This window comes from Jiangella aurantiaca (genome assembly GCF_004349105.1).
GTDB classification, from domain to species: Bacteria; Actinomycetota; Actinomycetes; order Jiangellales; family Jiangellaceae; genus Jiangella; species Jiangella aurantiaca.
This window is the reverse complement of record NZ_SMLB01000011.1, coordinates 57,672-140,401: the sequence shown is the minus strand read 5'-3', so window position 1 is coordinate 140,401 and position 82,730 is coordinate 57,672. Positions and strand designations below refer to the sequence as shown.

The following is an 82,730-nucleotide window of genomic DNA, read 5'->3' as shown; positions in this document are numbered from 1 at the left end:
CCCCACCACCGAGCCACCGGAGGACGAGATGATCCGCCGCACGAAGGTCGCCACCGCGTTCGCCGTCGCGACGACCACCGCCGCGCTGGGAACGTTGCTGGTGACCGTGCAGAGCGCTCCGCCCGCGGCCGCCGTCGTCGCGAAGACGGTCGCGTCCGGCGCCGACCAGGTGCTGCCCGGCACCGAGGTCGCCCGCTACGACGCGTTCGACGCGAACCAGGGCGTGGCCGTCGACCGGCGGTATTTCTATGCCGTCAACAACCGCACCATCACCAAGCACGACCGCGTCACCGGCGAGCCGCTGCTGCAGTTCGCCGGCGACGAAGACGGGCCGATCGAGCACCTGGACAGCGGCGTCGTCGTCAACGGGAAGCTGTACGCGGCGCACTCGAACTACTCGGAGTATCCGATGGAGAGCTCCATCGAGATCTTCGACACCCGCACCATGCGGCACATCGGCACGCACAGCTTCGGCATCTACCGCGGCTCGCTGACCTGGCTCGACCACCACGACGGCGCCTGGTGGGCGACGTTCGCCAACTACAACCGGCCGCGCAACGGCACCCAGATCCCGTACGGCGAGACCTACAACACGCAGATCGTCAAGATGGACGACGACTTCCAGGTGGTCCAGTCGTGGACCATCCCGAAGGAGATCCTCGACCGGTTCGAGCAGATGAGCAACAGCGGCGGCTCGTGGGGCCCGGACGGACGGCTCTGGCTGACCGGCCACGACCTGCCCGAGGCCTACGTCATGGAGCTGCCCGACGCGGGGAGCGAGCTCAAGTGGGTCGCCACCATCACGCTGCCCGGCATCCAGGGCCAGGGCATCGCCTGGGACGACGCGCGGCAGAACTCGACGCTGTGGGGCATCAGCCGCGACAGCTCCGAAGTGCTCAGCTACCGGATCCCGCTCGGCGACATCGTCGAGTCCGGCGAGGAGCCCTGGCAGGTGAACGGGCCGGGCGAGTTCGAGGAGTGACCCGCTGAAGTCGACGGTTGATCATGGGGAAAAGGCGGTCCAGAAACGATTCAAAGGACGACTTTCTCCATGATCAACGGCGATCCGTCACGCTGCGCAACGAGGTTCAATCCACGTGGACGGTCACCGGGACCCGCAGCTCCGGGGCCCCGGGGTCGGACGTCGCCACCAGCAGGGTCGCGTGGTGGGTCGTCCCCGCCGCCAGCTCACCGGCGTCGACATTCACCGCGATCCGGAGCTGCCCGTCGGCGGCCACGGTCCCGGTCGCGGCGCGGACGTCGAGCCAGGGCACGTCCTCGGCGAGGCCGGCGCAGCGCTCCCCCGCCACCGGCAGGAAGCGGGCGCGGTCCAGCGCGCCGCCCATGCCGCCGATCGACCAGATCTCGCCGCCCGCCCGCGCCTGGGTGCAGAACCCGGCGGGCGCGGCGCTCACCGGCGACGGCAGCTCGGCGGCCGGATCGATGGTCCAGGTCCCGCCGGACCAGCCGGCGAGCACCAGCCGCTGCACCGTCGGCGTCGCGAGCCGGCCGTATGGCGGGTCGTCCTTCGCGCCGCCGAGGGCGTAGAGCGCCTGGTCGGTCGCGACCAGCGCCGCCCCGGCCCGCGGCTCGGCCAAGGCCGGCCCGGTGGTCCACGTGCCGGTGCGCAGGTCGAGCCGCTGGACGACGTCACTGACGGCCCCGTCCGTGGTGATCCCACCGGCGAGATAGAGGAACGGCCCGGCCTGGGTGAACGCGGGGTCGCGGACGGGGTGCGGCAGCGGTGCCGACGGTGTCCAGGTGCCGGCCGCGGGATCGTAGACGTGGACGTCGCCGGTGACGGTGCCGTCCGACGCGCCGCCGCTGCCGCCGGTCGCGCCGCCGGCCACCCAGACCCGTCCGTCCCAGGCCGCGGCGGCCGCGCTGGACAGCCCCGCGGGCAGCGGCGTCGCTGCGGACCACGTATCGCGCGCGACGTCGTAGACGTAGTGGCGGTCGGTGTCGTCGCCGCCGAGGACGTGGATGCGACCGGCCTCGCAGGCTGCCACGGCGCTCCGGCCGGCCTCCGGGATCGGCGCCAGCTCCGTCCACGCGTCCGCCGCTGCGTCGTACCGCCAGGTGCGGCGGGTCACCTCGATGCGCTCGTCGACGCCGCCGACGACGTAGCCGTGGTCCGGGTCGCCTGGGCACTGGGCGGCGGCGAAGAGCAGCCGCCCGCCTGGCACCGGAGCGCCGTCCGTCCAGCCCACCGCGGCGACCTCCGCCAGCGGGCGCAGCACCTCGGCCGTCTCCGTCACCGCGTAGTCGAACGCCGCGGCGCCGTCGTTGCTCAGGGTGAGCCGCTCCACCGCGCGGCCCCGGGCGCGGACCGTCAGCTCCAGCCCCTCGGCCGGCGACGCGACGGCGCACGGCTCGTCCCGGCGCAGCCGGAGGTCCTTCGTGACTGTCTCACCGGCGACGACGGTGACCGCGCCGCTCCGCGGCTGCCAGCCGTCCGCCGACGCCGTCACCGTGACCCGCCGCTCCGACCGATCCAGCCAGTGCCGGAAGACGCCGTCCTCGTCGGTGCTGACCTCGATGTCGGTGAGTGCGCCGCGCAGCCGCACGGTGGCGCCGGCCAGCGGCTGCTCCGGGCCGTCGCAGCGGTCCAGGCCGGTGACGGTGCCGGTCACCAAGCCCCACGACGACGGCGCGGTGGCGTCCATCGCGACGGTCAGCGCCGGGTTGGCGAACGGAGTGTCCTCGAGCAGCAGCAGCCGGGCCAGATAGTCGCCCGGCTGTCCGGCCGCGGCGCCGCTCGCCTCCAGCGTGACGGCGATCTCGGCCGACTCGCCGGGCTCCAGCGTGCGCCGGCCGCCGTCGGCCGACAGCCACGACACCGGGTCCTCGGTGGCGGTCTGGCAGTCGTCGAAGCCGGGCAGCTGCTCGACCCACGGGAAGGTGCCGGGCTGGCCCTGCGTGCCGCCGAGCTTGTAGAAACCGCACGTGCCGGCGAGCCGGTAGACGTCGAAGATCGAGTTCGGCAGCGACGCCCACTCCCCCGCCGCCGGGTCGTAGAAGAAGCCCTCGTTGCTGCGGTACCCGCCGACCTGCCCGCCCGACGTCATCAGCAGCCCGTTCGCCGCCGTGTGCGCGGTGAACGTGACGGTTTTCGGCAGGTCCGCGATGCGGTACCACGCGTCGGTAGCCGGGTTGTAGACGTAGCCGCGAGTGCTGTGCTCGATGTGCGGGGCCTGCCCGCCGGCGCAGTAGACCAGCCCGTCGATGGGACCGCACGCCTGCCACGACGCGGGCTCCGGATAGTCGGCCACCTGCGACCACGAGTCGGCGGCGGCGTCGTAGACGTAGACGTCACTGCTGCCGCGGTCCGGCTGGTCCGCCGTCCGGCCGCCGATGACGTAGAGCTTGCCGTCGAGGATCGCCGACCCGGCCGCGGCGAACCGCACCGGAGCGGGAGCGCCGGTCGACCACGTGTCGGTGGCAGGGTCGTAGATGAGGACGGTGTTCGTCTCGCCCATGCCGGCCGGGCCCCAGCCGCCCACCATGTACAGCCGGTCGCCGATGAACCCGCCGACCGGCTTGCCGCGCGGCTGCTGGAACGAGCCGGTGAAGTCCCACCGATCCAGCGCGATGTCGTAGACCATGTTGCGCTGCGAGATGCCCGACGTGCTGCCGCCGACGTAGTAGAGCTTGCCGTCGTGGACGGCGGCCAGGCCATCGGTGCGAGCGTCGGGCTTGTCGTGCAGCCGGACCCAGGCGGCGTCACCCGGGCTCGTCGGCACGTCCACCGCGGCCGGGCCGGCCGCCGCGTCGAGCGGGCCGCCGTCGTCGGGCACGATCGCGCGGCGCAGCGGCGCGCTCGGCAGCGCCGCGAGCGTCTCCCGCTGCTGCTCGAAGCCGGTGTTGCGCTCCGCCAGCTCGAACGACGCCGGCGCGGTGCCGACGTTGGTGACGGTGACCATGGCGGTGCGGGCGCCGCCGAGCTCGACCGTCTCCTCGACGACCGCGCTGCTCACCTCGAGTTCACCGGTGCCGAGCTCGAAGTCGGCGCGGGTGACGGCGCCTGGTTCGACGGTGACGGTGCGCCGCTGCGTCCCGTGCTGGCCGAGGTCGTGCTCCGCGGTCAGTTCGTGGTCCCCGGCGCCGGGGACGAACGTCGAGTAGAAGCCGCCGCCGAGCCCGGGGTCGGCGGGGGTGGCCGTCGTCGTGGCGGTGACGGAGCCGTCCGCGCTGCTGACGGTGGCGCCGTCGAGCGTGGTGCCGGTGCGGTCGTCGCGCACCTGGCCGAGCAGGAGGCCGCCCTCGACCGGCTCGCAGGTCCGCGCGCCCAAGAGCACGTCGTCGAGCTGCCACCAGCCGTTGTTCGCGATGTCGTTGCGGTAGTGGAACCGTACGAGCACGCCGTCGCGGCCGCCGACCTCCGGGAGCGGCACCTGCTCCTGCCGCGGGCCGCGCTGGTGCGCCGTGCGCCGCCAGACGTTCTGCCAGGTCGCGCCGCCGTCGACTGAGACGTCGGCCTCGGCGACGCCGCGCGAGAGCAGCAGGTCGGTCCGGAACGACAGCACCGGCGCGGCGACGTCGGTGAGGTCCACCGGCGGCGAGACCAGCATGCCGTCCTCGAGCAGTTGCCCGGACGCGCTGTCGATGCTGGCGAATCCGCCTTCACCGCCGGTGAGGTTGCCCCGCTGGCCGGAGTCGCCGGTCTCCCAGCCGTTGCCACGGACCGTCTGCACCGTCCAGCCGGCGGGCAGGCCGTTGTCGAAGGACGCGAACGCCCCGGTGTGGGCCGGCGCGTAGCCGGGCGCGAGGCACTCCGTCGTGACCACCGTGGCGGCGAAGTCTACGGTCAGATCGTCGTCGCCCACCTCTACGGTGCGGCTGAACGTGGCGTAGCCGTCGGCCTGCGGGCGGACCGTGAGCGTGTACGCCGTCGTCGCCGGCAGCTCGACCTCGTAGCGGCCGGTCGCGGGGTCGGTCCAGATCGTGCCGTGCGGGTAGCCGCCGATGCTGATGCCGGCGTAGAGCGGCCAGCCCTGCCCGGAGTTGTCTGTGACGGTGCCGCTGACGGTCACCGACAGCAGCAGGGTGAGGCCGACGTCCAGCGTCGTGGTGGCGCCCTCGGTGACGGTGACGTCGCCGGCCCCGCCGGGCGCGTAGCCGTACGCCGTCGCCGTCAGCTCGTAGGTCCCGGCGACGAGCGTCATGTCGTACCGGCCGTCCTGGCCGGTCACGGTCGTGCGCTGGTAGCCGTCGCTGCTCGCGCGCAACAGCACGCCGGGCACCGGCTCGCCGGACTCGCCGTCGGTGATCACGCCGGAGAGCAGTCCCGTGGCGCCGATCGGCGACGCCGTCACGGCCGCGAACGCGTCCAGCCGGCCCTGGCCGAACGCGTTGTTGTGCTGCTCGGTGCCGCCGCACTCCTCGTTCGGTGTGTCGACGGCGGTGGTGCCGAGCAGCTCGCGGGTGCCGTCGATGTCGCCGATCAGCGACGGCGCCGCCGACCACATGAGCGCGACGGTCGCCGTCACGTGGGGCGCCGCCATCGAGGTGCCGTTGGCGGTCCCGTACCCGCTGCCGGGGACGCTGGACCGGACGGCGACGCCCGGCGCCGCGATGTCCGGGCGGATCCGGCCGTTCGGGCCGGGGCCGCGGCTGGAGAACGGCGCGATCAGGTTCGCCGGGTCGTGCGCGCCGACGGCGTAGGCACCGGGAGAGTCGGCCGGCGACCCGACCGTCGTGCAGCCGTTGGCGCCGTCGTTGCCGCTGGAGAACACCGCGAAGACGCCGGCGGCGTTCCACGCGTCGACGATCTGGTCGTAGAACGGGTCGGCGAATCCGAGCGTGTCGGCGCCCCAGGAGTTGTTGACGACGTGCGGGCGCAGGTCGATGCGCGGGTTGCGGCCATTGGCGTCGGTGGGCGCCAGCGTCCACTGGCCGGAGGCCACCAGCGACGTGATCGAGCAGGCCACCTGGGCGGTCGCCTCGCAGCCCTTGGCGGCGATCCAGCGGGCGCCGGGTGCGACGCCGATGGCGGTGCCGCCCGCGTCGCCGCCGGCCATGGTGCCCATCGTGTGCGTGCCGTGGCCCTGGTTGTCGCACGGTGCGCTGCTCGGGCAGATGTGCGCGGGGTCGAACCAGTGGTAGTCGTGCGTGACGGTGCCGTCGGCGCTCCTGCCGCGGTAGCTCGCGGCCAGCGCCGGGTGGTCGAACTGGACGCCGGTGTCGATGTTCGCGATGACCAGGCCCTCGCCGCGGACGTCGACGTCGGTCCAGACGCGGTCGGCGTGGACGGCGGCGACGCCCCACTCCGGCGCCGCGGCCTGGACCGCGGGGGCGTCCTCGGCGGGCAGTAGCTCCGGGACGTCGTACTGGGCCACCTCGAGCACCTGGTCGACGCCTGGCTGCGCCGCCACCCGGCGGGCGATCTCCTCGGTGGCGTCGCGGACCAGGATCGCGTTGGCGATCCAGTACGCCACGTAGTCGGCGCCGGCCGCGTCGAGCTCCGTGCGGGTGGCCCGCTGGCTCTCCTCGGCGGCCTGCTGCAGGGCCGCGACGACGGCCGCGCCACGATCGTCCCAGTCGTCGATGCGAGCGGCCGCGGCCAGGTCGGCGCGTTCCTCGAAGGCGATCATGACGTCGGTCGTCTCGCCGGCCGCGAGCGTGTGCTGGACGTCGTCCTCGACCTTCGTCGCCCAGGCCTCCGCAGCGTCGCCCGCTGCAGCGTCGCCCGCTGCAGCGTCGCCCGCTGCGGTGGCGGCGCTGCCGGCGGTGGGCACGCCGGCCGTGGCCGTCGCACCGATGGCCGTCAGGGAGCTGATGAGCAGGGCCGCGGACGTGAGGGCGGCGACTCGGGTGCGCACGGGCATGCTCGGCCTTCCGACGACCATCTGGCATGGATTGCCGGTTATGGTCCGCGATGCCGGAACCGGGTGTCCAGGCACTAGGGTGGCCAGCTATGGCCATGGACAGAACTGGCCCGACGGCCGACGGCGAGGCGGTGCCGCTGGGCGCGCTCGGACTCGGAGCGGTCGAGGAGCGCACCTACCGGACGCTGCTGCGGCTGCCCGGGTCGACCACCGCGGAGATCGCCGAGACCCTCGAGGTCCCCCGGGGGCGGGCCCGTCGCGCCCTGGCCGTCCTCGAGCACGCCGGCCTGGTCAGCCGGTCCCCCGGTGCCGTCGCCCGGTTCCTGCCCGCCGCCCCGGACGTCGGCCTGGAGGCCCTCGTCCGCGACAGGGAGGCGGAGCTCGGTCGCATCCGGACGCTCGGGGCACTGCTCATGGACGACTACCGGGAGGGCTTGAAGGCCGAGCGCACCGAGCTGTGCGAGATCGTCACCGGCTCCGAGGCGGTGCTGCGTCGGTTCGACCAGCTGCAGCGGTCGGCGACCAGCGAGATCCAGGTGCTCGACACCCCGCCGTACTCCGGCCCGCGCGGCCCTCGGTCCAACGACGTGGAGTTCGAGATCCTGGCGCGCGGCGTCACCTGCAAGGCGATCTACGATCGTGCCGCGCTGGAACGGTCGCCGCTCGCGGCCGACGCGATCCTGCGCTACGTCCAGGCCGGCGAGCAGGCCCGGGTCACGTCGCGGCTGCCGCTGAAGCTGGCGACGTTCGACCGCAAGCTGGCGTTCGTCCCCCAGTCGCTGAACCAGCGCGACGTCTCCGGCGCGATCGTCGTCCACCCCTGCTCGCTGCTGGACGTCCTGCTGTACGTGTTCGACGAGCTCTGGTCGCGGGCGACGCCACTCACCGCGCCGAGCGAGCCGGACGCCGTCACCCCCGGGCCGGACGACCGGCGGCTGCTCGCGCTGCTGGCCAGCGGCATGAAGGACCAAGCGATCGCCAACCACCTTGACTGGAGCTACCGCACCACCCGGCGGCGGATCGCCGCGCTACTGGACGAGCTGGGCGCGGAGACGCGGTTCCAGGCCGGGTTGGCCGCCGCACGCCGCGGCTGGCTCTGAGTCCGTGTCAGGCTGGACCCATGGACCGGAACGCGGCTGTCGCGCTGCTCGACGAGCTGCACGCCGCTCAGAACCGCTACTACGGCGGCGGCGACGGCACAGCGCTGCGTGCGCTGCTCACCGACGACATCACCTGGACGGTGCCCGGCGACAACTCGATCGCCGGCACGTACCGCGGGTTGGGCGAGGTCTTCGAGTACTTCGACCGGCGCCGCCGGCTCGCCGACGACACGTTCCGCATGCACCGCCACGATGTGCTGAGCGGCGACGGAGACGGCGTCGCGGCGCTGACCGACGGCACGGCGACCATCGACGGCGTCGACTGGACGTGGTCGACGGTCGGGCTGTACCGCGTCCGGTCCGGGCGGATCGCCGCCTGCTGGCTGTTGCCGCTGGACCAGGGGTTGTTCGACCGGGTATGGCGCCGGCCCGGACCTAGACAGCCCTGGTCGCCCGCGGAGGAGGAGAACCGGTGAGGAGATCGCAGATCGACGGCGCCATCGACGGTGCCCGCGAGTTGGCCGCGGCGGCCGGGATGCCGTTGCCCGGCTTCGCCGGGTGGACCCGGGCCGACTGGCTCGCGGCGGCGCTGACGCCGGCCGCCCGGCCCGCACTGGAACGCGGCCTGGGCTGGGACGTCACCGACTTCGGCCGCGGCGAATTCGACCGCGTCGGGTTGGTGCTGTGCACGCTGCGCAACGGGACGCCGGCCGAGCGCGACGCCGGGGCCGGTCAGACCTACGCGGAGAAGTTCCTGGTCGCGCAGGACGGCCAGGAGACGCCGATGCACCTGCACCGGCGCAAGACCGAAGACATCATCAACCGCGGCGGCGCGGCACTGGTCGTCGAGCTGCGGCCGGAGTCCGGCGACGGCGACGTCGTCACCCTGGTCGACGGTTTCGAGCGGGCCGTCAGCGCCGGTTCGCGGGTGCTGCTGGAACCGGGTCAGAGCATCCAGGTGCCGGCCGGCGTGTACCACCGGTTCTGGGCCGACGGCGGCGTCGTGCTCGCCGGCGAGGTGTCGGCGGTGAACGACGACGTCGACGACAACATTTTCGCCGACCCGTTCCCGCGCTACCCGTCGCTCGACGAGGACGCGCCGGCCCGATACCTGCTGGTCAGCGAGTACGCGAAGGTCCTGGCCGGCTGAAAACGCGGTGCGCGTGACCTGGCGAGCGGACTAGCGTGCCCAGGCATGAGCACCGACGCCGCCGCCGCTGTCGAGGAGCTGGAGATCCCGGCCTCGATGGACGCGCCCGGCGCCGCCGCGTTCGCCGAGATGGTCGACGTCCGCAACGCGATCGAGTCGCACGTCATGGGCACGGACGTGCTCAACTACACCGCCCGAGAGCTGCTTCCGTCCTACCAGGTGCAGCACCACGAGCCGATCCGGCTATTCGTCGCGCGCATCGCAGGCCGCATCGTCGGGCGCGGCATCCTGTCGTGGTCGGCGGCCGAGGACGCCACCGCGTCGTGGGTCGAAGTCGAGGTGCTGCCGGAGTTCCGGAGCCGCGGCGTCGGCACGGCGCTCTACGACCACCTCGCCGCCATCGCTCTGCCGTCGGGCCGGCCGACACTGCAGGCCGACGCCATCCACACCCGGCCCGAGACCGGCGAACGCATCGAGCCTCCGACGGGGTTCGGCTGGCTCTCCGCCGACGACCCCGGTGTGCGGTTCCTGCGACGTCGCGGATATCAGCTCGAGCAGGTGGCGCGCATCAGCGGACTGCGGCTTCCCGTGGATCCGGAGCTGCTCGCGTCGAAGCGGGACGCCGCCCATGCCGCGGCGGGCCCCGACTATCGTGTGGTTTCCTGGGTCGGCACCACCCCGCCCGAGTGGGTCGGCGACCTCGCGACGCTGAAGACGCGCATGAGCACCGACGCGCCCAGCGCCGGCCTCGACATGTCCGAGGAGAAGTGGGACGCCGCCCGCGTCGCCGACTGGGACCGCCAGCTCGCCGACAGTGGCCGCGAGCGGCTCACGGTCGCCGCCGAGCACGTCCCGACCGGGCGGCTGGCCGGGTTCAACGAGCTGTACCTGCCGGCCGACCGCGCCCGCCCGGTGACGCAGGAGGACACGCTGGTGCTCGCCGAGCATCGTGGCCGGCGCCTGGGAACGCTGCTCAAGGTGGCCAACCTGCAGCGGCTGGCCGAGGTGAGCCCGTCGTCACCCATGGTGACCACGTTCAACGCCGAAGAGAACCGGCACATGCTGGACGTCAACGAAGCCGTCGGCTTCACCCCCATCGGCTACGAGGGCGCCTGGAAGCTCACGCCCTGACGGCGCCGGCGATCCGCTCGGCGACGGCACGCGGATCGACCCCCGCGGTGTCGACGACGGTGTCCGCCGCGGGCCGCAGCCACGGCAGCGTGCGTTGATCATGGAGAAATGCGCCTTTGAACCGATTCGGAACCCCGATTTCTCCATGATCAACGGCCGACGGCCGTGGCGGACGCAGCCGAAAATATCCGGTTCGTGCCGGGTTCGGCCGGCGCGGACGGGCCTAGACTCGTGCGGGTCTGGATCTCCCACGGGGGGCCGGCGCCGGCCGGCCGAGGAGTGATGGCTCATGGCCTCTACGCGACGCCGACTCGGACCGCTCGTCAGCGGCCGCCGCAGCAAGTGGGTCGTCCTGGTGTTCTGGCTGGTGGTGCTCGTCGTCGCGTTTCCGCTCTCGGCGAAGCTGACCGATGCTCAGGAGAACGACACCGCGTCCTGGCTGCCCGGCTCGGCGGAGTCGACCCGGGTGTTCGAGGTGCAGCAGGACGCCTTCCAGACCGGCGAGGAGCTGCCGGCGATCGTCGTCTACGAGCGGACGGACGGCATCACGCCCGAGGACCAGGAGAAGGCGGCCGCCGACGCGCGGGCGTTCGCGGACGTCGAGAACGTCAGCGGCGACGTCGTCGGCCCGATCCCGTCGGAGGACGGCGAGGCGCTGCAGGTCATCGTCCCGGTGGACCCGGGCGACGGCGGCTGGTTCGCGCTCGGCGACGCCGTCGACGAGATGAACGACATCGTCAGTGGCGGACCCGACGGGCTGGACGCGTACGTCGCCGGGCCGGCCGGCGTCTCGGCCGACTTCGCCGACGCGTTCGAGGGCATCGACGGCACGCTGCTGTACGCGGCGATGGCCGTCGTCATCGTCATCCTGCTGTTCTCGTACCGCAGCCCGGCGCTGTGGATCATCCCCGTCTTCTCGGCCTTCACCGCCCTCACCGCCGCTCAAGCCGTCGTCTACCTGCTGGCCGAGTACGCCGACGTCACCGTCAACGGGCAGACCGCCGGCATCCTGCTGGTGCTGGTGTTCGGCGCGAGCACCGACTACGCGCTGCTGCTGATCGCGCGGTACCGCGAGGAGCTGCGCCGGCACGAGGACCGGCACGAGGCCATGGCGTTCGCGCTGCACCGCGCCGGACCGGCGATCGTGGCCAGCGCCGCCACCGTCGCCGTCGGCATGCTGTGCCTGCTGGCCGCGGAGATGAACTCGACTCGCGGCATGGGACCGGTGCTGGCGATCGGCGTGGTCATCGGCGTGACGGCGATGCTGACGCTGCTGCCGGCGCTGCTCGTGGTCACCGGCCGGTGGGTGTTCTGGCCGCTCAAGCCGAAGTACGGGTCCGCCGAGCCGACGGAGCGTGGGTTCTGGGCGCGCATCGGCCGGTCCATCGCGCACCGGCCGCGGACGGTGTGGATCGGCACGTCGCTGGCGCTCGGCGCGATGGCGTTCGGGCTGCTGGGCCTGAACACCGGCGTCATCGCGAACAAGGACGCGTTCGTCGACCGGCCCGCGTCGATCACCGGCGAGGAGGCGCTGGCCCGCCACTTCCCGGCCGGCACCGGCAGCCCGGTGATCGTGATCGCCGACACCCCCGCCGCCGACGACGTGCGGCAGGCGTTCGGGGACACCGACGGCATCGCCGAGGTGACCGACCCCGTGCCGCTGGGCGACCTCGTCTACATGGAGGGCACCCTCGAGGCGGCGCCGGACAGCCCGGCGGCGCAGGACACGGTCGAGGCGGTCCGCGACGGCGTGCACGCCGTCCCCGACGCGAACGCGCTGGTCGGCGGCAACACCGCAGTCGCCCTGGACGCGCAGAACGCGGCGGCCCGCGACAGCATCGTGATCATGCCGCTGGTGCTGGCGGCGGTGTTCGTGATCCTCATGATCCTGCTGCGGGCGTTCGTGGCGCCGCTCGTGCTGATCGCGACGGTGGTGCTGTCGTTCGCCGCGGCGCTCGGGCTGAGCTCGCTGATCTTCGAGCAACTGCTCGGCTTCGCCGGCGCCGACGCCGCGTTCCCGCTGTTCGTCTTCGTGTTCCTCGTCGCGCTGGGGATCGACTACAACATCTTCCTGATGACCCGCGTCCACGAGGAGGCGAAGCAGCACGGCACGCGCCGGGGCGCGCTGATCGGCCTCGCCGCGACGGGCGGCGTGATCACGTCCGCCGGTCTCGTCCTGGCCGGAACGTTCGCCGTGCTGGCGACCCTGCCGGTGGTGGCGTTCGCGGAAATCGGGATCGCGGTGGCCCTCGGCGTGCTCCTGGACACGCTGATCGTGCGCTCGATCCTGGTGACGGCGCTCAACCTCGACCTCGGGCGGTTCATGTGGTGGCCGAGCGAACTCTCCCGCCGCCCCGAGCCGCCGGCGTCCGAGGTGGCGCGCGAGCCGGGCGAGGTGGTCGAGGAGCCCCGGCCCGTGCGGTGAGCTCCGGTGAACGGACGGTGGCAGCTGGCCGGGCGGACGTGCGCCGGGTCGTGGCGACCGCCGACCCGGAAATGATCACGTTCACCACGAAATCTCGTGCTTCACCAGGCCTGCATTCCAAGTGAACGGCCCCCGCCCAACGACACCGAACCCCACCGTCGCGTGATCATGGAGAAACGCCCCTTTCCAGTACCTCCAGAGGGGACCTTCTCCGTGATCAACGGCGATCGGTAGTGCCAGAACGCCAGCGATGGCCGTACGCCCAAAACGCGCGTCGGTCAGCACCAGGCAGGACACCCTGCGCACGCCGATGGCGTTCTGGCTAAGCAGCATCGACTGGGCGAACCTGTCGACCGCCTGGAACCAGGCGCAGATCAGCTCGCGGTACTGCGACCCAAGTACGCGCCTTCCTGGCCGCGCTGCTCATCTCGATGGCGCTGCCGATCGTGATCTTCCTGCTGTTCCAGCGGCTGTTCCTGCGCGGTGCTGGGCTGGGTGGCGCGGTGAAGGGCTGACTTCGTCGTCAGCCCTTCACCATCAACGGACGCCGGCCGCGACGGCATCGCCGGCCAGCGTGACCGCGCCCACCAGCGGCGCGTCGTGAGCGAATCGCGACACGACCACGTCGGGCACGAACACCAGATGGGTGCGCAGCCGCTCCGTCAGCCGCGACACGATCCGCGCGCTAGCGGTCAGGCCGCCGAACAGCACCACGCGCTCGGGGTCGAGCAGCAGCGACATCCCGACGACGGCCCGGGCGAGGGAGTCGATGCGGCGGTCCACGAGGTCGCTCAGCTCCGGGCGGGTGTCGGCGACGAGCTCCGCCGCCCCGCCGCTCAGGCCGTGCGCCGCCGCGAAGTCGTCCAGCACGCGCCCGCCGAAGACCGCCTCCAGGTGTGCCTCGTCCGGATGCAGCGGACCGGAGCCGACCAACGTGTAGCCGATCTCGCCGGCCGCGCCGTGGAAGCCCGGCACGACCTGGCCGCCGACGGTGAGCGCGGCGGCCACGCCGGTGCCGAGACCGAGGACCAGGCCGGGGTCGGCGTCACGGAGCCGGCCGCGCCTCGACTCCGCCAGCGCGGCCGCGTTCACGTCGTTCCACACCGGCACCGGCATGTCGCCCAGCCGCGCGCGCAGCGCGTCGGCCAGCCGCAGCTCGCCCCAGCCCGGGACGTTCGGCGCGAGGTCGATGCCGTCGGGCCGGACCACCCCGGGCGTGGCCACCCCGGCGGCCAGCACCGGCCGGCCGGAGTCGGAGACCAGCTTCTCCGCGGCGTCCAGGGCCCTGGCCAGCGCGCGTTCGGCGCCGTCGTCGGCGTGCGTGGGCAGCCGGACCTGCTCGATGATCGTGCCGTCGGGGTCGGCGAGCGCCAGCGCGATCTTGGTGCCGCCGAAGTCGATGCCCAGTACCTGTCCAGAAGTGGGGACGCTCACGCGGCGATCCGCTCCCGCACCACGTCGTCGAGCAGCCGCGCCGCGGCGTCCAGACGGGACCGGAACGCGGTCAGGTGCGCGGCGGACTCGTCCAGGTGGGCGCGCAGCCGGGCGACCTGCCGTCGCACCGGTGCCGAGCCGGGGCCGTCGGCCTGCTCGCGGTGGAGCACACGGGCGGGGTCGTTGGCCGCCGCGATCAGCTCCTTCGCGGCCGCCTCGGTCACGTCGTCGAGTCCGAGTCCCGCGGCGACCTCGAGGACCGTCGCCGTCGTCCACCGGTCCGGCGGCGCCTCGCGCAGCAACCGGCCCACAACGGAGTGCGCGGCACGGAACGGCACGCCGGACGCGGTGAGGGTGTCAGTGGCGGCCGTCGTGGTGGCGCCGGTGGCGACGATCTCGGCCGCGGCCGGCGTCGACAGCGGCTCGACCCGTGCGACCAAGCCGCCGAGCAGGCGGAAGAACCGCCGCGCCCGGTCGTTGCTCTCCCACAGCCGGGCCTGGACGTCGGTGGTCGCGTTGTTGGAGTCCTCCCACCACGCCGCGCCGACGTTGTTGAGCACCGAGGCGGCGTCGGCCGCAGTGGCCCCGGCCATCGAGATCAGGTGCTCGAACACCACCGGGTTGCGCTTCTGCGGCATGATGCTGCTGCCCTGCGTGAACTCCGGCGGCGTGGTCACCCACTGCCAGCTCAGCCAGTCCATCAGCGTCCGCGCGAACCGGGCGCCCGTCGCCAGCACCTGCGCGTTGACGGTGGCCACTCGCATGAGGTAGTCAGCACCGGCCACCGCCTCGTAGGAGTTGACGATCAGGCCGTCGAAGCCGAGCAGCCGCGCCACCCGTGCCGGGTCGATGTCGAGGTCGGTGCCGGCGAAGGCGCACGATCCGAGCGGCGACACGTTGATCTCGTCGAGCAGCTCCGCGTAGGCGCGGGCGTGCCCGGTGAGCGCTTCGGCGTAGCCGGCCAGCACGTGCCCGATGGTGGTCGGCTGCGCCGGCCGCCGGTGCGTGTACCCGATGACGACGACGTCGGCGTACCGGTCGGCGGCGCCGAGCAGCGCGTCCGCGGTCCCCAGCACCTCGTCCTGCACCGCCGCGACCTGGTCGCGCAAGATCATCCGGAACACGCCCTGGTCGAGGTCGTTGCGGCTACGCGCCAGCTGGACGTCCAGTTCCGATGTGTCGATGCCGGCCGCAGCGGCCAGCCGCTTCTCCACGGTGAAGTAGACGTCCTCGACAGAGCCGTCGTAGGTGAGGGCGGACGGGTCGTCGGCCCGCATCGCCTCCAGGCCGCGCAGCAGGGTGGCGGCGCGCTCTGCCGGGACGAGGCCCTGGTCGGCCAGCATGACCACGTGGGCCCGGCTGGCCTGCACCATCGGGCCGTACAGCATGCCCACGTGGTGCTCGAACGCCACCCGCAGGTGGTTCTCCTGGTAGACGGTCAGGGCCTGGTCAGCCATCGGCCTCTCCTGTGTCGGACGCTCTGGGCGCAGGTGTGACGTGTAGCGGGTCGGTCCCGGGGGCGTCGGGCGGCGGCGCCGCCAGCCAGGCGTCGACGAGCTCGCGCAGCCGCCGCGCGCCCAGCTCGCGGACGCGCCGGCCGGAGTCGTCGCGCACCAGCGACACGTGCCCGGACCAGCCGTCCCACGGTGTGGGCCGGGACTCGATGAGGACGTACGGGCTGGTGGTGGCCAGCCTGGCCCGGGGCGGGAGGTCGCGTGCGGCGGTGAGGTCGACGGCGTCCGGCGCGAACCCGGCGACACCACTGGTCTCGTAGGCGCCGCCGTGGCCACGCGACGGCAGCGGCCCGAACAGCCGCGTCGTCTCCTCCGGCGTGATGAGCTGGAACCAGTTGGCCAGGAGCAGGCTGCACCGATGCCGTCCGGAGACCCATTCCATGGCCGCCCTGACGATCGACATGTTCGCGTCGTGCCCGTTGACCACCAGCACGCGGAGGAAGCCGGCCGCGACGATCCCCTCCAGGACGTCGCACAGGTACGGCAGCGCCACTTCGGGACGGATGCCGATGGTGCCGGGCCACGGGCGGGTCTGGCCCGGGCAGGCGGTGTAGGCGACGGCCGGGTACAGCACTCCTCGCGGTGCGTCGGACGCCTCAGCCCACGCGCGGGCGAACCCCTCGGCGAGCAGCAGGTCGGTGCCCAGCGGCAGGTGCGGGCCGTGCCACTCGAACGCCCCGACGGGCAGGACGGCGAGATCGGCCTCTGTGACGACACCGGGCCAGGCTGCGCCGGTGACCCGGGTGGCGTCGATCAGCCCGCCCACTGCGTCGCCTCCCGGGCCGAGCGGGACGACCGGCCGTTCTCGAGCCGGCCGCTGACGAGCATGACGACGAAGATGAGCACGACCTGCAGCATGCCGTACGCGGCCGCCGTGCCCATCTCGAAGCGGTACATGCTGTTGTTGATGGCGACGGAGATGGGCTCGGTCTGCGACGTGTAGATCAGCACGGACGCGACGAATTCACCCACACCGTGCACGAACGCCAGCAGCGCGCCGGCCACCACGCCGGGCAGGACCAGCCGCACCGTCACCGTCAGGAACGCGCGCGGCCACGACGCGCCCAGGTTGCGGGCGGCCTCCTCCAACGCCGGGTCGATCTGCGCCAGCGCCGCCGACGTCGAGCGGAACACCATCGGCAGGAACCGCACGAAGTAGGCCAGCGGCATGATCCAGAACGTGGCCACCAGCACCTGCCCGAAGCTGAACGCGTTGCCGGTGCTGAACGCGGCGATGAGGTTGATCGCGACGACGGTGCCGGGCAGCGCCCAGGCCAGCATGACGCCGATGTCGAGCAGCGACCGGCCGACGAACCGCAGCCGGCGCACCGCGTACGCGATCAGGACGCCGACGACGATGATGCCGGCCGTGGCCACCGCACTGATGGTCACCGAGTTCAGGATCGGTTCGAAGGCGCGCGGCTCGGCGAAGATCGTGCGGAAGTTCTCCGCCGTGTACTCCGACGGGATCACCTGCGTGGTCCACGAGCCGTCGCGCGAGAACGCCACCAGCGCGATCGTCGCCACGGGCGCGAGCAGCACGGCGACGCCGGCCAGCGATCCGAGCATCGCCAGCCACCGGCCCAGCGGGTTGGTCACCTCGCGCCGGTGGCTGGCGACGCCCTTGGACAGCGAGCGGTAACTGCGCCGGCCCTCGTACCACCGCATGGCCAGGAGGAACAGGATCGACACCACACCGAGGACCGACGCGTACGTCGATGCCAGAGGCATGTCGCCGTTGGTGCGGTTGATGTAGATCTGCATGGTCATGGTCTGGTCGACGCCGAACAGCAGTGGCGCGGTGTACGACGCCAGCGACGTCATGAACACCAGCAGCGCGCCGGAGACCATGGCCGGGGTCAGCATCGGCAGCAGCACCGTGCGCCAGACGCGCAGCCGCGACGCACCCAGGTTGTAGGCCGCCTCCTCGATGGACGGGTCCAGGCCACGCAACGCCGCCGACGCGGCCAGGTAGAAGAACGGGTACATCGTGAACGTGTGGACCACCAGCACGCCGGCGATCCCGCTGACCGCGAGCACCGGCTCCTCGGTCCCGAACAGCTGCTGCAGCGCGCGTGGCAGGATGCCGGTCTCGCTGTAGAGCAGCTGGAACGAGATGGCGCCGATCAGCGGCGGAAGCGCGGCCGGCACCAGGATGATCGCCTCGATCAGCCCGCGGCCGGGGAACTGGAAACGGCGCAGCAGGAACGCCATCGCCACCCCCACCACGCCGCACAGCACCACGCTCGCCACCGAGATGAGGATCGAGTTGATCAGCGACTGGCGGGCCACGCCGCCGGCGGTGAAGAAGCCCGCGTAGTTGTCGCCGGCGTTCTCGGCGACGCTCTCGGAGAACGTCGCCAGCATCGGCTGGACGATGTAGCCCCACAGCACCAGCGCCAGCGGCAGCACCAGGATGTACGGGAACCACCGCGACCCGGTGACGGCACCGCTGCGCAGCCGCCGTGCCGAGGCGGCCGCCGGCGTCTCGGCCGAGGTGACGGCGTCCGGCTCGGTCCGGACGCTCACGGCCGGACCACCCACAGATGCTCCGGCGGCAGCACGACGCCGACGGTGTCGCCGGTGGTCAGCCCGGCGGGCAGCTGGACGGCGGCGACGTGCAGCGGCGTGCCGGCGAGGTCGACCGTCACATGGGTCGACATGCCGGTGAACTCCGTCTCGACGACGGTCGCGCTCAGGCTCCCTGCGGCGTCGAGCCCCGTGAGCCGGACGTGCTCCGGACGCACCGACACCAGCGCGGTGGCCGACTCGCTCAACCCGTGGGCCTCCGGTGCTGCGGCCCGGAGGGTGACACCGTCCGGGCCCGCGACCTCGACCTGCTCCGGCCCGGCCCCGACGACCGGGAGCGAGAGGACGTTGCTGCGGCCGATGAACGTGGCGACGAACCGGTTGGCCGGGCGCCGGTAGATCTCCTCCGGCGCGCCCACCTGCTGCACCGTGCCGCCGTTCATGACGGCGATGCGGTCCGACATGGCCATCGCCTCGGCCTGGTCATGGGTGACGTAGACGGAGGTGGTGCCGGCCTCCCGCTGGATGCGGCGGATCTCCAGCCGGGTCTCCTCGCGCAGCTTGGCGTCGAGGTTCGACAGCGGTTCGTCCAGCAGCAGCGTGCGCGGCCGGATCACCAGGGCGCGGGCCAGCGCCACCCGCTGCTGCTGCCCACCGGACAGCTGGTCGATGCGGCGGGCGCCGTAGCCGGACAGATGCACCTGTTCCAGCGCCTCGTCGATGCGGCGTTTGGCCTCCGTGCCGCGCACCTTGCGGGTCTTCAGTCCGTAGCCCACGTTCTGCGCCACGCTGAGGTGCGGGAACAGCGCGTAGTTCTGGAACACCATGCCGGTGTCGCGCTTGTTCGGCGCCTGCCGCGTGACGTCGTCGGAACCGAAGAAGATCCGTCCCGAGGACGGGAAGTAGAACCCCGCGACCATCCGCAGCGTCGTCGTCTTCCCGCACCCGCTGGGACCCAGCAGCGTGAAGAACTCCCCGTCCCGGATGGTCAGATCGACCTCGTCCACCGCGGGATCGCCGGAGCGGGCGAACACCTTGCTCACCGCATCGAGCCGGACCTCGACCATGTCTCACCTCTTCTTCGAGCGCCCGGCGGGCGCACGGTCTCGCGCGCCCGCCGGTCTGCCGGGCGGTCAGCCCTTGTTCTTGATGTTCTCGTTCCAGTAGTTGATCCAGTCCGTCTCGTTCTGGCCGACGGTGGCCCAGTCGACGTCCATCGGCTGCAGGTCGAGGTTCGCCAGCCACTCCGGCTGCTCGGAGATCTCGACGGTCGGGATCTGGAAGTAGTCGGCGGCGAGCTCGGCACGCAGCCCGTCGTCGAACAGGAACTCCAGGAACTGCGTGGCGGCCTCGCTGTCGCCGCCGGCCACCGCGGCGACGCCGTCCACCAGCACCGGCGCGCCGGAAGCGGGCAGGACGTAGCCGAAGGGCATGTTCTGCTGCTCGGCCTGGATGAGGATGTCCTGCAGGTTCCAGGCGCTGAGGACGCCCTGCTCACGCGACATCTTCAGATAGAGGTCGGCCGGGTTGGCGGCGTACTCCGCGGTGTTCGCGTCCAGCTGCTTCAGCCACTCGTAGCCCGGCTGCGGGTCCTGGCCGTCCGGGGACTCCTTGAGGATCATCGCGGCGTAGATCGAGCGCATGGTGCCCGACGCGGCCACGTCGCGGATGATGATCTGGTCCTTCCACTTCGGGTCGAGCAGGTCGTCCCAGTCCTGCGGCGCCTCGTCCTCGGAGAGGGCCGCGTTGTTGTACATGATCACCTCGGGCAGCAGGATCTCGCCGAACCAGCGGCCCTCGGGGTCCTTGTGCTCGTCGGCGATGTCAGCGGCGAACGCGGGCTCGATCGGCTCGAGCAGGTCCTCCGCGGCGGCGGCGTCCAGCCCCTGCTGGGTGCCGCCCCACCAGACGTCGGCCTGCGCGTTCGAGGCCTCGGCGCGAACCCGCTCGAGCACCTCCTGGGCGCCGAGGTTCAGCACCTCGACGTTGCCCGCGTACTCGGGATACTCCTCCTCGAACCGCTCGATCACGAAGTCGGTGATGTTGGAGTCGCGGGCGCTGTAGATGGTGAGGCTACGCGATTCCGGGTCGCCGCCGCCTTCGGACGTGGTGTCGCTGTCGTCGCCGCCGCAGGCGGTGAGGACCATGCCGAGCGCGACGGTCGCGCCGAGCACGATGATGGGGCGTCGCATGGGTGACCTCCAGTGAGTGGGTGATGACGTGCGAAGCAGGGGTGCGCGCTGGGCTGAGCCGCGCGGTGGTGTCAGGTGGCCGGTACCGCCATCAGTCCGGCAGCGGTGAGTGCGGAGCTGATGGCGCCGTGCAGGACGGCGCGCTCCCCGAGCGCGCCGCGGCGGATCTCCACCGGCGCCGGCACGTCGGCGTCGACCAGTTCCTGCAGCCGGGCCAGCGCGGCGTCGTCGAGCTCGGCGGCCGCCCCGCTGAGCAGCACCCGTCCGGGGTCGACGACACACGCGCACGAGATGACCAGCCGCGACCACGCAACCAGCACCTCGTCGAGATACGCACGGGCGCCGGCGGCGGCAGGCCCTTCGCCGGCCGCGGCGGTGACGAGAGCGGTGACCGGGCCGGCGCCGTCCCGGTCGATGCCGGCGTCGTCGAGGTGACGCGCGATGGCGCTCTCGGACCACCGTGCCTCGAAGGCACCGACGCCGTCCCGGGTGTGCGCATCCCGGTCCAGCGTCATGAACCCGACCTCGCCGGCCGCGCTCGAGGCGCCCCGGCGGACCCGGCCGTCGAGCATGAGCCCGGCGCCCACGCCGTCGGTGACGTACAGCAGCATGAGATCCCGGACGTCGCTGCCGGCGCCGGCGGCGTGCTCGCCGGCCACCATGAGGTTGACGTCGTTGTCGACGACGACGGACACGCCGAGGCGTTCCCGGATGCCCTCCCCGATCGACCGGGTCTCGACCACGCCGACGGACGGGGCCAGCCGGACCTCGCCGTCGGCGGTGACGCCGGGCACCGCGACCGCGACGCCGCGGAGCTCCGGACGGCCCGCGCCGGCCAGCCGCGGCACGACGTCGCAGATGGTGGCGACGATGTCCGGGCCGAGTGGCACGTCGTCGTGGGCGATGACGCTGCCGTCGCTGTCGGCGATCTCGCACCGCGCCTGGTGTGGCTGCAGTGCCACCGCCGCGACCAGCTCCGCGCGCGGGTTGAACTCCAGTTTCTCTCGGGGGCGGCCGGCGCGCGACGACTCGGCGCCGCGTTCGATCAGATAGCCTTCGGCGATCAGCTCGCGGACGAGCGGTGTGAGGGTCGCAGGACTCAGCCCGGTCAGTTCGGTGAGTTGTGATCGCGACAGCAGCCGGGCCTGACGTGCCGCGGAGATGACCGCGGACCGCTTGATCTCCCGGGAACGCTCCCGTCGCACGGGGCTCGCGGGGACCTCTGATTGCGCCTTCACCGTTATTTTGTACGGCGAAGGAACTACTGCGGTCAAGACACGTTTCGGACACGGCGGGTCTCGGCCCGTTATTTTTCGTTCTCCGAAGGAAAAAGCTCGCGAACTCTTGCCAACCGGCCGGAGACGTCCCTATGGTCGCCATTCGAAGGCCTTCTGGGACGCTCGGCCGGCGTCCGCTCTTGCTTTGAATCGCGCTGTCGTCGCGCGTCGTAGAGAGGGCTCAAATGGACGTGAACCTGAACCGCCGTAGTTTCCTGCGTGGGACCGGCGCCGTCACCGCGGCGGCCGTCGGCGCCGCCGCCGGTCTGCGGCTCCTGACACCCGCGGAGCGGGCACTGGCCGAGCCGGGAGGGGCGGTCGACCTGGACATCCTCTACATCGGTGCCCATCCCGACGACGAAGCCGGCACGCTGGGCGCGCTGGGTCAGTGGAACGAGTACCACGATGTCCGCGCCGGCGTCATCACGATCACCCGGGGTGAGGGCGGCGGCAACGCCGTCGGCCTGGAGGAGGGCCCGCCGCTGGGTCTGCTGCGCGAGGCCGAGGAGCGCCGCGCGGTGGCCTACGCCGGCATCGAGCACGTCTACAACCTCGACGGTCTCGACTTCTACTACACCGCCAGCGCTCCGCTGAGCGAGCAGATCTGGGGGCACGACAGCACCCTCGGACGCATCGTCCGGGTCATCCGCGCGACCCGGCCGAGCGTCATCGTCACGATGAACCCGTCGGCGACCGACGGCAACCACGGCAACCACCAGCAGGCGGCCAAGCTCGCCGTCGAGGCCTACTACGCCGCCGCTGACCCCGAGCGCTTCCCCGAACACGCCGACGAGGGCTTCCAGCCGTGGCGGGTCGGCCGGATCCTGCAGAGCGGCGCCGTCGGCAGCGGCCCGCTGGGCCCGGACGGTCCCACCGTCGGCCACACCCCGAACGTCGCGACGGACGTGGTGTTCGGCACCTGGGACGGCACTGTGTCGGAGCGCCACGGCGGCGAGCGGTGGAGCGTCGTCAAGACGTGGGCGGCGCGCGAGTACATCTCCCAGGGCTGGGGCACGCGGGCGTTCCCGCCGTCCGACCCGGCCCGCATCTCCAGCCAGTGGTTCACGCTGATCGACACCCGGACGCCGTACCCTGCGCCGACGTCCGGCGACCTGGCGGCCATCGAGGGCGCGGCGCTGCAGGCGCCCGGCGGGCTACCGCTTGGCACCGAGTTCTACCTGGAGGCGCCCAGCTTCCGGGTACTGCCGGGAACGTCGTTCGAGCTGGTCGCGTACGCTCGCGCGGCCGCGCGGCAGCCTGTACCGAACGCCACGGTCACTGTCGACGTGCCCGACGGGTGGACGATCAGCGGGTCCGGCGAGCTGGGCGTGCTCGCGCCTGGACGGCCGGCGGCGGCGCGCTTCACCGTCACGGTCCCGGCCGGCGCCGTGATCGGCGAGCGGTTCACCCTGCGGGGCACGCTCACCACTCCTCGGCAGGGGAGCGGCGCGGTCGACGAGGTCGTGGAGATCGGCGCGCCGGTGTGCGGGACGCTGGAGCCGTTGCCGGAGATCGCCCAGTTCCGCGAGTGGACGGCGGCCAACCGGGTCGAGCACCTGGACAGCCTCATCCTGCCGCTGCTGGCGCTGGGCAGCGGGCGCAGCCGCGAGATCCGCGTCGACCTGGCCAACACCAGCGACCGCCCGCAGTCGGGCACGGTGACGCTGTCGGTGCCGGCTGGCTTCGGCGTCTCCCCCGCGAGCCGGCCGTACCAGGACCTGGCTCCGGGTGCCACCGGCGCGGTGACGTTCACCGTCACCAACACCGACAGGTCGCTGCCGACGTCGAACCGGGCGCCGAACGACGGCCGCTACCCCATCGAGATCGTCACGACGTACGGCGGCGGTAGCGGCACCCAGGACGCCGCGCTGCTGCTCGTGCCGTCGCTGGAGCTGGTGAAGGCGACGACGCCGCCGCGCGTCGCCGGCGACGTCGACGAGAGCGAGTTCCCCGGCGACGTCATCGACATCTCGACCCGCTGGGAGGGCGAGCGGGCGCCGGCCGCGGACATCTCCGGGCACGCAAAGATCACTTACACCGACGACGCCTTCTACGTCTACGTGAACATCACCGACGACGTCCTGGGCTTCGTGCTGCCGCCCGAGGACACCAAGCGGCAGCGGCGCACCGACTCCGTCGAGATCAACATCGATCCGCGCGGCACGTCGGCCAACACGTCGACGGTGTTCATCGCCGGTATCTTCCCGATCACCGACGACCCCGCGAACGGCAACCCACCGAGCTTCCACCGCGACCGCGACAACCGGCAGGGCCCGGGACCGGAGACGGCACCGGGCATGGAGGTCGCGTCGCGGGTCGGCGACCCCTACACCGGCTACACCGTGGTGGCGAAGATCCCGTTCGACGTGCTGCCCGACACCCTCGACCCGCAGCACGTGGGCTTCAACATCCTGATCAACGACTCCGACACGCAGGACAAGGCCAGCCAGACCCGGATCGGCTGGTCCACCTGGCAGGGCGTGCGTGCGGACCCGTACCGGTGGGCCGTCGTCACCCTGCCCGACCTGGCCGCGCAGCCGTCCTCGCCGAAGGAGCCGGTCCTGCCCGACACCGCCGCCAAGAGCGTCGAGTCGGCGCAGAGCATCCTGCAGTCGGCGGGCGACAACGTCCCGCTGGGCGGCTGGCGCTCGCTCGGCGACGGGTCGGTCGAGGTGCTGTCCGCGTCGGCCGCGGCCGGGTCGGTCACGGCACAGCTGCGTGCCTGGCGCGGCGGCCGGGCGCGGATCTTCGTCTGGGACGGCACGGCGGTGCTGGGCCGGCTCGACCAGGAGCTGGCGGCCGGCCGGCACACGGTGACCATTCCGCTGTCCGGTGCCGGCGGCGGCTCGGACCGCTGGCTCGTGGTCTCGCTGGAGTCTGGCGAAGCCAACGACGCCGCGGCCTACCGGTTCTGACGACTGGTTCCCTCGCGGCCGCTGCGGCGGCCGCGAGGGACGTGGGCTTACGGCACGAGCCGCGCGGTGGAGGCGTGGACCGCGCCGTCGCCGGCGAACGTCACCCGGGCGCCCAGCCAGTGGCCGTCCGGCGGCGCGACGCAGCCACCGCGGCCCGTGGTGAGTTCGGCCGACTTCGTGCCGCGGTCGAACCGCACCGGCTTGCCCGGGAAGCCGAACCCGTTGTCGGCGTTGACCAGGCAGATCTCGTCGATGCGGCCGTGCTCGCCGCGGTTCACCTCGATCGCGGAGCCGACCGCCTCACCGGCGGCGGCGACGATGAGCGCGGGCTGGTTGGTCTGGACGCCGTCCGCGCCCATCGCCCGGGCCTGCACGAACTGCGCGACCTCCTGCTCCGGGCCGGCGTCATACGCGTGCGGCATGACGATCGCGCAGGCGTCGTGGGCGGCCGCGATCGACTCCGGCGTGTACTCGTCCAGCCGGGAGCCGAACACCTTGAAGATCTCCGCGATCTCGTAGATCAGGAAGTTCGGCTCCCACCGGTCACGGTTGTAGATGAGCCGGGCGCCCGGCTCGGCGATGAAGATGCGCGGGTCTCCCGAGTTGAAGATCGACTCCTCGACGAGGCCGTACTCGCCGACCAGCACGGCCAGTTCGCCCTCTTCGGTGACCGAGCCCTTGATGTCCAGCTCGATGCCCTTGCCGGCCTGCTGTGCGAGTGCCAGGACCTCCTCCAGGGACGCCACCTGGGCAGGGTCGTAGGCGCTACCCTTCCACGGCGCGTAGTCGGCCGCGTTGAGCGCCCGGACCTCGTCGAACGTGAGGTCGGCGATGTTGCCGGTGCCGTCGGTGGTGCGGTCGACGGTGGAGTCGTGCAGCGTGACGAACCGGCCGTCCTTCGTCTGCTGGACGTCGACCTCCACCAGGTCGACGCCGTAGGCGAACGCGTACGCGTAGGAGTCCAGCGTGTTCTCCGGCGCCAGCGTCAGCGCACCGCGGTGCGCGGAGATGACGGCGTCGGCCGAGCCCTGGTCCGGGGTGCCGGCGTCGGCCCAGCGGTCCGGCTCGGGCATCTGGTCGCAAGCGGGCGGGTCGGTCAGCGGCCGGAGCTGGGCCAACGCCTGCCGGTACTGCTCGATCCGCGGGTCCTCCTCACCCTCGGCGCCGGCCTGCGTCGCGGCCAGCCCGGTGAGCAGCACGATCGCACCGACGGCCGCCACCGTCCGGCGCAGCGTCCTCACGCCCATGTCTGATCCTCTCGACGAGCTCTTGGGGGCTCGTCGAGTATTCGCCCTGCCGTCCGACCGGCCGGTGAACCGCGGACGACGGCGGCACGGCGTCCTCGCGACGGTTGGATGCCGCCCACGCCGCTCGCCGTTGATCACGGAGAAGATCCCCTTTCGAGGCGCCGGAGAGGGGCGTTTCTCCATGATCAACGCGATGCACGTCTACCCGGCGAGTCGATCAAGCCGCACCGACGACGGACTCGCGCGCCGTACGCCGGTGTTCGGCCACTGCCAGCGTGCCGAGCACCACGAGCACGAACGCCGACGCCACCAGACCGCTCTGCCCGGCCATGACGGGGACGCCGGCCAGCAGCAGGACCACCGCGACGACCGCAGGCCAGCCGATGCGGTGCCGGATCCGGACCCCGCAGGCGATGAGGCCGAGCAGGAACAGCGCCGGACCACCGAGGACGGCCAGCGCGCCGGCGACCTCCAGGTCATAGTCGGGGTGCGCGACCACCAGCTCGTCGCCGACCGCCGTCAGCACGATGCCGGCGACGATCGGCAGATGCAGGTACGTGTAGATGTCGCGGCCCAGGGCACCGACGTCCTCGGTCCTGCTGTTCCTCATGCGCCGGGCGATCAGGGGTGAGGCCCCCGAGAAGTACAGCCACCAGAGCGCCACCGAACCGAGGAACGACAGCCCGAGTGCCAGGCCGACCTCACCACTCATGCCGGCGCCCGCGGCGGTGGCGCCGGTCAGCACGATGCTCTCGCCCAGCGCGATGATGATGAAGAGCTGGAACCGCTCGGCGAAGTGGTGACCGTCGATGGACCACTGGCTCATCGGCGTCGCGCCGAGGCCCGGGAGCCAGTACCGCGCCATGGGCGCGGCGAGGTCGAGCGCCAGCGCGGCCAGCCAGAGCGGCCAGCGGGCGTCGTCGACGAGTCCGCCGGCCACCCAGAGCGGTGCCGACAGCACACTCCACGCGAGGATCTGGCGGAAGTTCTGGTTGAACACGCCGGGTGGTGTCGCCGCGACGACGAACAGGTTGCGGCCGATCTGCAGACCCGCGTAGCTGCACGCGAACAGCAGTGCGAGATCGCTGAAGCCCTCCGGGATGGCCACCGCCATGAGCAGACTGGCCAGCATGACGAAGACCAGCACCAGCCGCACCGGCGCCGTCTCCGGGTCGAACCAGTTCGCCATCCAGGTCGTGTAGTTCCACGCCCAGTAGACCGCCACCAGCATGAACGCCGTCTCGGCCACGCCTGTCCAGCTCAGGTGGGCGGCCAGCAGGTGATGCGAGAGCTGGGTCACGGCGAAGACGTAGACGAGGTCGAAGAACAGCTCGAAGAACGTGGCCCGCTGCTCCTGGCCGGGCGCCCGGATGAGCCGGATCGCCGGGATCACCGGGCCGTGGTCGCGTGTCGCGTCGGACATGAGGCGGAGCGTAGTACCGCCGCTCCCCCGCGGCGACGAGCGTTCGCTCAGCGCGTCACCGCGCGCCACGCTCGCGGAGCGCGGCGAGGATCGCCGCGTCGGACCGCTGCCCGGCGAGATCGCCGGCCGCCGTGTCGATCGTCAGCTGCCGGGCGACGACGTCGAGTCTCGCGCTGTCGACCTCGGCCGGCGGCCGGTAGGCCAGGGTGAGGTCCAGGACGGCGGTCGCGGTGTCGACGGCGGCCTGCTTGACGGCGCCCGTGTCGCCAGCAGCCGCCGCGTCCGCCAGCCGGGCGAGCGCGTCGTCCAGCTCGGCGGCGAGGGCGGCCGGCGCCGTGTCGTCGGGCCGGTCCCGCCAGGCGGTCGTCATCGCGTCGACCCGGCCACGGACGACGGCGGCGCCGGCACCGGCGCCCGCGTCGTCGAAGACTCGCGCGGCACCATCGGCGAGCTCCGTCAGCACGGCCGGAACCGGACCGGGAGTGGCGTCGGCGGGGACCGCCAGCGCGACCTCGACGAGCTCGTCGGCGGCCTCGGCGCGGAACTCCCCGTACCCGGGCGCGAAGACCTTGTGCTCGACCGCGCCGTCCAGGAGCCGCTCCTCTGTGGCGATCGCGCCGTGCACCGCGCCGCGCGGCCCGTCGACGATGACCTCGGCGTCCTGGACGGTGACCTCCTCGAACACCAGGTCCGGGATGTTCTCGGGCCGGTACACGTCGCCCTCACGCGGGTCCGCGGGCATGATCAGCCCGCCCGGTCCGTCGCGACCGGCGAGCCAGCTGCCGTCGTGGTCGGCGAGCGCACCGTCCTCGTAGTTGTCGACGTACTCGCCGAGATACCAGACGCCGCCGTCGTCGGCCTGCGCGTAGTAGTCGAGCGCCACTTCGACGATGCGCCCGGCCCGGTAGGCGACGTACTGGGACACGACGGCCTCGATCCGCTGGCCGGCCCAGGTGATCGTCCGCGTCCGCGGCAGCGTCGTGACCTCGACGCGCAGCGGCTCGCCCTCCTCCTGGCCCAGCTGGATCGTCTGGTCACCCACCGCCAGGGGGAACAGCGGGTTCGTGACGGCGCTCCGCTCGGCGAACGACGGCGTGCCGGTGTCGACGCGCTGAGTGGCGGCGTCGCCGGTCTCCTGGCTCGCGCCGCAGCCGGCGAGCACGAGGCCGGCCGCCACGACGGCGACCCCTGGGCGCGCGCGCATCTCAGTCGCCGCCGGCGCCGTCGGACTCGTCGCCGAGTACGGTGAAGTCCTTGTCCAGGTGGACGTCGACCTGCGTCCCGTCGTCGAGCGTGACCTCGACCTCGTAGAAGCCCTCTTCGTCGCCGGCCTCGGTGCCGGTGACCGTGCCGCCGCCCGTGTGATCGAGGGCGGCCGCACTGGCCCGTTCGAGGGCGTCGCCGGTGATGGGTTGCTCGCTGTCGTGGTCCGCGGCGGCCGCGCCCGTGACGGCGATCGCCCCGGCCGCCGCCACCGCCGCCGCGCCGCCGCCGATCCATGCCTTCGGGTGCCTCATCGTCCCGCTCCTTCCCGGTGTTCCGCGGTGATGGCACGAGCGTGCGCCCCCGGCGCTGAACCGGCGCTGAACGGCGCACGCCCCCCAGCGCCAAGCACCGACGGGCCATCCCCCGTTGATCTTGGAGTTGTTCGGCCATTGCGGGGCGATATGTCCGATAGATGGCCGAACAACTCCAAGATCAACGAGTAGGGAGGTGCACGACGATCCGGGCGCCGCCGCCCGCGGCCGCGTCCACCGACACCGTGCCGCCGTGGGCGCGGACCAGCTCGTCGACGATGGCCAGGCCCAGGCCGGCGCCGCCGGCGCCGCGGTCGCGGGCCTCGTCGAGGCGGACGAAGCGGCGCAGGACGCGCTCGCGGTCGGCCGGCGGGATGCCGGGACCGTCATCCTCGACGGCCAGGACCGCCGCGCCGTCGCGCACCGCGACCGACAGCGTGACGACCCCGGCCGCATGCCGGGCGGCGTTGTCGCCGAGGTTGCGCAGCACGCGGCGCAGTGCCGCCGCGTCGCCGGTCACCCGGGCCGCGGCGACACCGGTCGTGTCCACCTCGACGTCGGCCGCCCGTAGCCGCGCCGCCTCCTCCAGCACGAGGTCGTCGAGGTCGACGGGGTGCGCGGCGGGCCGCAGCAGCTGCTCGTCGGCGCGGGCGAGCACCAGCAGGTCGTCGACCAGGCGCTGCACCCGCAGGTCCTCGGCCAGGACAATGCCCGCGAGGTCCGGCACGGTGGTGCGGTCCGGGTGGGCGAGGGCGACCTCGGCATGCTGCCGGATCGACGCGACCGGCGAGCGCAGTTCGTGCGAGGCGTCGGAGACGAACGCGCGCTGCCGCGTCTGCGCCTCCTCCAGGCGATCCAGCATCCGGTTCATGGTGCGGGCCAGCCGGGCGATCTCGTCGTCGCCGCGGCCGGCGGGCACTCGGCGGTGCAGCTCGGCGGCGGAGATCTCGTCGACCTCCGCCCGGACGGCCTCGACCGGCGCGAGCGCCCGGCCCGCCGTCCACCACGTCGTGACCGCTACGACGGCGAGCAGCACCGGCAGGCCGACGCCGAGCAGGCGCGTCACGACCGCGGTCGCCTCGGCGACGTCGTCGGCCGACTGGCCGGCCACGACGGTCCGGTCGCCGGCGCGGAGCGCCACGGCCAGCATGTCCTCGCCGGCGACGTCCACCCGCGCGGTGTCGCCGGGACTCACGTCGACGGCCGCGGCCCCGGCCACGTTCGGCGTCGCCGCGACGACCCGGCCGTCGGCGGAGACCACCTGCACGAACCCGTCGTCGTCGGAGGTCAGCCGCGGATCCGCGGAGTCGACCGACTCCGCCCGGGCCCGCGCCGCGTCGGCCACCTGCTCGAGCAGCGTCGACCTCATGACGGCGACCAGCGCGACGCCGCCGAGCAGCAGCGCCAGCCCGACGATCACCACCGCGCCGACCGTCGTGCGCAGCCGGACCGAGCCCCAGCGGCTCCGCAGAACCGGGTCAGCCGCCATCGACGGCCATCCGGTAGCCCGCGCCCCGCACCGTCTCGATGCCCCGGCGCCCGAACGGGCGGTCGAGCTTCGTGCGCAGATGCCCGACGTAGACCTCGACGATGTTGGGGTCGCCGTCGAACGCCTCGTCCCACACATGCCGCAGGATCTCCGACTTCGACAGCACCTCGCCGCGCCGGCGCAGCAGGAACTCCAGCACGGAGAACTCGCGTGCGGTCAGCTCCACCTCCTGCTCACCGCGCCAGGCCCGCCGGGAGCCGGGATCGGCCCGCAGGTCGCCCGCCTCGAGGACGACCGGCCGTTCCCGCAGGTCGCGGCGGAGCAGGGCACGTAGCCGCGCGACCAGCACGTGGTGCGAGAACGGCTTGGTGAGGTAGTCGTCGGCGCCGGTCTCGAGGGCCTCGACCTCGTCCCACTCGCCGTCCTTGGCGGTGAGCACCAGGATCGGCGTCCACACGCCGCGCTCGCGCAGCCGGGCGCAGACCTGGTAGCCGTTCAGCCCGGGGAGCAGCAGGTCGAGCACGATCGCGTCGTACGGGTGCTCGGCGGCGGACCAGAGCCCGTCGGTGCCGGTGTGGGCGACGTCGACGGCGAACCCCTCGGCCTCGAGGCCGGCGCGGATCCCGTCGGCCAGCCGCCGCTCATCCTCGACCACCAGGACGCGCATCGCGTCACCTCCGGTCCCGAGCCTGCGGTGACTCGCCTGAATCCGCGCTGAACGCCCCGACGACGGCGCCGAAGGCGAGGTGGTCGAGCCACTGCGGCCCGCGCGGCAGCGTCCGGATCGCCGGGTAGCGACGGCCGATCAGCTCGAGGTCGAGCGCCGCGATCGCGGCCCCCGCGGCCAGCCCGCCCGCCACGCCCAGCGGCCGCCGCCGCGCGACGGCGAACAGCACCGCCGTCCAGCCGGCGCTCACCACGACATGGGCGACCACGCCGCCGGCGACCGACGGACGGGACCGACGGCCCGGCAGCAGCGTGCCGGCCGCTCGAGTGGACGCCAGCACGTCCCCGCCCGTGACCGCCGCGTACGCCGTCGACGGCAGCCCGCTCAGCACCGCGGCCACCGCCGCGACCCGCACCGTCCGGGGCAGTTCCATAACGCCCAGTCTGGTCCTTCCTGCGACCCGGTCGCACCCCCGTTGCCGGGCAGTCGACGCCGTGCCGTAGCCGGCGCGAACCCTGGGCGAACAACGGGCGACGAGCATTGCCGCCGGGAACTCCGGCGAACCAGGGTGTTCCCGGCGGATGCCGGACCCAGGAGGGTTATGCAAAACCGACGGGCTCTAGGTGGCCGAAGGTCCCCTAAGTCCTCAGTCCTCGGTCCAGTGCGTATGTCGACTGGAGAGAGTTCGTGATCTTTGCATAACCCGACTTCTGAATAGGGCTGTAGTCCGGAAAGGTGCGCATGTCGACGAGTCGGGTGGTTCGCGCGGCCGTGGCCGGCGTCGTGGCCGTCCTCGTCCTGCTGCCGGCCGCGGCGCCCGCCCTGGCGCACGTGCGCACCAGCGACGGCTGGTCGCAGATCCGGACCAACGGCGACCGCGTCGACTACCGCCTTGGCGTGGAGTACGAGATCCTCGCCCGCGCCATAGGCATGGGCACGGCGGCGATCGAGGCACCCGACGACGGCAGCCGCCGGGCCGCGCTCGAAGAGCACCACGACCTCATCGAGACCTACCTGACCGACCGCGTCCGCGTCTTCGTCGACGGGGTCGCGTGCACGATGACGCTGGACGGGTCCGGCGTCCAGCAGCTGCCCGCCACCGACGCCACCGCCGAGGACGTCCCCTACGCCGTGCTGGACCTGAACTACAACTGCCATGGGGCGACGTCCGGCCGGTACGTCGTCGACTACTCGGTGTTCTCCGGGGCCGGCTCGGACGCCGTCGTCGACGACCACACCACCACCGTCGACTACGACCTCGGCGGCGAGCGCGGCCGGGTCGTGCTGGACGGCGGCCATCCCCGGTTCAGCACCGGCGAGCAGTCGTTCGGCGACTCCGCGCTGCGGTCCGCCGGGCTGGGCGCGCAGCGCGTCCTCACCGGCCTGGACCACGCCCTGTTCGTCGCCGCGCTGGCCATCGGCGCGACGGGGCTCGGGCAGCTGGCCCGCGCGGTCGCCGCGTTCGCCGTCACCAGCAGCGCCGGGCTGCTGGCCGCCGTCGCCGGCTGGGTCAGCGTGCCGGACCAGATCGTCGGCCCGCTGGTCGCGCTGTCGGTCGTCTACGTCGCCGCGACGAACGTCGTCGGGCCGGAGTCGCGCTGGCGGCTGCCGGTGGTCGCCGCCGCCGGCCTGCTGCACGGGCCGGCGTTCGCCGGCGAGCTGCGGTTCGCCGACGACCTCGGTTGGGACCTGGTGACGTCGTACGCGGGCTTCAACCTCGGCCTCGAGCTCGGCATCGCCGTCCTGGCCGCCGGGCTGTTCGGGCTGGCCGCCGCCGGCCGGCGCCACGCGTGGTTCTCGCTGGCCCACGTGGTCGCGGCCGCCGCGACCGTCGTGACCGGGCTGGCGTGGTTCGTCCACCGGTTGCTGTGACCCCAGTGAATGGAGACGAAGTGAGAACGCTCAGCGCACGCCTCTCCCCGGAGGCGCTCGGCCGCTACCGCCGTGCGGTCTACGCGTCGCTGGCCGTGCTGGTGGGGCTCGCCCTCATAGGCCCCGTCGCGACCGTCGTCGCCGAGACGATCGCCGCCTCGGCCGCACAGGTCAGCGGCGTCGTGTTCGAGGACGCCAACGGCAACGGCCGGCAGGACGCCGGCGAGCCAGGTGTCGCCGGCGTGAGCGTGTCCGACGGCGTCGCGCTGGTCGAGACCGACGCCGAGGGCCGCTACCAGCTGGAGATGGCCACCGACCGGCGCCTGAGCGACATGGTGTTCATCACCCAGCCGTCCGGCTACGTGGTGGGGACCGACGAGTTCATGACGCCGCGGTTCTACCGGAACTTCGGCCAGGTACCGGCCGGTGAGGCGCGGACGGCGGACTTCGCGCTGACCCGCGACCCGGGCAGCGGCAGCTCGACGTTCTCGTTCGCCAACATCGCCGACCCGCACGTCAACCCGCAGCTGCCGGAGCAGATCCACGAGATCAACTCCACCTCGAACGACATCCCGTTCATCGCCGTCAGCGGCGACCTCACGAACAACGCGACCGACGCGGAGTTCAACAACTACAAGAACGCGACCGCAGGCTCGGACGTGCCGGTGTGGCCCGCGGTGGGCAACCACGAGTACTTCTCCGGCGGCGGCACCGGCTATGCCGCGCGCATCGACAACTACCGCCGGCACGTCGGCCCGGAGTGGTACTCGTTCGACTACGGCAACCGGCACTTCCTGGTGCTGGAGAACAACGGCCAGGCACCGTTCGACGAGCAGCTCAGCTGGATCCGCCGCGACCTGGAGGCCAACGTCGGCGACAAGGAGCTGGTCGTCCTCGCGCACCAGCCGATGAACGTGCCGTTCGGCTCGCCGTCGACGTACGACCAGTACGGCGACCTGTTCGACCAGTACGGCGCCGAGCTGATGCTGGTCGGCCACGAACACTCCAACGACGTCGAGCCGAACAGCGAGTTCGCGCCGTCGGCGAAGCACATCCAGACGGTGTCCAGCTCGTACACGATCGACAACGCGCCGCGCGGTTTCCGCTTCATCCACATGCGCGGCGACCAGTTCGAGAACCCCTTCCGGATGTACGGCGTGGACCAGGCGCTGACGATCACCAGCCCGGCCCCGGGCAGCGAGGTCGGCGCCGACGGTCACCGCACCGGCTTCCCGGACATCCAGGTCAACGCGTACGACACCGCCGACGACGTGGTCCGGGTCCGGTACCGCATCGACAACGGCTCGTGGCGCAGTCTGAAGCCGACCGGCGAGCTGACCTGGCACTCGGAGTTCGTCGGCCGTGCGCCGGCGCCCGGTGCGCACACCATCGAGGTCGAGGCGGTCAGCGAGGGCGGCGAGCGCTGGACCGAGTCGGCGGACTTCACCATGACGACCGAGCCGCTGGTCGCGCCTGTTGCCGGTTCCGACTGGACCCAGCACCACGGCGACTCCGCGCATTCAGGCGTGGCCACCGACGTCGTCGACCCCGGGCTGGAGCTGGCGTGGAGCTACCGCACGCCGGGCACGTTCCTCACCGGCTCGCCGGTCATCGCCGACGGCGTCGTGTACGCCGGCACCCGCGACGAGAACGGCGACGGCAACGCCGCGCTGCACGCCGTCGACCTCGCCACCGGCGAGAAGCTGTGGGAGTTCCCGGTGCCATCGTCGGTCGTCGGCACCCCGGCGATCCTCGGCGACACGGTGTTCGTCGGCACGCTGCGCGCGCAACTGTTCGCCGTCGACCGCGCGACCGGCGAACTGGTCTGGCAGCGCGACACCGAGGAGGCGCCGGACCCGAACAACCAGCGCGCCTATGGCTACTACTCCCCCGCCGTCGCCGACGGCAAGGTGTACTGGGCCTACCAGACCCGCTACGGCCCGGCCAGTCAGGGCCTGCTGGTCGCGCTCGACCCAGAGGACGGCAGCGAGCTGTGGGCGTCCCCGATGGCCGGCGCGACGATGAGCGACGGCACGCCCGCGGTCGCGGACGGGCGGGTCTTCGTCGGCAGCCAGACCGCCGACCGGGTGCTCGCGTACGACGCTGCCACCGGCACCCGGCAGTGGCAGTCGTCGGCCGTGCTCGGCGGCTGGCAGGACGGCATCCCCGCCGCGGGCGGCGGCCGGGTGTTCATCGGCTCGAACAACGGCATCATCGCCCGCGACGCCGCCACCGGCCGCGACCTGTGGACCTACCGCAGCCCGCACGCGTCGCGGGTGTCCAGCGGCGCCACGCCGTCGGCGCCCGTCGTCGCCGGCGAGATCGTCTACATGGGCTTCCCGAGCGGCGCGGTGACAGCGCTCAACGCACGCACCGGCGCGGTGCTGTGGGACCGGATGCTGCCTGGCGGGACCTACACCGGTGGCGTACTGTCGTCGCCCGTTCTCAGCGGCGAGACGCTGTTCGTCGGCGCCAACAACGGCTACTTCTACGCTCTGGACAGCGTGACCGGGCAGCCGCTGTGGCAGTACGAGATCGGCACCTGGGTCGGCTCCGGCCCGGCGGTCAGCGGCAACACCGTCGTCGCCGGCGCGTGGGACGGCAACCTCTACGCGTTCACCCCCGGCGGCGAGGCGGCGGCGCGCTGGGCCCGGGTCACCGGGACGGTGACGGATGAGGCGACCGGCGCGCCGATCGCCGACGCCCGCGTGGTCGCCACTGCAGGCGGCACGTCGCTCTCGACGACCACCGACTCGCAGGGCCGGTACGTGCTCGGCCTGGCGCCGGGGAGCTACACGCTGTCGACTGCGAAGCGGGCGTTCCTGCCGACCAGCGGCTCGTCCGCGACGGTGACGGTGGGCAGCACCGGCACGCAGACGGCGGACCTCGAGCTGGTCGAGGTGACCGGCCCGACGGCCGGCGCGTCCACCGTCGTGCCCGACTACGGCTCGGGCAGCCCGCGCACCGACGCGGTGGCCGGCGAGACGTACCACTTCACCATGAACGAGCGCGTCCAGGCGACCATCTCGTCCCGGGCGGCCGCGAACAACCTGCCCGGCACGCTGGCCGCGGGCAGCCTCGGCGACCTGTTCCTGCTCGACGGCACCGCGCAGGAGACGCTGGACTGGAGCGAGCTGATGCTGTCGCGGACGGCCGGCGGCCCTGGCACGCCGGACTGGAACCGTCCGAACGACTGGCTGAACCTCACCGACATCGGCGCCGACGGCGACACCGTCGTGGCCTCCGGGTCGGCACGCGTCGACGGCGACCTGAAGACGACGCTGCGCTACCGTGCGCTGGGCGACGCGCCGGTCGTCAAGATCACCCTGGACATCCAGAACACCGGCACGTCGGACTTCGACGGGTACTTCCAGTACCTGCTCGACCCCGACAGCGCGCAGGACGTCGCGTACGTGCCGGGCATCGGCCGCAACGACCCCGGCTACGTCCGGTCGGGCTGGACCGACAACTTCGTCTACGTCGGCTCGACGACGGTCCGGCCGGTCCCTGCGCACGGGCTGGCCTGGCTGGAAGACGAGCCGTACGCGATCAGCGGGTTCGGCTACGTCACCGGCACGTGGTTCGACGCCAGCGTCGACGCCGGCGACACCCGGACCATCACCTGGTACCACATCACCGACTACCCGGGCGCCGGGCACGTCTCCTCCAACATCGCGCAGTGGGCCGACCGGCTCGACCTGCTCGACGACGAGGTGGCCGACCGGTCTCGTGTGGGCGGCACGGTGACGCAGTCGGACACCGGTGCGCCGGCCGCGGGCGTGCTGGTGGAGGCGGTGGACGGGTCGGGCGCTGTGGTCGGCGCGGCGCGGACGGCGGCGGACGGCCGTTACCTGATGGCGCTGGACCCGGGCGACTACACGCTGCGGGTGGCGACGCTCGGCTACGCGACGGCGTCGGTGCCCGCTTCGGTGGTGGCCGGCGCGACCGCGACGGCGGACGTCGCGCTGACGCCGGTGACCGTGCTGGCCAGCACCGGCCGGCAGCTCTCCGGCGGCACCGCCGAAGGCGGCTTGCAGGACGTCGTCATGGAGAACGACAAGCTCGCCATGACGATCTCCAAGGTGTTCAACGACGGCCAGCTGCCGAACTCCACCGTCGGCAAGCCGATCGACCTCGCCGTCCGTGGCAGAGCCGACCAGCTGGACTGGCTGAACCTGCCGTACATCGTGGACGAGCAGCCGACCGGCACCGAGGCGTGGCAGCAGACGACCGTCCGGAACAGCGGCCTCGAGATCGTCCAGGCCACGGGCGACCAGGCGGTCGTGCGCACCACCGGGACGTCGTCGGCGCACCCCGGCGTCACCGTCGAAACGACGTACACGGTACGCCCCGGCGAGGAGTGGGTCCGGGCCTCGACGGTGTTCACGAACACCGGGACGTCGGACCTGAACGTCTGGGTCGGCGACGCCATGGACTGGGACGGCGCCGGCCAGCGGATCGGCGTTCCCGGCCACGGCGTCATCACGACGCCCTACGAGAGCCCAGCGTCGTACGAGCCGGCGGGGCGCTGGATCGGCGCCACCGGCACCGACCCGCAGACGTACGGGGTCATCTACGCGGGCGACGACGCGTTCACCGCCTACGGCAACGGGAACTGGGTGATGAGCCGGTTCCAGGTCGAGATCCCGGCCGGCGGGAGCTACACGCTGGACCGGCGGGTGGTCGCGGCCGCCAACGGTGGGGCGTCGAACCCGTTCGCGGTGCTGGACCAGCTGGCCGCGCGCTGATGCCCCTCGCCCTTCCCCGTCGTCCGGCGCTTCGCCGGGCGGCGGGGAACGGCCCGTTTTCAGCCGTTTCATGAGAGATCCCCGGCCGGCGATGAGGTCTCGATGAGAACGCTCTCAACAACGCCGCCCGCGCTGGAATCCGGCCGCTGGCCAGGACAGATTGAGGCTGGAAGTGCACCCACACGAAGGAGTCCAGCCATGCGTTCCACCAAGATCAGCCTCGCCGCGGCGCTCGCCGCGGCCGCCGGCCTGACCGGTGCCGGCGTCGCACTCGCCACGCCCGCGACGGCAGCGGTCGACTCCGTGGCCGTCTCGGCCGACGACGACGGGGGCGATGACGGCTCCGGCGACGACGACGGCGGTGACGATGGCGGCGGTGACGACGATGGTGCCGGTGACGACGACGGCGCGGCCGGCGCCGGTGACGACGATGGCGGCGGTGACGACGATGGTGCCGGTGACGATGACGGCGCGGCCGGCGGGGCGGGCGGCTCCGGCGGCGGTGACGACGATGGTGCCGGTGACGACGACGGCGACGACGGCCAGGCGCCGAGCGGCGGCGTGAACACTGGCGTCACCGCCAGCGACGACGACGGCGACGATGACGGCTCCGGCGACGACGACGGCGGCCAAGCGCCCAGTGGCGGCGTCGACACCGGCGCCGGCGGCACGGCAGGCGACGACACCGGCTGGCTGGCGCCGGGCGCGCTGGTCGGGCTGGCCACGGTCGGCGGGGCGGGCCTGCTGTGGCGTCGGTTCCGGACCGAGAGCTGACCGGCACACCCGCCGTTCGCCGCACACGCGGTGGCCGCCGGCCCGGGCGGGCGGCGGCCATCGCGGCGCTGTCCGCCCTGCTGGCGGCCGCGTGCGGCGGCGACGGCGACCCTTCCGGCACCGGGCCGGCGACGAACCCGCCGGCCGCCATGGCGGCCCCCACCCCGTCGCCGCCGGCCGCACCGGCCCCGAGCCGTACGCCGTCCCCGTTCCCCGCACCCACCCGGGCGCCCGAGCCGGAGCTGGCCGACCCGGTCACGGTCGCGGTGCCGGCGGTTGGCATCGAGACGGACGTCGTCCCGATCGCCGTCGACGCCGGCAACGTCCTCGTCCCGCCCCCGTACGGTGACGCCGGCTGGTGGGAGGAGGGGCCGGAGCCGGGCGAGAACGGCGCGGCCGTCATCGCCGGTCACCTGGACAGCCGCGATGGGCCGGACGTGTTCTACCGGCTCGGGGACGTGGCGCCGGGCGACGAGATCGTCGTCACCCACGCCGATGGCGGGACGTCGTCGTTCCGGGCGGTCGAGGTCGGGCAGTACTCGCAGGATGCCTTCCCGACCGACGCCGTCTACGGCGGCACGGACGACCGGCCGCTGCTGCGGCTGATCACCTGCGGTGGCGAGTACGACCGCCGGCTGGGCCGCTATCGCGACAACGTGGTGGTGTTCGCCGAACCGGCGTGAGGCCGGGTCCACTCGGGAGCGAGCACGGAGTACAACAGCGAGTCGCGCCAGCCGCCGTTGGTGAAGACGTTCTCGCGCATGCGGCCCTCGAGCACCAGCCCGAGCCGCTCGGCGACGGCGATCGAGGCGGCATTGTCCGGCCCGATCGCCGCGCTGACACGGTGCAGGCCGAGCGGGCCGAACGCGAGGTCCAGCATCGCGGCCGCGGCCTCGGTTGCATAGCCGTGACCCCAGTGCTCGGCCGCGATCAGGTAGCCGAGCTTGCCCGCCCGCACGTCGGCCAGGCCGAGCCGGACGAAGCCGATCGGGACGTCATCGCCCTCGCGCAGCGTGACGGCGAGGTAGTACTCGACCCGCGGCCGGGCGGCGGCAAGGTCGACGGCGGTACGGAGCATGCCGGCCGCCTGTTCGCGATCGAGCGAGTCGAACGCCAGGGTCCGGGTCAGGCGGTCGTCGCTGACCAGCGCGTACAGCCCGTCGACGTCGTCGTCGCGGAAGTCGCGCAGCCGCAGCCGCCGGGTGGCGAGCATCGTCACCTCGTCCGTCGTCACCGCCGACCTCCCTGGGGGTTCGTCCCCATTCTGGCCGATCCGGGGGAATTCGGCGCGCCGAGCGCAGCGCCGCCGGGTCAGCGCGGCGGCAGCGTCGCGGCGTACATGCGGGTGAACTCCTCCATCGCGGCGTCGACGCCGGCGCGGTCGCCGGTGGCGAGCAGGTCGAGCAGCAGCCCGCGGGCGACTGCGAGGCCGAGCCGGGCCTGCGCCCGGGCTGCGTCGGGCGCGGTGCCGGCCTTCTCCAGAGGCCCCACCAGCGCCGTCACCCAGGTGTCGACGATGCCGTCGAGCAGCGGCAGCGCAGCCGGGTCGCCCTGCAGCGCGCGGCCGTAGAGCTCGAAGAACAACCGCTCGTGGGGCCAGAGCGCGGGGTCGGCGAGCCGGGCCCAGAACCGGCGCGCCGCGTCGATCGGGTCGTCCTCGGCGGCGGTCAGCTCGGCGAGCAGCTCGCGCTGCCGTTCTTCCATGGCCCGGACGACCTCGACGAACAGGCCCTCCTTGGAGCCGAAGTGGTAGATCAGCATGCGGTGACTGGTGCCCAATGCGGCCGCGATCTGCCGCAGGCTCCGCTCCCCCACCCCGTTCGCCGCGACGTACTCGACCGCCGCACGCAGCAGCCGCTCCTTCCCGCCACCCGCCTCCGTCATGCCCAGATCCTAGCTGTACCATTTGGTACAGGAGGTCATCATGGGTGTGCAACACATCGACGTCTCGGCCACCACGACGGCACCGGCCGCCGCCGTCTACGCGCTACTGCGAGATGGCGCGAGCTGGCCGGGCTGGTCCCCGCTCGGCTCGTTCGAGCTGGAGTCACCCGGCGAGGACGGCGGCGAGAGCGTCGGCGCGGTGCGGGTGTTCCGCACCGGCCGCACCACCAGCCGCGAGCGCATCGTCGAGCTCGTCCCGGACCGGCGGCTCAGCTACGTGCTGCTGTCCGGCCTGGCCATCAAGGACTACCGCGCCGACATCGACCTCACCGAGCGCCCGGACGGCACCACCATCCGCTGGCACTCGTCGTTCCGGGCGAAAGTGCCGGGCATGGGCGGCCTCTACCGCCGCACACTGACGAAGTTCATCCAGCAGTGCGCCGACGGCCTCGCGCAGCACGCGGCCGCTCGGCTGACGCCTTAGAACGCTCTAGCACCCCCGAATCCTTGTTGACCACGGAGAACTCCCCCTGCGGAGGCACTGGAAAGGGACGCTTCTCCGTGATCAACGTCATGGTGTGGGTTCGATGTCGTCGCGGGGTGCGCAACGAGGGTTGCCCGTTGTGACGCCGTCGAGCGTGACTACTCGACCTCGTTGCGGACCAGCGCGACCGCGGCGTCGACCCGGGCCTTTGTGCCGGGGTCGCGCAGGTCGATGCCGGAGTCCACGGCCGCGGTCCAGACGATCTCGTCGGACGGGGTGCGCCGGCCGGTGACGCGCACGCCGCGGCGGCCGTCGACGGCGACATGGCGGCTGATGACCACGCTCTGGGTGACCTGTTCGCGGACGACGTCGACCAGCCGGCGCGGCGACTCGAGCGCCACGCGGTGCCGGCGCCGGCGTCCGTTGCCGTCCGGGAGCTCCGTGACGACGAGCAGCTCGGCGTCGCCGTCCCACGCGGCCGTCTCGACGCGGGCCCACTCCACCGAGGTGCCGCGCAGCAGCAACCGGTGCGTGGTGGCGGCGACCTCGCCGTCAGGGCCGTCGGCGGTCGCGAGCACCCGTTCTCCCGGCGCGAGTCCGTCGATGGCAGGGGGACGTTGCCGGCGCAGCCTCATCGGCCCAGCCTAATTCCCGTTCCCTTGCGGGACTGCTGCCGGCCGGGACCTCGCGGTAGGCCGTGGGCCAGCGAGGCCTCAGGCGAGGTAGTCGCGCAGCTCGCTGGCCCACTCGTTGCGCCGCAGCTTGGTGAGCGTCCGGTGCTCGATCTGGCGGACCCGTTCGCGGGTGACGCCGAACTCGCGACCCACCTCCTCCAGCGTCCGGGTGCGGCCGTCATGCAGGCCGTAGCGGAGTCGGACGACCATCTTCTCGCGCTCGCTGAGGCCGTCGAGCACCTGCTCGACCTGGTCGCGCAGCAGCAGCTGTGCGACCAGCTCCTCGGGGCTCAGCGCGTCGGTGTCCTCGACGAAGTCGCCGAACATGTTGTCCGACGACTCGCCGACCGGCAGCTGCAGGCTGACCGGCTCCTCGGCGTACGAGAGCAGCTCGACGACGCGGTCGGCGGGCAGCGACGTGGCGGCGGCCAGCTCCTCGACGGACGGGTCGCGGGCCTGCTTCTGCGCCAGCGTACGCAGCACCCGCAGGACACGGTTGAGCTCGTCGACCACGTGGACCGGCAGCCGGATCGTGCGGCCCTGCTCGGCCAGCGCGCGGCTGATGGCCTGGCGGATCCACCAGGTGGCGTACGTGGAGAACTTGAACCCGCGGGCGTGGTCGAACCGCTCGACGGCGCGGATGAGGCCGACGTTGCCCTCCTGGATGAGGTCCAGCATGGGCAGGCCGCGGCGAGTGTAGCGGCGGGCGATGGAGACGACGAGGCGCAGGTTGGCCTCGATGAGGCTGGCCTTGGCCCGCTGGCCGATGCGGACGACCTCGACGAGCGCGTCGTGGTCGGGACCGGCATCGCCGGCGGCCAGCCGCTCGCCGGCCAGCAGCCCGGCCTCGATGGCGCGCGCCAGCCGGACCTCCTCGGCGCCGCTGAGCAGCGGGATGCGGCCGATCTCGCGCAGGTAGCGGCGGGTGAGGTCGGTGCCGCCGCCGGGACCGGCGTCGTGAATCCGCGGCATCGGCGCGGCCGGCGGATCGTCGTCGTCGACGACGGCCACGGGCACAGGATCGCCCAGGTCTCTGACGTCGGAGAAGTCACCGTCCGGCCGCCCACGCTGGGACGGCAGCGCGCGACCCTCCGCCCTCGATCGGATCACCGGCACCACCTCGGTCCACCAAGTGTGCCCCGACGAGGTGCCTGGCAGCTACCCTTCCGGGCGAATCGATGATCATCGACATCCGCACGACACGGGGCGGCAACACGCGTCCGGCGTGCTGCCGCCCCGTGTGGGATCGGCTGCGTTCAGCGCATCCGCAGCTCGGTGAGGTACCGGTAGCCGACCTCCGCGGTCTGCAGCGGGGTGACGTCCGGGGTGTCGTTCTCGACGATGTACTCCAGCACGCGGTGCGCGCGGAAGATCTTCGCGAAGTCGATGTGCCCGGTGCCAAGATCGGCCATGTCGCCGCCAGCGAGGTGGCGGTCCTTGACGTGGTACTGCAACGTCCGCTGCGGCGCGGCGTCGATGACGTCGATGGCGAACTGCTCGGAGTCCTCGACCGCGACGCCGCTGTTGATGCCGCCGGTCACGGCCCAGTAGAGGTCGACCTCGAGGTGGACGAGGCCCGGATCCAGCTCGGACGTCAGCACCTCCCACGGCGTCACGCCGCCGCCGAGGTCGGTCGTGAACTCGTGCGCGTGGTTGTGGTAGCCGTAGCGCAGACCGTACGTCCGCGCCAGCGCGGCCTCCTCGTTCATCTGCTCGGCCCACAGCTGCCAGTCGGACAGCTTGTCCGAGGCGAGGTACGGGACGACGATGAACCGCTGGCCCAGCGTGACGGCGTTCTCGAGCTTGGTCTCCAGCGAGGCCTGGTCGCCACTGATGCCGTCGTGGCTCGACGTGCACGAGATGCCGATCTCATCGTAGAAGTCGCGCAGCTGGGCAGCGGTGCGGCCGAAGTACCCGAGGGCCTGCTCGACCTTGACGTAGCCGTAGTCGGCGATCGCCTGCAGCGTCGCGTCGAACCCCGGCGAACCCCACAGCGCGTCGCGCACCGTCCACAGCTGGATGCTGATCGCGCCGCGCGGGACGATCGCCCGGCCGGTCGGCCGGGCGCCGGCCGATGCGGGCAGCGCACCGCCGACACCCGCCAGCACGCCGCCGGCGGCCGCGGCCGCGCCGAGCAGGAACGTCCGCCGGCCCAGTCCGCGACGGGCCAGCGACTCGTCCAAGGCGCGGTCGCCGTCGTATCCGTAACACATCATCGTGCTCCTTTCGGGGGGTGCTGCGAAGGTCTAGTCGCCGGAGCTGAACGCGGCGTCGAACGCCGCCGCCGGCGCGTCGAACAGGCGCGACTTCACGAACTCCAGGGCCTCGGGGGCGCCGCGCAGGCGGTCCATGCCGGCGTCCTCCCACTCGACGGAGATGGGGCCGTCGTAGCCGATCGCGTTGAGCGTGCGGAACGCCTGCTCCCACGGCACGTCGCCGTGGCCGGTGGAGACGAAGTCCCAGCCCCGCCGCGGGTCGGCCCACGGCAGGTGCGAGCTGAGCCGGCCGTTGCGGCCGTTGCCGAGCTGCTTCTTCGTGTCCTTGCAGTCGACGTGGTAGATGCGGTCGCGGAAGTCCCAGATGAACGCGACGGGGTCGAGGTCCTGCCAGACCATGTGGCTGGGGTCCCAGTTGAGGCCGAACGCCTCGCGGTGTCCGATGGCCTCGAGCGTCTGCACCGTCGTCCAGTAGTCGTAGGCGATCTCCGACGGGTGCACCTCGTGCGCGAACCGCACGCCGACCTCGTCGAACACGTCGAGGATCGGGTTCCAGCGGTCGGCGAAGTCGCGGTAGCCGGCAGCGATCATGTCGTCCGACGCCGGCGGGAACATCGCGACGTACTTCCAGATCGCCGAGCCGGTGAAGCCGACGACGGTGTTCACGCCGAGCCGGGCGGCCGCGCGCGCCGTCATCTTCATCTCCTCGGCGGCGCGCTGCCGGACGCCTTCGGGCTCGCCGTCGCCCCAGATGCGGTCCGGCAGGATCCCCCGGTGCCGCTGGTCGATCGGGTCGTCGCAGACCGCCTGGCCCTTGAGGTGGTTGGAGATCGCCCACACCTTCAGGCCGTTCTGCTCCAGGATGTCCAGCCGCGACTTCACGTAGGCGTCGTCCTCGGCCGCGCGCCACACGTCGAGGTGGTCGCCCCAGCAGGCGATCTCGAGGCCGTCGTAGCCCCACTCGCCGGCCAGCCGGGCGACCTCCTCGAACGGCAGGTCGGCCCACTGCCCGGTGAACAGGGTGATCGGTCGTGCCATGGTGTCTCCTTCGTGCGTCGGTGCGGTTGCGCGCTCTGCTATCGATTCCGGGCAGGGGTGCTGAGCTCGGCGAGCTCGAGCATCAGATCGCGGACGTCGGTGGCGGCCAGCTGGTCGCGGGCGGTCGACGGGTCGCTGCACAGCAGCACCGGCCCGTCGGCGGGGTCGTCGGGCAGCCGGCCGTGCGTGCCGCGGACCCACTGCCCGTCCAGCGGCACGACGTTCATCGCGTACCGCAGGCCCAGCTTCTTCTTCGCCAGGTTGGCGCCGGCCCGCAGCTTGACCCGCGGGTCGGCGGGGTCGAGGAACAGCTCGGCGGGGTCGTAGCCGGGCTTGCGGTGGATCTCGACACCGCGCGCGAAGTCGGGCGCGCGGTCGTCGTGCAGCCAGTAGTAGTAGGTGAACCACGCGCCGAGGTCCGCGACCAGCACCAGCTCGCCGGAGCGCTCGTGGTCCAGCCCGAACTCCCGCTGCGCCTCCTTGTCCAGGACGAGGTCGACGCCGGGCAGCGCCTGGCACAGCTCCCGGACGGCGTCGAGGTCGGCCGGATCCTTGACGTAGACATGCGCCACCTGGTGGTCGGCGACGGCGAACGCCCGCGACGCCCACGGGTCCAGGTACTCCATGCCGGCCTGCGTGTAGACGTCCAGCAGCCCGGCCTGCCGCAGCGCCCGGTTGACGTGCACCGGGCGGCTGGCCGGGCCGATGCCGTACTCGCTGAGCGCGACGACCGTGACGCCCTGGTCGCGGGCGTCAGTGAGCAGCGGCGCCAGCACGCGGTCGACGTCGCGGGCCGCGGCGACGGCCTGCGGGCTGTGCGGCCCGAACCGCTGCAGGTCGTAGTCGAGGTGCGGGACGTAGGCCAGCGTGAGGTCGGCCTGCGGCATCAGCTTCCGCGTCGCCTGGACGATCCACTCGCTGGACTTGATCGACGCCGTCGGACCCCAGTACTGGAACAGCGGGAACGCTCCCAGCGAGCGGGTCAGCTCGTCGTGCAGGGCCGGCGGCCGGGTGTAGCAGTCCGGCGACTTGCGGCCGTCGGCGTGGTAGATCGGCCGCGGCGTCACCGTCCAGTCGGTGTCGGCGCCCATCGCGTACCACCAGCACACGTTCGCGACGGTGTAGCCGGGCCGCACCTGCCGCGCGACGTCCCACACCTTCTCGCCCTGGACCAGCCGGTTGTGCTGCCGCCACAGGAAGATCTCGCCGAGGTCGCGGAAGTACCAGCCGTTGCCGACGATGCCGTGGTCGCGAGGCATGGCGCCGGTGAGGAACGTCGACTGGACCGAGCAGGTCACCGCCGGCAGCACCGTGCCCAGCGCCGCCTGCCAGCCCTCCCCGGCGATCGCCCGCAGGTTCGGGGTGTGCTCCAGCAGCCGCGGCGTCAGGCCGACGACGTCGAGCACCAAGAGCTTGTTCACGCGATCTCCTCCATACCGATTTCGGCCATTCGGTCCGCGACCCAGCGCAGCTCCGCCGCCAGCCCGTCCGTCAGCCCGTCCGGGCCCTCCGGCCGGCGCCCCGCGGGCAGCACCGACCAGGTGTACGTCTCGACCTCCACGTGGTCGGTCACCGCCCGCTCGCCGCCGAACAGCGCCCGTAGCGTCGCCGTCAGGTGCTGCTGCGTGGCGGCCAGCGGCGGCTCCGGCTGCTCGTGCACTGGCACGTGGAAGTGCACCCGCCATGGCCCGTCGTCCGGGAACGCCGCCGACGACAGCGCCGCCGGCAGGTCGTCGACTCCCACGACCTGGCCGCGTGTGCGGACCCGGGTCTGGTGCAGGAACCGGTCCTCGGCGTACGCGGCCAGCGCCTTGCGGGCGACCGGGTCGGACGGGTCGGCGACCTCGAGCGCCGCCGACGCCTGCGTCTTGACGACGGGCAGCCCGGCGGCCGCCAGCGTGGCCAGCGCGTCGGCCGGCTCCTCGAACTGCGTCGCCAGGTGGCAGGCGTCCAGGCAGACGCCGATCCGGTCGGTGTCGACGGCGCCGAGCTGGGCGGCGGCCCCGTCGATCGTCTCGACGACGCAGCCCGGCTCCGGCTCCAGCGCCACCCGGACCGTCCGCCCGGTGTCCGCCTCGACCTTGGCCAGCCCGTCGGCCAGCTGCGCCAGCCGGTCCGCCGCGAGCCCGCGCCGGGCGTCGTCCCACGGCGTGCGCCAGGCCAGCGGCAGGCTCGACACGCTGCCGCGGACGGCGTCGTCGGGCAGCAGCGCCGCCAGCACCCGGGCGCAGTCCAGCGTGTAGGCCAGCCGCTGGGTCGTGAGCCAGTCGGGGTGGTAGACGCCCAGCTTCACCCGCGGGTCGTGGAAGCCCTGGTACGGGAACGCGTTGAGCGTCACCACCTCGAGCCCGCCGGCGGCCAGCGTCGCGCGCAGCCGGTCGAGGTCGCCGCGGCCGGCCTCGGACGCCAGCCGAGCGACCACCGGCGCCGGCAGCCACAGGCCCAGCCCCAGACGGGACGCCCCGAGCCGCGACCGCGCGCCCGCGCCGTACCGCGTCACCTGGTCCAGCAGCGCCTCGACGTCCTCGGTCGGGTGGACGTTCGTGCAGTACGCGAGGTGGACGACGGTGCCGTCGGAGTGCCGGAACCGCATCCTCAGGCCTCCGCGGGGTCGGGTCGCTGGCCGCGCAGGATGGAATTGCCCTCGAACGTCGCGGCCCGCCCGCCCGTCCCGGCGAGGTCCACCTCGTCGAGCAGCAACCGGCCGCTCTGCCCGTAGAACTCGACCGGGTTCTGCCAGAGCACCGTGTCGACGTCGTCGGCGCTGAACCCTTCGGCGAGCATGGCGCGGCCGGTCTTGACGGTCTTCAGCGGGTCGCTGTGCCCCCAGTCGGCGGCGGAGTTGACGATCATCCGCTCCAGCCCGCGGTCGGCGAGGATGCGGACCATCCGGTGCTCGTCCATCTTGGTGTCCGGGTAGATCGAGAACCCCATCCAGCAGCCGGAGTCGGCGACCATGCCGACGGTCGTCTCGTTGAGGTGGTCGACCAGCACCCGCTCCGGCGGCAGCCCGCTCGCCGCGACCAGCTCCAGCGTGCGCCGCGTCCCGGCCGCCTTGTCGCGGTGCGGCGTGTGCACCAGCACCGGCAGGTCGTGCTCGCCGGCCAGCTCCAGCTGCCGGAGGAACACCTTCTCCTCGTCATCGGTCATCGAGTCGAAGCCGACCTCGCCGACCGCGACGACGCCGTCCTTGGCCAGGTACCGCGGCAGCACCTCGAGCACGCCGTGGCAGCGCGGGTCGTTGGCCTCCTTCGGGTTCAACGCGATCGTGCAATGGTGCCGGATGCCGAACTGCGCGGCCCGGAACCGCTCCCAGCCGAGCAGCCCGTCGAAGTAGTCGACGAACGAGCCGACGTTGGTGCGCGGCTGGCCGAGCCAGAACGCCGGCTCGGTGATCGCCCGCACCCCGGCGGCGTACATGCGCTGGTAGTCGTCGGTGGTGCGCGACGTCATGTGGATGTGGGGGTCGAAGATGCGCATCGTCAGTCCTCCTGGGAGGGGACGGGGAAGCGGCCGGCGACCGCCTCGGGATGGCGGCCGAGGATGCGCCAGGCGTCGGTGGGCACGGACCGGCCGGCGGCCACCCGCTCGTTGCCGTAGTCGGCGACCATGCGGGCCAGCTCCTCGTCGGTGCGTGCGTCGAGGTCGGCGACGGCGTCCAGCGGCACGCCGACGAACAGGCACTTCAGCACGCCCTGCCGCCAGGCCGCGGCGTCGAGGTGCCGCGCGGCGTACGGCCCCAGCGCGGCGGCGACCAGCCGGACGTCGTTGGTGCGCAGCGCGTCGGCGACCAGTGGCAGCCCGGCGTCGGCGATGTCGAGCGCCGGCAGCGCGCGCAGGACCGCCCGTTTCTCGTCGGCGTCGCCGAACCGGTACAGCTGGCCGATCTCCTCGACCAGCTTCCCGGGCTCCTTGCTCCAGCCGTCCGCGGCGGCGACGAGCAGCGCCGCTCGGGCCTCGTCCTCCAGCCGCGGGCTGCGTAGCCCGTCCGGGTCTGCAGGGTTCGACGGCCCGCGGGCCACCGTCCGGCCTACCGCTGGGAACAGCACCGAGATCCGGCCCGGGTCCGTCTCGACCTCCGCGACCAGCGCGGTCAGCCGGGCCCGGGCGGCCTCGTCGAGGTGCGGGGTGGTGCGTTCGATCGTCGCGCTCATGACGTTGACTCCTCTCCCCCGTCTTGTGTTCTCCCCCGGTCGTCCCCGTCCCCCTTCGCGTTGATCTTGGAGTAACCGGCGGGTTGAGGTCCGTTTTGCCGGATTGATTCCACGGTTACTCCAAGATCAACTGGGTTCTCGGGGCGTTGGCGGGCAGCGCGGGCCTGCGCCTCGGCCGCCCGCAGTGCGTCCAGTGAGCGGCGCGCGACGGCGGGCGCGGCGTGCCCGTGCCGCGGCAGCTCGACGGCGGCCAGCCCGCCGTAGCCGACGTCCAGGAGTGCACCCAGCGCCGCCGGCAGGTCGACCTCGCCCTCGCCGAACTCGAGATGCTCGTGCACGCCCTCGACCATGTCGTCGAGCTGGACGTTCGCGAGCAGGTCGCCGGCCTGGTGGACACAGTCGGCGACGGTGCCCGCCTCGTTCGCGACGACGTGCCCGACGTCCAACGTCACGCGGAGGTGGTCCGGGTCGCCGAGCCGTTTGCGCAGCTCCAGCACTCCGGCGACGGTGTCGACGAACATCCCGGGCTCCGGCTCGAACGCGCAGACCATGCCGCGCCGGTCGGCCTCCTCCAGCACCGCCGCCACGCCCGCCGTCAGCCGCCGCCAGCCCTCGTCGGCGCTGACGCCACCGGGCAGCGTGCCGGACCAGAACGACACCGCCTCCGCGCCCAGCTCGGCGCCGATCCGGACCGCCCGGCACAGCAGGTCGACCCGCCGTTCCCGGCCGCTGTCGGAGACCAGGTTCGGCTCGTGCTTGCGCCACGGGTCCAGCACGTACCGCGCGCCGGTCTCGATGACGACATCGAGGTCCAGCTCGGCCAGCCGCTGCCCGACCGCGACGGTGCGCGCGGACAGGTTCGGCGCGAACGGGTCCAGGTGCGGGTGGTCCACCGTCAGCGCGACGCCGTCGTAGCCCAGCCCGGCGATGACGGCGAGCGCGTCGTCGAGCCGGTGGCTGCCGAACCCGTTCGTGCCATAGCCAAATCTGAGACTCACGTCGGCGACACCACCTTCGACAGCGCCCGGACCGCCGGGCCGATGCCGACGACGGCGCCGGCCAGCGCCACCGCCCCGGCCCGGGCGAGCAGCGCCGACTGCAGAGGGATGACGCCGCGCACGCCGGCCCCGGTCGCGGACCGGACGGTCGCGGCGTCCGGCGTGCGAGCCGCGCCGAGCTGCGCCCGCCCCACCGTCGCCGCATACAACGCGGCGAATCCGGCCGCCGCCAGCCCGCGCACGGACCGGGTCGGCGGCGGCAGTGCGGCGGCCAGCGACGCGGCCGCGGTCGCGCCGAGTGCGGCCCGGGCCGACGCCGTCGAACCGCCGTGCACCTCGCCGCGGCTGAGCACGGTGACACCGACGGTGTGGGTGGCGACCGCCAGCGCCGGCAGCGCCGCCGCGCGTTCGCGGCCGCCGGCGCCCAGCAGCACGTCGAGGCCGCGGGCGGCGCCCATCGCGACCGGCCCGGCCGGGGTGGCCTTGGCGACCAGGTCGTAAGCCCACACCGTGGCGGCCAGCGGGACGGCGACCCGCACGGCTCGCCGTCCACCGGCCACGGCCGCCAGCCCCACGCCGGCCGCCGTCAGGCCGGCGGCCAGGGCCAGCGCCTCACCGGGCCGCACCCGGCCGGACGGGATCGGCCGCTCCGGTCGCTCGACGCGGTCGAGGTCGCGGTCGGCATAGTCGTTCAGTGCCATGCCGGCCCAGTACAGGCAGGCCGAGGCCAGCGGCGTGACCGCGGTCCGGACGCCATACGGGAACCCGGCCGCGGCCGCGCCCGCCAGCGAGTCGCCCGGCACGGTCAACGCCGCGGGCGCCCGCACCAGCTCGGCGACGTCGCGGAACCTCATAACGCTCCCCGACCGGCCCGCGCGCACCAGCCGGCCAGCGCCGCCCACTGCGCGCTGAGCGCGTGCACGTCGCTGGCGGCCGGGTCCTTGAAGAAGAACCCGAACTCCGGCACCGGCCCGGCGGCGCCCAGCTCGTGCGCCCGCGCGAGCAGCCGGACGAGGTCCAGCACCAGCGGCGCGGCCAGCGAGGAGTCGCAGCCGGACCAGGTGAACTGCATGGACATCCGGGTGCCGAGGAAGCCCTCGAACGACACCAGGTCCCATGCCGTCTTCCAGTCACCGAGGTCGGGCACGTAGTCGATGTGCAGCGGCCCGTCGACCGGGTGGCCGAGGATCGACTCCAGGCCGTTGGCCTTGGTGGCGATCTTGCTGGCGGCGTTGTCCGGGTCGGCGAGCGTCTGCCCGTCGCCGCCCCCCAGCAGGTTGACCGACGACCACGAGCGCACCTTCAGCGCGCGCATCGCGAACATCGGCCCGAGCACGGTCTTGACCAGCGTCTCGCCGGTCTTGGCGTCCGAACCGGCCCACGGGACGCCCCGCTCCAGCGCCAGTTCGAGCAGAGCCGGGAGCCGCGGTCCCGGGCTCGGGGTGAAGGCGACGTACGGGCAGCCGGCCCGGAACGCCGCGTAGGCGTACAGCGAGCTGCCCGGCAGCGGCGCCTCGCCCGCGTCCAGCGCGCCCTCCAGTGCCGCGAGCGTCTCCAGCGCGGGGACGTCGCCGGCCGGCGGCTCGGTGCTCGACACGTCGACGACGACCACGCGGTCCAGGCCGTTCTCGTCGCGGAACGCGCGCAGCTCGGCCCCGACCCGGTCCGCCGCCGAACGCTGCGTCCCGTGCCCGGCCACGACGCCGGGCCGGATCCGCTCGTCGGCGGCGGCGAGGTCGCCGGCCAGTACGGTGGCCAGAGCGGGCGGGAACACACCGCCCGCGCTCAGCTCCTCGGCCCGCTTGCCCAGCGTTCCCTCGGCGACCTCGTGGCCGCCGACGACGACGCCGTCCAGCGACGGCAGCCCGGCCGCCGCGACCTCGGGCAGCTCGGACACCATGCCGGTGTGCCCGGCCAGCCGGGACCGGATGGCCAGCAGGCCGACCGTGGTCGTCGTGGCCACCGAGCCACGGGCGCCGACGAACCAGATGCCGACGCCGCTCATGCCTGCGCCCCTTCGAACGCCACGAAGCTGGCGCCCCGGTGCCGGCGCGGAGCGCGTCGCTCCGGCACCGGGGCCGGGAGCCGGCGTGTGCCGGCTCCCCGTCGCCCACGAGAGCCCGGCCCGGCGATCCGGGGCAGGGCCGAGGTGCCCTGGTCGCGGGTTCCGTTCCGGCGCGGCGCGCCGGACGGCAGCAGAACTCTCATGGTGACGTCTCCTTGTGGTGGGGGTTGGGGACTGTGTCATCGCCGACTGACGTCAGACCTCGCGGTCGGCTACAACGGTTACTCCGTGGCGGGCAGCTCCTTGCCCTCTGTACGGTCCGGGTCGCCGTCGAGACGGCCCGTCTCGGTGAGCGCCTCACCACCGTTGGCCTCGACGCCGGCCGCGGCCTGCCGCGGCGTGCCGCCGAGCCGGAGGATCATCGCGTCGGCGTCCCGGACGAGGGTGCCGCGCACCCCCGCGTCGGTGACCTTCGCGTTGACCGTGCTCTTGAACGTCTCCAGCGCGATCACGGCCCGGTCCTCGCGGCCCATGCCCTCCTGCCGGCGGGCGGTGGACAGCGACTTCTGCAGGTCCTTGGCCACTCGTGGCGTGATCTGCCCGGCCGTCTGGAACTGGGTGATCAGGCTCTCCATGTCCGAGAAGGACGTCGTGGAGAAGAACACCAGCTCCTGGACCGTGCTGTTGCCGGCCGCGTCGGTCGCCTCGACGACCAGCTCGTGCAGGCCGAGCGGGATCGCGTGCAGCGCGACCACGGCACCGGACTGGATCGGCGCGCCGTCCAGCGTCCCGGTCACAGTGACCGGTCCGTTGTCCGTCGCCGCCCAGCTGACGGTCAGGCTCAGGCTGTCGCCGTAGAGCTGGCCGTGCGCGACGCCGCTCACCGACAGCACCGGCGCGGACCCGTCGACGCTGACTGTGACCGCCTTGGCGTCCTCGGCGTTCCCGGCCGCGTCGGTCGAGCGGTACAGCAGCTCGTGCTCGCCGTCGCCGCTGACCGTGACCGGCCCGTCGTAGGCCGTCCATTCGCCTCCGTCGAGCGACCACTCGGTGGCCGCGACGCCGGACGTGGCGTCGGTGGCCGCCAGCGTGACGTCCACGGCGCCGCCCGGGCCGCCGCCCTCGAGCGTGGCGGTGGTGACCGGCGGCGTGGCGTCCTTGCGGACCGCCACCGGCACCGGGCCGGACACGTTGCCGGCGGTGTCGGTGCCACGGAACTCCAGCGCGTGCTCGCCGTCGGCGTCCACGATCACCGCACCGGTGTACGGCGTCCAGTCGCCGCCGCCGGTCCGGTACTCCAACGCGACCTCGCCGCCCTGCTCGTCGGTGCCCACCGCGGTGACGGAGACCGGGCCGGTCCACCAGCCGTTCTGGCCGGTCGGCTCGGCCGGGTCGAGGGTGACCTCGACCGCGGGCGCCGTCTCGTCGACGAGCTCCTGGATGCGGACGTTGCGGAAGTACACCTGGTCCGCGGCTCCGTGGTTCTGGATGCCGATGTAGCTGGGCTGGTTCATCCGATTCGGGTCGGTGTCGGTGTAGTCGTTGATCAGCGCACCGTTGAGGTAGACCCGGATGCGGTCGCCCTGGACCACGATCTCGTACTCGTTCCACTCGCCCGGCGGGTTGAGCGCCGCGTCGCGAGCGGCCTGGTCGGCACCCTGGAACGCGTAGATCGCACCCGTGGTGCGGTCCGCCGCGTCCGTGGCGTCGATCTGGATCTCGTGGCCCTGGTTGACGGCGACCCAGGGGTCGGTCCCCGGGTTCGGGAACCCGACGAAGACGCCGGAGTTGTCGTCGCCCGGCATCATCCAGTCCAGCTTGAGGCTGTAGTCCTCGTAGGAGTCCGCCGAGTACCAGTACAGGCCCATGCCGCCCTCGGACAGCAGCGTGCAGTCCTCGGTAAGCGCGAACCCGCCCGGACCGGCCATCTCCCAGCCGGCCAGGCTCGCCTCGGTGCCGTCGAAGAGGCTGGTGTAGCCCTCCTCCGGCGCCGTCGGCTCGCAGGCCTGCTGGCCGCCGTCGACGTGGAAGTAGTCGAACGTGACCGTCTTGGGCGCCACCTGGTTGGTGCCGATGGTGAACAGGCCGACCCGTACATCGCCCGCGGACAGCGCGGTGTTGGTGACCGCCTCGCCCAGCGGGGTCCAGGTCTGCCCGTCGGCGCTGTAGGCGCCGCTGTAGGTGTCGCCGGACCGGGAGAGGCGCAGGTGCCACACGCCCTGGGTCAGGCCGGTGACCTGGGGTTGCGGGTTCTGGATGGCGGCGCCGACCTCGCTACGCAGCTCGATGCGGCGGGCCACCGGCTGACCGGCCGGGTTGTCGACCACGAAATCGAACTTGACGTAGTTGTCGTCGTCCTCGTAGACGATCAGCCCGCCCTGCTGGTACTGCTCGACCAATGCGGAGGCGTCGACCAGCGTCTCGATGGTCCACTCGTCGCCGGCGGGCGCCGGCTGGAGCATGAAGTTCCCCGGCGGCGGCGTGGTGTCGCCGGTGTAGATGTCGCCGTTCGGGGTGTCGATCTCCAGCTTCCCGTCGGCGACCCGGTAGCCCGTCTCGTCCGGCCGCAGCACGGTCCAGCGGCAGCCGTCCAGCGTCGTCCCGTCGAACTCGTCGTCCGGGGCCGGCGGCGTGGCGGTGTCGTCGGGCGTGATGTGGAACGAGTCGAACCGCACCTCGGTGACCGGCTGGCCGGTGCCGGACAACGCGACCAGGCCGATCTTCGGGTTCGTGATGCCGGACAGGCTCTTCGTCTGCGGCATCTCGGTGAAGTTCACGCCGTCGGCGCTGTACGCGGCGCGCAGGTTGGTGCCATCGCTGATGTAGCGCACCCAGACGGTGTCCGGGTAGGCGGCGCCGAGGTTGGCGGTGTTGCTCTCGCCGACCTCGTTGGGCGCGCCGTTCTCCTCGCGGATGAACTGGAAGATGCGCGCCGCCGGGTTGGTGGTGCCGGTGTCACGGCCCTCCAGCACCATCTTGGCGTAGTTGTCGTCGTCGCCGTAGATGATCAGACCGGCCTGCTGGTAGGCCCGGTAGGCCTGCATGGTCAGCTTCGCGGTCGCGGTGAACGGCCCGTCCGGCAGGTCCTGCAGGACGATGTTCGGCGTGTTCGTGTTGTTGGTGCCGTAGATGTCGGTGCTCGACGTCGGCAGCGCCAGCGAGCCGTCCTCGACCACGAGGTCCTGGTTCTCGCGGATCACCGTCGTCCAGCGGTCTCGGTCCAGCGACGTGCCGTCGAATCCGTCGGACCGCCCGTTGAGGCAGACCGGCGGCTCGCTCACGACCGGGTCGACCTCGATGGTGACGTGCTCGGTCGCCGCGGCGCCGCGCGCGTCGGTCACTGTCACCGAGGCGTCGTAGCTGCCCGCCTCGGTGTAGGTGTGCGACGCCGTGGGGCCGGTGGCGGTGCCGCCGTCGCCGAAGACCCACGCGTAGGTGAGCGGGTCGTCGCCCTCGGGGTCGGTGGCGGTGGCCTCGAAGTCGACGTCCAGCGGGACGGTGCCGCTGGTCGGCGTCGCGGTCACCTCGACGTCGGGCCGCTGGTTGTCGGTGACGCCGCGGCCGTTGAAGTCGATCCAGTTCACGTTGAGCTGGCCGGCGGTCTTGACGAAGTAGAGCGGGCCGCTCGTGGTCGCCGTCTCGCCGCTCACCTCGCCGGTGAACTCACCGTAGACCTGCCAGGCGCCGGTCGCCGCCACGGCGATGGTGGCCACGGTCGGGCCATCCGGCGCGCCGGTGCGGACCTCGACCGTGGCGCCGGCCGACGGCGACGCCGCCCGCAGCGTGATGTCCTCGATGTTCGTGAGGTTCATCGGGTCCCACGCCCACCAGTCGCCGTCGTCGATCCAGCCGATGTTCTGGCTGCCGCCGGCCGGGTCGCCGGTGGTTTCCAGCGCCACGCCCGGGTCACCGCCCGACGTGGAGCCGGACAGCCGGCCGGTGTGGTCGAAGTGCTCGGCCTCGCGCCGCTTGGGCTGCAGGACCAGCACCTCCTGGCTGGTCAGCGGGCGGACGTTCGGCGCGCCGTTGTCGGTGTAGGTGACCGTGACGGTGCCGAAGATGTTCGCGCCGACGTGCCCCTCGTCGCCGGGCAGCGCGAACGTGCCCGCGCAGCCGAAGTACTCGGCGTACTCGTGCGAGTGCTCGTCGTGGCCGAGCCCGGGCTGGGTGACGATGCGCGGGCACTCGCCCTGGCCGTCCTCGGCGTCGGTGGCGCTCACCTCGTAGCGAATGGTGTCGCCGAAGTCGAAGAACCCGCCGTTCGGCGGCCAGGCCACGTTCACCTCGGGTGCGGTGTTGCCGGCCGCGATCTCGACGTTGGCGATGTCCTGCAGGCCGTCGCCGTCCGTGACGGTCAGCGCGACGGTGTAGTCGCCCGCCGTCGTATACGTGTACGACGCCTCCGGCTCGGTGGAGTCGACCGTGCCGTCGCCGTTGAAGTCCCACGCGTAGGTGACCGGCCCGCCCTCGGGGTCGATCGACGCGGTGCCGTCGAACGACACCTCCAGCGGCACCGGGCCGGACGTCGCGCTGGCGCTGATGCGCGCCACCGGCGCCCGGGTGCCCTGCACGTAGTCGATGCGGTAGACGCCGGAGTCGGCGTTGTTGCCGCCGAAGCCGCTACCCCACTCGATCACGTACAGCGCGCCGTCCGGGCCCCACTGCAGGGCGTGCGGCCGGGCGAACGGCCAGTCCGGGAAGACGGCGTTGATGTCGGTGACGGCGGAACCGGCCTCGTCCAGCTGGAACGAGTACAGGTTGCCCTGGTTCCACTCACCGAAGATGGCCTTGCCGTCCCAGTACGCCGGCCACTTGCGGTCAGACACCAGGTCCGGGTCATACCGGTAGACGCCGCCGGCCATCGGGGCGCCACCGCCGCCGATCTCCTGGAACAGCGGGTTGGTGGAGTAGCCGTACCAGACCTCCGCCTGTATGGCAGCCGGCAGTTGCGTCAGGCCGGTGTTGTTCGGCGAGTTGTTGACCGGTGCGTCGCAGTTGAACGCGGCGCCCGACTGGTTGGTGGCGAAGTCGAAGTCGATGTACGGCGTGTTGTTGCCGACGCAGTACGGCCAGCCGTAGAACCCGGGCTGGTCGACGATGTTCCACTCCACCCGGCCGTCCGGGCCGCGGCTGGGGTTCGCGCTTCCGGCGTCCGGGCCGTAGTCGGCGACCATGAGCTTGTTCGTCGCCGGGTCCAGACCGATGCGGAACGGGTTGCGGAAGCCCATCGCGAAGATCTCGGGCCGGGTCTGCGCGGTACCTGAAGGGAACAGGTTCCCCGCGGGGATCGTGTAGCCGCCGCCGTCGGACGGGGTGATGCGCAGCACCTTGCCGCTGAGGCTGTTGGTGTTGGCCGACGTGCGCTGGGCGTCCCAGAGCTCGCGGCCGGGCCGCTCGTCGATCGGCGCGTAGCCGTTGGACGCGAACGGGTTCGTGTTGTCGCCGGTGGTGAGGTACAGGTTGCCGTCGTTGTCGAACTCCAGCGCGCCGCCGGCGTGGCAGCACTCGACCCGGTTGGTCGGGTACTCGATGATGACTGTCTCGCTGGCGAGGTCGAGCGTCTCGCCGGTCAGCGTGAACCGCGACACCCGGTCGATCGCCTCGCCGCCCGCCGGTGCGTAGGTGAGGTAGATCCAGCCGTTGGTGGTGAAGTCGGGGTCCAGCGCGATGCCCATGAGGCCGAACTCCTGGCCCGTGTACACGCTCAGCGTGCCGACCGTGGTGGCCGAGCCGTCGGGCCGGATGAGCCGGACCGCGCCGTTGCGGTCGATGTAGAGGACCCGCCCGTCGTCGGCGACCGCCAGCTCCATCGGGTTGCTGGTGGTGTCGTCGAGCGTCACCTTCTCGAAGCTGTCCGGCTTGCTGGCCGAGCAGTCCGCCGGCGTGACGCCGGCCGCGGTCTCGATGCCGCCGAGGACCAGCTGCAGGAAGTCGGGCTCCGAGTACGACTCGATGGTGTGGCCCAGGCCGGTGTACCAGGACCGGCCGCCGTCGTAGTCCTGGCACCAGGTGATCGGGTGGTCCGCACCCATGGCGCCGCCGCCTGGCGAGTACGATTTCTCGTCCAGCGACGTCAGCACGTGCACGTTCCCGCGCGGGTTGGACTGGTAGTTGTACCACTCGTCGAACCGGGACCAGAGCGGGTCGAGGTGCGCCGTCGACGGGTGCGCCGGGTCCTCCACCTTGACCGTCGCGGTCTGGTTCTGCGGGTGGCTGGCGAAGTAGGCACCGACCAGCCCGCCGTACCACGGCCAGCTGTACTCGGTGTCGGACGCGGAGTGGATGCCGGCGTACCCGCCGCCGGCCTGGATGTACCGCTCGAACGCCGCCTGCTGGTCGGCGTTGAGCACGTCGCCGGTGGTGGACAGCCAGACGACGGCGTCGTACTGGGCCAGGTTCGCGTCGGTGAACGCCGTGGCGTCCTCCGTCGCGGTGACGTCGAAGTCGTGCTCGGCGCCCAGCTGCTGGATCGCCGCGATGCCCGCCGGGATCGAGTCGTGCCGGAACCCCGCGGTCTTCGAGAACACCAGGATCGAGTAACCGCCGTGGCCGGGGTGGGCCGCGGCCGGGGGCGCCATCGCGGCGACCGCGAGCGGGACCGCCGTCACGACGGCGACACCTGCAGCCAATAATCGCCGCGCCCATCGGCGGGCGCGTTGCGCGGGATGACTCACCACAGTCTCCTTCGACTGTCGGAAACGGGAAGTGCGCTCCGTGCCGGGGGTTCCCCCGTGGTTCTCGGCCGAACCATGCTTTTCCGGTGAGGCCGAAATGTCTCGTCCTCGCAAGCTGCGGGTAGGTGCATCGTCGCGCCGGCGGTGCCGGCCGCGTGGATCAGGTGGGTGCGGGCACCTCCGTCCACGCGCTCCCGGCCGCGGCGCTGTCCTCGACAGCGGCCAGGATCCGCTGGATGTTCAGGCCGTCGGCGAACGACGGCTCCGGGTCGCGGCCCTCGGCGATCGCCGTCAGCAGGTCGACGGCCTGGTGGGTGAAGGCGTGCTCGTAGCCCAGCCCGTGCCCCGCGGGCCACCAGGCGCTGATGTACGGGTGGCTGGGCTCGGTGACCAGCACCCGTTTGAAGCCGCCCACCCGGGGGTCCTCGGTGTTGTCGAAGACGTTGAGGACGTTCATGTCCTCGAAGTCGAACGCGAGGCTGCCCTTCGCCCCGTTGATCTCGACGCGGATGGCGTTCTTGCGCCCGGTGGCGAACCGGGTCGCCTCGAACGAGCCCACCGCTCCCCCGGTGAACCGGGTCAGGAACAGCGCGGTGTCGTCGACGGTGACGGGGCCCTTCGCGGCGTGCTCGGACGCGGAGCCGGCCAGCCCGGTGAACGACTCGGGGATCGGGCGCTCCTTGACGAACGTCTCGAGGATCGCGCTGACGCCGGTGATGCGCTCGCCGGTGATGTACTGCGTCAGGTCGATGACGTGCGCGCCGATGTCGCCGAGCGCGCCGGAGCCGGCCTTGTCCTTCTGCAGCCGCCACGACAGCGGCACGTCCGGGTCGGCGATCCAGTCCTGCAGGTACTGCGCGCGGACGTGGTGCAGCTGCCCGAGCCGGCCCTCGGCCACCAGCTGCCGGGCCAGCGCGATGGCCGGCACCCGGCGGTAGGTGAAGCCGACCAGGCTGCGCACGCCCGACTCCGCCGCCTTCTCCGCCGCCTCGACCATGGCCTCGGCCTCGGCCACGGTGTTGGCCAGCGGCTTCTCGCAGAGCACGTGCTTGCCGGCTTCGAGCGCCGCGATCGCGATCTCGGCGTGCGTGTCGCCGGGCGTGCAGACGTCGACCAAACCCACGTCGTCGCGGGCGATGAGCTGCCGCCAGTCCGTCTCGACGCTCTCCCACCCGAAGCGTCTGGCGACGTTGCTCGCTGCTTCGAAGTTCCGGCCGCCCAGCGCTCTGAGGAGCGGAACAACTGGAACATCGAAGAAACTACGCGCATTGCGCCAGGCCTGGGAGTGGGCCGCCCCCATGAACGCGTAGCCCACCATCCCGATGCCGAGGGTCGGCGTGTCGTCAACCGTCATGTGCTGTGCCTTCCGTTGTGTGCCCCCGTTGGTGACGGGCGAGGCGGTGGCGGGACCGGCGCCGGCCCCGCCACCTCGCCCGTCCTTACTAGGACTCGAAGCCCAGGTGCAGGTAGTCCTCGACGTTGTCGGCGTTGACCACCGGAGCGTTCAGCACGATCCGGCGCGGCACCTCGACCTGCACCAGGTCCGACATCCCCTTGTTCTGCGCCAGCAGCCGGGCCAGCCGGATGCCGTCGGCAGCCTGCGTCGGCGGGTAGAGGATGGTGGCCTCCATCTCGCCGTCCTGGATCCACTGCATCGCGTTCGAGGAGCCGGCGCCGCCGATGAAGAAGAACTCGTCGCGGCCGGCGTTGTCGAACGCCTGCTTGACGCCGACGCCCTGGTCGTCGTCGTGGTTCCAGATGATGTCGATCTGCGGCGCGGCCTGCAGCAGGTTCGCGGCCTGCTCCTCGCCGGACTCGACGGTGAACTCGGCGGCGACGCGGTTGTCGACGGTCTGGTCGCAGGCGGCGAGCGCGTCCTCGAAGCCCTGCGAGCGGTCCTGGGTGAGCGGCAGCGAGTCGATGCCGGCGATCTCGGCGATCACCGGGTCGGCGATGCCATGCTCCTCGATCAGCTGGCAGGCGTACGTCCCGGCCGAGACACCCATGCCGTAGTTGTCGCCGAGGATCGTGGTGCGGGCGGCGAACGGCGTCGAGAACTCGCGGTCGACGTTGACGACCGGGATGCCGGCCTCCATCGCCCGGGTGGCCACCTCGGTGAGCTGGGCGCCGTCGGTGGGCAGCAGCACGATGGCGTCGACGCCCTCGTTGATGAACGTCTCGATCTGGCTGATCTGCAGGCTGGCGTCGTTGGTGCCCTCCGCCGTGCGCAGCTCGATGTCGTCGTAGTTCTCCGCCTCGGCGATGGCGGAGTCGTTGACGGCGGCCAGCCAGCCGTGGTCGGCCTCAGGGCCGGAGAAGCCGATGACGACGGTCTCGCCCGGCTCGTCGTTGCTGTTGCCGCCGCCATCGCCGCCCGTCTCGGCCGCCGGCGCGTTTTCCTCCTCCTCGGGCTCGTTGCTGGTGCAGCCCACCACGAAGGCCCCGGCCGCGAACACGGCGGCCATGGACGTCAGCAACCGGCGGTGCGGCCGATTCGTGCCTACGGACATGGGTCTCTCCTCGTCATTGATCGGTCCCGGACTGCCCGTCCGGCGGGTGCGCTCTTCTGGGGGTGGTAGGGCTCGGGCGCTAGGTCGAGTCGCTGCCGCGGACCGCGACCCGCTGCTGCAGGAGCACGGCGACGACGATGATCGCGCCCTTGGCCACGGCCTGCGTGGAGCTGTCGAGGTTGTTCAGCGTGAACACGTTCGTCAGCGTGGTGAAGATCAGGACGCCGATGATGGTGCCGACGATGGTGCCGCGGCCGCCGGTGAGCAGCGTCCCGCCGATGACGACGGCGGCGATCGCGTCGAGCTCGTACAGCCCGCCGTGGGTCGCGCTGCCGGTGCCGGTGCGGGCCGTCAGCATGATCGCGGCGATGCCGCAGGCCAGCCCCAACACCACGTACAGCAGGACGGTGTGCCGCTTGACCGCGATGCCGGCCAGCCGGGCGGCTGTCGCGTTGCCGCCGACGGCGATGGTGCGGCGGCCGAACGTGGTGCGGTTCAGCAGGACCCAGCCGATGGCGCCGACGATGGCGAAGATCCAGATCAGCACCGGGATGCCGATGAACTCGCCGTTGATGACGTCGACCAGCCCGCGGACGTCGACGATCTGGGTGCGCTTCTCGGAGATGATCTCGGCCAGGCCGCGGGCGGCGGCGAACATCGCCAGCGTCGCAATGAACGGCGCCATGCCTCCGTACGCCACGAGTACGCCGTTGACCAGCCCGCAGCCGACTCCGACGGCGCAGGCGACGAACACCATGATGAGCCAATGGGTGTCCTCGGCCATCGTCTGCGTGGCCAGGGTGGTGGCCCACACGGACGCGAGTGCGACGATCGCGCCGACGGACAGGTCGATGCCGCCGCCGATGATCACGAACGTCATGCCGATGCTGACCACGCCGATGACGGCGGAGAACCGCAGGACGGTCAGCATGTTGTCGGTGCTGACGAAGCGGTCGCCAGCCGTGGCGGCGCCCACGGCGCACAGCACGAGCAGCGCGACGATGAGGCCGAGGTTCCGGCCGAACGGGCTGGTCATGAACCGGACGAAGCGGGACTGGGTCTCGCCCTCGGCGGCGGCAGCCGCCTCGATGCGGCGATGCTCGTCGGCGGGCGGGGTGGTCGTCGGCGGTGCGGCCGGCGTCTGCTCGCTCACGCTGCGCTCCCTTCCATCACCAGGTCCAGGACCCGGTGCTCGTCGATGTCGTCGGCCGGCCCGGTGTGCACGACGACCCCGTCCCGAAGGACCAGCACCCGGTCGGCCAGGCCGAGCACCTCGGGGACCTCACTGCTGACCAGGACGACGGCGACGCCCTCGTCGGCGAGCCGGCGGACGAGCGCGTAGATCTCGCTGCGCGCACCGACGTCGACCCCTCGCGTCGGCTCGTCCAGCAGCAGCACCCGGCACTCCCGGAGCAGCCACCTGGCGAGGACGACCTTCTGCTGGTTGCCGCCCGACAGGGTGCGGACGGCGCGCTCGACGTCCGCGGGGCGGACGTCGAGCGACTTGATGTGCTCGGTGGCGGCGCGCTTCTCGTCGCCGCGGTTGAGGAACCCGCCGCGGGCGAACCGCCCGATGGTGGCGAGGCTGACGTTGCGGTAGATGGCCTCGTCGAGCAGCAGGCCCTGGCTCTTGCGCTCCTCGGGGCACAGCCCGACGCCGGCGCCGACGGCCGCGCGGACCGACCCGTTGCGCAGCGTCCGGCCGTCGACGCTCACCGATCCCGACGACGCCTTGCGCGCGCCATAGATGGTCTCGAGGATCTCCGAGCGGCCGGAGCCGACCAGCCCGGCCAGCCCGACGATCTCGCCCGCCCGGACCTCGAAGTCGACGCCGCTGAACTCCTTGCCGGCGGAGAGGTCGCGGACCGCGAGCACGACCGAGCCGTCGCCGTCGCGCGACTGGCGCGGCGGGAACACGTACTCGATGTCGCGGCCGGTCATCCGGCGGGTCAGCTCGCGTGTCGGGGTGTCGCGGGCGGCCAGGCCGGTGGCGACGGTGCGGCCGTCCTTCAGCACCGTGACGCGGTCGCCGATCTGGCGGATCTCCTCCAGCCGGTGCGAGATGTAGACGACGGCGACGCCCTCGGCCGTGAGGTCACGGATGACCTTGAACAGCCGGGCGACCTCCTCCTGGTCGAGCACCGCGGACGGCTCGTCCATGATGATCAGCTTGACGTCATGGGACAGGGCCCGCGCCATGCTGACGATCTGCTTGCCGGCCGCGGACAGCGCGCCGACCTCGCGCCGCGGCGAGATCTCCGGGTGCCCGAGCCGGGACAGTAGCGCGGCGGCGGCCTTCTGGGTCTCACCGCGGCGGGCGAAGCCGGCGGAGGCCATTTCGTGGCCGAGGTAGATGTTCTCGGCGACGGTGAGGCCGTCGACGAGGTCCAGCTCCTGGTAGATCGTCGCGATGCCGTTCTTCATCGCCGCCATCGGCGTGGTGAGCCGGATCTGCTCGCCCTGCCAGCGGATCTCGCCCTCGTCCGGCTGGTGGGCGCCGGCCAGCACCTTGATCAGCGTGGACTTGCCGGCGCCGTTCTGGCCGAGCAGGCAGTGCACCTCGCCGGCGCGGACGTCGAGGTCGACGCCGTCGAGGGCCCGCACGCCCGGGAAGACCTTGACGATGCCGTGCATCTGCAGCAGCGGGTCGCTCACGCCACACCTCCGGGGAGTGGGGAAGGAATCGAGGAGGCGGCCGCCATGCCCACAGCCGCGGGGTCGGTGAAGACGGCTTCCAGCGCGACGTGCGCGCCGCCCCGGCAGGCGGCCGTGAACCCGAGCGCGGACAGCTCGATGCGGCAGCCGCCGCGGGCCGGCGCGACGACCCGCTTGTCCAGCTCGGTCTCCATGGCCGGCAGGAAGAACTCGCCCAGCGCCGCGAAGTAGCCGCCGAGCACGATCACCCGCGGGTTGAACAGGTTGACCAGGATGGCCGCGCCGAGCCCGAGCGACGTGCCGACCGCCTCGATGCCGCGCAGCGTCCGCCCGTCGCCGAGCGCGGCGCGGCGGCGCATCTCGGCCAGCCGGACCTCGAGGTCGACCGACGGGTCGGTGACGGGGTCGTCCTTGTCGGCCACCTCGCGCAGCAGCGCGGCCAGGCCGACCGACGCCTCCCAGCAGCCGAGCTTGCCGCAGCCGCAGCGGTGCGCCGGGTCGCCGATCGGCATGTGGCCGATCTCGCCGCCGTAGCCCTCGGTGCCGCGCAGCAGCACGCCGTCGGAGATGATGCCGCCGCCGACGCCGGTCTCGCCGGTGACGTAGACGAGGTCGGCCGTGCCCGCCGACGTGCCGACGGCGTACTCGGCCAGCGCGCTGAGGTTGGCGTCGTTGTCGACCCGGATGGTCGCGCCCGGGCCGGCCAGCCGGGCGGCCAGCTCGTCGGCGATGCGCACCTCGCGCCAGCCGATGTTCGGCGCGTGCCGCAGCACGCCGGGAGCGGTCTCGACCATGCCGGGGATGCCGACGGTGATGCCGGCGACCTCGTGCCCCTTGGCGGCGGCGTCGTCGACGGCGGCCGCGATGGCGGCGGCCAGCTCGTCCAGCGTCTTCTCCACGCCCAGCCGCGGCACGTCGAGCGGGGTGCGGACGTAGCTGAGCTCCTCGCCGCGCAGGTCGAGCACCAGGACGGCGACGTAGTCGACGTTGACCTCGGCGCCCAGGCCGCAGATGCGGCCGTCGATCTCGACCGTCTGCCCGGGCCGGCCCACCCCGCCGCCGCGCTCGACGTCGCCGTCGCGGACCAGCCCGAGTTCGGCCAGCTCGGCGACCAGGCTCGAGACGGTGGCCTTGTTGAGGCCGGTGTCGGCGGCGATGCGGGCCCGCGAGCGCGGGCCGGCGTCGCGCAAGTCGCGCAGCACCATGGCGAGGTTGTGCCGGCGCAGGAACACCTGGTCGGCGGGCGCGGACGCGTCCGTCATAGGTGCCCCCTCTCCCGGCGTGACCTGCATCACGGGTGTTCGTCGGATGGGACAACAAACTAGGAAGGGCGGCCACTCAAGGTCAAGAGTTACGAACGAGTTTCTTCCGGTGACCAGCCGATGACGCCCGCACGACCGGCGGCCCGGCCGCGGCCGCCGGAGTGGCCGGACGACTCGGTGCATACCAGGTGATATGCGGCTTGAGCTGGGGCTTGACCGCCCGGACCGGGCGCCTGACGTGCGGACGCGGAGGGCCGGGCGGGCGAGGTCACGGTTCGGCAACATCCGGCACCAGGGCGACAGAACGTCAGCACCGAAGCCGGGTTTCATGCACGCGAACGACGAACTTCTGACACTGATTGGACAAAGTGGCGAACCGTTTCAACGTCGCCGCCGCGTCGGGACCGACGCCGTCGCGGCCGAGGTGGCCCGGCTGACCCGTGGGCGGGTTGGACTCGGTGAACCCGTTCGCCGGAGCCGTGAGGTTCGCCGTCCCCCTGCTGCCCCATTCTCTTGCCGCGAACGCACGCCTCAAGTCCGCTGATGGGGTCGCTTCGCGACGGAGAGGCGGACTTGACCCGCGCGCCCGCGGCCAAGAACGGGCAGCTATCAGGGACGGGGCGAATCTGGGCACACCTCGACCAGCGCTGGCGTGGTCCGCGTGTGGACAGTGTTGATCATCGACGATCGCGGACATCACCACGATTCCTCGTGCGTCAACACGGTTGTAAGCGTGTTGACGCACGAGGAATCGTGGTGGGCGGCCCGCAAAACGCGGACACGGGCGCGCACGTTCGCCACGGCGGGCTGTGCCCGCTCTTCCGCCGTCCCCCTGATAGCTGCCCGTTCTTCGGCCGCGTGCGCGCGGGTCAAGCGGTCCCCCGTCGGCGCGAAGTGCCCCATTGGTCCGCTTGAGGCGCGTGTGCGCGGCCAAGAGAATGGGCAGCAGGGGGACGGCCCACGCGGCCATCCCCGGCCAACGTGTGCCATCCGGCGAACCCAGCCACCAAGACGCACATCCTCCGCCAACCCCGTGAATCCGGCCGGGTTCCCGCCCCATGGACGAGAACCCGGCCGGTGTGTGCGTCCGAACGGTCAGGACGTCAGCCCTCCGGGACCAGCACCACCTCCGCACTGGCGGTCAGTGACGGCACACCCTCGCCGGGGTCGTCGGTGTAGGTGGCATTGAAGACGCCGCGCAGGTTGTCGCCCGGGTCGTGGCCACCCGGCAGGGTCGTCCGCAGCGTGCCGGTGCAGCCGAGCGCCGTCGTCTGCGGGTGACCGTGGTCGTCGTGGCCGAGGATGTAGGTCACCTGGAGGCGGGAGCAGTCCACCGGCTGGTCGTCGGTGACCCGCACCTCGTACGCGACCTCGTCGCCGAAGGCGAACGTGTCGCCCGCGGCGGGCGTCACGAACTCGACCACCGGGGTGAGGTTGCCGACGATGATGTCGACCTCGGCCGACGCCGTCTTGCCCCGGTGCTTGCCGCCCAGGTCGGTGACCTTGAGCGTCGCGTGGTAGAGGCCGTTCTCCTCGTAGGTGAACGACGGGTTCCGCAGCCGCGAGTCGACCCGGCCGTCGCCGTCGAAGTCCCACTCATAGCGCAGCCGGTCGCCGTCCTCGTCGGCCGTGCCCGCGCTGGAGAACTGCACGGTCATCGGCGCATGCCCCTGGGTGACGTCGGCCGCCACCTGCGGGACCGGCGTGTGGTTCCCGCCGAGGCCGATGTGGTCGATGCGCGACAGCTGCGCGTCGGGGTTCTCGGCGAAGAAGCCGTCGCCGTACTCCAGCACGTAGAGCGCGCCGTCGGGGCCGAACTCCATGTCCATCGGGTTGTCGACGACGATCGACGGGACGACGTCCTCGATGGCCGCGACGTCGCCGTTCTCGTCCAGGTGGATGCCCTTGATCCAGTCGCGGGTCCACTCGTAGAGCAGCGGGACGCCGTCGTAGTGCTCCGGCCACGCGATCGGCGCGCGGCCGCGGGTGTCGCGCGGGTCGAAGTCGTACGCCGGGCCGCCCATCGGGCCGATGCCGCCGGTGCCCAGCTCCGGGAACTCCGCCGACTCGCCGTAGCCGTACCAGATGTCCGGCTGCGTCACCGGCGGCAGCTCGGTGAGCCCGGTGTTGTGCGGCGACTCGTTCACCGGCGCGGCGCAGTCGAACGGCTCGCCGGAGACGCCGGTGGCGAAGTCGTAGTCGACGTACGGCAGCTCGGCCGTCGCGCAGTACGGCCAGCCGTAGTTCGCCGGCTCGCGGATGACGGTCCACTTGCCCTGCCCGGCCGGACCGCGGGCGGGGTCGGCCTCGTCGGCGTCGGGCGAGTAGTCGCCGACGTAGACGTCACCGGTCTCCGGCTGCACCTCGAGCCGGAACGGGTTGCGCAGGCCCATCGCGTAGATCTCCGGCCGGGTGCCCTCGGTGCCCGGCGGGAACAGGTTCCCCTCGGGGATCGTGTAGCCGCCGTCCTCGCCGACGACGATCCGCAGCACCTTGCCGCGCAGGTCGTTGGTGTTCGCGGAGGTGCGCTGCGCGTCGAAGGCCGGGTTGCGGTCCGGCCGCTCGTCGATGGGCGCGTACCCGTCGGACTCGAACGGGTTGGTGTCGTCGCCGGTGCCGAGATACAGGTGCCCGGCGTCGTCGAACGCGATGTCGCCGCCGACGTGGCAGCAGATGCCGCGGTCGACTGGCACGTCCATGATGTGCTGCTCGGTCGACAGGTCGATCTCGTCACCGACGAGCTCGAACCGCGACAGCGTGATGTGCCCCTCGAACGGCTCCCAGTCCGCCGGGGTCCCCGTGAACGGCGCGTCGCCCTCGTTGACCGTCGGGGTCAGCGGGTCGTCGAGCGGGGTGTCCAGAGGCGGCGAGTAGTAGAGGTAGATCCAGTCGTTGGTCGTGCCGAACCCGGGGTCGATGGCGATGCTCTGCAGCCCCTCCTCGTCGTGCGCGTAGACGTCGAGCTCCGCGGCCAGCGTGTTGAGCCGCGTGTCGGGGTCGTGCAGCCACACCTCGCCGGCCCGCGTGGTGTGCAGCACCCGGCCGTCCGGGAGGACCACGAGGTCCATCGGCTCGCCCGGGGTGTCGTTCAGGGTGATTTTCTGGAACGCCGAATCCGGCGGTGCCGCCTCCGGGGCCGCGGCGGGACCGGGTGCCCCGGACGCCGCCAGTCCGGGAGCCGCGACGAGCGTGGACGCGACGAGCGCCCCCGCCGCCATCACTACGGCTTTGCGCATGCTGCCCTCCGATCACGGTTCGGAAGGCCTCAGACAAACGTCCTGTTTCCACTATGTCAAGACGTTTGAAACAGTTTCGTCATCAACCGTGCAATCTGAGCGCTGACGTGACGAAAGTCCGTTCTGGACAGGGTGAGGCGCCGGTGGGCCGATCTGCGGCCCGGCCCACCGGCGTGCCCGGGATGGATCCTCAGGCGCTCAGTTGGGCGGTCAGCACCTCCGCGTGGTGGGTGAGCACGGTCCGCGCGGCGGCGTCGGTGACGAACGTGGCGCTCCGGGCGGTCGAGGCGAACTGCGCCAACGAGCGGACGGCGCTGTCGGGACGGCCCGCCTCGGCGTTACGGATGGCGGTGTCGAGGTGCAGCCGCAGCCGGCTCTCCCCCGCTGTCGTGAAGGCGCCCGCGCCGGCGTAGTGGTCGACGATCGCCGCGAGGTCCGCCAGCGACGTGGTCACCGTGAACGCGGTCGTCGCGGTGCCCTGCCGGCCGGCGTTGTCGGTGGCCGTGGCGGCGAGCGTGTGCTGGCCTACGGTCAGCGTCCACAGCTGGAGCGTGGACCCGGAGGCCAGCGGTGCGCCGTCAAGCGTTCCCGCCACCGAGGCGATCCCCGAGACCGCGTCGGTGCCGGCGAACGACGGCGTGAGCGTGCCGCTCGCGGCGTAGCTGCCGCCGTTCTCGACCCCGCCGATCGACGCGGCGGGCGGCGTCTTGTCGATCTTGACGGTGACGGAGCCGACTGACGACACGTTGCCGCCGTTGTCGGTGGCCCGGTAGTGCACCGTCGTGCTGCCATCGGCCGTGATGGTCAGTGGGTTGTTCGCGTTGGCCCACGTGACGCCGCCGTCCAGGGACCGCTGCCGGCTGGCGACGGTGCCGTTGTCGGTGGCGTTGACGGTGAGCGCGACATCACCGGTGTACCAGCCGTTCTGGCCGGTGGGAGCCGCCGGGTTGAGCGTGTGGCTCACCGTGGGCGGGGTGACGTCGGCGACGCCGTTGCCGACGAAGCGCAGCTCGTCGAGGTCGAACCCGCTGGTCGACGTCAGGTACAGCCGGCCCGAGCCCGCAGGCGCGTTGGTGAGCGCCTGCTCGAGCTCGAACCAGCCGGTGCGGTTGCGGAACGAGATGGTCGCGAACGGCGCCGCCTTCGGGTCGTTCCAGCGCAGGTGCAGGGTGCCCCGTCCCCAGGCGCGGGCGACGACACTGTCGATGTTCACCAGGTTGACCGGGTCGAAGGCGATCCAGTCGCCGGCGTCGAACGACGTCACCTTGCGCAGGCCACGCGCGTCCGGGTCGTCGGTGATCGTCACGCCGTTGCTGACGTCGAACCACTCCGCCTGCTGCGTCTTGGGGTTCAGCAGCAGCGACGCCTCGCCGCGGGCCGGCGGCACCCCGAGGTGCCCGGCGTCGGTGTAGCCGACCACCAGACCGCCGTAGATGTTCTCCGTCACGCCGTGCTCGGGCGCGTCGGCCGGCGTCGGGACGCCGAACCTGCAGCTGCCCGCGCCGGAGGTGAGCGGGTGCGCGTGTTCGTCGTGGCCGAGGCCGAACGCCCAGTTGACGCGGGAGCACACCGGGGTGTCGCCGTCCTCGGCGTCGCTGACGGAGACGGTCACCGGCACTGCCTGGCCCCAGTCGAAGAACGCGCCGGTCGGGGTGTCCAGCGTGACCGTCGGGGCCACGTTACCGACGGTGACCTGCGTCGACCGGACACCGAACTTGCCGGACGGGTCGGTCACCCGCAGCGCGGCGTTGTACTGGCCGAGCTCGGTGTACGTGTGTGTGACCGCGACGCCGGTGGCGTCGAACGCGCCGTCGCCGTCGAAGTCCCACTCGTACGTCAGCGCGGCGCCCTCGGGATCGGCCGAGGTGGACGCGTCGAACGTGACCGTCAGCGGTGCGCTGCTGCTGGAGATGGGGTCGGCGGTGAACCGGGCCTGCGGCGACTTGTTGCCCTCCGCGTAGTCGACCCGGTACAGGCCGGCGTCGGCGTTCTGCCGGAAGAAGCCGTCACCGTACTCCAGCACGTACAGCGAGCCGTCCGGGCCGAACTCCATGTCCATGACGTTGTCCCAGATCGGCTGGGCGACGTGGGTCAGGTGCGCGTTCGGCAGGAAGTCGATGATGTCCGTGACCGGGCCGCTGGTGGCCAGGTCGAGGTCGAACACGGCGACGTAGTCCTGGGAGAACTCGCCGAAGAACGGGTGGCCGTCCCAGAACTCGGGGAACTTCGCCGGCGACGGGTTGTCCGGGTCGTACTGGTAGACCGGGCCGCCCATCGGGCCCTGGCCGCCGCCACCGAGGTCGGTCAGCTCCGGCCACGGCTGGTGGCTGGCGTTGTCGCCGTAGTACAGGTGCGGCGCGGTGGCCGGCGGGACGACGTCGAGGCCGGTGTTCCAGCGCGAGTTGTTCTCCGCGCCCGCCTCGCAGTCGAACCACGCCCCGGGCGTCGCCGTCGCGTAGTTCCACTCGTTGTAGTTGGCGTTCGGGCCGTGGCAGTAGGGCCAGCCGCCGTTGATCGGCTCGAGCGTCGACTGCCACTCGACGTAGCCCATCGGGCCGCGCTGGGCGTTCGGCGCGCCGGCGTCCGGGCCGTAGTCGCCCCAGACCAGCGCGCCGGTCTGCACGTCGTAGTCGATGCGGAACGGGTTGCGCACGCCCATGACGTAGATCTCCGGCCGGGTCCCTGCCGTGTCCGGCTGGAACAGGTTGCCCTCCGGGATCGTGTACGAGCCGTCCTCCTGCACCGTGATCCGCAGGATCTTGCCGCGCAGGTCGTTGGTGTTGCCCGGGCCGCGGCGGGCGTCGAAGCCCGGGTTCATGCCGGGGGCGTCGTTGTTGGGTGCCATGCCGTTGGCGCCCGGCGTGCTGGCCGGCGTGTTGTCGCCGGTGGACAGGTAGAGGTTGCCGTCGGCGTCCCACGCCATGTCACCGGCGACGTGGCAGCACTGGCCGCGCTGTGTCTCGACCTTGATGATCTCCTGCTCGGTGGACAGGTCCAGCGAGTCGGTCTCCTCGTTCCACTTGAACCGGGACAGGACGTTGTAGCCCTTCCAGCGGTCCCAGTAGGCCTCGGTCTCGCCGGCGGGGAGCGAGTTCGGCGCGCTGCCGGTCGGCGTCGTCTGCGGGTACGGCGGCTCCATGACGCGTGGCGCGTAGAACAGGTACACCCACTGGTTGGTCTCGAAGTCCGGGTCGATCGCGATGGTCTGCAGGCCGTCCTCCGAGTTCGCGTAGACGTCGATCGTGTTGATGGTCCGGGTGATGCCGGTGGCCGGGTCGGTCAGCCGCACGGCGCCGTTGCGGGCGGTGTGCAGCACCCGCGAGTCCGGCAGGACGGCGAGGTCGATCGGCTCGCCGGTGTTCTTGCTCAGCAGGATCTTCTCGTAGTTGTCCCAGTCCAGGGCGGGGTCATCGGCGCCCGGCTCGTGGTTGTCGTGCGCGACTGCCGGCGTTGTCGCCGTGAGCGCGGCCACGGGGAACAGGGCGGCGGCCACCAGGGTGGTCAGCGTGGTGCGGATGCGGCGCATCTTTGCGTCCCCTCGTCCGGCGCCGCGTCAGCCGCGCAGCTCGTAGATGTTGTCGTAGCTGCGCTCCGCGGCACCGAGCGCGCCACCGGCCTCCGCCGGCGTGTTCGGCGCGTTGTCCTGCTCCCACAGCGAGTAGTGCCGGCCGCGCGACCCGATGGTGCTGTAGAAGCGCTCGAAGTCGATGTCGCCGGCACCGAACTCGACGATGTCGTAGCCGTTGGCCGCCGTGGACCGGCGGCCGTCCTTGGCGTGGAACAGCGGGTAGCGCAGCCGGTTGTCGACGACGTACTGGATCGGGTCGAAGCCGGGCGCGATGTGCTGGCCCACGTAGGCCCAGTAGATGTCCATCTCGAGGAACACGAGCTTCGGGTCCGTCTCGGCCAGCAGTACGTCGTAGAGCCGGACGCTGGGGTCGTCGGCGGCGAAGCGGAACTCGTTGTGGTGGTTGTGGTGGTACCAGCGCAGCCCGCGGGCCTGCGCCGCCGCGCCGAACGCGTTGAACTCGGCGGCAGCGGCGTGGTAGCCCGCGACCGTCCGGTTGGCCGCCGTCACCGGCTCGTTGGCGGTGCCGATGAACGGCAGGCCGAGGATCTCGGCCCGGTCCAGCTCGAGTTGGATGTTGTTCCGGAAGGCGTTCAGGCTGACATGGCTGCCGATGCCGGTGAGGCCATTGTCGTCGAGCAGCTGCTTGATCTGCTGGACGGTGATGCCCGGCTCGGCCTGAGAGGTGTAGCCGGCGAACTCGACGTTCTTGTAGCCGATGCGGGCCAGCTCCTCGAACACCACTCGGAAGCCGAGCGAGGAGACGAGGTTGCGGATCGTGAACAGCTGGATGCCGATCTTGCCGGGCGGCACCAGCATGCCCTTCGCCGCGTTCGCGACGGACGGAGCGGCCAGCCCGGCCGCGGTCACCGCCATCGTCGTGCCGGCGACGGCACTCAGGAACTGCCGTCTGTTGATCTCGGGACGTGCCATCGCGTTCTCCTCATTGAGCCGATCGACCGCTGCGCGGGATCTGTGACGGGATGCGAGCGCGCGCCGAGCGATGCCCCCCTCCTCCCAGACACGTGCCCGTGCGAACGCGCGAAAGAACCGGCCGAAACCGGCCGTGATCACGCAAACTAGACGTCTGAGGAACGCCAGGTCAACAGTTCTCGGCGAACTTTCGCAACTTGACGTTGTAAGTAAGGAGGCCGCGATCGAATGATGCGGCGGCTGCGGCGCGAGACGGGCGCCCGGTCAGGGCGCGGCGAAGATGGCGTCGCTGATGAGCGCGGCGGCACCGACGACCCCCGCGTCGTCGCCCATCTCGCTGAGCACGACGGGCAGGTTCCCGGTGGCCAGCGGCAAGGAGCGACGGTAGACGACGCCGCGGATCTCGGCCAGCAGCGGGTGTCCGAGCCGGGCCACCCGGCCGCCGATGACGATCAGGCCGGGGTTGAAGAACGAGACCAGGCTGGCCAGCACCCAGCCGACACGGTGGCCGCCGTCGCGGATCATCTGGACGGAGTACGGGTCGCCCATCGCGACCGCCGCGGCGACGTCGGCACCGGTCAGCTCGCCGTTCTCGCCCTTCTCGGCCAGCAGCGACGCCAGCGCCGGCGACCGTCCGCCGCGGGCCGCCGCGAGCGCGTCGCGGGCCAGCGCGGCGCCGCCGAAGAACGCCTCGAGGCAGCCGGTGTTGCCGCACGCGCAGGTCGGGCCGAACTCCTCGACCCGGATGTGCCCGATGTCGCCGGCGCACCCGTCGACGCCCCGGTACAACTGGCCGTCGACCACGATGCCGCAGCCGATGCCCGTCCCGATCTTCACGAACAGGAAGTCGCGGGCCGCCTTGGCGACCCCGGAGTGCTGCTCGCCCAGCGCCATGACGTTGACGTCGTTGTCGAGCAGCACCGGGCAGCCCAGCTCGCGCGCGAGCGCGTCGCGGACCGGGTAGCCGTCCCAGCCGGGCATGATCGGCGGCGAGACCGGCATGCCGCCGTGGAAGTCGACCGGGCCAGGCACGCCCACGCCGACGCCGGCCGGGCGGGTGACACCGTGCTCGGCCAGCACCTTGTGGGTCAGTTCGAGGGCGCGGGCCAGCACCGGCTCCGGGCCCAGGCGCACGTCCATGTCGACCGAGCGCTGCCCGAGCACCGTCAGCCGGCCGTCGGTCAGCGCCACGGACACCGTCGTCGCCCCGATCGCCACCCCGACGAACCGCACGTCCGACGACAGGTCGACGAGCGTCGAGCGCCGGCCGCCGCGGGAGGCCGCCGGGCCCGCGCCTTCGGCCAGGCCGAGCTCCGTCAGCCGGCTGACCTCACTGGCCATCGTGGTCCGCGAGACACCCAGCCGGTCGGCGAGCTCCACCCGGGAGAGCGGCCCTTCGTCGCGCAGCAACTTCAGGACTTTCGCCTGGGTCGCCGTCTCCGGCCGTCCGGCGAGCGTGTGCGCCATGAGCCCATCGTGCCACACTTTCGCCGCTCCGCCGCGAAAGTATCTCCCATGTCGAGCACAGCCGTCTCAACATTCAGCCTGACGGGCACCCTGGGGCCGGGAAAGCGGTTGCCACCACCCCTTCCCATGATCATCAAGGATCCACCACGCCATAGGGGGTGGAGTCCTTGATGATCATGGGAAGGTGGACGTGGGCCGAGCGGGCCGGGCGTCAGTCGTGGCCCTCGTGACCCCCTTCGTCGGAGGGCTCGAAGCCGACGCCGCCGTGGGGGTCGACCTCTTCGCCGGGGCGGGACGGCAGGTTGATGTGGACGTGGCCGTTACCGGCGTCGATGTTGAGGACGTCGAGCTGAGTGGCGGCCACCGACCACGCGGCCACCGCCTGGTCGCGCAGCCTCCCGGACAGCTCCAGCAGCGCGTCCTGTTGCGCCCCGGCCTCCGCGACGGCCGCCGAGTCGTAGGCGGACACCGAGGAGCCGAGCAGGTCGACGGCGAGCAGCAGGCCGTTGCGGGCGGTGTTGAACTCCGTCGAACCGGACGGGGGCTCGCCGAAGGCCTCCACCGCCGACCCGACGGCGGCGTGCCAGGCGGCCGGGTCCGCGGTCGGCGAGACGGCCGCCGTCCCCTCGGCCGGGACCACGCCGTGCAGGCCTTCGATGACGGACAGCAGCGTGCCGTGCGCGGTGGTGGTCTGCTCGGTCAGCTGGCCGACCAGCTCGAGGTGACGGGCGTCCTCCTGTGCCTCGAGTTCGGCGACACGGTCGGCGATAGGGTCGTCGTCGCCGCCTCCGCCGGTGAGGACCAGGGTGGCCAGCACGATGTTGAGGGCGGCGAGAACCGCCGCGACGGCGATCCAGAAACCCCGGCGCCGGGGCGGGGTCTGCTGCCCCGGCGCCGGGGACGGGGACCGGCCGGCACCGGTCCCCCGTCCGCCGCGCGCGCTCGGTCTCCGTGATTCGTCGCGTCGGTTCGCCACGTTCGCAGGACGTTGAGCTTGCACGGTGACGTCTCCTCTCTCGGGCGGTGTCCGGGCCGGCGAGGCTGCCGGCCCGGACGCCGCGGATGGTTACAGGCGCGCCCGCAGGGCGTCGCTCATGCGGAGCAGTTCGGTACGAACCGCCTCGTCCTGGACCTGCGAGGCTACTGCGTCGTAGCGGTCCAGCGACCGCTCGGCCTGCGCGGTCTGGCCGTCGCCGGCCAGCCGCGAGGCCATGGACAGGTGCTGCAGCAGCAGCCGCTCCTGCTGCCGGTTGATCGAGTCCCGGTCGTAGAGGTCCGAGACGAGCCGCGTCGCCGACTCGAACGTGAACTCCTGGATCCTGACGTTCCGGAAGAACACGTCGTCGCCGTTGCCGTGGTTCTGGATGCCGACGAAGCTCGGCTGGTTCATCCGGTTCGGGTCGGTGTCGGTGTAGTCGTTGATCAGGACACCGTTGAGGTAGACCCGGATCCGGTCCCCTTGCACCACGATCTCGTAGGAGTTCCACTCACCCGGCGGGTTCAGCGCGGCGTCACGAGCGGCCTGGTCGGCACCCTGGAACGCGTAGATCGCGCCCGTGGTGCGGTCCGCCGCGTCCGTGGCGTCGATCTGGATCTCGTGGCCCTGGTTGACGGCCAGCCAGGGGTCGGTCCCCGGGTTCGGGAACCCGACGAAGACGCCGGAGTTGTCGTCGCCCGGCATCATCCAGTCCAGCTTCAGCGAGTAGTCGGTGAACGCCTGGTCGTACCAGTAGAGCCCCAGACCGCCGTACGACACCAGCTCGCAGTCGGCGTGCAGGAACCCGCCCGGACCGGCCATCCGCCACGCCGCCAGGCTGTCCGCCGTCCCGTCGAACAGACTCTGGTAGCCCGCACCCGGGTCCGTCGGGTCGCACTGGACGGCCGGGTCGTCACCGAACCGGAAGTGCTCGAACGTCGCCGGCTGGCCGATGCCGTTGTACGCGGCGAGCCCGGCGCGCGGCGACGGCAGGCCCGACGCCGGACGCGGCCGGCCGAACTGCGTCCACTCCTCGCCGTCGGCGGACCAGTATGCCGTCAGCGTCGCGCCGTTGCTGACGACCTTGACGAACGCGTTTTCGTTGATGCCCGCAGGCAGCGGCCCGGAGCGGTCCAGCGCGGCGTCGAACACCGCCTGCCCGCCCTGGTTGAGGCCGAACTCGAACCGCCAGCCCTCACCGGGGATGTTGATGAGGACGGCCTTGGCGAAGTTCTGGTCGCTGGAGTGGACGATCAGCCCGGCCTGCTCGTAGTCGCCGCCCGCCGGCAGGGCCAGCTGGGTGGTCGCCTCGAATCCGGCGGCCGGGTCGGCGATCGGCTGCAGGACGACGTTGGCGGCGGACGTGTTGCCGCCGAACATGTCGCCCTCGATCGCATCGATTTGTAGGTGCCCCTCTTCCACCACAAGTCGGGCCGGGTTCGGCCGCAGGATCGTCGTCCAGCGGCAGCGGTCCAGCGCGGTGCCGTCGAACTCGTCGTTCGGATCGACCTCCGCGTCCGGGTCCGGGCAGGCGCCCGGGTCGCTGCTGAACGTGAACGCGTCGATGTCCATGAGGCCGCCGCCACTGCCCTGGAACACCAGGTACAGCGGGCCGGTCCCGGTCCCCGGGTCGGTCAGCGGGACGGGGTCGAGGTCGACGTAGTTGTCCGGGCTGCCGGTGTGCGGCACCTGCACGGTGGCCGCGAGCGGCCCGTCGGGGGCACCCGTGCGCACCTCGACGGTGCCGCCGGGGCCGCCGGCCGACACCCGCATCTGCACCGACTTCGCGCCCGCGAGGTCGTACGGCTCGAACGCGATCCAGTCGCCGGGCTCGATGTAGCCGACCCGGGCGCCGCCCTCCGCTCCACCGTGGCTGACCACCTGGATGCCGTTCTGCGCCGTGAAGTGCTCGGCCTGGCGGTGCCGCGGCTGCAGCACGAGCTCGGCGGTGCCGGTGACGGGGACGGTGTCCGGCGTCGGCGGCGTGTCGGTGTACTCGGCCAGTAGCAACCCGAACATGTTGTCGTCGGTGCCGTGCGAGCCGTCGGTGCCGGTCGAGATGGTGCCGGAGCACCCGGTCACGCTCTCGCCGCCGTGGGTGTGCTGGTCGTGGCCCAGCGCGAACGTCACCTCGACGTCGGCGCAGTCGACCGGTTGCCCGTCCGGGTCGGTGACAGTGACCTCGAACGCGACGTCCTGCCCGAAGGTGAACAGGCCGCCGTTGGGCGGCGACTCGAACTCGACGACCGGCGCGGTGTTGCCGACCACGATGTGCGCGGTGGCCACGCCTTCGTTGCCGGTCTGGTCGGTGACCGTCAGGGTCGCGGTGTACTCGCCGTTGGCGGTGTACGTGAACGACGCGTCCGGCTCGGTGGCGTCGACCGTCCCGTCGCTCTCGAAGTCCCACGCGTAGCTGAGGACGTCGCCCGGGTCGGGGTCGTCGGAGCCCGCCGAGGAGAACTGGACGGTCAGCGGCGCCGGCCCGGACGTCGGCGTCGCGGTGGCGACGGCGGACGGCGAGCGGGTGCCGGCGACGTAGTCGATGCGGTAGAGCGCGGAGTTCTCGTCGCCGTTGAAGAACCCGGTGCCGTAGTCGAGGACGTACAGCGAGCCCTCGGGGCCGAACTCCAGGTCCATCAGCTGGGTGTTCTGCATGAAGCTCGAGAAGGAGCCGATGTGCAGTGGCGTGCCGTCGGACGCGACGGACATGTTCTTGATCCACCGCCGGCCGAACTCGTAGGCGAAGAACTGCCCGTCGTAGTACTCGGGGAACTTCGTGTCGGACTCCAGCGCGGGGTCGTACCGGTAGACCGGGCCGGCCATCGGCGACTCGCTGCCGCTGCCGAGCTCGGGCACCGAGCCGCCGTCGTACGGCAGCCAGGCCGGCTGCGCCGGCGGCACCGTCGGTAACCCGGTGTTCAGCGCGGAGTCGTTCACCGGCCCGTTGGCGCAGTCGAACTTCTCACCCACCGGGTCGTTGGTGCCGGTGTTCGGGTCCGGCTGGCCGGTGTTCGGGTCGATGCCGTAGTACGAGGTGAACTCGCGGTCGGCGTACGTCTCCGCCGGCGTGTTCCGGCCGGTGCAGTACGGCCAGCCGAAGTTGCCCGGCTCGGTGATCCGGTTGAACTCGACCTGGCCGCCGGGGCCGTACTGGTTCGGGCCGCCGGAGTCCGGGCCGTAGTCGCCCACCCACACATCGCCGGTCTTCTGGTCGACGCTGATGCGGAAGGGGTTGCGGAAGCCCATCGCGTAGATCTCCGGCCGGGTGCCGTCCGCGCCGGGAGCGAACAGGTTGCCCTCCGGGACGGTATAGCCGCCGTCCTCCTGAACGGTGATCCTCAGGATCTTCCCGCGCAGGTCGTTGGTGTTGCCCGACGTGCGGCGGGCGTCGAACTGCGGCGCGCGGGTCGGACGGTCGTCGATCGGCGCGTACCCGTTGGACTCGAACGGGTCGGTGTCGTCGCCCGTGGACAGGTAGAGGTTGCCGTCGGCGTCGAAGTCGATCTCGCCCCCGTGGTGGCAGCAGTTGCCGCGGTCCTGCGGCACCTGCAGGATCACCTGCTCCGACGCCAGGTCCAGCACGCCGTCGGCGAACTTGAAGCGCGACAGATTGTTATGGCCCTCGTAGGCCTCCCAGACCGACGGGTCCAGGCTGGAGTGGACGACCTCGCCGGGCGGCGTGTTCAGCGGCGGCGAGTAGTAGAGGTACACCCAGCCGTTGGTCGCGAAGTCCGGGTCCAGGGCGATGCCCTGCATGCCGTCCTCGCGGAAGTCGTACACCGGCACGTCGGCCGCCAGTGTCGTCTGGCCGGCCGCCGCGGTGTAGAAGACCCGGCCGTCGCGCGAGGTGTGCAGCGCGCTGCCGTCGGGCAGCACGGCGACGCCCATCGGCTCGCCCATCTCCTCGGGGCCGCGGGCCAGCGTGACCTGGTCGAAGTTCTCGGTGACGGTGGCGCCGCAGTCGGCGTCGGCCGCTCCGGCGGCGGTCTCGATGCCGCCGGCGAGGTGTTCGCGGAACTCGGGCTCGGCGTAGGACGCCTGGGTGTGCCCGCCGCCGGTGTACCAGGACCGGCCGCCCTCGTAGTCGTGGCACCAGGCGATGGGGTGGTCCGCACCCATGACGTCGCCGGTGTAGCTGTCGGCGTCCAGCGACGCCAGCACGTGCACGTCGCCGCGCGGGTTGGCGCGGTAGTCGTACCACTCGTCGGTGCGCGCCCACCGGTCCGGCAGGTGCTGTGTGGACGGGTGGACGCGGTCCTCGACGACGACGGTGGCCGGCTGGATCTGCGGGTGCGACTGGAAGTACGCGCCGACCAGCCCGCCGTACCAGGCCCAGTCGTACTCGGTGTCGGCGGCCGCGTGCACGCCGGCGTACCCGCCGCCGTCCGCGATGTAGGCCTCGAAGGCCGCCTGCTGCTCGTCGTTCAGGACGTCGCCGGTGGTGGACAGCCAGACGACGACGTCGTACTGCGCGAGGTTCTCGGGGGTGAAGGTGGCCGCGTCCTCCGTCGCGGTGACCTCCCAGCCGCGTTCGGCGCCGAGCTCCTGGATGGTGGCGATGCCGGTCGGGATGGAGTCGTGCCGGAAGCCGGCGGTCTTGCTGAACACGAGAACGTGGACGCCCTCGTGCATGGGTTCGATGAGGGGGTCAGCTGCGGCTGTCGTCGCGGTGGCGCCGAGCGGCAGCAGCAGCGCTCCCGCCGCGGCGGTGGCCACGGATCTGAACAGCGGTCGTCGGGATCTCGAATGGTGTGGCACCAGTGCCTCCTGCTCGAACATGACGTGCGCCCCTTGAACCCCGTCCACTCTCGGCCCGAGTGTGATGCTGGGTGGGTGCCGGGCGGCGGTGACGATGACCACCGCCGCCCGGCACGTCTCAGCGAGGTGTCACAGCTGAGCCCGCAGCGCGTCGGCGTACGCCAGCAGCCAGCCGCGCGCGGTCTCGTCCGTCACCCCCTCCGCGACCGCGGCGAACCGGTCCAGCTGCTCGGCGGCGCCGGCCGTCACGCCCTGCCCGGCCAGCCGCTCGGCGTTGGCCAGGTAGGTCGACAGCTGGACGCCCTGGTTCCGGTTGACCGTCCGGTCGTCCCGGTACTGCTGTACCAGCGCCTTCGCGCCGTCGTACGTGGCGACGACCTCGAACGAGACCGACACCTCCGTGACGTTGCCGGCCTGGTCGGTCGCCGCCGCCACGAGCTCGTGCGCGCCGACCGCCGGCGTGAGGGTGGCCGGGTTGGTCACCGCCGCACCGTCGAGGGTCACCGCGACCGCGGCCACGCCGGACCCGGCGTCGGTAGCTGTCGCGGCCGCCTCCAGCGCCGTCGCCAGGTCGTAGGTGGCGCCGTCGGTGACGCCGCCGACCGTGACCTCCGGAGCGGTCGCGTCGAGCCGGACCGTCGCCGCCACCGGCTCGGACGTGTTCCCGGCCGGGTCGGTGCCACGGAACCGCAGCTCGTGGACGCCGTCCGCGGTCACGTTGACCGGGCCGGTGTACGAGGCCCACTCGCCGCCGCCGACGGAGACCTCGATGGCGACGTCGCCGCCGCTGTCGTCGGTCGCCGACGCCGACACCGTCACCGGGCTGACGTACCAGCCGTTGTCGCCGTTCGGAGCGGCCGGGTCGGCGGCCACCTCCACCACTGGCGGTGCGCTGTCCTGCAGCACCCGGAAGTAGTCGAACGCCACCGTGACCGGCTGGGTCTGATCCGGGCCGATCGCCATGAGGCCGAACGAGGTGAGCTCGGCGTCGTTGGTGACCGGTTCGCCCAGCGGCGTCCAGGTGACCCCGCCGTCGCTGATCTCCGCCGTGTAGGTGTCACCGCTCTTCGTCAGCCGGAGGTAGAACCAGCCGCTCTCACTGGTCTCCGGAATGTCGATGTTGCGGTTGCCGCCGTTGCCGAACTGGGCGCCCTTCTCCGAGACGAGCTCGGCGTGCAGGTCCTTCGCCGCGCCCGGAGCGTTCTGCGCGACGACGTCGAACTTCACGTAGTTGTCGTCGTCGCCGTACACCACGAACCCGGCCAGCTGCCACTGGTGCAGCATCGTCGGCGTCAGGCGCGTCTCGATCGTCCAGTCGCCCTCCGGGACCTCCTGCAGGATGAAGTTGCGCGGATCCTCATTGGCCGAGCCGTTGATGTCGCCCGGCTGGGTCTGGATGCTCAGCCGGCCGTCGGCCATCGACACCTTCGACGAGTCGTAGCGCACCACCGCGTTCCACCGGCAGCCGTCTATCGCGCTGCCGTCGAACTCGTCGGAGGGCTCCCGCTCGCCGTCGTCCTCGACGTCCGGCGTGATGGTGAAGTGGTCGAACACGGCGTTCACGGCGTGCGCCGCGGTGTCGCCGGCCGCCATCAGGCCGATCGTCGAGTCCTCGATCACCTGCGCCGCGCCGGACAGCGCCGTCCACGTCGTGCCGTCGGCCGAGTAGGCCGCCGTCACCTGCGTGCCGTTGCTGGCCAGCCGCAGGTGCGCCGTCGCCGGGAAGTCCGCCGGCAGCGTGACGCTGGCGTGCCAGGTCCGGGTGCCGCCGGCCTCGGTCTGGAACTCGAGGAGCCGGCCGCCGGAGCTGTTGCGGGTGAAGGCCAGCTTGACGTAGTCGTCGTCGCTGCCGTGCATCAGCAGGCCGGCGTGCTGCCACTCGCGGGTGTGTGCCAGCGAGACCTCGGTCTCGACGGTCCACGCTCCGGCGCGGGTGGGCTGGCCGACGTAGCTGATCGGGCCGGTGGACGCCTCGTTGATGTCGCCGTTGGTGACCGGCAGCACCAGGCCGCCGTCGGCGACACTCACCGGGAGGCCGTCGGCGCTGCGCACCGTCGTCCACCGGCGGTCGTTCAGCTCCGACCCGTCGAACTGGTCGGTCCCGGTGATCAGGCAGACCGGCGGCTCCTCCGGCTCGGGGTCCGGGCCGGGCAGCCCGTCCTCGAGCACGAAGTCGGTGAACACCGCCGTGCTGCGCGCCGTGCTGCTGTGCGCGGTGACGGCCAGGCCGATGTCCTGGACGTCGGCCGCACCGGGCAGCGTCACGGGATCGCCCACCTGGGTGAACGTCTCGCCGTCCCGGCTCCAGTACGACGTGTACTGGTCGCCGTCGCGGACGATTCGGACCCACGCCGGGTAGCCGTGCGTGCCCGCACCGGTGCTGGCGTCGAGCTGGCCGTTGCCGTCGCTGTCGCGCAGCCACTCGAAGCTGTTCCCCGCACGCATCGCCATGGCCGCGTAGCCCGGCGAGACGCCCGGCTGCGTGACGTCGTTGCGGACGATCAGACCGGCCTTGGCGGAGTTGTTCGAGTTGGTCTGGCTGACCACCTTGGCCGTCGCCGTCCACTGGTCACCGGTGGCCCCGGCCGCACCCGGCAGGTACACGGCGCTGTACTGGTCCGTCCCCTGCCACATGTTGGCGCCGCCGGTCTCGATCACCCAGGTGTTGGTGTCCGGACGGTCGAACGTCCCGTTCGCATTGGCGTGCGAGAACGTCTGCCAGTCGCCGAACAGGTCGCCGACCTCCACCTGGACGATCCGCGACGTCGTGCTGACGCCGAGGTCATTGGTGGCGACGGCGGTCAGCCGGTAGCGCTGCTCCTCGGTCACCGTCCACGTGACCGCGTACGGAGCCTCGGTGTCGACGCCGATGGACTGGTCGCCGGCGAAGAACTCGACCTGGGTGATCGTGTTCTCCGCGTCGCTGGCCTGCGCCGTCACCTGGATCTCGCCCGGCTCCAGCTCGTCGGCCGGCGTCGGCGCGGTGATGGCGACCTTCGGCTTCGTC

Annotated in this window: 53 protein-coding genes (1 of these 53 only partly in view); 12 read left to right on the top strand and 41 right to left on the bottom strand. The window is 72.2% G+C overall.

The features are described 5' to 3' along the window. Window positions 1-982: hypothetical protein (locus tag E1262_RS11060; protein ID WP_203453762.1), on the top strand; the 982-nt coding region annotated here is incomplete at its 5' end. Window positions 983-1,088: 106 nt separating this feature from the next. Here the strand turns inward: E1262_RS11060 and E1262_RS11055 are convergent. Then, the gene (locus E1262_RS11055; RefSeq protein ID WP_162605865.1) at window positions 1,089-6,827 is read right to left on the bottom strand and encodes a S8 family serine peptidase; all 5,739 of its coding nucleotides are present in this window, start codon (window positions 6,825-6,827) and stop codon (window positions 1,089-1,091) included. An 89-nt stretch (window positions 6,828-6,916) separates the two neighbouring features. Here E1262_RS11055 and E1262_RS11050 point away from each other — a divergent pair, with 89 nt between their 5' ends. The 5 genes from E1262_RS11050 to E1262_RS11030 all read left to right on the top strand — a co-directional run bounded on the left by E1262_RS11050 (window position 6,917) and on the right by E1262_RS11030 (window position 12,633). Then, window positions 6,917-7,927: a helix-turn-helix domain-containing protein gene (locus E1262_RS11050; RefSeq protein WP_162605864.1), complete on the top strand. Its 1,011-nt coding sequence runs from the start codon at window positions 6,917-6,919 to the stop codon at window positions 7,925-7,927. 20 nt (window positions 7,928-7,947) lie between these two features. Further along, entirely contained in the window at window positions 7,948-8,403 is a 456-nt protein-coding gene (locus E1262_RS11045) for a nuclear transport factor 2 family protein (RefSeq protein WP_132103180.1), read from the top strand. Beyond that, window positions 8,400-9,077 carry a D-lyxose/D-mannose family sugar isomerase gene (locus E1262_RS11040; protein ID WP_132103179.1) on the top strand — a complete coding sequence of 226 codons (678 nt, stop codon included), beginning with the start codon at window positions 8,400-8,402 and terminating at the stop codon, window positions 9,075-9,077. Before E1262_RS11045 ends, E1262_RS11040 begins: the two co-directional genes overlap by 4 nt. Window positions 9,078-9,122: 45 nt before the next feature. Continuing rightward, window positions 9,123-10,208, top strand: coding sequence for a GNAT family N-acetyltransferase (locus tag E1262_RS11035; RefSeq protein ID WP_132103178.1), 1,086 nt, complete (start codon window positions 9,123-9,125; stop codon window positions 10,206-10,208). Between the two features lie 289 nt (window positions 10,209-10,497). Further along, window positions 10,498-12,633: an MMPL family transporter gene (locus E1262_RS11030; RefSeq protein WP_132103177.1), complete on the top strand. Its 2,136-nt coding sequence runs from the start codon at window positions 10,498-10,500 to the stop codon at window positions 12,631-12,633. Window positions 12,634-13,170: 537 nt separating this feature from the next. Here E1262_RS11030 and E1262_RS11020 read toward each other — a convergent pair. The 7 genes from E1262_RS11020 to E1262_RS10990 all read right to left on the bottom strand — a co-directional run bounded on the left by E1262_RS11020 (window position 13,171) and on the right by E1262_RS10990 (window position 21,507). Further along, window positions 13,171-14,067, bottom strand: coding sequence for an ROK family protein (locus tag E1262_RS11020; protein WP_132103176.1), 897 nt, complete (start codon window positions 14,065-14,067; stop codon window positions 13,171-13,173). Beyond that, complete coding sequence (locus tag E1262_RS11015) at window positions 14,064-15,524, bottom strand: argininosuccinate lyase (RefSeq protein ID WP_132103175.1); 1,461 nt, start codon at window positions 15,522-15,524, stop codon at window positions 14,064-14,066. Before E1262_RS11015 ends, E1262_RS11020 begins: the two co-directional genes overlap by 4 nt. Then, window positions 15,517-16,347: a creatininase family protein gene (locus E1262_RS11010; protein WP_132103174.1), complete on the bottom strand. Its 831-nt coding sequence runs from the start codon at window positions 16,345-16,347 to the stop codon at window positions 15,517-15,519. Before E1262_RS11010 ends, E1262_RS11015 begins: the two co-directional genes overlap by 8 nt. Further along, window positions 16,335-18,110: an ABC transporter permease gene (locus E1262_RS11005; RefSeq protein ID WP_132103173.1), complete on the bottom strand. Its 1,776-nt coding sequence runs from the start codon at window positions 18,108-18,110 to the stop codon at window positions 16,335-16,337. Before E1262_RS11005 ends, E1262_RS11010 begins: the two co-directional genes overlap by 13 nt. After that, a complete protein-coding gene (locus E1262_RS11000; protein ID WP_132103172.1) occupies window positions 18,107-19,177 on the bottom strand; it encodes an ABC transporter ATP-binding protein in 1,071 nt (356 codons plus the stop codon). The genes E1262_RS11005 and E1262_RS11000 overlap by 4 nt, the downstream gene beginning before the upstream one ends. 66 nt (window positions 19,178-19,243) lie before the next feature. Further along, window positions 19,244-20,302 (bottom strand): extracellular solute-binding protein, encoded by a 1,059-nt coding sequence (locus tag E1262_RS10995; protein ID WP_132103171.1) that lies wholly within the window; start codon window positions 20,300-20,302, stop codon window positions 19,244-19,246. A 71-nt stretch (window positions 20,303-20,373) separates the two neighbouring features. Then, window positions 20,374-21,507: an ROK family protein gene (locus E1262_RS10990; RefSeq protein ID WP_203453761.1), complete on the bottom strand. Its 1,134-nt coding sequence runs from the start codon at window positions 21,505-21,507 to the stop codon at window positions 20,374-20,376. A 257-nt stretch (window positions 21,508-21,764) separates the two neighbouring features. Between E1262_RS10990 and E1262_RS10985 the strand changes: the two genes are divergently transcribed. Continuing rightward, the gene (locus E1262_RS10985) at window positions 21,765-24,494 is read left to right on the top strand and encodes a sugar-binding protein (RefSeq protein WP_132103169.1); all 2,730 of its coding nucleotides are present in this window, start codon (window positions 21,765-21,767) and stop codon (window positions 24,492-24,494) included. Between the two features lie 47 nt (window positions 24,495-24,541). Here E1262_RS10985 and E1262_RS10980 read toward each other — a convergent pair whose 3' ends face one another. From E1262_RS10980 to E1262_RS10950, 7 genes are all read right to left on the bottom strand, one after another. After that, complete coding sequence (locus tag E1262_RS10980) at window positions 24,542-25,741, bottom strand: glycerophosphodiester phosphodiesterase (RefSeq protein WP_203453760.1); 1,200 nt, start codon at window positions 25,739-25,741, stop codon at window positions 24,542-24,544. A gap of 217 nt (window positions 25,742-25,958) precedes the next feature. Continuing rightward, window positions 25,959-27,164 (bottom strand): low temperature requirement protein A, encoded by a 1,206-nt coding sequence (locus E1262_RS10975; protein WP_132103168.1) that lies wholly within the window; start codon window positions 27,162-27,164, stop codon window positions 25,959-25,961. 55 nt (window positions 27,165-27,219) lie between these two features. Beyond that, the gene (locus tag E1262_RS10970) at window positions 27,220-28,368 is read right to left on the bottom strand and encodes a hypothetical protein (protein ID WP_132103167.1); all 1,149 of its coding nucleotides are present in this window, start codon (window positions 28,366-28,368) and stop codon (window positions 27,220-27,222) included. Between the two features lies 1 nt (window position 28,369). Further along, a complete protein-coding gene (locus tag E1262_RS10965) occupies window positions 28,370-28,681 on the bottom strand; it encodes a PepSY domain-containing protein (RefSeq protein ID WP_132103166.1) in 312 nt (103 codons plus the stop codon). 181 nt (window positions 28,682-28,862) lie between these two features. Further along, entirely contained in the window at window positions 28,863-30,170 is a 1,308-nt protein-coding gene (locus E1262_RS10960) for a sensor histidine kinase (RefSeq protein WP_132103165.1), read from the bottom strand. Beyond that, window positions 30,160-30,837: a response regulator transcription factor gene (locus E1262_RS10955; protein WP_132103164.1), complete on the bottom strand. Its 678-nt coding sequence runs from the start codon at window positions 30,835-30,837 to the stop codon at window positions 30,160-30,162. Before E1262_RS10955 ends, E1262_RS10960 begins: the two co-directional genes overlap by 11 nt. Before the next feature lie 4 nt (window positions 30,838-30,841). Continuing rightward, on the bottom strand, window positions 30,842-31,270 hold the full coding sequence (locus E1262_RS10950) for a hypothetical protein (protein WP_132103163.1): 429 nt from the start codon (window positions 31,268-31,270) through the stop codon (window positions 30,842-30,844). Window positions 31,271-31,578: 308 nt separating this feature from the next. On the opposite strand from E1262_RS10950, the gene E1262_RS10945 reads away from it, so the two are divergent. The 4 genes from E1262_RS10945 to E1262_RS10930 all read left to right on the top strand — a co-directional run bounded on the left by E1262_RS10945 (window position 31,579) and on the right by E1262_RS10930 (window position 38,914). Further along, complete coding sequence (locus tag E1262_RS10945; protein ID WP_132103162.1) at window positions 31,579-32,709, top strand: HupE/UreJ family protein; 1,131 nt, start codon at window positions 31,579-31,581, stop codon at window positions 32,707-32,709. 20 nt (window positions 32,710-32,729) lie between these two features. After that, on the top strand, window positions 32,730-37,457 hold the full coding sequence (locus E1262_RS10940; protein WP_162605863.1) for an outer membrane protein assembly factor BamB family protein: 4,728 nt from the start codon (window positions 32,730-32,732) through the stop codon (window positions 37,455-37,457). Between the two features lie 198 nt (window positions 37,458-37,655). Further along, window positions 37,656-38,231, top strand: a complete 576-nt coding sequence (locus tag E1262_RS30850) for a hypothetical protein (RefSeq protein WP_203453759.1) — start codon at window positions 37,656-37,658, stop codon at window positions 38,229-38,231. Continuing rightward, a complete protein-coding gene (locus tag E1262_RS10930) occupies window positions 38,204-38,914 on the top strand; it encodes a sortase domain-containing protein (RefSeq protein WP_203453758.1) in 711 nt (236 codons plus the stop codon). The genes E1262_RS30850 and E1262_RS10930 overlap by 28 nt, the downstream gene beginning before the upstream one ends. On the opposite strand, the gene E1262_RS10925 is transcribed toward E1262_RS10930, so the two are convergent. Both E1262_RS10925 and E1262_RS10920 read right to left on the bottom strand, forming a co-directional pair. Then, window positions 38,875-39,465 carry a GNAT family N-acetyltransferase gene (locus E1262_RS10925; RefSeq protein ID WP_203453757.1) on the bottom strand — a complete coding sequence of 197 codons (591 nt, stop codon included), beginning with the start codon at window positions 39,463-39,465 and terminating at the stop codon, window positions 38,875-38,877. The genes E1262_RS10930 and E1262_RS10925 overlap by 40 nt on opposite strands. Window positions 39,466-39,542: 77 nt before the next feature. Continuing rightward, window positions 39,543-40,115, bottom strand: coding sequence for a TetR/AcrR family transcriptional regulator (locus tag E1262_RS10920; RefSeq protein WP_132103160.1), 573 nt, complete (start codon window positions 40,113-40,115; stop codon window positions 39,543-39,545). Between the two features lie 40 nt (window positions 40,116-40,155). Here E1262_RS10920 and E1262_RS10915 point away from each other — a divergent pair, with 40 nt between their 5' ends. Then, the gene (locus tag E1262_RS10915) at window positions 40,156-40,599 is read left to right on the top strand and encodes an SRPBCC family protein (protein WP_132103159.1); all 444 of its coding nucleotides are present in this window, start codon (window positions 40,156-40,158) and stop codon (window positions 40,597-40,599) included. 158 nt (window positions 40,600-40,757) lie between these two features. Here E1262_RS10915 and E1262_RS10910 read toward each other — a convergent pair whose 3' ends face one another. From E1262_RS10910 to E1262_RS10795, 24 genes are all read right to left on the bottom strand, one after another. Next, window positions 40,758-41,234, bottom strand: a complete 477-nt coding sequence (locus E1262_RS10910) for a hypothetical protein (protein ID WP_132103158.1) — start codon at window positions 41,232-41,234, stop codon at window positions 40,758-40,760. A 78-nt stretch (window positions 41,235-41,312) separates the two neighbouring features. Further along, window positions 41,313-42,383: a sigma-70 family RNA polymerase sigma factor gene (locus E1262_RS10905; protein ID WP_238992898.1), complete on the bottom strand. Its 1,071-nt coding sequence runs from the start codon at window positions 42,381-42,383 to the stop codon at window positions 41,313-41,315. 146 nt (window positions 42,384-42,529) lie between these two features. Beyond that, window positions 42,530-43,489 carry a sugar phosphate isomerase/epimerase family protein gene (locus tag E1262_RS10900; protein WP_203453756.1) on the bottom strand — a complete coding sequence of 320 codons (960 nt, stop codon included), beginning with the start codon at window positions 43,487-43,489 and terminating at the stop codon, window positions 42,530-42,532. Between the two features lie 30 nt (window positions 43,490-43,519). Beyond that, on the bottom strand, window positions 43,520-44,527 hold the full coding sequence (locus tag E1262_RS10895; protein ID WP_132103157.1) for a sugar phosphate isomerase/epimerase family protein: 1,008 nt from the start codon (window positions 44,525-44,527) through the stop codon (window positions 43,520-43,522). Between the two features lie 38 nt (window positions 44,528-44,565). Beyond that, window positions 44,566-45,948, bottom strand: coding sequence for an alkaline phosphatase family protein (locus E1262_RS10890; protein WP_162605862.1), 1,383 nt, complete (start codon window positions 45,946-45,948; stop codon window positions 44,566-44,568). Then, window positions 45,945-47,120 (bottom strand): metabolite traffic protein EboE, encoded by a 1,176-nt coding sequence (eboE, locus tag E1262_RS10885; protein ID WP_132103155.1) that lies wholly within the window; start codon window positions 47,118-47,120, stop codon window positions 45,945-45,947. The genes E1262_RS10890 and eboE overlap by 4 nt, the downstream gene beginning before the upstream one ends. Before the next feature lie 2 nt (window positions 47,121-47,122). Then, entirely contained in the window at window positions 47,123-48,007 is an 885-nt protein-coding gene (locus E1262_RS10880; RefSeq protein WP_132103154.1) for a TatD family hydrolase, read from the bottom strand. Window positions 48,008-48,009: 2 nt separating this feature from the next. After that, the gene (locus E1262_RS10875; protein ID WP_132103153.1) at window positions 48,010-48,681 is read right to left on the bottom strand and encodes an EboA domain-containing protein; all 672 of its coding nucleotides are present in this window, start codon (window positions 48,679-48,681) and stop codon (window positions 48,010-48,012) included. Further along, window positions 48,678-49,679: a sugar phosphate isomerase/epimerase family protein gene (locus E1262_RS10870; RefSeq protein ID WP_132103152.1), complete on the bottom strand. Its 1,002-nt coding sequence runs from the start codon at window positions 49,677-49,679 to the stop codon at window positions 48,678-48,680. The genes E1262_RS10875 and E1262_RS10870 overlap by 4 nt, the downstream gene beginning before the upstream one ends. Next, window positions 49,676-50,533 (bottom strand): SCO3242 family prenyltransferase, encoded by an 858-nt coding sequence (locus tag E1262_RS10865; protein ID WP_132103151.1) that lies wholly within the window; start codon window positions 50,531-50,533, stop codon window positions 49,676-49,678. Before E1262_RS10865 ends, E1262_RS10870 begins: the two co-directional genes overlap by 4 nt. Further along, the gene (locus tag E1262_RS10860; protein ID WP_132103150.1) at window positions 50,530-51,684 is read right to left on the bottom strand and encodes an inositol-3-phosphate synthase; all 1,155 of its coding nucleotides are present in this window, start codon (window positions 51,682-51,684) and stop codon (window positions 50,530-50,532) included. The genes E1262_RS10865 and E1262_RS10860 overlap by 4 nt, the downstream gene beginning before the upstream one ends. Before the next feature lie 281 nt (window positions 51,685-51,965). Continuing rightward, window positions 51,966-58,292 (bottom strand): ThuA domain-containing protein, encoded by a 6,327-nt coding sequence (locus E1262_RS10855; RefSeq protein ID WP_203453755.1) that lies wholly within the window; start codon window positions 58,290-58,292, stop codon window positions 51,966-51,968. Window positions 58,293-58,518: 226 nt separating this feature from the next. After that, window positions 58,519-59,712, bottom strand: a complete 1,194-nt coding sequence (locus E1262_RS10850) for a Gfo/Idh/MocA family protein (protein WP_132103149.1) — start codon at window positions 59,710-59,712, stop codon at window positions 58,519-58,521. Between the two features lie 88 nt (window positions 59,713-59,800). Next, entirely contained in the window at window positions 59,801-60,868 is a 1,068-nt protein-coding gene (locus tag E1262_RS10845) for a substrate-binding domain-containing protein (protein ID WP_132103148.1), read from the bottom strand. A gap of 79 nt (window positions 60,869-60,947) precedes the next feature. Beyond that, complete coding sequence (locus E1262_RS10840; protein WP_238992897.1) at window positions 60,948-62,021, bottom strand: ABC transporter permease; 1,074 nt, start codon at window positions 62,019-62,021, stop codon at window positions 60,948-60,950. Next, a complete protein-coding gene (locus E1262_RS10835) occupies window positions 62,018-63,502 on the bottom strand; it encodes a sugar ABC transporter ATP-binding protein (RefSeq protein ID WP_132103188.1) in 1,485 nt (494 codons plus the stop codon). Before E1262_RS10835 ends, E1262_RS10840 begins: the two co-directional genes overlap by 4 nt. Before the next feature lie 17 nt (window positions 63,503-63,519). Beyond that, window positions 63,520-64,785 (bottom strand): ROK family transcriptional regulator, encoded by a 1,266-nt coding sequence (locus E1262_RS10830; RefSeq protein ID WP_132103147.1) that lies wholly within the window; start codon window positions 64,783-64,785, stop codon window positions 63,520-63,522. Window positions 64,786-65,888: 1,103 nt separating this feature from the next. Next, a complete protein-coding gene (locus E1262_RS10825; protein ID WP_132103146.1) occupies window positions 65,889-68,021 on the bottom strand; it encodes a PQQ-dependent sugar dehydrogenase in 2,133 nt (710 codons plus the stop codon). Window positions 68,022-68,211: 190 nt separating this feature from the next. Next, on the bottom strand, window positions 68,212-71,547 hold the full coding sequence (locus tag E1262_RS10820) for a PQQ-dependent sugar dehydrogenase (protein WP_132103145.1): 3,336 nt from the start codon (window positions 71,545-71,547) through the stop codon (window positions 68,212-68,214). 27 nt (window positions 71,548-71,574) lie between these two features. Beyond that, on the bottom strand, window positions 71,575-72,522 hold the full coding sequence (locus tag E1262_RS10815) for a sugar phosphate isomerase/epimerase family protein (protein ID WP_132103144.1): 948 nt from the start codon (window positions 72,520-72,522) through the stop codon (window positions 71,575-71,577). A 264-nt stretch (window positions 72,523-72,786) separates the two neighbouring features. Beyond that, entirely contained in the window at window positions 72,787-73,989 is a 1,203-nt protein-coding gene (locus E1262_RS10810) for an ROK family transcriptional regulator (protein WP_132103143.1), read from the bottom strand. A 211-nt stretch (window positions 73,990-74,200) separates the two neighbouring features. Beyond that, a complete protein-coding gene (locus tag E1262_RS10805; protein ID WP_132103142.1) occupies window positions 74,201-74,965 on the bottom strand; it encodes a hypothetical protein in 765 nt (254 codons plus the stop codon). Window positions 74,966-75,055: 90 nt separating this feature from the next. Next, on the bottom strand, window positions 75,056-79,681 hold the full coding sequence (locus E1262_RS10800; protein ID WP_203453753.1) for a ThuA domain-containing protein: 4,626 nt from the start codon (window positions 79,679-79,681) through the stop codon (window positions 75,056-75,058). Between the two features lie 171 nt (window positions 79,682-79,852). Then, a protein-coding gene (locus E1262_RS10795) for a ThuA domain-containing protein (protein WP_132103141.1) crosses the window boundary here: on the bottom strand, window positions 79,853-82,730 show its end. Its footprint extends 3,149 nt past the window's final position; 2,878 of the gene's 6,027 nt are visible here — the last part of the coding sequence; its start codon lies off the right edge, out of view; its stop codon occupies window positions 79,853-79,855.

Excerpts from the sequence above, each read along its gene's own strand:
- E1262_RS11055 (WP_162605865.1), bottom strand. The coding sequence starts at position 6,827 with ATGCCCGTGCGCACCCGAGTCGCCGCCCTCACGTCCGCGGCCCTGCTC.
- E1262_RS11050 (WP_162605864.1), top strand. The coding sequence starts at position 6,917 with ATGGCCATGGACAGAACTGGCCCGACGGCCGACGGCGAGGCGGTGCCG.
- E1262_RS11045 (WP_132103180.1), top strand. The coding sequence starts at position 7,948 with ATGGACCGGAACGCGGCTGTCGCGCTGCTCGACGAGCTGCACGCCGCT.
- E1262_RS11035 (WP_132103178.1), top strand. The coding sequence starts at position 9,123 with ATGAGCACCGACGCCGCCGCCGCTGTCGAGGAGCTGGAGATCCCGGCC.
- E1262_RS11030 (WP_132103177.1), top strand. The coding sequence starts at position 10,498 with ATGGCCTCTACGCGACGCCGACTCGGACCGCTCGTCAGCGGCCGCCGC.
- E1262_RS11015 (WP_132103175.1), bottom strand. The coding sequence starts at position 15,524 with ATGGCTGACCAGGCCCTGACCGTCTACCAGGAGAACCACCTGCGGGTG.
- E1262_RS11000 (WP_132103172.1), bottom strand. The coding sequence starts at position 19,177 with ATGGTCGAGGTCCGGCTCGATGCGGTGAGCAAGGTGTTCGCCCGCTCC.
- E1262_RS10995 (WP_132103171.1), bottom strand. The coding sequence starts at position 20,302 with ATGCGACGCCCCATCATCGTGCTCGGCGCGACCGTCGCGCTCGGCATG.
- E1262_RS10985 (WP_132103169.1), top strand. The coding sequence starts at position 21,765 with ATGGACGTGAACCTGAACCGCCGTAGTTTCCTGCGTGGGACCGGCGCC.
- E1262_RS10980 (WP_203453760.1), bottom strand. The coding sequence starts at position 25,741 with ATGGGCGTGAGGACGCTGCGCCGGACGGTGGCGGCCGTCGGTGCGATC.
- E1262_RS10975 (WP_132103168.1), bottom strand. The coding sequence starts at position 27,164 with ATGTCCGACGCGACACGCGACCACGGCCCGGTGATCCCGGCGATCCGG.
- E1262_RS10970 (WP_132103167.1), bottom strand. The coding sequence starts at position 28,368 with ATGCGCGCGCGCCCAGGGGTCGCCGTCGTGGCGGCCGGCCTCGTGCTC.
- E1262_RS10965 (WP_132103166.1), bottom strand. The coding sequence starts at position 28,681 with ATGAGGCACCCGAAGGCATGGATCGGCGGCGGCGCGGCGGCGGTGGCG.
- E1262_RS10960 (WP_132103165.1), bottom strand. The coding sequence starts at position 30,170 with ATGGCGGCTGACCCGGTTCTGCGGAGCCGCTGGGGCTCGGTCCGGCTG.
- E1262_RS10955 (WP_132103164.1), bottom strand. The coding sequence starts at position 30,837 with ATGCGCGTCCTGGTGGTCGAGGATGAGCGGCGGCTGGCCGACGGGATC.
- E1262_RS10950 (WP_132103163.1), bottom strand. The coding sequence starts at position 31,270 with ATGGAACTGCCCCGGACGGTGCGGGTCGCGGCGGTGGCCGCGGTGCTG.
- E1262_RS10945 (WP_132103162.1), top strand. The coding sequence starts at position 31,579 with ATGTCGACGAGTCGGGTGGTTCGCGCGGCCGTGGCCGGCGTCGTGGCC.
- E1262_RS30850 (WP_203453759.1), top strand. The coding sequence starts at position 37,656 with ATGCGTTCCACCAAGATCAGCCTCGCCGCGGCGCTCGCCGCGGCCGCC.
- E1262_RS10920 (WP_132103160.1), bottom strand. The coding sequence starts at position 40,115 with ATGACGGAGGCGGGTGGCGGGAAGGAGCGGCTGCTGCGTGCGGCGGTC.
- E1262_RS10915 (WP_132103159.1), top strand. The coding sequence starts at position 40,156 with ATGGGTGTGCAACACATCGACGTCTCGGCCACCACGACGGCACCGGCC.
- E1262_RS10910 (WP_132103158.1), bottom strand. The coding sequence starts at position 41,234 with ATGAGGCTGCGCCGGCAACGTCCCCCTGCCATCGACGGACTCGCGCCG.
- E1262_RS10900 (WP_203453756.1), bottom strand. The coding sequence starts at position 43,489 with ATGATGTGTTACGGATACGACGGCGACCGCGCCTTGGACGAGTCGCTG.
- E1262_RS10895 (WP_132103157.1), bottom strand. The coding sequence starts at position 44,527 with ATGGCACGACCGATCACCCTGTTCACCGGGCAGTGGGCCGACCTGCCG.
- eboE (WP_132103155.1), bottom strand. The coding sequence starts at position 47,120 with ATGCGGTTCCGGCACTCCGACGGCACCGTCGTCCACCTCGCGTACTGC.
- E1262_RS10880 (WP_132103154.1), bottom strand. The coding sequence starts at position 48,007 with ATGCGCATCTTCGACCCCCACATCCACATGACGTCGCGCACCACCGAC.
- E1262_RS10875 (WP_132103153.1), bottom strand. The coding sequence starts at position 48,681 with ATGAGCGCGACGATCGAACGCACCACCCCGCACCTCGACGAGGCCGCC.
- E1262_RS10865 (WP_132103151.1), bottom strand. The coding sequence starts at position 50,533 with ATGAGGTTCCGCGACGTCGCCGAGCTGGTGCGGGCGCCCGCGGCGTTG.
- E1262_RS10860 (WP_132103150.1), bottom strand. The coding sequence starts at position 51,684 with ATGAGCGGCGTCGGCATCTGGTTCGTCGGCGCCCGTGGCTCGGTGGCC.
- E1262_RS10850 (WP_132103149.1), bottom strand. The coding sequence starts at position 59,712 with ATGACGGTTGACGACACGCCGACCCTCGGCATCGGGATGGTGGGCTAC.
- E1262_RS10845 (WP_132103148.1), bottom strand. The coding sequence starts at position 60,868 with ATGTCCGTAGGCACGAATCGGCCGCACCGCCGGTTGCTGACGTCCATG.
- E1262_RS10835 (WP_132103188.1), bottom strand. The coding sequence starts at position 63,502 with ATGCACGGCATCGTCAAGGTCTTCCCGGGCGTGCGGGCCCTCGACGGC.
- E1262_RS10830 (WP_132103147.1), bottom strand. The coding sequence starts at position 64,785 with ATGACGGACGCGTCCGCGCCCGCCGACCAGGTGTTCCTGCGCCGGCAC.
- E1262_RS10825 (WP_132103146.1), bottom strand. The coding sequence starts at position 68,021 with ATGCGCAAAGCCGTAGTGATGGCGGCGGGGGCGCTCGTCGCGTCCACG.
- E1262_RS10820 (WP_132103145.1), bottom strand. The coding sequence starts at position 71,547 with ATGCGCCGCATCCGCACCACGCTGACCACCCTGGTGGCCGCCGCCCTG.
- E1262_RS10815 (WP_132103144.1), bottom strand. The coding sequence starts at position 72,522 with ATGGCACGTCCCGAGATCAACAGACGGCAGTTCCTGAGTGCCGTCGCC.
- E1262_RS10810 (WP_132103143.1), bottom strand. The coding sequence starts at position 73,989 with ATGGCGCACACGCTCGCCGGACGGCCGGAGACGGCGACCCAGGCGAAA.